Origin of the sequence: Paraburkholderia sp. JHI869, assembly GCF_038900775.1 — a bacterium.
Taxonomy (GTDB): domain Bacteria; phylum Pseudomonadota; class Gammaproteobacteria; order Burkholderiales; family Burkholderiaceae; genus Paraburkholderia.
In genome coordinates, this window is the sequence record NZ_JAYMSC010000010.1 from 113830 (window position 1) to 229172 (window position 115343).

Genomic DNA, 115343 nt, shown 5'->3' on the forward strand with positions numbered 1-115343 from the left:
TCTACGAACTCGCGAACGGGTGCCTGTGCTGCACCGTGCAGGAAGAGTTCTTCCCGGTGATGGAGAAACTGCTCGAACGCCGCGGCGAGATCGATCACGTGCTGATCGAAACCTCGGGCCTCGCGCTGCCCAAGCCGCTCGTGCAGGCGTTCAACTGGCCGTCGATCCGCAATGCGTTCACCGTCGATGCAGTCGTGACCGTGGTGGACGGTCCCGCGGCCGCGAGCGGCCAGTTCGCCGAAAATCCGCAAGCCGTGGACGCGCAGCGCCGCGCCGACCCGAATCTCGACCACGAATCGCCGCTGCACGAGCTGTTCGAAGACCAGCTTTCGGCCGCCGATCTCGTCATCCTCAACAAGACCGATCTGCTGGACGAAGCGGGCCAGGACGCGCTCATCGCCGATCTGCGCGAAGAGCTGCCGCCGCAGGTGAAGATCGTGCGCGCGCAGCACGGCAAGCTCGACCTGCATACGCTGCTCGGGCTCGAAGCGGCCTCCGAGGAGAGCATCCATCTGCGCCACGACCATCACGGTTCCGCCGACGATCCCGATCATCACCATGACGAGTTCGACTCGGTCGTGGTGTCGGGTGCCGCGGCTTCGCGCGAGAGCGTGATCGAGGCGCTGCAACAACTCGTCGATGCGCACACGATCTATCGCGTGAAGGGCTTCGCCGCGCTGCCGGGCGCGCCGATGCGCCTCGTGATTCAAGGCGTGGGCCGTCGCTTCGACAGCTATTTCGACCGCCGCTGGAATGCGCAGGAAAGCGCGGCGCAGCCGCTCGCGAGCCGCTTCGTGCTGATTGGCGAAGATCTCGATGGCACGACGCTGCAAGCGGCATTCTCTGCTGCGTTGGCGAGCGTGCAGACCGCGATCGCGAAGTGAACGCGCTGAGCTAGACGAGGCCGTACCATGCATTTGCTGCGCACCACGCCGGGCGGTTTCGTCGACGACACGCAGGGCGTCATCCGTATCGACCAGCAGCCCGCCGAGATTGTCGTGCTGAGTTCTGCGGACACCACGCTCGCGTTGCTGGCGAGCGTCGTGCCGCGCCTGCCCGCAGGTTTTCCGAGCGTGCGGCTCGCAAACGTCACGTATCTGCGCCAGCCCGCATCGGTGGACTTCTACGTCGAAGACGTCTTGCAGCATGCGCGCGTGGTGGTGGTCGATCATCTGGGCGGCGAGACGTACTGGCCTTACGGTATCGAGCAGGTCGTGTCGCTCGCGGAGCGCCGTGGCCAACTGCTCGCGATGTTTTCCGGCGACTTGCAGGAAGATCCCAACCTCATCGCGAAGAGTCGCGCCGAGCCGGAATTTTGCCGCCTGTTGTGGCGCTATCTGCGCGAAGGCGGCGCGGCCAACGCCGAATCGTTCCTGCGCGCGCTCGCGTGGCGTGCATTCGATTGGGGCAGCGAGCCTGCGCCGCCCGTCGTGCTGCCCGCTGCCGCGCTTTATTGCCCGCAGCGCGACGTCGCGACCATCGACGAATGGCGCGCGCGCTGGCAACCGGGCGCGCCGGTTGTCGCGCTGCTGTTTTACAAGGCGCATTTGCAGGCCGCGAACACGGCCGCCTTCGATGCCCTCATCACCGCGCTGCTGGAGCGCGGCATGAACCCGCTGCCGCTGGCGATCACCTCGCTCAAGGACACCTTGAGCCGCGACGTGCTCGATCAACTGGCGGCCGAGCACGATGTCTCGCTCGTGCTGAACACCACGGCGTTTGCGGCTTCGTCATTGGACGCCCCCGAACCGCTCGCGCTTGCTGGTGACGCGCCCGTGCTTCAGGTGATCCTGAGCGGCGGTAATCGCGAAGACTGGGTGAAGGACAATCATGGCCTGAATTCGCGCGACATCGCCATGCATATCGCGCTGCCCGAAGTGGACGGCCGCGTGATTACGCGTGCGATCAGCTTCAAGGGCCTCGCCTACCACTGCAAAGAAACGCAGGTCGATGTCGTGCGCTATCAGCCAGACCTGGAACGCGTGGCGTTCGTCGCCGAACTCGCGCGCCGCTGGTGCCGATTGCGCAGCCTGCCCAACGATGAGAAAAAGCTTGCGCTCGTGCTCGCGAACTATCCGATGAGTGAAGGGCGCATTGGCAACGGCGTGGGGCTCGATACGCCGGCCTCGGTGGTCGGCATCCTGCGCATGCTTCGCGACGAAGGCTACCGCGTGCCCGATCTGCCCGAAGACGGCGACGCGCTCATGCGCATCCTCACGCAGGGCGTGACGAACGATCCCGACACGCGCGCGCTGCGCCCCGCATGGCAGAGCCTTTCGCTTGACGACTACCGCGCGCGCTTCTCGCAGTTGCCCGTCGAGGCGCAGAACGCGCTGATCGCGCGCTGGGGCGTGCCGGAAGACGACCCCACGGTACGCCGCGGCCGCTTCATGATCGCGGGCTGGCGCTGCGGCCAGGTGTTCGTGGGCATCCAGCCCTCACGCTCGCGTGGCGACGACACTTACGCGAACTATCACGACGCCGAACTCGTGCCGCCGCACGCGTACCTCGCGTTTTACTTCTGGTTGCGCGAGACGTTCGGCATCGACGCCATCGCGCACGTGGGCAAGCACGGCAACCTGGAGTGGCTGCCGGGCAAGAGCGTGGCGCTCGCCGACACCTGCTGGCCCGACATGGCGCTCGGGCCGCTGCCGCACTTGTATCCGTTCATCGTCAACGATCCGGGAGAGGGGAGTCAGGCCAAACGGCGCGCCCAGGCCGTGATCGTCGATCACCTGATGCCGCCGCTCACGCGCGCCGAAAACTACGGGCCGCTGCAAGATCTCGAACGTCAGGTCGATGAGTATTACGAAGCATTGATGGTGGACCCGCGCCGCGCGAAACTGCTGCGCAAGACCATACTCGCGACCATCATCGAGCACCGGCTGCATGAGGAGTTGAGCGTCGCTGCGCCCCAGGATCAGGCTGGCGAAGACGAACTGCTCACGCGCGCCGACGCTTACCTCTGCGAGCTGAAAGAAGCGCAGATTCGCGACGGCCTGCATACGTTTGGCGAATCGCCGCAAGGCCAGCAGCGCCGCGACACGCTGCTGGCGCTCGGGCGCTACGCGTGCGGCGACGGGCAGGGCGCGAACGCAGGTCTCATCGACGCGCTCGCGCGAGATTTGCGCATCGACCATCTGCTCGATCCTGCAACGGTGGATTGGGCTGCGCAGTGGAGTGGCCCGCGCCCGTCGCTGCTCACAAACGTGAGCGATGCGCCTTGGCGTCATGCGGGCGACACGCGCGAACGCCTGGAAATGCTCGCGGCAACGCTGATCGCGGGCATTTGCTCAGGCGAACGAAGCGATTCGCCAGAGCAAGTACTCCCGCATGCTGCCCAGGTGCTCGCACGCCTGCACGGCGACGTGCTGCCGCGCCTCGACGCCTGTGGCCCGGAGGAAATGCGCCAGTTGCGCCGTGGCTTCGAAGGCCGTTTCGTGCCGCCAGGCCCGAGCGGTTCGCCTTCCCGCGGCCGCCCGGATGTGCTGCCTACCGGCCGCAACTTCTACTCCGTCGATACGCGCGCCATCCCCACGCAAGCCGCGTGGGCGCTCGGCATGAAGTCGGCGCAGCAACTCATCGAGCGTCATCTGCAGGAGCACGGCGATTACCCGCGCGCCGTGGGGCTTTCGGTGTGGGGCACGGCGACGATGCGCACCGGCGGCGACGACATCGCCCAGGCGTTCGCGCTGATCGGCGTGCGCCCGAAGTGGGCCGCGGGCAGCCAGCGCGTGACCGACTTCGAGATCATGCCGGTCGAGGCGCTGGACCGCCCGCGCATCGACGTGACGCTGCGCGTATCGGGTTTTTTCCGCGACGCGTTTCCCAACGTGATGCATCTGTTCGATGCAGCCGTGCAGGCCGTGGCCGATCTCGACGAGCCGGCGCACCAGAACCCCCTGCGCGCGCGCGTGATGCGCGAGCGCGATGCGCTGGTCGCGAACGGCATGGCCGCCGACGAGGCGCGCCGCCGCGCGGGCTGGCGCGTGTTCAGCGCGCGCCCCGGCGCATACGGCGCGGGCCTGCAGTCGATGATCGACCATCGCCAGTGGCAGACCGACGCCGATCTCGCGAACGCGTACCAGGCGTGGGGCGGCTACGCCTACGCGCAAAAGAGTGCCGGCGATGAAGCGAGCGATGCGTTCCGCGCGCGTCTCGCGACGCTCGACGTCGTGCTGCAGAACCAGGACAACCGCGAACACGACCTGCTCGATTCGAACGACTACTACCAGTTCCAGGGCGGCATGGCCGCGGCGGCGCGGCATTTTTCGCAGGCGCAGCCCGCGCTCTATCACGCGGACCACAGCAACCCCGCTGCGCCGCGCATTCGTCCGCTGCATGAGGAGATCGCGCGCGTGATCCGCTCGCGGGTGGTGAACCCGAAGTGGATCGACGGCGTGAAGCGTCATGGTTACAAGGGCGCCGCGGAAATGGCGGCGACCGTGGACTATCTGTTCGGCTATGACGCGACCGCGCGCGTGGTGGGCGATCATCAGTACGCGCTCGTCGCGAACGCCTATGTGCACGACGACGATACGCGCGACTTCATGCAGCGTCACAATCCACACGCACTGCATGCCGTGTGCGAACGCCTGCTCGAAGCGATTCAGCGCGGTCTCTGGCAGGAGCCGGGCGAACATCGCGCGCAACTCGAACACCGTCTGCTCGAAGCCGGGCAGCATCTGGAAGGATCAGGATCATGAGCGCTGCGGCCACGCGTCCCGCGTTTCCTTTTACCGCGCTGGTCGGCCAGGCGCCGTTGCAGCGCGCGCTGCTGCTCGCGGCCATCGACCCGGCGATCGGCGGCGTGCTCGTGAGCGGGCCGCGCGGCACCGCGAAATCGACGGCGGCGCGCGCGCTCGCGGCGCTTTTGCCGGAGGGCGCGTTCGTCACGCTGCCGCTTGGCGCGAGCGAGGACAAGCTGATCGGCACGCTCGACCTCGAAGCGGCATTGCGCGAGAGCGCGGTGCGCTTCGCGCCTGGCCTGCTCGCGCGCGCGCATGGCGGCGTGCTTTACGTGGACGAAGTAAACCTGTTGCCCGATGCGCTCGTAGACGTGTTGCTCGACGCGGCGGCGAGCGGCGTGAATACGGTTGAGCGCGATGGCGTTTCGCACACTCACGACGCGCATTTCGTGCTGGTGGGTACGATGAATCCCGAAGAAGGAGAGTTGCGTCCGCAACTACTCGATCGCTTTGGATTGATGGTCGAACTCGGCACGCCTTACGACGTGGCGGAGCGGCAACGCATCGTCAAGGCGCGTCTCGCGTTCGATGCCGATCCGCAAGCGTTTTGTGCAGCGCGCGAGACTGAGCAGCGTGCGCTTGCACAGCGCATCGCTGCGGCGCGCGAGATGCTCGACAAACTCGCTTGGAGCGATGCGGTGCACGAGCGCGCGGCGCAGCGCTGCATCGAGGCGGCGGTTGACGGCTTGCGCGCCGACCTCGTGATGCTGCGTGCGGCGCGTGCACTCGCCGCATTCGAAGGTGCGAATGCAGTGAAGCCGGAACATGTCGATGAAGTGGCGGATTGCGTGCTCGCGCACCGTCGGCACGCCATGCCGCAGCGCTCCGATGCGCCGTCTGCCGCCGAGCCGCAGCGGCAACCGCCCGCTTGCGCGTCATCGCGCGATGCGAAGCATACCGAAGCAACATCGGCGGATGCCGATTGGGGCGAGTTGCCGCCCGAGCCCGTCGCCGCGAAGCCCGTGAAAGGCGTGATCCCGCTGCCCGCAAAAAAACGCTGACCCGTCGGGCACAGGCCGCCGCCTTCGCACAAGGCGGCGCTCGACGGCGAGAAGGCCCGGGGCGCGGTCTCGCACACGTGGCGAAGCATGGCGAGCGCATCGCGTGGCCGCGCACGCTCGCGACCAAACGCGCAGAATCGTTGCAAGCGCAACATTTCCGCTTTGCCAGGCGCAAGACGGGTTCCGGCGCGCTCCATTGCTTCGTGCTGGATTGCTCGGCATCCATGCTCGCACGCGGCCAGCTCGCACTCGCCAAGGGGTTGTTGATCGCGCTGTTCGACCGCGCCCGCGCCGAGCGCGTGGAAGTGGCGCTGATCGCTTTCGGCGGCGCGGGCGCCGAACTGCGCTTCGGTCCCGCGGTGCCGCGCTGGTGGAACGAGCGCTGGATCGAGCCGATCGGCGGGGGCGGGGGCACGCCGCTCGAAGCGGGCATCGGCCGCGCGGCGCGTGTGCTCGAAACTACCGCGCGCCGCGACCCATCGCGAGCGCGTCATCTCTGGCTGTTCAGCGACGGCCGCACGACGCAGTGGCCCGCGCGGCCGCGCCACGCCGACCACATCACGGTGATCGATTGCGAACTTGGCGCGCTGCGCGTGGGGCGCTGCGAGGCGCTCGCGCGAGCCTGGGCAGGCGAGTGCCTGGACGCTCAGGCGCTGCTCGCCTGAGCAGGCGCTAGCGCACGCTGCCGGTCCAGTACAGCACGTCGTCCTGCCGATCGAACACGTAGACCTTCATCGCCATCTGCTCGGCGGGCGTGAGGCGGTCGAGTTCGAGGCCGAGCGTCGCTTGCGTGGATGCTCCCGTTTCCGTCTGCACGTTGCGGATGATCGCTGTGGTTTCGATCGTCGTATCGTTGCCGCCCGAGCGCAACTGGAATGACACGCGCAGCCGCTCGCCAACCCGGCCGAGCGCCCACGCCGCGCTCACCGAAAGCCCCAGCGCGCTGATGCCGCGCGCGAGCGCCACGCCGTCATAACCCGAGCCTTCCTCGCCGATGCCAAAGCGCACCGGAAATTGCGCGCGCACGCGAATCGAGCGGCGCTCGCGCAGGCGGCGGATGTTGGCGGGCTTCGAAAGCACGAGGTAGTCGAGCGGCGAGTGGCTCAGCGCATGCACGGTACATACGAAGCGATAGACGGCCTGGCTCGCAATCGCGACGATCTCCACGTTTTCGCCCGGCGTGATGGCGACGGGGCGGCCATCGGCGTAGGGCATCGTCACGAAGAGCGCCTCGTTCGGCGCGAAGCCGATCAGGCGGCACGGGTGCATGGGCGCACCGCTCGCGCCCATTTGCGGGCGCAGGCCCGTCAGCGCGCCGATGTTCAGGTGCATGTCGCGCGTGGTGGTGGGCGCCTCGGCTGCGCTGGCTGCGTTGGCTGATTCGGCGCCTTCCGGTGTGAGTTCGAGCCGCTCTACGTCGCCGCGATGCGGCGCGAAGTGCTTGAACAGAAAGTCGCGCTCCGCTTCGCCCACGAGCACCGCGCCGGCATCGAGCAGCAAGGCGCCGTCGCGATCGACGACAGGCCAGGCGAGCGGCTCGCCCACCGGCATGGCGTCGGGCGTGAGCGGAGCTGCGGATTCGATTGCGGTTCCAGTTGCGGTTGCGGCGTCGGTGGCTTCGGCGTGAGCTTCAGTGGTCAGGTTGGTCATCGGCGCAGGGTGGACGGTGAGCGGTTCGCGTCGCGAATTGACTTCGCGGGTTCACCTGGTTTACGGCGCCGCGGCAGGGAAATTGAGTGCGTGGCGCAATTCGAGGGTGGATTCGCGAGGCGCAGTATCATGGCCCTTGAATGCAATCCGTAATTGGCCGGCAAGCGGAACAAACGAACCACGCGGCATAAACGAAAAACGCGAAACAAGCGGAGCAAGAGGAAACGCCTCATGGAGCTCTGGAAACGATGTTTGCGAATCCCCCGCCAATGGAATCGGGCGCTCATGCTGTGGGTCGGGAGCCATCCGTTCATTGTCGGCACGATGGGCTCGCTTGTCGGCGCGGCCATCGTGGCCATCGTGCTGCTGGGATTGATGCAACAGCGCACGCAGGCCATCGCCAGTACGCAGCACAATTCGGCCGCGCTCGTTTCGCTGATGTCGAACGACCTCGAGGCGAATTTCGGCATATACGACCTGTTGCTGCTCGATGCCGCCGATAGCGCTCGCGACCCGCGCACGCAAAACCTGCCGCCCGACATCCGCCGCAGACTGCTGTTCGGGCGCGTGACGGCCGGCGCCTATCTCGACGACGCGTTCTACGTCGACGCGAGTGGCCATGTCGTCGAATCCCAGGACGGCCGCGCGTATCCCGGCGTCAATCTCGCGGACCGGGACTATTTCACGGCGCAGCACGAGCGCTCGGTCGGCATGTATATTTCGGACCCGATCCGCTCGCGCGCGCGCGAAGGCCAATATTCGATTGCGCTGTCGCGCCGCGTGAGCGCGTACGACGGCTCGTTTGGCGGCGTCGTGCTGCTCACGTTGCGGCTCGCGTATTTTCAGCAACTGTTCGACCGGATCGACGTCGACCCGAAGGGCACCGCGTTCATCTTGCTGAACGACGGGACCATGCTCGCGCACCAACCTTATTCGGACTACGAAGTGGGCGCGCAGGTGGGAGAACTGGATTACATCCAGCCGATGCTGAAGACGAGCTCCGGCTCGTTCATAGCGGCGGGCGAGGAGGACAAGGTCGAACGCATCTACACGTTCAAGCGCGTTCCGCACACGTCGCTCATCGCGGTCGTCGCGCCTTCCGTGGACGATGCGCTCGAAGGGTGGCGCCACCGCCTGCGGATCTACGCGCCGATGGCGTTGTTCTTCGGCGTGCTCATCGCCGCTTCGTCGTGGCTGCTCGCACTGTCGATGCGCACGCGGCTCGCCACGCAAAAAGAATTCGAGCGGCTCGCGGTCACCGACGCGCTCACGAGCCTGTTCAACCGGCGCGCGCTCGACTTGCGCATCGAAACCGAATGGCAGCACGCGAGACGCTCGGGCGAACCGCTTTCGGTGCTTTTCGTCGACATCGACAGGTTCAAGCTGTTCAACGATTTTTACGGGCACGCCGAGGGCGATAAGGTGCTCGCCGCAGTGGCCCGTGCGATACGCGAGGCCTGCCGCCGCGCGACGGACATGGTTGCGCGCTACGGCGGCGAGGAGTTCGCCGTGGTGCTGCCGGACACGCCCGCGGCCGGCGCCGTGAAAATCGCGGAAGGAGTGCGCCAGCAAGTGGCGGCGCTGGGGATCGCGCACGAACACAGCGAATACGGCACGCTGACCGTGAGCATTGGCTGCGCCACCTGCGTGCCGCGCGAGAGAGAGGGCGCGCAGGCGCTGCTGCGCGCCGCCGACGCCGAACTTTACGCGGCGAAGCAGGCGGGACGCAACCAGGTGAAGGCGCGCGAATTCGAAGGCGCGCCACCCGACCCGCGTGAGTCGCTACCGACCTTGAAGACGTGAGCGCCTCGCTTTATTCGGCATCCTCACGATACCAGCGCGGCGTATAAATCCACTCGCCGCCGTCGCCGCGAGCGAACCCGCGCGTGGCCGACGACCCAACGATCACCATCGTGCGCATATCGACATCCGCCGGGCGCAGTTCGCCCAGCGTCGTGCCCCGCAGCGTTTCGCCGGGGCGGCCCACGTCGCATCCCAGCACCACGCGCGTGTGCGGCGCGCGCACGCTGCGCACGATTTCCAGCGCGCGCTCGAGCTGCCAGGGCCGCGCGCGAGAGATGGGGTTGTAGAACGCCATCACGAGATCGGCTTGCGCCGCATGCAGCAGGCGCTTTTCGATCACCGTCCACGGTTTCAGGTTGTCGGAAAGCGAAAGCATGCAGAAGTCGTGGCCGAGCGGTGCGCCGACTTGCGCCGCCGTGGCGAGCGCCGCGGAAACGCCCGGCACGATCGCCAGTTCGACGGCATGCCAGCGTGCGTCGTCCGAGCCTTCGAGCGCTTCGAGCACGGCGGCCGCCATGGCGAACACGCCGGGGTCGCCCGACGAGACCACCGCCACGCGCCGCCCCTCGCTCGCCATCTCGAACGCGTGGCGGGCGCGCTGCAGTTCTTCGCGGTTGTCGGTGGCGTGGCGCTGCTGGTCCGCGCGGAATGGGCCCGCCATGTCCACATAAGTCGCGTAACCGACGATATCGGTGGCGTGATCCAGCGCCGCGCGCGCGGCGGGCGTGAGCAGGTCGGCGCGGCCGGGGCCGAGGCCGAGCACCGTGAGCTTGCCGCGCGCGCGGCCCAGCGTGAGCGGGTCGAGCGGCGCGGCGGCGCAGGCAAGGGCGATGCCGTCTGCGTTCGGCGCGTAGCGCTCGATGTCCTTGTCCAAGTCGAGCGCGGCGAGTGTGGCTTGTGGCGCGTTCTCCGCGCTATCGACGAAGCGTAGCGGCACGCCGAGTTCCGCTGCCGCCTGCACGAGCGACGCATCGCGCATGTGTGTAGAAGGGGCGACGAGCGCTGCGAGCGCGAGCGGCGCGAGGCCGTGCGCATCGAGTGCGCGGCGCACGCTATCGGCGAGGGCTTCCTGCGGCGCGCCCACGGCCGCGACGATGCTGCGCGGATGAATCACGAGGTCGTCGAGGCTGCCGTTCCAGGCTTGCGCGCTCACGCGGATGGCATGACGCGCCGCTGCATCGCGCGGCAGTTCGACGTTCTCGAGCCACGGTGCCTGGCCGTCCACGCGCGTCGTTGCGCCCGCAAGCAGATCGGAGACGAAGCGCTTGCCTTGTGCGACGCTCGCGAGCGCATAGCCCGCGGGCGGATTGAGCAGGCACGTGCCGAAGCGCAATTCGCCGCTCGTGGTGATGGCGGGCGCAACCGCGAGCGCCGCGCCAATTTCGCGCGCCATGACGTTCACGCCGGTCAGGCCGCCGAGCAGCGGCACGACGGCGCTGCCATCTTCGGCCAGAGCAAGCACCGGCGGCTCCGCGCCTTTGTTGGCGAGCAGCGGCGCGAGGCAGCGGATCACGATGCCCGCCGCGCACAGCGCGACGATGGGCATGCCGCGCATATAGCATTCGCGCAAATGCGCGCCAAGCTCGCTGAACGCGACATCGCCTTCCACGCGGCCTTGCAGCGCATGGATTTGCGCGCCTGCGTAAAGCGCCTGCACGCGCCGCGCGGTGGCGAGCGCGCCGGGCCCGAGTACGACGATGGCGGGCGGCGTCACGACTGCCATTTCACCCCCGGCACCACGAGCAGCGAGAAATAGGGCGATGCCATCGGATCGACGTCGTCGAGCGGGACGATGCGCTGGTTCGCCATCGTTGCGCGCTCAACGTACAGCGCACGATGTGCGAGTCCCAGTTCGCCCAGCACGCGGCGCACCTTGTCGAAGTTGCGGCCCAGTTTCATGATGACGGCGGCGTCCGCATCGGCCAGGCGCCGGCGCAGTTCGTCTTCGGGCAGCACGCCCGAGAGCACCGCGAGGCTCTGGTTGCGGTAGACGAGCGGGACACCCAGCACCGCCGCGCCGCCCAGCATCGAGCACACGCCCGGCACGACTTGCGCTTCGTAGCGAGCGGCGAGCCGGTCGTGCAGATACATGTACGAGCCGTAGAAGAACGGATCGCCTTCGCAGATCACGGCCACGTCGCGTCCGGCGTCGAGATGGCGCGAGACCATTTCCGCCGCGCCGTCGTAGAAGTCGGCGATGATCGCTTCGTACGAGAGCGGCGGTTCGAGCGCTTCGGTCGTCACGGGGTACACGAGTGGCAGGCGTTCCTGCTCCGCTTCGAGATGCCCTTCGACAATGCCGAACGCATTGCCCTTCTTGCCCTTCGCGACGAAATACGCGACCACGGGCGCGGCCTTGAGCAGGCGCACGGCTTTGAGCGTGAGCAGTTCGGGGTCGCCGGGGCCGACGCCAATGCCGTGCAGACGTCCTTTGCGGATCATTTATTCGGTCTCCGAAGCGAGTGCGTTGACGGCGGCGGCGGCCATCGCGCTGCCGCCGCGGCGGCCATGCACGACGACGAAGGGCACGCCGTGATTAACGGCAGCGAGTTGCGCCTTGGACTCGGCCGCGCCGATAAAGCCGACGGGAAAGCCCAGGATGAGCGCGGGGCGCGGCGCGCCGGCGGCGATCATGTCGAGCAGATGAAAGAGCGCGGTGGGCGCGTTGCCGATCGCAACGACGCTGCCTGCAAGATGCGGCCGCCACAGTTCGAGCGCGGCCGCCGAGCGCGTGTTGCCAAGCTCGCGTGCGAGCGTGGGCACGGCGGGATCGTCGAGCGTGCAGATCACGGCGTTGTTCGCGGGGAGGCGCGCCCGCGTCACGCCATACGCGACCATTTTCGCGTCGCAGAGAATCGGCGCGCCGCCCGCGAGCGCGTTGCGGCCCGCCGTGCCAGCGCCTGCGGAAAACGCGAGGTCGTCGGCCACGTCCACCATGCCGCATGCGTGGATCACGCGCACGGCGAGTTTCTCGAGGTCGGCGGGAATGCGCGCGAGGTCGGCTTCGGCGCGGATCGTCGCGAACGACTCGCGATAGATCGCCTGGCCGTCGCGAATGTAATCAGACATCTTGGGTACTCCGGGGCGGCTGCGCGAGTGCGAGCGCAGCGGCTTCGATCGTCAGGTTGCGCGCGATGAGCTGGCCAAAGCGCTGGCCGCAGCCGCTTTGTGTGTCGTCGCGCTGGTACAGGTCGTAGTGGTCGGGGGTGCTGGCGAGCAACGTGAACGGCGCGCAGTGCGCGGCCGCACAGGAGCGCTCGCAGCCTGTGAGGTGGGCTTCGACGTCGGGCGGCAGCAGGGCGGCGAGGCGCTGTGCGTCGGCTTTCGTGTCCGCGCGGCTTTTTGCGCAGCCTGTCGATCCCGTGCATGCGATGAGGCGTGCGAGCGGGTCCGCACGCGAGACGACGAGGCCGAGCGCACGCAGGCGCTCGAGCGCGGCGGGCATGGCGTGCGCGGCCACGTTGGGCAGGAGCACGCCTTGCCATGGCGTCACGCGCAATGTCGCATCGCCCGAGTCTTGCGCGAGCGCGGCGAGCGCGCGCAGCGTTGGCGCGTCGATGCGGCCGAGTGCGGGCTGCGCGCCCACATAGCCGCTGCCGTCGGCGTGCAGCGCGTGCGCGCCGAGGCGCAAGTCGGCGGGGCTCGCTGCGCGATGCCACGCGAGCAGTGCGGCGTCGTCACGCAGCAGCGCAAATTCGCCATGCTGTCGTGCGCGTTGCAGCAGGGCATCGAGCGAGTGTGTGGCTAGCACGTCGCGCATGCGCGTTTCGCCCTTCGTCGCGAGATCGAGGAACGCATGCAGCAGCGCGCGCATCGATGCGCCAATGTCCTCGGCAGCGAGCATGCCGATTGGCCGCCCCTTGGGGCATCCGGCCAAGCCCACCGCGAAGCGCACCGTCGCGCCGTGCGGCAGCGCGGCGAGCCAGATGTCGTGCGGATGCTCGAGCATCGCCATGCGCTCGCCGCCGTCCAGTTGCAGCGCGAACTTGGGCGAGAGCGCGGCGAAGCGCGGCTCGCGCTGCATCATGTCGATGAGCGCGGCGGCGAGTACCGTCGTGTCGCACAACGCGTCAGGGTCGAGGCCCGCAAGCGGGCTCAGCATCGCGTTGCGCAATTCGTCGGCGGCGCACGCGTGCTCGATCGGGCTTGCGGCGTCGATGCCCGCCGGGCCGAGGCCCGCGCCGATCAGCGCGGCGCTCAACGCCGCTTCTTCGCCCGCGCGCACGCCGCGAATCTGCACGTTCGCGCGATTGGTCAGTTCGAGCACGCCGTTCGCATGCGAGGACGCTGCCTCGGCGAGGGCGCGCGCACGCGCGGCGCTCAGCACGCCGCCGGGCAGGCGGATGCGGCACAGGCCGCCGTCGCGCGCCGCGACCACGCGTACGAGCCCCGGGCACGCCGAGGGGCGGAGCACGGCCAATGCAGCAGCGGGCGAGACGGGCTTCGTTTCGTGTTTCAAGGGAATACCGGGTAAGCATCGCGCGGGAGCGGCGCGCTGCCCGCACATCAGGCGGGAAGCGGCAGCGGTATCGGTACACCCCGCCCGATATGGGTTCGCACGTACGTTCGGCCGGCAGGTCTCCTGGCTCGCAGGTCGTGGGCCGCATCGGCCTTCCCGGTAAAACCAGTGGCTCGGATGGATGCGGTCTCGCTGCTTACAGTCGCGGGGGCGGCCACAGCTTGCTGTGTTCCCTTCAATGCCTTAAAGGCGCCGGCGGACACGGTATTATGCCCGTTTTCACGCGCGCTCCGCCCGCCAAGCCGGTCGCGGGCGCGCGGCGGCGCAGGAAAACCGGCAACAAAAGAGGCAACGGGAGAACGAATGCAGGGCACGCAGGCATGGCTGACGGTGGTGGGCATAGGCGACGACGGCTACGCGGGGCTTGGGCGCGACGCGCGGCGTGCGCTGTTCGACGCGGCCATCGTGACGGGCGGCGCGCGCCATCTCGCGATGCTGCCCTCGCGCGTGCGTGCGCGGCGCGAAGTTTGGCCGCAGCCGTTCAGTGTCGAGGCGCTGCTCGCGCAGCGCGAGGCGAATGCGCCCGTATGCGTACTGGCAAGCGGCGACCCCATGCTGTTCGGCGTGGGCGCGACGCTCGCGCGCCGTGTGGCGCCCGGTGAAATGCGCGTGCTGCCCGCGCCGTCGTCGCTCTCGCTCGCGGCGGCGCGCATGGGGTGGGCGTTGCAGGATACGGCGATGGTCTCGCTCGTCGGCCGTCCGCTCGATGGGCTGCGCCGCCATCTCTACGCGCGCTCGCGTGTGCTCGCATTGAGCGCGGATGGGCGCACGCCCGCAGCGCTCGCCGCGTTGCTTACCGAAGCGGGCTTCGGCGCCACGCGTCTTGCGGTGTTCGAACATCTGGGCGGCCCGGCTGAGCGCCGCATAGAGGGCCGCGCCGATGCGTGGCACGTCGACGAAACCGCGGCGCTCAATCTCGTCGCTTTCGAATGCGAAAGCGATCGTACGACGCAAACGCCCGCGCGCGGCTGGACGCTCACGCCCGGCCTTCCCGACGACGCCTACCGTCACGACGGCCAACTCACGAAGCGCGACGTGCGCGCGCTTACGCTCGCGCGCCTCGCGCCCACACCGGGCGCGCTGCTTTGGGATGTGGGCGCTGGCAGCGGCTCGATCGGCATCGAGTGGATGCGTTCGCACGCGGCTTGCCGCGCGATCGCGATCGAAGCGCACGCCGAACGTCAACGCTTCATCGAGCACAATCGCGCGGCGCTGGGCGTGCCGGGATTGCAGCTCGTGGCGGGCCGCGCGCCTGAGGCGCTCGCAGGGCTCGCCACGCCAGATGCCGTATTCATCGGCGGCGGGGTGACCGCGCCCGGCGTGCTCGCAGCATGCTGGGATGCGCTCGCCAGCGGTGGGCGGCTCGTCGCGAATGCGGTGACATTGCAGAGCGAAGCGACACTCGTGGCGTGGCGCGCGCAGCATGGCGGTACGCTCACGCGCATCGGCATCGGCGAGGCGCACCCGCTGGGCGGCTTCGATACCTGGCGTCAGACCTTGCCTGTCACGCTCTACGAGGCCGTCAAGCCATGACGGCGCGCATCCTGCTCTTGGGCGGCACCGGCGACGCGCTGGCGATCGCGCGTACGCTCGGCGCGCAGCATGTGTACTCGCTTGCGGGCCTTGGCCGCGTGCCAGCGGATCTCACGTGCGCGGTGCGTGTGGGCGGCTTCGGCGGGGCAGAAGGGCTCGCCCGCTTTCTCGCCGACGAAAACATCGCGCTGGTTTTCGACGCCACGCATCCGTACGCCGCGCAGATCAGCGCGAATGCGGCGCGCGCCTGCGTTGCGGCACAGGTGCCGTACTGGGCGCTGCGGCGCGCGCCGTGGCAGCCGCAGCCCGGCGACGACTGGCGCATGGTGAGCGGCTGGGCCGGTGTTGTCGAAGCGCTTGCGCCGTTCGCGCGCCCGCTTTTCACGCTCGGACGCGAACCGCTCGCGCATCTGGACGAAGTGCCGCCGCAGCAGCACTGGACGATCCGCTGCCTCGAAGCGCATCCCGGCCACGCCCGCGCTCGCATCATCGACGCGCGCGGGCCGTTCACGGCCGAAGGCGAGCGCACGCTCTTCAACGAAGCGCATATCGATGTCGTGGTCAGCAAGAACAGCGGCGGCGCGGCGACCGAAGCGAAGCTCGCTGTCGCGCGCGAAATGGGCCTGCCCGTGGTGATGATGCAGCGGCCGCCGCTGCCCGATGCGCAACGCGAATTCACGTCAGCGCAAGAGGCAATCGGCGCGCTCGACGACTACATTAAGCGGAGTTTCCACGCATGACAGTTTTCTTCATTGGCGCGGGTCCGGGCGATCCTGAGCTGATCACCGTGAAGGGCCAGCGCCTCGTGCGCAGTTGCCCCGTCATTCTCTATGCGGGCTCGCTCGTGCCGCCCGCTGTGCTCGAAGGCCATCGTGCGCACAAGGTAGTGGATACCGCGCCGCTCACGCTCGACGAAATCATCGCCTTGCTCGAAAACGCACACGCCCAGGGCTTCGATGTGGCGCGCGTGCATTCGGGCGACCCGTCGCTCTATGGCGCAATCGGCGAGCAGATCCGGCGGCTGCGTATGCTCGGCATTCCTTATGAAGTTGTGCCCGGCGTGACCGCGACCGCCGCATGCGCGGCGGCGCTCGGCAGCGAACTCACGCTGCCCGGCATTTCGCAAACGCTCATCCTCACGCGCTACGCCACGAAAACGTCGATGCCCGAAGGCGAGCAGCTAGGCGACCTCGCGCGGCACAAGGCGACGCTCGCGATCCACCTGGGCGTGCGCCATATCGCACGCATCGTCGACGAGTTGCGCCCGCACTATGGCGAGGATTGCCCTGTGGCGGTGATCTATCGCGCGAGTTGGCCCGACGAGGAACGCGTGACGGGCACGCTCGCGGATATCGCTGAAAAAGTGCAAGCCACGGATATCGAACGCACCGCGCTGATTCTGGTGGGGCGCGTGCTAGCGGCCCAGGGGTTTGCGGATTCGACGCTGTATGGGGCGGCGAAGCGGTAGGGCTACGAAAGCGCCCGCAAGTGCTCGCGCAATTTATCGACTTCGCCTTTGGCGAACTCCTGCTCGATTTCCTCGTGCGTTTGCTGCCAGATCGGAAACGCCGCGTTGAGCAATTGATGCCCCTCGTCGGTGAGGCTCAGCAAGCGGCTGCGTTTGTCTTCCGGGTCCTGCTCGATGACCACGAGGCCGCGCCGCTCAAGCGGCTTGAGCGCAGCCGTGAGCGTGGTGCGGTCCATGGCCAGCAGCGACGCCACATCTTTCATGCCGGGCGGATGCGGCCGGTTCAGCGACATCAGCAGCGAAAACTGGCCGTTCGTGAGATCGAGCGGACGCAGCACCTCGTCGAAAATGCGCGCGAGATTCCGGGCCGCCCGCTGCATGTGCAGACACAGGCAGCAATCGCGCACCAATAGCGTGGTTTCGAAGGGAAGTTTCTTTGCGCGTGCCATGTTGCAATTATGTTGATATCAACCTATGCTGTCAAGGCGCGGATGGGCGACACGCCTTCGCCCCCGTTTTCAGACCCGTAGTCAGACCAGCAGTTGGAGGACACATGAGCGATCAGAAACTGTTTCTCGCTGTTTTTCTCGGCACCAAAGACAACGCGCGCATGAAAGGTTGGGCGGCGCTTTCCGAAGCAGAGCGACATGCAAAGGAAAAAGAGGGCATTGCGGCCTGGCATGCGTGGGTTGAAAAGCACAAGGCATCGATCGTCGAAATGGGCGGCCCGCTCGGCAAGACCAAATCCATTGGCGAGCATGGCATCGCCGATACGTCCAACGCGCTAACCGGCTTTACCGTTCTGCGCGCCGCATCGCACGAAGAGGCGGCGAAGCTGTTCGAAGGGCACCCGCATTTCACGATTTTCCCGGGCGAGGGCGTCGAAGTCATGCCCGTTCTGCCGATTCCCGGTGCCTGAACGGAGGCGCGTCATGAAACTCTACGGTTTTGCCGGCACGCGTTCGCAACGCGCGCTATGGGGTCTCAAGGAAGTCGACGCCGATTTCGAATTCATCTCGGTCAATCTGCTCGAAGGCGAGCACAGGCGGCCCGAATACCTACGCATCAATCCCGCGGGCAAGGTTCCCGTGCTGATCGACGGCGAGCGCGTGATTCCCGAATCGGCTGCGATCGTGCTGTATCTCGCGGATAAGTATCCGGAGAAGGGGCTGTTGCCCAAGGATCTCGACGAGCGGGCGCAGGCGTATCGCTGGACGCTTTTCGCGGTCACCGAACTGGAACAGCCGCTCTGGAGAATCACGCGGCACTCGTTCCTGTATCCGCCAGAAAAGCGCAGTCCCGCCGATATCGAACTCGCGCGGGAAGATTTCAAAAACATGGCTGCTGTGCTCGACAAGCATCTCGAAGGGCGCGAGTTCATCGTCGGCAACAAGCTTTCGGTCGCCGACTGCGTGACGGTGTATCTGATGGATTGGGCCAACGAAGTGCAACTGCTCGACGGCTTCCCGCGTTTGCAGGCGTACCTCGAACGCCTCTATGCGCGGCCCGAGGCGCCGCAGCGCATAGCCGAAGCGCGCAAGGCGGCATAAATAGAAAACGGCCCAATCGGATGACGCCGATTGGGCCGCATAGTTACTGCAGAAGTTACGGCGTCAAGCCAATTCAATGCGCCCGCGCATGCTCATGATCCACATGCGTGCGCGGCTGCGTCACCGTGCTCACCACGGCTAGCACGATCACGTTCACGAACAGCGCCAGGAAGCCGATGTTGACGTCCTTGAGTGCGTCCGGCGCGAACGGAATCAGCTGGGCCACGCTCACATGCGTGAGCGTGGTGACGATCACCACAAGCACGCCCGCCACGATGCCGCAGAACGCACCTTGCTTCGTCACGCGATTGCGCGCGGAGAGGCTGCAGATCAACGCCGGGAACAGTTGCGTGACGAAGTTGTAGCCCATCAGCAGCAGCGCGACGATGGTGTCGCCGCCGTTGAGCGTGAAGCCGACCGCCACGAGCGCGATGACCGGCACGAAGAAGCGTGCGAGCTTCGCGACTTGCGCGTCTTCTGCGTTCTTCACGAGACCGCCGCGATAGACGTCGTTGGCGAGCAGCGTCGAAGCCGTGGTGAGAATCATCGAGCCCGGCACGAGCGCGGTGAGCACGCCCGCCGCGCCGATCACGCCCACGAACCACGGATCGAACGTTTGCAGCGCGAGACGGAAGAGCGAGAGGTCGATGTCGCCGCCCTTGAGGCCCGGCACCTTGAGCACGGCCGCGAAGCCGCAGAAGAACACGAATAGCAGGATGAGCTGATAGAGCGGCAGGATCATCGCGTTGCGGCGGAAGATGCGCTCGTTTTTCGCGGTGTAGACCGACATGAACGTGTGCGGCCACATGAAGAAGCCCAGCGCCGTGAGCAGCACGGTGGACTGGAACCACGTCACGCTCTGGCCGCGCGCCGGGAAGGTGAGGAAGCCGGGCTTGGCTGCGTCGATGGCGCGGAACATCTCGCTCAGGCTGCCGTAATGGTGAATCGGCAGGTAGACGCCGAGGAACACGGCGATGGCGAGAATCATCGTGTCCTTCACGACCGAATTCCACGCGCAGCCGCGCACGCCCGAGACGATCACGTAGCACGTGACCACGGCCGCGCCGATCCAGATCGCCGCCGTGGAGGAGATCGCGCCATACGAAGCCGTCGTCACGATGATGCCGAGGCCCTTGAGTTGCAGCACGAGATACGGCACGAGCGCGAGCACGCCCACGCACGCGACCAGCACGCCGAGCGCGGGGCTCTGATACTTGCGCGCGAAGAAGTGCGGCTGCGAGACCAGCCGGTGCTGTTTGGCAAAGCGCCATACCGGCGGCAGCATCCAGTACGAAAGGATGTACGCAAGCGTGCCGTAAGCCAGAATGTAGTAGACGGGCGCGCCCTTGCCATAAGCAAAGCCGCTGCCGCCAAGGAACGTGAAGGTCGTGTAGATCTCGCCCGCCATCAGCAGGAACACGAACGCGGTGCCGAAACTGCGGCCGCCCACCGCCCACTGCTCGAGATCCATGTCGTGCCCGTGGCGGGCGCGGGTGCCGAGGTAGAGCGCGACGAGCGTCATCGCCGCGATGATGATGAGGGCGCTCATGGCCGCACCTCCGCGTCACCGTCGTCCGAAAGCCGGTTGACCGGATCGAGCTGGTACACGATCCCCATGATCGCCGCGGCCAGCACGACCCACATGACGATCCACGCCAGCACGAGCGGCATGCCGAGCACGAGCGGCTCGGTGCGATTGACGAACGGCACCCCTAACAGGATGCCGATAAAGGGCAAGGCAGCGAGCAACCGCAGTGACATGGCAACTCCTCTTTTATATGAGAAGAAAAGAAACGTCGCGTCGGGGTGCGAGGCAACCCACTCTATGCTTGTGAACGCGCCCCGTAAAGCTGCCAAAAATACTGAAGTGCCTGCCGTAAATATTGGTGCAACGCGCCATTTTTCGGGGCATCGGGCGACATCGATCAGGCACGCTAAACGCCGATCCGGCTACACTTCTCGCAGCCCGGCGCGCTATTTGCGCATGCCCTTAACGGATCGACTCCATGATCGAGAGCCTGATTTCAGACATCCTGTTCGGTTTCACCGGACTCATCAGCATCATCAATCCCCTGAGCGGCGCTTTTGTTTTTCTCGATCGCACCGCAACGCTTACCGGCGAAGAGCGGCGCCTGCTCGCCAAACGCGTGGCGATCAACGCGTTCTTCGTGCTGGTCGCAGCATTTTTCGTCGGCACGCCCATCCTGCATTTCTTCGGTATTTCCATGGAAGCGCTGCGTATTGGCGGCGGCCTCGCGGTGGCCGTGGCCGGCTGGCAAATGCTCAACGCGCCCGAGCCGGAGCCGCCCTCGGTTGATCATCCAGTCAAGCCGATGAGCGCGAGTTCGGCTGCGGGCAAGGCCTTTTTTCCGCTGACCATTCCGCTCACCACCGGCCCCGGCTCCATCGCCACGGCCATTGCGCTGAACGCCAACCGCACGCACAAGCTTTCGGCATGGCTGCTCTCGAGTGTCGCGTCTCTCGTGATCTCCACGCTCGTCATGCTCGTGATCTATTACGTGTACAGCCGTTCTGCGCGGCTTTCGCAGTACCTGGGTGTGGAGGGCACGCGCGTGGCCATGCGCGTGTCGTCGTTTCTGCTCCTGTGCATCGGGGTGCAGATCATACTGACTGGCCTGACCGGCTTTCTCACGCCGATCGCCGACCTGCGCGCCGCGAAGTAGCGGCGCTTTCGAACGGGCCGGCGTACACAAGCGTCCTCACGCGAAGGAGACCATCATGTGCCGCTGGCTCGCTTATTCCGGGAACCCCGTCCAGCTCGAAACCGTGCTGTTTCACGCACGCCACTCGCTGATCGATCAAAGCCTGCATTCCACGCAGGGCGCGACGACAACGAACGGCGACGGCTTCGGGCTCGGCTGGTTTCAGGACCCGCACGACATTCCCTATCGCTACCGCAGCGTGCATCCGGCGTGGAACGACCGCAACCTGCGCGAACTGGCGCGAGCGGTGCGTGCGCCCATGTTCATCGCGCATATTCGCGCGGCCACGCATACGCCCGTGCAGGAAACGAACTGCCATCCGTTTCGCCACCGGCGCTGGATCTTCGCGCACAACGGCCTCATTCGCAGCTACCCGCTGATGCGGCGCGATCTGCTGGTCGCAATCGATCCGGGGCGCTTCAATGCGCTCGAAGGGTCGACGGATTCGGAAACGATGTTCTATCTCGCGATGACGTTCGGCCTCGAAATCGATCCCGTTCTCGCGCTGGAACGCATGGCGGGTTTTGTCGAGGAGGTCGCAAAAAAGCATGGCGTCGAACCGGCGCTCAATATGACCGTTTGCGCATGCGACGGCGAGCAGATCGTCGCCGCGCGCTATTCGAGCGAGCGCAATTCACGCTCGCTTTATCACACCACGGCGTTCCGGCATCTGCGCGAACTGTATCCCGACGACCCGCGCATCGCGGCGGCAGGCGACGACGCGTATCTGCTCGTTTCCGAGCCGCTTGGCGACAGGCCCGAGGTGTGGGCCGAAGTGCCGGAATCGACGGCCATCGTCGTGCGCGGGGCCAACGTCGAATACCGGCCGTTCGCGCCGGTTGCGCCTTGACTCAAGCCGGCGTCACGCGCTGCGGCGTCTTTGCCTTGCCGCCGCGAGCGCGAGCACCTCGTCGAAAAGCGCGACGTCCACGGGCTTCACGAGATGCATCTCGAAGCCCGCTTCGCGCGTGAGTTCAATGTCGGCGCCCTGGCCGAAACCCGTCATCGCGGCGAACAGCGTGTCCTTGAGCCCAGGCAACGCGCGCAGGGCGCGCAGCGTCGCATAGCCGTCGATCTCGGGCATGGCGATGTCGATGAGCGCGGCGTCGGGCGTGAAGCCGTCCACTTCCTCGCGAGCGTGTGCGGCGCTGTAGGCCACGCGCACGTCGTGACCTTTGAGTTCGAGCAGCATGGCGAGGCTGTCGGCCGAGTCGCGGTTGTCGTCGACCACGAGCACGCGCAGCGGCGGCACGCCGGCCTCGGCGAGCGCGGCAAGCTCGGCTGCGTCCAGCACAAGCGGTGGCGGTGGCACGGCGTACACGGTCTCGCGCGCGAATGGCAGACGGATCGTGAACGTGCTGCCTTTGCCAGGCCCGTCGCTTCGCGCGGAGATGGTGCCGCCATGCAGTTCGACGAGCGAGCGGCACAGCATGAGGCCGATGCCGAGCCCGTTCTCCGCGGGCCCCGGCAGCGATCGGTCCTGGCTGAAGAGGCCGAAGATCGACTCGTAGGTGCCGGGGCGCAGCCCGCGGCCTTCGTCGCGCACCTGGATCTGCACGGCGCGCGAGGCGGCACGCACATCCACGACGATGCGGCTGCCGTCGGGCGAGAACTTCGAGGCGTTGTGCAGCAGGTTCTGCAGCACCTGCACGAGCCGCGTGTGGTCGCCCGTCATGGTGAGCGTGGCGTCGGGCATCTGCACTTCAACGTGCTGGCCGCGTGCCGCGGTGAAGGGCTGCGCCGCGTCGATGGCGTGCGCGACCACTTCGCACAGGTCGAGCGGCGCCTCGCGCAACTCGATCTTGCCCGACGTGATACGCCCCACGTCGAGCAGGTCGTCCACGAGCCGCGTGAGGTGCACGATCTGGCGGTCGATCATTTCGCGCGCGCGCTCGATCTCGGGGCTCGGCGCAGGCGAGAGGCGCATCGTGGCCACCGCGTTGCGCACCGGCGCGAGCGGATTGCGCAGTTCGTGCGCGAGCATGGCGAGGAACTGCTTCATCTGCTCGCTCGAATGCTCCAGTTCGTCGGTGCGGCGGCTTTCGGTCATGTCGCGCGTGACCTTCGCGAAGCCGGTGAGCCGGCCCTGGCCGTCGTGCACCGCGGTGAGCGTGACGTTGGCCCAGAACATCGAGCCGTCCTTGCGCACGCGCCAGCCTTCGGTCGCGACCCGGCCAAAGTCCTTCGCGCGGCGCAGCTCGCGCTCGGGCAGTCCGGCGGCGACCTCTTCGGGCGGATAGAAGACCGCAAAGTGCTGGCCGACGATCTCGGCCGGACGGTAACCCTTGAGGTTGGTCGCACCGGTATTCCAGCTCACCACGTTGCCCTGCGGGTCGAGCATGAAGATCGCGTAGTCGGTCACGCTTTCCACGAGCAGGCGAAAGCGCTCCTCGGAAAGGCGTAGCGCCTCGACCTGGCGGCGCTCGGCGGTGAGGTCGCGCGTGACCTTGGCGAAGCCCGAGAGCGTGCCGTCGCGCTCGCGCAGCGCGGTGATGACGACATTGGCCCAGAACATCGTGCCGTCCTTGCGCACGCGCCAGCCTTCGTCGTTGAAGCGGCCGTGCAGGGCAGCCTGTTCCAGCTCGTGATCGGGCCACCGCCGCGCGTTGGCTTCGTCCGTGTAAAAACGGGAGAAATGCTGGCCAATGATCTCGTGCGCTTCATAGCCCTTGATGCGCGCTGCGCCGCGATTCCAGCTCGCGATGTAGCCGTGCGTGTCGAGCAGGAAGATCGCGTAGTCCTCGATCGGCTCCACGAGCGCTTCGAAGCGACGTTCGTGGTGGCTTTCGGCGGCGGCGTTGTGCGGGGCGATGCCGGGGTCGGGCGTCGTCATGGTCCTCGGGTCTGTCATGGGGCCTGTTCAGAAGTTTGACAGGCTCTGGCCTCTTGCACGGACGGCCCGCGCGCAGCGGGCGCCGCAGCTTACCACGCGCGCTGCCCCGAGCGGTCGTACTTTTCGGCCATTGCCGGAATGCCTGCGCGCACGTGGCGTTCCGCGCGGCGCACCTGGCGGGTGAGCAGCACGACGTGCGGCGGCACCACGCGGCGCGCCCGCAAGGTCCAGAACGCGCCGCGCAGCAGCGCCACGCCCGCGGGCCCGAGCGAGCGCTGGCGCGCGAACACGGCGAGCGCGCGGCCGGTGGCCGCGATCGCGTCGCGCGCGGGCAGGCGCATCCACGCCACCCACGCCGTGTTGCGTGCGAGCGCGCATTGCTGCGCGCGCGTGAACCAGCGGTAAAGCGGTTCGCGATGTGCGAGCGCCTGTTCGCAATAGACGATCTGATGCCCGGCCGAGAGCATGTCGAGCGCCGCAAGCTCCTCGGCGCCGCCGTGCGAGAGCCGCTCCTCGTAGCCGCCGAGCGAGCGGAACACGGCCGCGCGGAACACGCATGCGCCGGCCATGAAGTTCGCGAGCGCCGGCCCGGCCTCGCTCTCCGCGCCCGGCGACGTGGCGGCAAGCATCAGGCAGGCGGGGTGAATTTCGCGCTCGTCGCCGCCCACCACGCGCGCATTGAGCACGGCGACTTGCGCGTGCGCGTCGAACAGTTGCGCCGCGCGCGCGAGCGCGCCGGGTGCGAACCAGGTGCTGTCGTCGCAGCACGCGACGTAATCGGTGCGCGCGAGCAGCACGGCGCGATTGAAACCGGCCATGCCATGGTCGCCCAGCGACTGGACGATGCGCACCTGCGGAAAGAGCGATGCCAGCAGGGAGACGGTGGAGTCGGTGGAGCCGTTGTCGGCCACGATGACGTCGGGTTGCTCGGGCAGGGCGGTGAGGCGCGCGACGGTATCGATGGTTTGACGCACGTGGTTGCGCGTGAGGACGACCACCGTCACGCGCGGCGCGCTGGGAGTTCCGGGGGCATGGGCGGAGTCGTTCATCGCAGCAGGCGGCGGGAGCCGGCCGGTGAGTTGTCAAATTGACCTATGTCAGCATACGCCGATGGCGCGCGACATGCAGTACATCACGTGCGCTAGAGGCGTGGCGGCCCAGCGGCGATGCTGCACTGCACTGAGAGGGGGGGCGCAAATTTCGCGCCGCGTCCGGTGTGGCGGCGCGCGATCAGCTCAGTCGGGCGCTCCATCAGCCGCTCAATCAGCTGCGCAGTCAGCTGCATAGTCAGCGCTCAATCGCGGGCGCAGACTTCATCGAGATGGTCGAGCAGGTCGGCGGGATCTTCGTACACGCGCAGTGCGCCCGCGCGTTGCAGTTCCTCGGTGCCGTAGCCCCCCGACTGCAGGCCGATGCCGAGCGCGCGGCAGCGTTGGGCCGCGAGCATGTCCCAGACGCTGTCGCCCACCACGAGGCAGCGCTCGATCGGCACGTTCAGCCGCAGCGCCGCCGCGACGAAAAGATCCGGGTCGGGCTTGGCGTGGCGTACCTCGTCGCGCGTGACCACGGTCGTCACGGCCGGGTCCACGCCGAGCGCCTGCAGGTTCACGGAAGCCGTGGCGATCCGTCCGCTCGTGGCAATCGCCCAGGGCACCTGCGCGGCGCTCAGCGCGTCTAGCAGCGCGCGTGCGCCGGGCAGCGGACGCACCTGGTCGGCGTGGCGCCGGTAGGCGTCGGCGTGTAGTTTTTGCAGGCGCGCGATGCGTTCGGGCGAAATCGCCTCGTGCGTCTCGCGTAGCAACTGGTTCATGAAGAGCCCGCCGCTCATGCCGATGCGCCGGTGAATGCGCCACACCGAAAGCTCGATGCCGTCGGCATCGAGCGCTTCTTTCCATGCGAGCACGTGCTGGTAGACGCTGTCGACGAGCGTGCCGTCGAGGTCGAACAAAAAGGCCGATTCGCTGCGCATGGGTGGCTCCTGAAGCAACACGACGATTAGGTTGCGGTGGTGCAAAAAGTGTACGCCGCGCGCCCACGGCATGCGCCGCGACGCTCGCGCGGACGTCGCCTCAGGGCGCGCTGGCCGCAGCCGCGCCGGACGCCGCAGCGCCAGGCGCGGCCCCAGTCTGCGGATACATCTGCAGCAGCACGCGCAGCACGCCGTTGGTCCACCCAAAGCCGTCCTGCAGCGGATATTCGCCGCCGCCCGCCGCCGACGCCTTCGTGGCCGACGCGCTCACGTCGTACTTCTCGACGAGCTTGTGCGTGCGCGCGTAGTAGGCGAGATTCGTCGCGATCCAGCGCGTGGCGATCTCCTGCGCGAGGTCCTGCTCGCCGTAGCGGCGCAGCCCCATGACCGCCAGATATTGCAGCGGCGCCCAGCCGTTCGGCTCGTCCCATTGCTGGCCGGTCGCGACCTGGGTGGTGGCGAGGCCGCCGGGGCGCAAGAGGCCCGCACGAACGGCAGCGGCCACGTCCTGCGCCTGGGCTTTCGTCGCGACCCCCGCGTAGAGTGGATAGACGGTCGCCGCCGTGAGCCGGTGCGTGAGCGCGTGGTGCGCGAAGTCGTAGTCGCTATAGGCATGCAATTGCGGGTCCCAGAGCACGCGGTCGATGGCGTCGGCGCGTTGTTGCGCGCGCTTCGACATCAGCGCGGCCTCGCGCGCGTCGCCCTTCAGGCCGTACGCCTTCGCGAGCGTGCGCTCGAGGATCACCATCAGCGAATTGAGGTCCACGGGCGCGAGCGAGGTCACGTCGATGGTCGAGAGCGTGCGGCCGTCGGCGAGCCAGCGCGAGCTGTAATCCCAGCCCGTTTCCGCGCCCGCGCGCAGGTTGCGCCAGAGGTCCGAGGCGTCGCGTTGCGGCGTGGCCCGCGCGGTGAGGATGTCCTCGCGATACGACTCGTCGCGCGGCCGGTTGCGAGCGTCCCAGTAGCGGTTGAGCAGGGTGCCGTCGGGCAGGCGCACGAGATGGCGCGCGGCGTGGCCGGGCTTGAGCGTTTGTTCGCCGGCCATCCAGTAGTCATATTCCTTGCGCAGTTGCGGCAGGTAGTGGAGGTACACGGCGTCGCCGTCTTTCTCGGCGACGAGGCTCACCATCTGCGCGAAAAACGGCGGCTGCGAACGGCTCAGGTAGTACGTGCGATTGCCGTTGGCGATGTGGCCGTAGCGGTCGATCAGCGCGGCGAAGTTGTTCAGCTCGTCGAGCGCGAGTTCGTGGCGGCCGCTCGCCTCGAGGCCAAGCATGATGAAGTACGAATCCCAGTAGTAGATCTCGTTGAAGCGCCCACCCGGCACGACGTACGCATACGGCAGCGGCAGCAACGACGAATACGGATTGGGCTTCGCGTCGGGGCGGCGGCTGAGCACGTTCCAGAGCGTGTCGATGTGGCCGACCACGTCCTGGTTCGGATCAGAAACGTAGTGGTCTTCGGTTTGCGCCGGGGCCGTGAAGTACTGGTTCACGAACTGCGTGAGCGCGGCCTTGCGCGCGGCATCGTCGTGGTCCGCCGCGTGCTGCTGGCGCCAGCGCTCATAGGCTGCCCTGATCTGGCCGGGGCGCTCGTTCGGAACCATGTCGGCGAACGTCTTGCTGTCGGGGAAGATCTGCGCGAGCTGAACGTCGTGATAGAGGCGGCCGTAGAGATCGGCGGGCGTGGCGGGCTGGCTCTCTTTGGCGGCGGCGTGCTGCGCTGGCGAACGAACCGGTTTTGCCGATTGCACGGGCTTTTGTAATTCCTGCGCAGTGGCGGGCGCGCTGGCGGAGGCTGCGGCGTCGGCCTGTGAGTCGGCGGCATAGGCCGTTTGCGCAAGCGGCCATGCGAGGCACAACGCAGCGGCGAGCGTGGCAGCAAGCGGGACGCAGCGGGATTTCGTGGCGGATTTCGGCGTGCGGTGGTGGAGCGGCAAATGCATGGGCTTGATGTTTTTAGTGGGCGTGGAGCGCGCCAGCGCCTGAATCTCGGCGCAGGCAAAGCGTGCGGATGAGCAATTTCCGTTCCGCACAGCGGCTAGCCCGAAAGTCTGGCCACTCTGCTGCTATTCGAAATTGGGATAGTCCATATTCTCCATATCGCGTTGCGCGATAACAGGTGCAGCGGCGAAACTTGCGAAAAATCAATTTAAGCAACGCCGCATCAGGAGACATCTCATGCGCACTCAGGTTGGCATCATTGGCGCCGGGCCCGCGGGCCTGCTTCTTTCCCATCTTCTGCATTTGCGTGGCATCGACTCGGTCGTGCTGGAGCTGCGTGGCCGCGAGCAGATCGAATCGACCATTCGCGCCGGCGTGCTCGAGCAAGGCACGATGGACGTGCTCACCGAAGCGGGCGTCGGCGCTCGCATGAAGGCCGAAGGCGCGATTCATCACGGCTTCGAACTCGCGTTCGACGGCAAGCGCCGCCGCATCGATCTCACAGGCCTCACGGGCAAAGCCATCACCGTCTACGCGCAGCACGAAGTGCTCAAGGACCTCGTGGCCGCACGCGTGGCCGCGGACGGCAAGCTCTTCTTCAACGTCTCGAACACGTCGATTCACGGCGTCGAAACCAGCACGCCGTCGATCCGCTTCACGCACGAAGGCGAGGAGCACGAACTGCATTGCGACTACGTGATCGGCTGCGACGGTTTCCACGGCGTGTCGCGCGCCTCGATTCCGGCGGCGCTGCGCGAGGACTACGAGCGCGTGTTCCCGTTCGGCTGGTTCGGCATTCTCGTTGAGGCGCCGCCCACTTCCGACGAACTGATCTATGCGCGCCACGATCGCGGCTTCGCGCTCGTCAGCACGCGCTCGCCGAACGTGCAGCGCATGTATTTCCAGTGCGATCCGAAGGACAACGTCGATAACTGGTCCGACGATCGCATCTGGGCCGAGTTGCATGCGCGCGTCGATTCGCTCGAAGGTCACCAGGTGGTGGAAGGCAAGATTTTCCAGAAAAACATCGTGGGCATGCGCAGCTTCGTCACGACCACGATGCAGCATGGCCGCCTCTTTCTCGCGGGCGACGCGGCGCATATCGTGCCGCCGACCGGCGCGAAGGGCCTCAATCTCGCGGTGGCGGACGTGCGCGTGCTGACCGCGGCGCTCGTGGCCTTTTACAAGGAAGGCCGCAACGATCTGCTCGACGCCTATAGCGAAACGGCGCTGCGCCGCATCTGGCGCGCGGAGCACTTCTCGTACTGGATGACGCGCATGATGCACCGCCTCGACGACGCCACGCCGTTCGAGCAGCGCCTGCAGGTTGCGGAGCTCGAGCACGTCACCACGTCGCGCGCCGCTGCGACGGCGATGGCCGAGAACTACGTGGGCGCGGTTGCGGTGTGAGGTAAGCGCAACGAATGAGAAGGCCGCGCGAGTCCCGAAGGGGGCGCGCGGTTTTTTGCGTTTACGACGTCGCCGTGAGCGGCGCGATACCCAGTTCGCTCGCGATCTCGGCGAAAGGCTTTCTCACGGAGTCGGGCAGAACGATCGTCTGCATATGCCGCGCGCGATTCTCCGCTTCGTACTGCCCAGGGTACTGCACCGGTTGCGCCGGGTCCTGCGGCGGGCAACTGAGCAGATAGTCGAGGAACGATCCGACCTCCTGCGAGCGCCAGGTCGTGTTGAAATCCACCTGCGGATCGAGCACCAGCGCAAACAGATTGTTGGTCGCGACGCCATTGCGCGGATTGTCCGGATGAATCGTGCCGCCGCCCGATAGCACGCCAGCGAGCAGTTCCGCCACCAGACCGAGCGCATACCCTTTGTGCAGCCCGAATGGCAGCAGCGCGCCGGGCGGATCGGCGAACAGCACGCCCGGGTCGTTAGTCGGCTGGCCGTTCGCGTCGATCACGGAGCCGTCTGGCGCGGGCAGGCCGTTTTCGGCGAGCACGCGCGCCTTGTTGACAGCGATGGCGCTCGTGGCGATATCCACGACAAAAGGCGGACGGCCACCCGGCAGCGGGCCCGCGAAGCACAGCGGGTTGGTCGTGAGCCGAGACTCGCGCCCGCCGAAGGGCGCCACGGTCGGCGCGCGGTTGATCACGTTGGTGAACGCGAGCAAAACGAAACCCTGCGCCGCCACCATTTCGCCGTAGTGGCCCATGCGTCCCAGGTGATGGCTACGGCGCAGCGTCACGATGCATTGCCCATGTTCGCGCACGCGAGCGATCGCGTCTTCCATCACGACCTTGCCCACGTGCTGGCCGAAGCCGCTGTGGCCGTCGTAGCCGATCAGGCTGCCGCGGTCGACCACGCGCTCGGCGCGGCCGTCTGCGGTGACGAAACCCGCGGCCAGCACGCGCTTGTAGTTCGGCAGGATCGAAAGGCCGTGGCTTGCGTAGCCCACGCGGTCGGATTCGATCAGGTGGTCGGCCACGTCGGCGGCGATGTCTTCAGGCACCGCGACGTTCGTGAGCACCGCCGTGGCGAAGCGGCGTGCGTCGTCGATATTGACTTCCATGAGCGGCTCCTCGCTAACAGTACTCAGTTCAGGTGCAGCGTTCAGATCCAGCCCAGCCAGCGCCACCACGTCGCGGCGAACAGCAGCAACAGCACGTAGCCAACGATGGTCAGCACGATGCCCACGCGCGCGAACTGCTTCGCCGTGAACGTTTCGGTGGCGAGGCACACCATGTTTTGCGGCGCGTTGATCGGCAGGATGAAGCCGAAGCTCACGACGTACCCCAGCAGCATGGTGAGGCCGAGCCGGTTGAAGTCGCCCTGCATGGACTGAAGCACCGACACGAGAATCGGCAGCATCGCGGAGGTGAGCGCCGTTGCGCTTGCAAAACCGAGGTGAATGAGGATGAGAAAGGCCGAGAGAATCGCGAACGCCATGAACGGGGTGGCGGTGTCGAGCCCCGTGTGATGCGCGACGAGGTCACCGAGCCATTGGCCCGCTTTCGTCGTGAGGAGCGCGGTGCCAAGACTGATGCCCACGCCGAACACGATCACCGTGCCCCACGGAATGCGGCTTTGCACAGTCTTCCAGTCCATCACGCCAAAGCGCGGCAACAGCAGCAGCACGAGCCCAACGTAGGTGACCGAGGTGGTGTCGAACGGGTGCAGCTTGCCTTCGGTCGCCCAGAAGAGCAGCAGGCCGATGGACACGCCCAGCAGGCGCTTTTGCGGGCCCGTCATGGGGCCGAGTTCGCGTAGCGAGGCTTCGACGGCTTCCTTGCCGCCCGCGATCGCATCGGCTTCGGGCGGCAGCATCTTGAGCACGATGAAGAGCAGCGCCGCCGACATCACGATCGCCCAGGGCGCGCCCGCGATGAGCCAGTCGAGCCACGTGACGCGCGCGCCGAGCATCTTGTCCATGAAGCCTATGGTCAGCAGGTTCTGCGCGGCGGCGGTCTGGATGCCGACGTTCCAGATGCTCGTGGCTTGCGCCACCACGATCATGATGCCGGCCGCGATGTTCGAGCGCTTGTCCACGCCGAACGCCGAAATCACGCCCACCATGATCGGCACGACGCAGGCGCTGCGCGCAGTGGCGCTCGGCACCACGAGCGAGAGCACGATGGTCACGGCGACCGCGCCGATCAAAATGCGACGCGTCGTCGTGCCGATGAGCGAAAGCGTGACGAGCGCAATGCGCCGGTCGAGCCCGGTGACGGTCATCGCCGCGGAGATGAAGAGGGCGCCGGCCACGAGCGCGAGCGCGGAATTGGAAAAGCCCGCGAGCGCCATGCTGATGGCTTTGTTCGTGCCGTAATCGACTGCGGGGTTCTCGATAGTGGGCGCGGTGCCCACGAGAAACGCCATGAGCGAGGTGATGATGATGGCGCTCGCTTCGTACGACACCGCTTCGGTGAGCCACACGACCACGGCGAATGCGAGGATGGCGAGCATGCGCTGGCCAGCTGGCGGGAGGCTGTCGGGCAGGGGCAGGAGCAGCACGACGACGAGTGCGACCACGCCCGCGATCAGCCCCACAGGTATGCCCTTTTTCTGCGGCGCGGCGCTCGCGTTGGCGGCTGGCTGGGGTGCGTTCATGGCGATGACTCCATGTTGGGCATGCACGCGGCATGGCTCGCGATGGCGCGCAGTAGCGTGTGATTGCGCGTGGCGGAGCGCGTGCAGCGTCGATAAGCGGCGGTGTTTCGGCTTGCGAACGAGTCAGCGCATTCGCATCGCGGATGGTAGCGCCAATCGACTGATGAAGCGTTTAGTGTGTACGGCGAGCGCTAAGGCGGGGGACGTGCAGCGTTCAGGCATGCTGCGGGCGATGCGGACAAGGAGGCGGCGGAAGCGTTTTAACCGGCAAAACAGCCGGTTAAAACGCAGGAATGTCGAAATCGCGTATTCAGCGTTACTGGCTGGCGCCAGCGGCAGCGTTAGCTTTCTTCTGTGCGTCCTGCAGGTTCTGCGGATAGTTCGGGTCGTTCAGCGCCGGCTTGTAGCCCGCGTCTTCCAGCTTCTTCAGTTCGGCGTTGTTCTTTGCGCGGGCTTGCTTGCGTTCGGCCTTGCGCTGCGCTTTGGCCTGAGCCTTGGCTTGTGCCTTCTGTTCCTTGGTGAGCGGTTGCGAGGCGGCGGCCGCGGCGGCGGCGGGTGCGCTGGCCGCGTCTTGCGCAAACGACGGCGCGGCCACGCCGAGCAGGAATGCGGCGCTAGCCGCGGCGAGAGACAGCTTGCTGGTGATGGAGCGCATTGATTCCCCTAATGATTGGTTTGAACAGCTTGCCCAGGGCTGGGAAGACGGGCGCAAACAGCTGCGGCACGCCCGTTACTCAATGTAAACGATCCACACCAAAGACGGTAGCAAGCGCTGACCCTGGCTAGCAGGCGAGCGCGAAGCCATCGCGCCTGCGTCGCCGGGCGCTCAGGCGGCGAGCTTCGCGGCGGCCGCCGCAACGACACGCGCGCGTTCGGCGAGCGACGCAGCTGTCTGCGCGCGCAACCTTTCCACGATCGCACGCGGCGCGCTGGCGGGGTCGCCCGCATCGAACGGCGGCGCTGGCGCGTATTCGAGTTCGAGCTGCAGCGCCTGGGCGGCCTCGTCGCCGATCAGCTCGGCCGCGAGCGTCAATGCGAAATCGATACCCGCCGTGATGCCGCCGCCGGTCAGCACGTTGCCGTCGCGCACGACGCGTGCCTTTACGGGCAGCGCGCCGAGCGGCTCCAGCAGTTCGTGGAAGGCCCAGTGCGTGGTCGCGCGGCGTCCGCGCAGCAGCCCGGCCGCGCCGAGCACGAGCGCGCCCGTGCAAACCGAAGTGACATAGCGCGCCATGCCCGCGTGGCGGCGCAGGAAGGCGAGCGTCTCGTCGTCAGGAATTAGCTGGGAAACGCCGCGGCCGCCCGGCACGCAGATCACATCTAGCGGCGGACAGTCCTCGAAGGTCGTGTCGGGCGTGAGCATCAGGCCGGTGCTCGAGCGAACCGGATCGAGCGTCTTCCAGATGAGCCGCGCCTGGGTGTCCGGCATCGAGGCGAGCACGTCGTACGGACCGGTCAGGTCGAGCTGTTGAACGTTGGGAAATACGAGAAATCCGATCTGCAGTGCCATGAGGTGTTCCCGGTCAAGGTTGGACTGTCGAAAAGCGCCGGCGCTGTGCCGATGAAACTGGGATCACTGTAATCTTGCCCCGGTGCGCAACCATGCCAAAAGCCGCGCAAAAACTGCCAGCGTCGCACGCGCAAGTACAATCGCGCGCCTTGCACTACCGCAACAGGAAATACGCAACATGAATACGCCAGCCTCAGCCACAACCCCTCCAGGCCGGACCCGTTCGTTCACGACGGTCTTTCTCATCGAAATGTGGGAGCGCTTCGGCTACTACGGCATGGCGGCGCTTCTGGTGCTGTTCATGGTTGAGCAGGTCGGCTTCAGCGACCGCCAGGCGAACCTCACCTGGGGCGCCTTCGTGGCGCTCGTCTTCGCGGCGCCGGCCATCGGCGGGTGGATCGGCGACCAGATTCTCGGCGCACGGCGCTCCATGGTGGCGGGCGCCGTGATCCTCGCGGCGGGCTACTTCATGCTGGCGCTGCCCAACGACAGCCTGAGCCATATGTACGCTTCGCTAGGCGTGATCGTGGTCGGCAACGGTCTGTTCAAGTCGAACGCGGCGAACCTCGTGAGGCGCATCTACGAGGGCGACGACGCGCAGCTCGACAGCGCGTTCACCATCTACTACATGGCGGTGAACATCGGCTCGACCGTCTCGATGCTCGCCACGCCGTGGATCAAGGAGCATTGGGGCTGGCATGCCGCGTTCGGCGTGTGCTGTGCGGGCATGGCGCTCGGCATCCTCAACTTCATGCTGATGCGCCGCGCGCTCGCGCGCATTGGCTCGGCGCCCGACGACCAGCCGCTGCACGTGGGCCGTGCCGTGCTCGTGGCAGTGGGCGCCGTGGCGCTCGGCGCGTCGACGATGTTCGTGCTCCAGCACGAGGCGATCGCGCGCGGCTGCGTGTATGCCGCGGCGGCCGCCATCCTCGCGATATTCGGCTGGATGCTCGTGCGCTGCGAGCGCGCCGAGCGCGCGGGCCTGATCGCGGCGCTCATCCTCACGTGCCAGGTGATCCTGTTCTTCGTGTTCTATCAGCAGATGTCGACTTCGCTCACGCTGTTCGCGCTGCGCAACGTCGATCCGCAGTTCGCGCTGTTGGGCGTCGAACTGTTCAAATGGAGCCCGGCTCAGTTCCAGGCGCTCAATCCGATCTGGATCATGGTGCTCTCGCCGGTGCTCGCCGTGCTTTACACCTCGCTTGCGCGGCGCGGCCGCGATGTGCCGGTGGCCGTGAAGTACGCGTTGGGCTTCGCCGTGGTCGCCGCGGGCTTTTTCGTGTTCGCGGCGAGCGGGCATTACGCGGTGCAAGGGCGCGTATCGTCGTGGTTCATGGTGGCCGGATACGGGCTCTACTCGCTCGGCGAACTGCTCGTGAGCGGCCTCGGGCTCGCGATGATCGCGCGCTACGTGCCCGCGCGCATGAGCGGGTTCATGATGGGCGCTTACTTCGTCGCGACCGGCGTTTCGCAGTATCTGGGCAGCGTGGTGGCGAATTTCGCGCAGATGCCCTCGGGCACGCTCGACCCGCTCACCTCTTTGCCGCTCTATACGCGGCTCTTCACGGGGCTTGGCTGGCTTGCGTCGCTGGGCGTGCTGGTGGCTGTGCTGCTGTTGCCGCTCATGAACCGGCTCTCGCGCGAGCATCACGCAAAATGCGTCGCGCAAGCCTCGCGCGAGCCGCAATCGGAAAGCATCCAGTGATCGGATCGACGCAACCGCGCGCGCCGCGTTCAGCCGCCGCTTAATTTGCGGCGGCTGAAGCCGCGCGTTTACAACTTCAAACTCAGGCCGGCATCTTGCGGAACGTCACCGCGATACGGTTCCACCCGTTGATCGCGATGATCAGCAGCGTGAGGTCGGCGATCTCCTGATCGCTGAAATGCGGCTTCACGCGGTCCCAAACCTCGTCGGGCACGTGCGTTTGCGCGAGCAGCGTGACCGATTCGGTCCATTCGAGCGCCGCGCGCTCGCGCTCCGTGAAGAACGGCGTTTCGCGCCACACCGATACCGTAGCGAGCCGGCGATCGGTTTCGCCGCCCTTGCGCGCGTCGGCGGTGTGCATGTCCACGCAGTACGCACAGCCGTTGATCTGCGAAGCACGCAGGCGCACGAGTTCCGCGAGCGGCTTTTCGATCGAGCTTTTGCTCGCGCGCTCTTCGAGCGCAATCATGGCCTTCGTGCCTTCCGGGCTGGCCTTGTAGAAATCCAGACGTGCCTGCATGAGCGTTCACCTTTTGAGTTGAGTTGCGTAACCACAGGTGAACTTTAGGCGTTGCGCTGGCGCGTTCACATAGCCATTCTGGCAATATTTCGGGTGACCACTTTCGCTCCCATCGAACGCTACGAGCCGCTTCATCATGGAACTCCACGTCACCGTGTCGGGCCGTCGCGACCTCGCGGGCCAGATCTATCGGCAGCTACGCGACAGCATCGTCGATGGGCGCCTGGCGGGTGGCACCCGCCTGCCGTCCACGCGCGATCTCGCAATGCAGCTCGGCGTTTCGCGCAAGACCACGCTCGACGTATTCGAACGGCTGCTCGCCGAAGGCTATCTGAACTCGCGACGCGGCTCGGGCACCTTCGTCGCCGAGACGCTCGAACGTCTGCCCGCGCGCGAGCGCGGTCATCCGAATCCGCAGATACGCGCGGCTACTGCGGCTGGCAGCGCCGCTGCCGCGTCGACGCCAAAGGCGGCGCAGGCCACGCCGTGGTGGCAGGCGCAAGCCGAGGCGCTGCACAGCTCGTTGCCGCGTCTCGATCCGCGGCTCGCCTGCGACTTCGCGGGCGGCATCACCGACAAGTCGCGCTTTCCCTTCGACATCTGGCGGCGCTGCATCAACGACGCGTTGCGCGTGCAGGCGCGCGGCTACGGCATGTATCGCGAACCGGCGGGCGAGGAGAAGCTGCGCCTCGCTGTGTCGCGCTATCTCGCCTTCAACCGCGCGGTGGAGGGCAACTGGCGGGACGTGATCGTTACGCAAGGCGCGCAGCAGGCGCTCGATCTGCTCGCACGCGTGACGCTCGTACCCGGCGACGTGGTCGCCGTGGAAGACCCGGGCTATCCGCCTGCGCGCGATATTTTCGCCGCGCTTGGCGCGAAGGTCGTGCCGGTGCCCGTGGATCGCGAGGGGCTCGTCGTCGCGCGGTTGCCGAAAGCGGCGCGGCTCGTATACGTCACGCCCTCGCACCAGTTTCCGCTCGGCATGCCGATGAGTCTCGAGCGGCGCGTTGCGCTGCTCGAATGGGCGCAGGCGCGCGGTGCGCTCGTGATCGAAGACGACTACGACTGCGAATACCGCTTCGAAGGCCGCTCCATGGAGCCGCTCAAGAGCCTCGACAACGCCGGTCTCGTGGCCTACGTCGGCACGTTTTCGAAAACGATGTTCCCGGAGCTGCGCGTGGGCTACATGGTGCCGCCTGCCGCACTGGCCGCGCCGCTCGCCCGCGCGCGGCAGATTGGCGACGCCCACGGCTGCGTGCTCACGCAGACTGCGCTCGCCGACTTCATGCTCAATGGCCATTTCGCGCGCCATTTGCGGCGCATGCATCAGACGTATTCGCAGCGCCGCGACGTGCTGCTCGCACATCTGCGCGGACCGCTCGCGCCGTGGCTCGAACCCGTCACGCCGAACACGGCGGGGTTGCACCTGGCGGCGCGGCTCGTCGCGCCGCTCGACGCCGCAGCGGTGGCTCAGGCTGCGCGCCGCGCATCGATCGGCCTGCATCCGCTCACGCCGTTTCATCTCGAAGCGCCTGTAGAGAGCGGTTTTCTGTTCGGTTACGGTGGTGTCGATACAGAGCGTATCGACGCCGCGCTCACGTCGCTGGCCACGCTGCTGCGTACGCTTTGAGCGCAACTTGCCGTCGCGGCGACGCCGGCATGGCAGTCGAAATCGTGCAAAAACACCATACGTATGGCGCTTTTCCTGACGAACGCGCCGCGCGCCGCGCTCACCGAAACGTGCCCTCCGGCAGTGCTTCGGGTGCGCCAGGTGCACGTTTACCCCTGTAAACAGGCGTCGAAATGTGTTCGAGAGTCAGCGCCGCGCAACAAAATCGTAACGACAATGCAAAAGCTTCACGCAAAACGCTTGCGTGTATGTAGAATCCGCCGTTGAAGCACATGCATTCCGCAGCGCTTCGTCGATTCACTGACCAACACTGGTAGGAGAAACATGCCGACTTCCGCAAAGAAAGTGGCCGCAAAAAAGGCAGCTGCCCCGGCCAAGAAGGTTGTTGCAAAGAAAGCGCCCGCCACCAAGACGGCCGCAGCTAAGAAGGTCGCCGTGAAGGCGTCCGGCGCACCGTCGCCGATCAAGGACACCTTCACGAAGGCCTCGCTGGCTACCCACGTTGCTGAACGTGCAGGCGTCGAGCCGAAGGCTGCCAAGGCCGTGCTGGCCGCGCTGGAAGACACGATCCTCGGTTCGGTCCACAAGAAGGGCGCTGGCGAATTCACGCTGTCGGGTCTTCTGAAGATCGTCGTGCAGGCCGTGCCGGCGAAGAAGAAGCGCTTCGGCAAGGATCCGTTCACGGGCGAAGAGCGCTGGTTCCCGGCCAAGCCCGCATCGGTCCGCATCAAGGCGCGCGCCCTGAAGAAGCTGAAGGACGCAGCAGCAGCCTGATTGCGCTGATTGCACTACAAGCCGCGGCCTTCGGGCAGCGGCTCAGTACCAGAAAATCCCCGTTGGCGTCGAGCCCACGGGGATTTTTCATTTGGTGCGTGGTATGCGCACTGTGTTCATGTTCTATGTGCTGATGTTATGGTCGGGTATCCGATATCATGTCCTTAAAATAAGCGAATCGATGTCGTCGATGTCGTATGCGAATAAAGCGGTAGGCCAAGATTTAAAAATATCCATAACAGAGTGTTATGCAGACAGCCGACCTTAGTTTGCGCCAGGTGGAAGCGTTTCGCGCGTTGATGCAGTGGCGCACCGTCACGCGCGCGGCGCAGGCGCTCGGCATTTCGCAGCCCGCGGTGAGCCGTTTGCTTGCCGACTTCGAAGCGAAGATGGGGTTCGCGCTTTTCGAGCGGCGCCAGGGGCGTTTGTTGCCGACTGTCGAAGCGCATACGCTGCAAGACGAAGTCGAGCGCGCGTTCTTCGGCTTCGAGCGCGTGGCCCAGGCGGCCGCGCAGATTCGCGCGCAAAGGCGCGGGGTCGTGCGCGTGGCCGCTTCAGCGGATCTTTGCGCCGACTTTCTGCCGCGCGTGGCCGCTGCGTTTGCGAACGAGCACGAGGGCGTCGATCTCGAACTGATGACTGGCGAAGCCGCCGAGATCGCTGAGCGCGTGGCGGCCCAACGTTGCGATCTGGGTTTCGTGGCGCAAGCCGTCGCGCATCCTGGCGCGCGTCTGGAGTATCTGGGGGAATGGCCGCTGCGCTGCATCGTGCCGCGCGGACACCGGCTCGCGCGCAAGCGTGTGATTCATGCGCAAGACTGTGCGGGCGAACGCTTCATTTCGTTTGCCGCGGCGAGCGAGGCGCGCCTCTCTATCGACCGGCACTTTGCCGAATGCGGGGTGGCGCGCGAATCCGGCGTCGAAGCGGCGCTCGCGCAATCCGTCGTGGCGATGGTGGAAGCGGGAATGGGCATCGCGCTCGTCGACGCGCTCACAGCCCAGCACGCGAGCGCGCGGGTGAGCGTGAAGCGATTCACGCCCGCGTTGTCGAGCGCGCTTCATGTCGTGCGCGGCACGCAGCGCGCGGCGACGGCGTTGAGCGACGCGTTCGTGTGGCACGCCGCCGCCGCGCTGGCGCGGCTGCGCTAAGCCTTTCGCTCGTGTAAAGGCCGCGTAAGCGGCGCAACGCGCGAACAGGCGTTGGAGGATGGGTTCTAAAACCCGGAGGGCATAAAAAAACCAGCCAGGGCTTGTGCCCGAGGCTGGTTTGTGCAGCGTGTAGTTTTTAGCTGCGCGGTCTCGCTCGCTTCGCCGGAATGGCTCGTCAGCCGGTTCCGGCGCCGGGCCGAAGCCCGGAGCAAAGCGTTGCTTAGAACTTGTGGCGGATGCCCAGGCTGACCAGGGTCTGCGAGCTCGAAGCCGAATCGTAGCCGTACGAACCGATCGATGCACCAGCTGCCGTGCCCGGAGCTGCGCCCGGCTGCTGGCCGTTGGCGTGCTGCCATGCTGCGAGAGCGTAGAGGTCCGTGCGCTTCGACAGGTTGTAGTCCGCGCCGAGCGAAATCTGGTTGTACGTGTTCGACGATTCGCCAGCGCCGTGCGTCCAGGTGTAGCCGAGGCCGAGCAGCAGGGCCGGGTTCAGCTGGTAGCCGAAGAAGCCAGCGGCGACGTTGTAACGCTGGGTCGAAGCGAACGTCGAGTAGCCGTCAGGACGGATTTGAACGTTGCTGTAACGTGCGCCGAACGTGAACGGACCTGCGACGTATTGTGCAGCGATCTGAGCGGTGCCAACCGACTTGGCCGAAGCGTAGGCCGAGTTGATCTGGCTGTCGAACATGGCGCCCGAGGTTGCGCCCGAAGCCCAGCCAACCGTGCTCACGCCGTTGGACGTCGTCGTACGCGAAGCGAGCGACGAAGCGTTGTCCATACGGAAGTAGCCGGCGGCAACGTTGAACGAACCGACGCCGTACGTAGCGGCTGCACCCCAGCTCTGACCCGAGCCCGTTGCGCCAGCCACGCCACCCAGAGCGTACATGCCTTCGAACTGGAAGCCTTGCAGAACCGGCGAAACGTACTTGATGGCGCTGTTCGTACGCGAGCTGTTGTCGTTGTTATCGACGTCGCCCGGCGTGGTGAACGTGCTGCCGAAGTAGTTGTCAGCCGTCAGCGGCTGAACCATGTCGACCAGCGGGTCGTACTGGCGGCCGAGCGTGACCGTACCGAACTGCTCGTGCGTCAGGCCAACGAATGCCTGACGGCCGAACATCAGGCCACCTTGGCCGAGCTTGCCGGAGTTGATATCAAAGCCGTTTTCCAATTGGAAAATTGCCTTCAGGCCGCCGCCCAGATCTTCCGTGCCCTTCAGGCCAAAGCGGTTGCCCGAGATGTTGCCGCCGAACAGGGAGAACTGGTTCGCGTTCTTGCCGTTCGCGTCCTTCACGTTGTTGGCCCACTGGATCGATTCGTCGATCACACCATAGAGGGTCACGCTGCTTTGAGCGTGCGCGGTGCCGGCTGCGGCCAAGAGGGCCAGCGAGAGGGTCGAGAGAGCGACTCGTTTCATTCTGTTTTCTCCACGCAGAAATTGTGTAGTTGTTGCGCGTTGGAGAATAACGCAGCAGGCCAATCGACCTGAACTGAAAAAATAAAGTTTGTCGCGAAAACCTGACACCGGCCAGAATCCCTTGTCAGACGGGGCCTCCGTCGATTATGCCGATTTTAGAAATATTGGATTGTTGACCGAGCATTATTGTCGTTTTTGATAAAAGTTCCGTAAGCATGCGTTATTTTTTCGCCTTGCTGCGGCCTTTGGTCTCAGCCTCGTCGCGCCCGGTTGCGGGCGGTTGGCGGCGTCTGCCGGCCGCCGTCATGGCGAGCGCAGCACTGGCGACGAACAACACCGAACTCCACGGATGGCGCTTCACATAGCGGTCGGCGGCGGCCATCGTCCGGCCTGCCTGGACCAGCGTGAGGGCCGCAGCGTAGGTGGCGCTGTCCTCCATGCGCACGACCGAACGGCGGATCTGCAGCCCCGATTTCAGTCTCCCGAACGCACCGCCATAGGCACTCGCGCGCCCGATCGCGCCGAGCGGAGTTTCCGATAGTGTCGATTTGTCTGTTGTAACGGCTGCCGCCAGGGCCGCAGGCATGGCTGTGGCCGCTGCGCTGCCGTTTCCGATCGGCACGGCAGACGGCGCCGGGGCAACGGCAGGACGGTCTGGACGCTTGGTGTCATGTCTCCCAACGATGGTGGAGGCTGCGAGAACCGACGCCAGCTTGGCGCGGCTGCCGGGCGGTGTTTCCTCAAGGAAACCCCACGCCCCGCGCGGGTCGTGCATGCGTCCGCGCGCGGCCGAGAATTCCGCGCCGAGCAGGAGCACCGCCGCCGAAAAATAGAGCCACATCAGCAGCACAGCGAGCGAGCCGGCGGCGCCAAAGGCCGTTGCCATGCCCGCGTGCGCGAGATAGAGCGCGAAGAGTTTCTTGCCCGCCGAGAACAGCACCGCCGCGACGATGCCGCCCACCATCGCGTCGCGCCAGCGCACGTCGGCGTCGGGCAGGAAGCGCAGCAGGGCGCCGAACGCGACGGCCAGCACCACTAGGCCCACGGCGAGCTGCAGCAGGTTGCCGATGATCACATAAGGAGAATCGCCCCAGAGCCACTGACCGACGAAGGTAATGGCCGTGTCGAGCACGAGCGAAACGATCAGCAGGAACGCGACGCCCAGGACCAGGCTGAACGAAATGAGCCGCACGCGTACGAGCGCCAACACACTGGAAGGGCGTTGGCCGTCCGGCGGCCAGACGATGTTCAGTGCGGAATTGAGCGAGGAGAAGGTTGCGGATGCGCCGATCACGAGCAGGGCGAGCGAGATGATCGCCGCGACGCCGCCCTTGCCGCCCGCCCGGTGCGCGTTCTGCACGATTGTGGTGATGCCCGCGGCCGCGTCGTCGCCGAGCACGTTGTGGACTTCGCGAAAGAGTTCGCCGCGCGCGGCATCGACGCCGTAGAACCAGCCGGCCACGGCAATCACCATGACAAGCGTGGGCGCGAGCGAAAACGCCGAGTAGAACGCGATGCTTGCCGCGAGCGACGGGCACCGGTTGGCGATGAACTGGCGCAACGCGCCCACCACCCACGACGCTTCCTTGCGCGCGGCGGACTGCAGTCGTTCGGTGGAAAGCGTCGACATGATGGAGCGCCCCGTTCCTCAGTGCTTCGTTTTCGTCACAAAGATGGCTCATTCGCCATTCAATATTAGCAAGCGTGATTCCCGGGCGACCTCGCGCTGTACGCGTGCAAAGCTCGCGAACATCCAGCGCGATCCGTCTCCCAAAACGTCTTATACTGAAAAAACCCACAACCAAGCCGAGGGCTCATCATGCTGCAGATGTCCCGGCGTCAGTTCCTCAAGGTCACGGCAACGTCGCTGGCGGGTTCCAGCCTCGCGTTGATGGGTTTCGCACCCGACAACGCGCTTGCCGAAGTCCGACAATACAAACTGGCGCGCACCACTGAAACCCGCAATACCTGCCCGTACTGCTCGGTTGGTTGCGGGATCCTCATGTACGGTCTCGGCGATGGCGCGAAGAATGCTACGACGAGCATCATCCATATCGAGGGCGATCCCGATCACCCCGTCAATCGCGGCACGCTGTGCCCGAAGGGCGCGAGCCTGATCGATTTCATTCATAGCGACAGCCGCCTCAAGTACCCCGAGTACCGCGCGGCCGGCTCGAACGAATGGAAACGCATCTCGTGGGATGAGGCGCTCGACCGCATCGCGAAGCTGCTAAAGGAAGATCGCGACGCGAACTTCGTCGAGAAGACCGCCGACGGCAAGACCGTGAACCGCTGGTTGACCACGGGCATGCTGGCCGCATCGGCGGGCAGCAACGAAGTCGGCTATCTCACGCATAAAGTGGCCCGCAGCATGGGCCTGCTCGCATTCGACAACCAGGCGCGTGTCTGACACGGCCCGACGGTGGCAGGTCTTGCCCCGACGTTTGGCCGTGGAGCGATGACGAACCATTGGGTCGACATACGCAATGCGGACGTGATTCTGGTGATGGGCGGCAATGCGGCCGAGGCGCACCCGTGCGGCTTCAAGTGGGTCACGGAGGCGAAGGCGCACCGCAAGGCGCGGCTCATCGTGGTGGACCCGCGCTTCACGCGCACGGCATCGGTCGCGGACTTCTACGCGCCGATCCGCACCGGCACGGACGTCGCCTTCCTTGGCGCGGTGATCAACTATTTGCTCACCAACGACAAGATCCAGCACGAGTACGTGAAGAACTACACGGACTTTTCGTTCATCGTGCGCGAAGATTACGCGTTCAACGACGGCATTTTTTCGGGCTACGATCCGCAGAAGCATTCATACCCAGACAAGTCGTCGTGGAACTACGAGCTCGGCGACGACGGTTTCGTGAAGACCGACGATACGCTGCAGAATCCGCGCTGCGTCTACCAGTTGCTCAAGCAGCATTACTCGCGCTACACGCCCGAGATGGTGGAGAAGGTATGCGGCACGCCGAAGGATAAATTCCTCAAGGTGTGCGAAATGCTTGCGAGCACGGCGGAGCCGGGACGCGCAGGCACAATTCTGTATGCACTCGGTTGGACCCATCACTCGATCGGCTCGCAGAATATCCGCACCGGTGCGATGGTGCAGCTCCTGCTCGGCAACATCGGCATTGCGGGCGGCGGCATGAACGCGCTGCGCGGTCACTCGAACATCCAGGGGCTGACCGACCTCGGGCTCATGTCGAACTTGCTCACGGGCTACATGACGCTGCCGTCGGAAGCTGAGCAGGACTACGACGACTACATCAAGAAGCGCGCCGCGCAGCCCATGCGGCCGAATCAGCTGAGCTACTGGAAAAACTACGGCGCGTTCTTCGTGAGTTTCATGAAGTCGTGGTGGGGCGACGCGGCCACGAAGGACAACAACTGGGGCTACGACTGGCTGCCCAAGCTCGACAAGCCATATGACCTGTTGCAGACCATCGAGCTGATGAATCAGGGCAAGGTCAACGGCTATATCTGCCAGGGCTTCAACGTGCTCGCGTCCTCACCGAACAAGGCCAAGACGGTCTCGGCGCTCAGCAAGCTCAAGTGGCTCGTGATCATGGACCCGCTCGCCATCGAGACTTCCGAGTTCTGGAAGAAGTATGGCGACTATAACGACGTCGATCCGACTGCGATCCAGACTGAAGTGTTCCGTTTGCCGACTACGTGCTTCGCGGAAGAAAACGGCTCGCTCGTGAGTTCGAGCCGCGTGCTGCAGTGGCACTGGAAGGGGGCGGAGCCGCCGGGCGAAGCGAAGAGCGACCTCGAAATCATGTCGGGCCTGTTCCTGCGCGTGCGCGCCGCGTATCAGAAGGACGGCGGCAAGCTGCCCGATCCGATCGTCAAGCTCGACTGGCCGTATTCGGATCCCGCGAGCCCCACGCCGGAGGAACTCGCCAGGGAATACAACGGTCGTGCGCTCGCCGACCAGACCGACGCGAAAGACCCCACCAAAGTGCTCGTGAAGAAGGGAGAGCAGCTTTCGGCCTTCGCGCAGTTGAAAGACGACGGCACGACCGCGAGCGGCTGCTGGATCTTCTGCGGCGCGTGGACCCAGGCGGGCAACCAGATGGGCCGGCGCGACAACGACGACCCCACGGGCATCGGGCAGACGCTCAACTGGGCCTGGGCGTGGCCGGCGAACCGGCGCGTGCTGTACAACCGCGCCTCGTGCGATGTGGCGGGCAAGCCCTTCGATCCCACCCGCAAGCTGATTGCGTGGAACGGCAGCGCATGGACGGGCGCGGACATACCCGACTACAAGGCGGACGAGGCGCCCGATCAGGGCATGGGGCCGTTCATCATGAACCCCGAGGGCGTGGCGCGTTTCTTCGCTCGCGACGGCATGAACGAAGGTCCGTTCCCTGAGCACTACGAACCGTTCGAGAACCCGCTCGGCTATAACCCGTTCCACCCGAACAACCCGCTCGCCACGAGCAATCCGGCGGCGCGCGTGTTCCCCGACGACCGCAAGACGTTCGGGACCGCGCAACAGTTCCCGCACGTGGCGACCACCTACCGGCTCACCGAGCACTTCCACTTCTGGACGAAACACGCCCGGCTGAACGCAATCATCCAGCCGCAGCAGTTCGTCGAGATCGGCGAGGCGCTCGCGAAAGAGGTGGGTGTGGTGGCGGGCGACCGCGTGAAGGTGTCGAGCAATCGCGGCTATCTGATCGCCGTGGCGGTGGTCACCAAGCGCATCAAGCCGCTGACCATCGAAGGCAAGACCGTGCATCAGGTTGGCGTACCGCTGCACTGGGGCTTCAAGGGGCTCACGAAACCGGGCTATCTGACGAATACGCTCACGCCCCCCGTGGGCGACGGCAATTCGCAGACGCCCGAGTTCAAGTCGTTCCTCGTGAAAGTCGAAAAGGCATAGGGGGCGCGAACCATGGCATTTCAATCACTCGACATCAAGCGCCTCTCGGCTACGACCACGCCGCCGCCCGGCGTGCGCGAGCCGGTCACGGGCCAGGTCGCGAAGCTCATCGACGTAACCAAGTGCATTGGCTGCAAGGCGTGTCAAACGGCGTGCATGGAGTGGAACGATCTGCGCGACGAAATTGGCGTGAATACGGGCGTGTACGACAACCCGCACGATCTTACCGAGCACTCTTGGACCGTCATGCGGTTCTCGGAATGGGAGAATCCGGACGGCAACCTCGAATGGCTGATCCGCAAGGACGGCTGCATGCATTGCGAGGATCCGGGCTGCCTGAAGGCGTGTCCGTCGCCGGGCGCGATCGTGCAATACACGAACGGCATCGTCGATTTCCACGAGGAAAACTGCATTGGCTGCGGTTTTTGCATCACGGGCTGCCCGTTCAATATTCCGCGCCTCTCGCAGAAGGATCGCCGTGTATACAAATGCACGCTTTGTTCGGATCGCGTGGCGGTGGGGCAGGAACCCGCCTGCGTGAAGACCTGCCCGACGGGCGCGATCGTGTTCGGCACCAAGGAAGACATGAAGCAGCATGCGGCCGAGCGCATCGTCGACCTCAAGGAGCGCGGTTTTCAGAATGCCGGGCTCTACGATCCGCCGGGCGTGAGCGGGACGCACGTGATGTACGTGCTGCACCACGCGGACCAGCCCTCGCTTTATCACGGTCTGCCCGAGAACCCGCGCATCAGCCCGATGGTGCGGCTCTGGAAGGGAGCCGCCAAGCCGATCGCACTCGGCATCATGGCGCTCACGGCGCTGGCGGGCTTCTTCCATTACACGCGGATCGGCCCGAACGAAGTGACGGAAGAAGATGAAATTGCCGCGCGCGACGAGGCGCGGCGCATGCGTGGCGAACCACCCGAGGAGCGCAACGATGAAAGACGATGAACCGCAACTGATCCAGCGCTACACGCCCAACGAGCGCAGCAACCACTGGATCACCGCGATCAGCTTCATCCTGCTCGCGCTCTCGGGCCTCGCGATGTTTCATCCGGCCCTGTCGTGGCTTTATGCGATTCTGGGCGGCGGCCAGTGGACGCGTATTCTGCATCCGTTCATCGGCATCGTGATGTTCGTCTCGTTCCTGCTCCTTGCGTTGCGCTTCTGGCATCACAACTATCTGGACAAAGACGACATCCAGTGGATGAAACAGATGGGCGACGTGCTCAACAACCGCGAAGACAGGCTGCCCGAGATCGGCCGCTACAATGCGGGACAGAAGCTGTTATTCTTCACGATGGTGGTTTGCCTCGTGCTGTTGCTCTTGAGCGGCATTGTGATCTGGCGGCGATATTTCTCGTTCTATTTCCCGATCGAGATTATCCGGCTCTCTTCGCTGGTGCATGCGGTCGCGGCGTTCGTGCTGATATGCGGCATCATCATCCATATTTATGCGGCGCTGTGGGTGAAGGGGTCGATCGGCGCCATGACGCGCGGTTACGTCACCTGGGGCTGGGCGAGAAAGCATCATCCGCGCTGGTTCCGCGAGAGCATCAAGTAACGCACAGGCTGCGCGCTGCCTGGCCCCAAAGGCCGTGGCGGTGCGAGCGGCAAACCGCCGGCGCCCGCAAGGGCACGGCGGTTTTTTCTTGGGTGTTGCCATTCTGGAGCAGACCCGTCGTGACGCAACGTATTCTCGACCCGCAGCAAATCGAATCGCTCGATCCTTCTGCCATTCCGCGTATCCGTCTGCCCGAGCGCTTCGCCTTTTTCAGCACGCGCGCCGTGCGTCTGCGGCATCTCGCGGACCACAATCCCATTGGCGGCTACGTGCGGCTCATGGCGGCGCTCGTCGATGCGCAGCAGGAGGCGCTCGAACAGTGCAGCGCGTCCATGCCTTCGCGCGAAGCGATCGCGAACGCGCAGCATCATTCCATGCCGATACTCCCGGCGCTTTCGGGCGAGCGCGATCCGCAATGGCGCGCCGTGCTGTCGCGGATCGCGGATCGTGTTGAAGCCGCGGGCGTCGTTGCGCCTGCGCTCGCAAAAGTGCTCGACGGCCTGCGCGCCATGGACGAAGCGCAACTCGATGCCCAGGCCGACGCGATCCTCGCGCAGCGTTACACCGAAATCGCACCCGCCACCGCGCCGTTCATCATGGCCGCGCTGCAGGTGGTGTGGACCGACCTTGCTAGCCGCATCGACGTGCGGGACGTGCCTTACGTCGATGCACCGGGCGTTTGTCCCGTGTGCGGGTCGCCGCCCGTTGCCAGCATCGTGCGCATTGGCGGCGTGTATCAGGGTTATCGGTTTGCGCAGTGCGGCTTGTGTGGCACCGAGGCGCACGTGGTGCGCGTGAAGTGCACGAACTGCGATTCGACCAAGGGCATTGCGTATCACGGCATTGAAGGCGGCAATGCGGCACTCAAGGCCGAATCGTGCGACGAATGCCATACGTACCGCAAGATCGGCTATCAGGAGAAGGACCTAGACTTCGAACCGCTTGCCGACGACCTCGCGAGCCTCACGCTCGACTTGCTGATGAGCGATGCGGGCTACCGCCGCGCGAGCCCGAATCCGCTGCTGTGGCCCGAAGTGCCTGGCGACCAGTAAGGAGCCGGGCACGCCATGAGTGAAACCATGGGACAAGCAGCGGAGCACGATGTTCAAGCGCTGAATGCGCTGCTCGCGAAAATGCCGGCGGTCGAGCGCGTGATTGCCTCGGAGCAAGCGCAGCCACTGATCGCGCAATACGGACGCACCCAGGTGCTAGACGCGATACGCGCCACGCAGGACGCATGGCGTCGCGATGCACGCGCCGGCATCTTGTCGCAAGAAAACAAGGATGCCGAATCATTTTCGCAGGAGCGTGTGATTGCAGCCACCGCGCAACGGCTGGCTGAGCGTACGCAAAGCCGCCTGCGTCCGGTCTTCAATCTCACGGGTACGGTGCTGCACACCAACCTCGGCCGCGCGCTGCTGCCCGACGAGGCTGTGAAAGCCGTGGTGCAGGCGCTCACGCAACCCGCGAACCTCGAATTCGATCTCGCGAGCGGCAAGCGCGGCGACCGCGACGATCTGATCGACTCGCTGATCTGCGAACTGACGGGCGCCGAGGCCGCGACCGTCGTCAACAACAATGCAGCGGCCGTATTGCTGCTGTTGAGCGCGCTCGCCAATCGCAAGGAGGTCGTCGTTTCGCGCGGCGAACTGGTCGAGATCGGCGGGGCCTTTCGCATTCCCGACATCATGAGCCGGGCGGGCGCACGCTTGCGCGAGATCGGCACGACGAACCGAACGCATCTGAAGGATTACGAAGCAGCAATCAATGCACGCACGGCGCTGCTGATGAAAGTGCATTGCAGCAACTACGCGATCAGCGGTTTTACGAAGAGTGTCGAACTCGATGAACTCGCGCCGCTGGCGCGTCAGCGCGGCCTGCCGGTGGCGGTCGATCTGGGCAGCGGGACGCTCGTCGATCTCGCGCAATGGGGCTTGCCCGCCGAGCCCACGGTGCGCGCGACCGTGGAAGCGGGCGCGGACCTCGTGACCTTCAGCGGCGACAAACTGCTGGGCGGCCCGCAGGCAGGGCTGATCGTCGGGCGCAAGGAACTCATTGCGAAGATCAAGAAGCATCCGCTCAAGCGCGCGTTGCGGGTGGGCAAACTCACGCTCGCAGCGCTCGAACCGGTGTTGCGGCTTTATCAGGCGCCCGAATTCTTGCAGGAGCGCCTCACCACGCTGCGCCTTCTCACACGACCTGCTGCGCAAATGCATGAGGCCGCGGAGCGTGCGTTGCCCACGTTGCAGCGTGCAACCGGCGATGCGTATGCCGCGAGCGTCGAGCCGATGTTCAGCCAGATCGGCAGCGGCGCGCTGCCGGTGGATGTGCTGCCGAGCAGCGGGCTCGTCGTGCGCCATGCGGGCAAGGGCGGTAGCGGCCGGGCGCTGCTCAAGCTCGAACGCGCCTTGCGCGAACTGCCGCGGCCCGTAATTGGCCGCATTGCCGACGACGCGCTGCGTCTGGACCTGCGCTGCCTCGAATCTGCCGATGAAGCGGCGTTTGTCGCGCAACTCGCGGAGCTGCGCCTGTGATCGTCGGCACGGCGGGGCACATCGATCACGGCAAGACCACGCTGGTCCGTGCCTTGACTGGCGTAGACACCGACCGCCTGAAAGAAGAAAAGGCGCGCGGCATTTCGATCGAACTGGGATACGCGTACCTGCCGCTCGCCAACGGCGACGTGCTTGGCTTCATCGACGTGCCCGGCCACGAGAAACTCGTGCATACGATGGCGGCGGGTGCGTGCGGCATCGACTTCGCCTTGCTCGTGATTGCCGCCGATGACGGCGTTATGCCGCAAACGCGCGAGCATCTCGCGATTCTGCAACTGCTAGGCGTGCAGCAAGGCGCCATTGCGCTGACCAAGTGCGATCGCGTGGATGCGGCGCGGCTCGACGCCGTGCGCGCCGAAATTGCCGCCTGGCTTGCCGACACGATGCTTGCGGACACACCGATCTTCGAGACCAATGCAACGCAGCCGCAAGACGAAGGTGTTGCGCGCCTCGACGCCTGGTTGCGCGAGCGCGCGATTGCATGGCGGGCGCGGCGCGACGATGGCCTCTTTCGTCTCGCGGTGGATCGCGTATTTACGCTAACGGGCCAGGGGACGGTAGTGACGGGCACCGTATTCGCCGGACGCGTGCGGGCCGGCGACGCGCTCGTGCTCGCACCGGCCGGCAAGCCCGTACGTGTGCGCGGCCTGCATGCCCAGAATCGCGCGGTGCAGGCCGGCGACGCGGGCCACGCAGGCCAGCGTTGCGCGCTCAATCTCGCAGGGATCGACAAGGAGCAGATCGCGCGCGGCGACTGGGTCGTCGATGCGCGGCTGGCTGAGCCCGTCGTGCGGCTCGACGTCGAACTGCGGTTGCTCGACGACGCGGGCATCACGTTGCAGCACTGGTCGCCGCTTCATGTTCACCTCGGCACGACGCATCGCGTGGCGAACGTCGCGTTGCTCGAAGGCGAAACGCTTGCACCGGGTGCGGGCGCACGCGTGCAGCTCGTTTTCGATGCGCCGTTGCACGCGTTGCCGGGAGACCGCTTCATCGTTCGCAACGCACAGGCAAACCACACCGTAGGTGGCGGGCGTGTGCTCGATCCGTTCGGCCCGTCGCGTCGGCGCAGGACGCCGGAGCGGCGCGCATGGCTCGACGCGTTGCGCACGTGGCTCGACGAAGGGAACCTTGCACCGCTGATCGAAGAAGCGCCGCGCGGCATTTCGCGCGCGACGCTGGTGCAGTTGACCGGTTACGACGACGCTGCGCTCGCATTGCCCGCCGATGCGATTTCAATCGCACCGCAAGGGCGCGACGACGAAGGCGCGGTGATCGCACGCGCGCACTGGACGAGCCTCATGGAGCGTATTGTCGAAGCGCTCGGCGGGTTTCACACACGCTCGCCGGACGAGCAGGGACCGGACGCGGCGCGCTTGCGGCGCATGGCGGCGCCGCTTGTGAGCGATGCGGTATGGCGTGCCGCGATTGAAGCGCTCGAACGCGAAGGGAGCGTCGCGCGCAGCGGCCCGTGGCTGCATCTCCCGTCGCACGCGGTGACGCTCGACGCCGACGAAGAAGCGCTCGCGGCGCGCCTCATGCCGCTGCTGGCGCTTGGGCGTTTCGATCCGCCGTGGGTGCGGGACCTCGCGCGCGAGACGCGGCAGCCGGAAGAGAAGGTGCGTGCTTTGCTGCGCAAGCTCGCGCGCCTTGGTCGCGTGTATCAGGTCGTGCGCGATCTCTTTTACGAGCGCGAGGCGATGCAAATGCTCGCGCGCGCCGTTGCGCAGATTGCCGCGGAGCAGGGCGGCGCCGTCAACGCCGCGGCGTTTCGCGACGCCACGGCATTGGGCCGAAAGCGGGCGATCCAGATTCTGGAGTACTTCGATCGCGTTGGATATACTCGCTTTCAGCGCGATACGCATCTGCTACGGCACGATAGCCGGATGCGCGAATGGTTGTAGGCGCATCGATGGGTGCTTGTGGTTGCAGTTGCGATTGTGGTTGAGTTTGACGAAGGAAGGCATTCGTATCCGGTGGTACGGCCGGGCTTCAAACCCGGTTGGGGGCGTCAGCCGCTCCCGGGTCGGTTCGACTCCGGCTGCCTTCCGCCATTTCATCCGCTTAAACCGGCGCAAGGGCTTCAAGCAATTCCTTGGCCTCTCGCAAGTCGGCAGTGTCGAAACCCTCCGTAAATCTGCCATAGACCTCGGACAGCGCTTGCCGGGCCTCCTCAATTTTGCCCTTGTGCTGCCACAGCCGGGCCAGGCTCAACGCCGCGCGCAATTCCAGAGATCTCGCACCGTGCCGGCGAGCCAATTCGATCGCGTCGCGAAAACAGGTCTCCGCTTCGCCGCTGCGCGCGGCCTGGCCATTGCCATCGTTCAACGCGCCGAACAGTATGCTGCCCTTGAGCCGATATAACTCCGCCTCGTGGCAGTGCTCCCCGGATTTGTGGACGAACGCCATTGCCTCTTCGAGCATGCCAAGGGCAGTTTCCCCGTTGTCCGCGCGCCGATAGCCGTCGGCAAGGAGGGCGAGAAAGTACGATCGCTGGTCCTCGCCTCCGGCGGCTCTGACGGCAGCCAGGCCTTCGCGCATCTGGGCGATTCCCTCCAGGGGACTTTCATGCTCGGTCAGGGCCCAGCCTCGGAGAATGTTTCCCCACGCGAGCCAGTATGGCAGCCCCTCCTCGATCGAGAGCGTGATGAGAGCATCGGCGTGCTCGAGCACCCGCGATGACTCTCGCCGAAGCTGGTGCAACTCGGCCGCGTAACCCAGGGCGTTCGCGAGAGTTGGACCAAAGGCAAGCTTTTGTGCGAGGGCAAGTGCCTCGAGGTTTCGCTTGTACGCCTGATCGGGGTAACCCTGAAGCCACAACGTCAGAACCAGGATGTTCAAAGCCCAGATGCCGGGATCCAGCGCGTGAGCAAAGACATGTGCCTGATGCTGCTCAGGATCGTAGAGGGCAAGCGCTTGTTCCGCGTGCGTGCGGGCGGCTTCGAGCTCCCCCTGGAGGAGCAGGCACATACCGAGTGCGTCGTGTGCGTTGACGAGCAAGGCCGGATCCTGGGTGCGCCGCGCCGTGTGGAGCATCCGTTCGGCCAATTCGCGCGCGGTGGCATACTCGGCGCGCGACACATAGTGGATCCTCAGTCCAAGTTGCACCGTAAAAAGCTGTGACGTCTCGCCGATCTGCTCACACAATGCCAGCGCGCGGTTATAGGTCGCGGCCACCTCCGGCGCGCCATAGCCTCTCACATCCATCAAGGCCGGACCCAGGGAAAGCAACAGCGTCAGTTCCCAATGCATGCGTGCCGGTGTATCGGGCAGACGCTTGAGTAGTTCGAGCGCGACGCCGAGGTGATGCATCGCGTCCAGATGGGCCGCATGTCGAACGGCCTGTTGCGCGGCACGATGCAGGTACTCCAGGGCTTTCGGAATGTTGCCGCTCAAGCCGTAGTGATGCGCCAGTTCGCTGCAGTAATCCGCGATGCGGGTGGGAAACAGCGTCTCGATCGCCTGCGCGGTGCGCTCATGCAGTGCGCTGCGTCGCTCCTTGAGCAGCGAATGGCCGGCAACTTCCTGGGTGAGCGCGTGCTTGAACGAATACTCGACCTCCGGAAACGCGGGCCGTTCGTAAATGAACTCCGCGGCTTCCAGGTGGGCAAGAAGCAGGCGCAGATGGTCATTCGTGTGCGCAGCGGAGTCGCCACAGAGGCGCTGAATCAGGCTGAATGGAAACTCCTTGCCGATGACGGCGAGCGTCTGCAGCAAATCCTTTTCCGCGACGGGGAGCCGGTCGATACGGGCGGCGAGCACGCCCTGAACGGTAGTGGGAATATGCAGCGCCGTGGGGGTCTGCTCGATCCTGTAATGGCCTGGTTCGCCGAGCAGTGCTTTCTCCTCACCCAGCGTCTGGACCACTTCCTCCATGAAGAACGGATTGCCCTCCGTCTTCTCCAGGACGAGCTGCTTGAGCGGCACGAGGGAGAGGTCGTCACCGAGCAGTGCCGTCAGCAGTCCCTGGGCTTCGGCCGGGCCCAGCGGTTCGAGCCGCAGCTGGCTGTAGTGATTCGCGTGTTGCCAGGCGGACTGATATTCGGGCCGGTAGTTCACGAGCAGCAGGATCCGGGTGCCAGGCATGTGTTCAAGCAGGTGCGCGAGGAAGGCTTCCGTCTCGCGGTCCAACCATTGCAGATCCTCGAACACCAATGCGATCGGCTGATTGCCACTCTCGCGTGCAAGCAGTTGCGTGATCGCGTCCAATGTCCGGTCCCGCCGGATGTGAGGAGCCATCTCTGCCAACGCCGAACCGGCTTCGCAGATACTCAGCAGATAGAGCAGGTATGGCACAAGATCTTCGAAGCTGCGCTCGAGGGTCAACACCTTGCCCATGATCTTTTCCCGGCACCGACGCTCGTCGTCCTGGGCTGTGATCTGGAAATAGTTCTTCAACAGCTCGATGAGCGGCAAATTGGCAAAGGCCTTGCCGTGCGATACCGAAAACGTCTCCAGCACCAGACAGCCGCGCCGTGAGCGCTCCTTGAATTCATGGAACAGCCGCGATTTGCCAACCCCGGCCTCGCCGACCACCGCAACCAATTGTCCACGGCCAGTTCTGGCCTCATCCAGCGCCTGGGTCAGGTGCTCCAGTTCGGCCTCACGGCCTACGAACCTGGCGAGACCGCGGTGCGCCGACAGTTGCAGGCGCGTGCGCAGTGCGCCGAGACCCACTACCTCATACACCGGCAGCGGTTCGGGAATGCCTTTGACCTGAGTGGCTCCCAGCGCCCTGAACTCGAAATAGCCTTCGGCCAGCTTGTGGGTCGTTTCGCTCACGAGAATTGACGAGGGCGTGGCGATCCCTTCCATCCGGGATGCAATGTGGATCGTGTGTCCGACCGGATCGTAATCGGTGTGCAGGTCGTCGGTGCGGATCGAGCGCACCACGACTTCCCCGGTGTGGACGCCGACGCGGATCTGCAGCGGAATGCCTTCCTCCAGTCGAATACGATCGCTGTGGCGGCGCATCGCCTGCTGCATGCGCAGCGCCGCAAAGAGTGCACGCTGCGGATGGTCTTCGTGCGCGATGGGCGCGCCGAACAGCGCCAGGATGCCGTCGCCCAGCGACTTGGCCACGTAGCCCTCGTAGTAGTGCACGGCTTCCATCATCAGGGCGATGATGGGCTCGATCAATCGATGGGCCTCTTCCGGATCCATGTCGTGGATCAGCGCGGTGGAACCTGCCATGTCGGCGAACAACGCCGTAACGGTTTTGCGTTCACCGGCAGTTTCACCTCGCGCTTCCATGGCCGCCTGCTCGGCGCGAATGCGTTCGGCAAGATGGTGTGGCGTGTAATGAACCGGCGCTCTGGACGGCTCTGGAACAGGCTGCGAACGCGGAAATGGCGCGGCCGCCGCATCGGTCAGGGGGGCGCCGCACTCATTGCAGAATCTTGCGGAAGGCGTCGCTGGGTGCCCACAGCGAGGACACTCGCGCGGCAGCCCGGCGCCGCACGCTTCGCAGAACTTGGCGCCCGTGAGGTTCTCGTATCCGCAGTTTGCGCAGCGCATGACAACACTTCCCTTGCCAAGGGGCACCCTGTAGTCATTATGCGCCGTATCTGCTTGCAGCCAAGAGAGGGCCGGATGACGGCACACGGGGTCAGGTTCTGGTGATAGTTGTGCCACGCCGCCTTGCCGGGATCGGACTATCAACTGAAGTAAACTGACCGTATTGGCAACCGCGGCTTTACTAGTATCTCGTCCCTATAAAATCCGATTGACTTTGTCGGCATTATGTCGACAATTGAGCTAGGCAAGGGCGCTGCATAACGATGCGAAGTCCTTGCAGCCCTGCGCGCATCACGAAGAGCAAGATTTCAGGAAATGATATGGCCAAGCCTGTAGCGGAACAGCCGCCCGGCAAAGAAACGGGCGCTGCACGAGTGTACAAAATGCTCCGTAGCGAGATTCTCACCATGAAACTCGCCCCCGGCGAAGCGCTGGACGAGGTGGGGCTCGCCGAGCGTTTCGATTCGTCTCGTTCTCCGATTCGAGAGGCCCTGGTACGGCTTTCGGCGGACGGACTCGTCACCACGCTTGCCAATCGCACGACCGTCGTGACGCCGATGGAACTCGCCCGCGTGCCGGAATTCCTCGACGCGCTCGATCTGCTCCAACGCGTGACAACGCGTCTAGCCGCGGTGCACCGAACACCAGCAGATCTTGTCAAAATCCGCGAAACGTACAAGGCGTACGAGAAGGGCGTTGCTACGAGCATCAAGACGCGCGTCAGTTTGCCGATGATCGAGACGAACTACGATTTTCATATGGCTGTCGCCCGCGCCGGGCGCAATATGTATTTTGCCGATCTCTATAGCCGCTTGCTGGACGAGGGGCGCAGGATGCTCCATCTGCACCTGCAATTCAAGCTGCAAGATCCCAACATCAGTCCACAGGAGATGGGCTCGGATCACACGGAAATACTGGATGCGATCGAACGAGGCGATGCCGATAAGGCAGAGGAGTACGGCCATCTACATGCCGTTCAGTTCAAGGGTCAGTTTATGGAATTCATGGATCGCAATCTCACTGCATCCGTGCCCTTGAATTACAGCGCTCCATCGCGTGAAGCGTCGACGACAACTGTCGCGCAAGCGTCTCAGTAGGCGCTTTTGCGCGTTCGCTCATGAGAGGTGACTCCTGTCGGCTCGACAGGAGTCACGAAACGACGCGCCGCAAGGCTACTTCGTCACTGCGTTGGCCGATGTCGGTTCGGCAAGCGTGCCGCCCACCGACCACATCGAACGCTCCACCTCCGTAATCACCAGTTGCACATCCGCCAGCGGGCATTTTGCAATGCGCGCGGTTTCGCGCGTCAGCACCTCGGCGAGTTCCGATTTCTGCGCGTGGGTTCTTCCCGTGAGCATCTCGAGTCGAATAATTGGCATTGCGAACGTTCCTTTCCTTAAGTGGTTTTTGGCTGCGGCATCAGTTGGGTTGCGACGCATACGAAAGGTATGCCGATCGAACGAGCCATCCGCAGTCGATAGGCAGTGTCGAACCCGTGATTGCGGACGCGCCGGGAGAGCAAAGGAAGAAAATCGCATCCGCCACTTCCGAGGGCTGCACGAATCGCTTCAATGCCGACATATCGATGATGGCCTTCGGATCGCGCTCGCCGCTGTCGATGCGAGCCTGCATGGCGGGCGTGAGCGTATATCCTGGCGCTACCGCATTCACGCGTACGCCGCTCGGTCCCCACTCGGCGGCCATCACTTCGGTCATCATCTTCAGGCCGGCTTTTCCGACGGCATAGCCGATTTGCGCGGAAGGGCGATAGGTCGTCAGCGAACAGAGATTGACGATCGCCCCTACGCCCTGACGACACATTTCGCGAGCGAACGCCCTTGAAACGAGTAGCGTGCCGCGCACGTTGATGTCGTAAAGACGGTCGATTTCTGCGACGTCCACTTCGAGCAGGCGAACCGCGTTCTGGAGAATGCCGCCTGAATTCACGAGCGCATCCGGCACGCCAAAGCGTTCAACCACCTCTGCCGCGAATCGACTGACATTGTCTTCCTTCGAGACATCGACCGACAAGAATTCGGCTGCTGCGCCCGACTGCTGCATGTCCGCGACGACGGCGTTGCCGCGCGCCTCGTTCACATCCGCCACCACGACGCGATAGCCCGACTGCCCAAACCGGCGAGCCGTGGCTTCACCGATACCGCTCGCGCCGCCCGTCACCACGACCAGCTTCTGCTCTTTGTCCATAAGACGTCCTCATTTCGTAGGGCCTCCTGCGCAAGTTGGGCACAGGTGCATTTGCCGTATTCCACCGACGAAAGCTTGCCGTTTGTCGTCGGCTTTCAGTCGATCAAATGTCGACAAATGCTGGCATCAGGCGAAAAAACTGTCAAGAAAATCGAAGATTTTCGAGCGATTTTCGAGCCAGGGTTTTCCTTGTCAATGAAATAAAACATATATAAAACAATGAGATGCAGTCGAAAAATTGGAGGGCCAATATTTTTCCCGTTGACTTTGTCGTCATTTGGTCGACAATTGGTGCACGGCGGATGCACCTGAGTGAGCGCCAAAAAGCGGCATCCTGACGAGGACCTGATCAACCCTTCGCCTCGACCGCACTCAGGCACGCAGCCCCCAATCGTTAGCGGTATTTGCATCGCGCAAACTCTGAACGGATGAAACTATGGCAAGCGCACGCATCGGCGTTGACATCGGCGGGACGTTTACCGATCTGGTACTCCTCGACGACAACGGACAGGTCACCTTTACCAAGGTATCCTCAACTCCAGCCGCTCCGGAAGAAGCGGTCCTGACCGGCATCGATCGGATTCTCAAGCAGGCTGGACTCAAGACCGCAGACGTCGCAGAGGTCCTGCACGGAACGACGGTCGGCTCGAACACCATGCTTCAGAAGGTCGGGGCGAAATGCGGCCTGATCACGACCAAGGGGTTCCGCGACGTTCTCGAAATCGGACGTGTCCGTACGCCGTCGATGTTCGATCTCACGTGGGACAAGCCAGTCCCTCTCGCCGAGCGGCGCTATCGTCTGGAGGTCAACGAGCGCGTCAACGCAGCAGGCGAAGTCCTCGCACCGACGCCCGTCGATGAAATCATCGGCGCCGGCGAATTCTTCCGCGCGGAAGGCGTCGAGTCCGTCGCGATCTGCTTTCTGAATTCGTACAAGAACGCCGCGAACGAAAAGGTCGCGCTGGAGGCCTTCCAGAAGGCCTTTCCGGAAATCAGCGTGACCGCTTCGATCTCCGTTCTTCCGGAGATGCGCGAATACGAGCGCACCTCGACCACGGTCGTGAACGCCTATGTGCTGCCTGCGCTGCGCACCTATCTCCAGCGCCTCGAGTCGGGACTGAAGCGCATTGGCGTGAACGCGCCGCTGCTGGTCAGCAATTCGAACGGTGGTCTATCGAGTGCACGCATCGCGCAGGACACGCCGGTTTTCTTCATCTCCTCGGGGCGTTCCGCGGGCGTGGTCGGCGCAGGCAGACTGGGCGACGCGCAGGGCAGCAAGGAGATGGTCGTGTTCGACATGGGCGGCACGACGGCCTCGGCCTCGCTCATTCACGACGGGCAGCTCGCACGCACGAACGAGTATGAGTTCCGCGCGGGCATCTCCACGCCGAGCCGCTTCATCAAGGCAGGCGGCTACATGATGCGCGTGCCGACGATCGACGTTGCGGAAGTGGGGAGCGGCGCGGGCTCGATCGCCTGGATCGACGCTGGCGGCCTGCTCAGCGTGGGTCCGGTATCGGCCGGCGCCTTCCCCGGTCCGGTGTGCTATGGCATTGGCGGAGAGCGCCCAACAGTGACCGATGCGAACGCCGTGCTCGGGTTTCTGCCGCCGAGCCTTGCGGGCGGCACGATGGAGCTCAAGCTCGATGCCGCACGCGACGCCATCGACACGCTGCTCGCGAAGCCGCTCGGTATTGGCGTCGAGGAAGCCGCCGTCGGTATCCGCGAAGTGGTGAACGTCAATATGGCGCGAACCATCAAGGCGGTCACGGTCGAACGCGGCGTCGATCCCCGCGATTTCACGCTCGTCGCATTCGGTGGTTCGGGGCCCGTTCACGCATGCGACCTGGCCCGCGCGCTCGACATGAAGCAGGTGATCTTCCCCGCCGCGCCCGGCGTGTTTACCGCGATGGGCATGCTCGCCGGCGCGGTGGAACGCTACTTCGTTCGCCCGTCGCTGAACCTGCTCGACAGCCTCGACATCGACCAACTCGCTACGACGGTCGAACAGATGCGCGAGGACGCCAGAAAGGCGCTGGCCGAAGAAGGCTACAGCGCCGACCGGATCGAGTTCGTCTTCGATCTCGACATGCGCTTCCGTGGGCAGGACTACGAAATTCCCGTGCGTGTGCCGCAAACGATCGACGGCTCCACGCGTGAAGCGCTTCGCGAAGGTTTCATCGAGGCCTACACGGCGATGTACGGCTATGCATCGAAGGACGCCATCGAATGCGCCAACCTTCGTCTGCTCGCGCGCGGGGTTGCATCGAAGACGCTGGATTTCCGCGACATCCGCAGCGCGCAATCCGCGCAGGGCGAGCAAAAGCGCAGCACGCGCCGCGTGTATTTCGATCGCCAGTCCGGCTGGGTTGAGACGCCGGTCATGTCGCGCTCGCTGCTCGACAACGAGATCGCCGGTCCCGTCATTCTCGAAAGCACCGACACCACGATCGTGGTGCCGCGGGGCTGGCGCGTGAGCGCAGATCGGGTTGGCTGCGTCATCGCGACGCTCGCCTGACTTCATTGGAGCTAACATGACACAACGTAAAGTCGACCCCATCACGTTTGCGGTCGTCAAGAACGCGCTCGACACCATCGTCGACGACATGGCATTTGCCGTCATGCGCACGGCGCGTTCCCCCATCATTCGCGACGTCCTCGACTATTCAGTGACGATGTGCGACGCGGCCGGACGCATCCTCGCCCAGGCAAAAACGGTCGCGCTCCACCTGGGCGCCGTGCCGGACGCAGTCGATGTGGTGATCAAGAAGTTCGCGGCGACCTGCAAGCCCGGTGACGTGATCGTGCTCAACGATCCGTACGAAGGCGGCATGCACCTGCCCGACATCTTCATGTTCAAGCCGATCTTCTTCGAGAACAAGCTTCAGGGATTCTCGGTCGTCATCGCTCACCATTGCGACGTGGGCGGCCGGGTGCCGGGCTCCAATGCGGCGGATTCGACGGAAATCTTCCAGGAAGGCCTGCGTATTCCGCCGATGAAGCTCTACAGCGAAGGCAAGCAGAACGAAACGCTCGTCGACATCATCAAGAAGAATGTGCGGCTGCCGGATCTCGTTCTGGGCGATCTCGACGCGCAGCTGGCGACCTGCAATATCGGCGAACGCGAACTGCTGCGCATGATCGACCGCTACGGCGAAGACAACCTGCGCCTCTACTTCGACGAGCTGCTCGACTACGGCGAGCGACTCACGCGCAAAGCGATCGAAGCGTGGCCGGACGGCACCTACGAGTTCACCGACTACATCGACAACGACGGCTTCACGAGCGACGCGATTCCCATCAAATGTGCCATCACGGTATCGGGATCGAGCCTGTCGGTCGACTTTGCAGGCTCTTCGCCCCAGGTGAAAGGCGCGATCAATTCGACGCTTTCGTTCGTCAAGTCGGCGACGTATCTGAGCATCCGCTGCGTGCTCGACGCCGATGTGCCGAACAATGCCGGCGTGTATCGCTGCATCGACATTACCGCGCCGGAGGGATCGATTCTGAACCCCAGGCTGCCCGCGCCGGTTGCGGCTCGTGCGCTCACGGGTTATCGCGTCGTCGATACCGTCTTCGGCGCGCTGGCGAAGATCGCCCCGAAGAAAGTGATGGCGGCGGGCGAGGGCGGCAATACCGTTATCGCGCTGAGCGGCTACGACGCCGACGCGAGCGAGCCGTTCATTCTCGTCGACATGATCAACGGTGCCTGGGGCGGCCGCTCGAACAAGGACGGCGTTGAAGGCGTGACGAACCCGTCGCAGAACATGTCCAATCTGCCGATCGAAACGCTCGAAGCGCGCTATCCGATCCTGATGGAAGAGTACGGCTTCCGCAACGACTCTGGCGGTGCAGGTCGCTATCGCGGCGGTTTGGGACTCGTGCGCCAGTATCGCGTGCTTGCAAAGCGCGTGGTCGCACAGATTCGCTCCGACCGCGCGGACCACGCACCGTACGGCTTGTTCGGCGGTGCCGCAGGTGCACCGTCGCGCAACATCCTGAACCCGGCCACCACGGCGCAAGCCGCTCCCAGCAAGTTCACGATGGAGCTGGAGGAAGGCGTCGTGATCCGGCACGAGCAGGCAGGCGGGGGTGGCTATGGCAATCCGCTTGAACGCGACGTCGATCTTATCGAGCGGGATCTGCGGGACGGCAAGGTGACGGCGGCATTCGCGCAGCAGCATCACGGCGTCGTCATGACTTCTTCTGGTGCCATCGATCGTGAAGAAACGACGAAAAAGCGCCAGCACGCGGCAACCGTTGCGTAACCCTTTCGACATTTTTCGACCGCAGTGCCGTCGGCATCATCTACTTGTACGCCGACGGCAGGCGGGTAAAGGAAACTGAAATGGAACAAGTCGAAGCACGACTGGCCGAGTTGGGCTACACGCTGCCGGTCAGCCCGATCCCCAAGGCGAACTATGTGCCGGCGCGCCTGGTTGGAAATCTGCTTTTCATCGCCGGGCAGATCCCCACGGCGGACGGTGAAGACAAATTCGTCGGCAAAGTGGGCCGCGATCTTCCGCTCGAAGAAGGTCAAGCTGCGGCGAGGCTGTGCGCCCTCAACATGCTTGCACAAGTGCGGACCGCGCTTGGCGGAAGCTTCGAGCGTCTCGTCAGTTGCGTGAAGCTCGGCGGCTTCGTGAATTGCGACCCGGAGTTCGGACAGCAACCTCAAGTGATCAATGGCGCCTCCGATCTCATCGTCCAGGTGTTGGGTGAGAGCGGGAAGCATGCGCGTTTTGCTGTCGGTGCAATTTCACTGCCCAGAAATGTCGCGGTGGAAGTTGATGGGATTTTCGAAATCAGGACGTGAATTCTAAGGTGGTTTGCCCACCGGTTTCACCATGGTTTGATTTGCATTACGAAATAATCGCGTTACTCGCAAACATAGATTGCGACGTTGATTTGAAAGCGTCCGATTTCATCCCTTATTGACGAGGTTAGAAATGAACCGCATGTCCAGCCTTATCCGCCGCACGCTGATGTGTGCTGCCGCTTTCTCGGCGCTGATGTCGAGCGTCCCCTCTCACGCACAGGACACGTCGACGTGGCAAAGCGTTCGACAAGCCGGTGTGCTTCGTTGCGGTATCGCGCTTTCTCCTCCCTACACCATGCGCGATATCAAGACCGGTGACTACAGCGGTATTTTCCCGGCGCTGTGCAAGCAATTTGGCGAGAAGGTCCTGCATGTCAAGGTCCAGTTCGTCGACACGTCGTGGGACAACATCGTCGCCGGCCTTCAATCCGACAAATGGGATCTCGCGTTGTCGCTCAACGACACGCCGGAGCGCGAGAAGGCCATCGCGTTCTCCCGCTCGGTCGTCGACTACAACGTGACGCTCGCCTACAACAAGAACAACCCGAAGCTTCCGAAGACGATCCACGCGATCTCCGATATCGACAAGCCGGGCGTGATCATCACCGTGATGTCCGGTACGGCGCAGGACAAAGCGATCTCCGGCGAGATCAAGCAAGCGCAGATCATGCGCCTTCCTGGCTTTGACGAGACGCGTCTCGCGCTGATGTCGAAGCGCGCCGACATGCTCGCCGACGACAACATGACGAACAAGCTGCTGGACGCGGCACATCCCGACTGGGCGGTTAGCTTCAACCCGAATCCCCCGCTGGCACAACAAGGCATCTGTTTCGGCGTGCGCAAGGAGACGTCTGCGGCGGACATCGCCGTGCTCAACAAGTTTATCGAGGGCGAGCAGAAGTCCGGCGGCGTGAACACCATCGTTCAGCAGGCGGTGAAAGAAACCATCGCATCGACGAAATAAATCGCACATGCAGGCGGCGCGATGAGATTCAGGCGCCGCACTGCTGGTTGAATGACGGCCCCGGCGGGAGCCATCAGGTTCGGATCAAACTGGAGCGCACGGTTGCGCGTTCTACGGAGAAAGTTCCCATGTTGCAATCTACTATGAAGGTCGTACCAAGCTCCGTTCCAGCGGGGGACCCCGTCGATACGAACAGTGCCGGTGATTTCGTCCAGCTCCGGTCGGTCTACAAATCGTACGGCGAGAATCTCGTCGTCATGGACCACATGAATCTCGACATGCGGGCAGACGACCGGCTCGTGGTGATTGGCCCGAGCGGGAGCGGAAAGAGTTCGCTTCTGCGCGTGATGATGGGCCTCGAGGGGATTCAAAGCGGTTCGATCAATTTTCAGGGGCGGCCCTATATTCATGGGGCGGATTCGGGCCGCTCGAAACGCATCGACGGCAAGTTGCAGCGCCAGATCGGCATGGTGTTCCAGCACTACACGCTGTTCCCGCACCTGTCGGTGCTGAGCAACCTGATCCTCGCGCCGGTGAAGGTAGGGGGGCTTTCGAAAGCGGATGCTACAGAGCGCGCACGCACGTACCTGGCCCGGTTGGGTCTGGAGAGCAAGCTGAATGCATACCCGAGCCAGCTTTCCGGGGGGCAGAAGCAGCGCGTTGCCATTGCCCGCGCGCTGATGCTGGAGCCGAAGCTGATGCTGTTCGACGAAGTCACCTCCGCGCTGGATCCCGAAATGGTCGTGGAGGTTCAGAACGTGATGCTGAAACTGGCCGAGCAAAAAATGGCGATGATCATCGTGACCCATGACATGCATTTCGCGCGCGACATCGCAACACGAGTGGTCTTTTGCGCGAGCGGCAAAGTCGTGGAGCAGGGCGCGCCTCGCGATATGTTCAAGTGTCCGAAGGAAGCGCGTACGCGTGAATTCCTCGAGAAAGTGCTTCACCTTGATTGAGGGCCGAGTCATGCGCTATCACTTTGATTTCAGCTTCCTCGCACAGAGCGTGCCGCCGCTGCTCGAGGGATTGAGGGTGACCATCGAGCTGGCTATCGCCGCGAACGTGATGGGTTTGACCCTCGGCTTTGTGCTTTGCCTTCTCGTCATGAGCCGCTGGGCAGCGGTGCGCGTGCCGGCACAGCTCTTCATCGAGTTTTTCCGTTGTACGCCGGCGCTGCTGCAGATCGTATGGTTCTTCTACTGCATCCCGATGATGGTGAACGTCTTTCTCGACCCGGTGCTGATGGGCGTACTTGCACTGGGGCTCAACCTGACTGCGTTCAATGCGGAAGCCTACCGCGCTGGTGTGCAGGCGGTGCCGAAAGAGCACCTTGACGCATGCGTGGCACTGGGCCTCAAGCCATGGCAGCGAACACTCTTCGTGATCCTCCCGCAGGCGCTGAGAAACTCCGTGCCGGTGCTGATGACGAACGGCATCGGCACGCTGCAACAGAGCGCATTGGTGGCGATCGTTGCCGTGGCCGACCTGATGTATGTCGCCAAGACGATCGCGACCCAAGCGTATCGACCCATCGAGACTTACTCGGTCGTGGCGCTCGTGTACTTCGCACTGTCCTTGCCCATTGCCAGGCTCGTGCATGTGATCGAGCGCCGGCAGGATCTTGCACACCAGCGCTAAGGAACCGGTCATGAATATCGATTTTTCTGTCGTGCTGCCGTACTGGCTGCTGCTTCTGAAAGGACTCGGTTTGACCTTGGGTCTGACCGGACTCTGCGCGGTCATCGGGAGCCTGCTCGGCTTCGTGGTTAGCTTGTTGAGAAGTTCGCCGGTGGCATGGATCCGCATGCCCATGACGCTATACGTCGAATTCTTTCGGGGCACGCCGCTCTTGATTCAGCTTTTCTGGGTCTTCTTCTGCATCCCGGTGGTCCTGCAGTTGCCGATCCCGCCGTATCTCTCGGTTGTCATTGCGCTCACGCTCTATATGGGGGCGATTACGAGCGAGACGTTTCGCGCGGCCCTGAAGTCCATTTCATCCGAGCAGCACGACGCATGCATCGCACTGAGCCTGTCGCCTCAGGCGAAGGTGCTGTATGTGATTTTTCCACAGGCTCTATTGCGCGCCATTCCGCCTCTCCTCTCGAACATCGTCAGTCTGTTCAAGGAAAGTGCACTCATCTCTTCGGTTGGCGTGGCGGATTTGATGTTCGTGGGTGAGAGCATCTCCAACAGTACGGCAAGGCCGCTGGAGTTTTTGACCACCGTCGGGCTCATTTACTTCGTGGTGGCATTCCCGCTAACGCGTCTGGTCGGGCTGGTCGAGCGGCGCTTCCTTAGACGCTTTGCCTACTAGGCGTTGCGTGCTGTGCGGATAACGGCATAAATGATCGAGAGGGAGCCCGCCATGGCTCCCGCAAATTGTGATGACAAACACCATGAAAAAGCATACGTTCAAGTGCATTGAAGGCCATACGGAAGGGATGCCGGTCCGGATGGTGATCGAGGGCGCTCCGGAACTGGTCGGTGCGACGATGAACGATCGACGCCACTATTTCATCGAACATTACGACTGGATCCGGCGTGCGCTGATGCTGGAACCGCGCGGACACGCGCACATGTCGGGGACGTTGTTCTATCCGCCGATCAGCGATAACGCGGACTTCAGTCTTCTCTTCATCGAGACGTCCGGATGCCTGCCCATGTGCGGCCACGCGACCATCGGTTCGATTTCGTTCGCGCTCGAATCCGGGCTCGTGACGCCGAAGCAGGCTGGCCTCGTCGTTGTCGACGTACCCGCAGGACAGGTGAGCGCGCGTTACGAAATGGAAGGCGACAAGGTCAAGTGGGTCCGGTTCACGAACGTTCCCAGTTTTCTCCTCCATCGAGACCTTGAAATCGAGGTTTCGAAGCTAGGAAAGCTGACTGTCGATATCGCGTACGGCGGAAACTTCTATCCGATCGTCGAAGTCCAGGAAAACTATCCGGGGTGCGAACACTTCACACCCGATGAACTGCTTGCGATGGGACGTGAAGTCCAGAAGCGCGTCAACGAGGCTGTGAATGTCGTGCACCCGGATAACCCGAAAATCGGCGGCGTCAAGCATTGCATGTGGACGGGCCGACCGGTCGCGGCCGATTCCGATGGGCGCGCAGTGGTGATTACCGGCGACATTCTGATCGATCGCTCGCCGTGCGGAACGGGTAGTTCCGCACGGGTCGCGCAGCGCTACGCGCGCGGGCTGCTCTCGGAAGGCCAGGCGTTCCGTCACGAGAGCCTGATCTGCAGCCGCTTCATTGGCCGCGTGGAAGGGACGACGAAGCTCGAAAGCGGGCTCGACGCGGTGTTCCCCAGCATCGAGGGGCGCGCGTATATTACAGGTCGAGGCGAGCACTACGTGGACGAAACGCAGCCCTATGCGCACGGCTTCAGCCTCGAGGAGTTCACGAAATGAATGCGATTCCGCAAACGCACGTGCCTCCGGCCGGCAGCCCTGCGCCGAAGGAGCACGCGGTCGTTATTGGAGGCGGGATTGTCGGCACGTGCTGTGCGCTCTATTTGCAGCGTAATGGCTATTCAGTGACGCTGGTCGATCCCGCCGCAGCGGGAGACAGTACGGCGAAGTGGAGTTGCGGCCAGATTTCAGTTGGAGAAATCATCCCGCTATCCAAACCGGGGATCCTGTTGAAGGTGCCCGGATGGCTGATGGATCAAACCGGGCCACTCGCATTGCGTCCGAGCGCGATGCCGGGAATCATTCCTTGGTTTTTCCGCTTTCTCGCGTGCGCGAGGCACTCGCGCATCAATACGATCGCGCGAGAAATGGCTTCGTTGACGCAAGATGTGTTCGCCGACTATGCGCCGTTGCTCGACGCCTGCGAAGACAAGGCGCTGCTTGGGCAGCGGCCGATCATGGAGGTCTTCGACAGCGCGGCCGGGGTCGAGCGCGAGCGCGCGCATAACGAAACGCGCGAGGCGCTCGGCTTTTCTTCACAGGTGTTGAATGGGTCGGAAATCGCCGATCTCGAACCGACGCTTGCCGGCCGCTTTTCGCACGGCCTGCTGCTATCGCAATGGCGATTCGTGAGCGACACCGAGGCGTTTCTTCGCGCGCTGAGCGATAGCTTCGTTTCGCAGGGTGGCCGCCGGCTTCAGGTCGGCGCAGACCGTATCGACGAAGCCAACGGAAGGGCGACGGGCGTGACGCTTGCGAATGGCGAGCGTGTGGCGGCGGCGCATGTCGTCGTGGCCGCCGGTGTCGGGTCGCGGCGATTCTTTAGTCAGCTCGGGGTCGATCTTCCGCTGGAAGGCGTGGCGGGCTACCAGGCGCTGCTCCGCGATCCGGGCGTCGAATTCAAACACTCGGTGATATACGCGGACGGCGGATTCTGCTTCACGCCAATGACCCGCGGCCTGCAAATAGGCGGCACGATTGAATTCGCTGCACGCGGTGCCGCGCCGAACTTCAAGCGCGCCCAGATCATTCTCGACAAGGCAAAGACAATTCTCCCGGAACTCCGTACGGACAAGCATGAGTTCGGTGTGGGATACCGACCTTTCCTGCCAGATACCAAACCTGTTCTTGATCGTTCGAAGCGCCTGCCCAATGTCACGATGGCCATCGGACATGGCCAGCTCGGACTCACCTTGGGCGCCACCACGGGTCGGCTGGTCGCCGACCTCGTTGCGGGCCGCTCGTCGAAAACGGATTTGAGCCCGTTCAGCGCGTACCGCTTCTGATAAGCGACGCAAGCGCGGCACAGCAACATAGTTAACTTCTTGAGGACGGTTCAATCATGCGTTGGAAGAAGACTCTGCAACTCGTGGGCGTGCACTGCGAAGGCGAGATTGGAAAGGTCATCACGGGAGGCGTCGTCGGCATTCCGGGCGAGACGATGCTCGACAAGATGAACTACATCAACGAAGTGGATGACAGTTTGCGGCGGCTCGTGGTGCTCGAACCGCGCGGGTGCCTGCAGATGTCGGTGAATCTGCTGCTCCCGCCGACGCGCCCGGAAGCGGACGCCGGATTTATCGTCCTGCAGTCGGACAAGGCGCATCCGATGTCGGGCAGTAATTCGATTTGCGTGGTGACCGCGTTGCTCGAACTCGGCATGGTGCCGATGCAGGAGCCGGAAACGACGGTGGTGCTCGATACCCCTGCCGGTCTCGTCACGGCCAAGGCGGCCTGTCACGACGGACGCTGCACTTCGGTGTCGCTCGATATGGTTCCCGCATTCGTCGAGCAACTCGATGTGTCGATCGACACGGAAGCGTTCGGCAAGATCAAGGTCGATCTGGCATTTGGCGGCGTCTACTACGCGCTAGTCGATGTGGATCAGCTGGGTATCGCGCTCGTGCCAGAGAACGCTCGCAAGCTCGCTGATCTTGGCGTCCAGTTGCGAGCGGTGATCGACGCTCAGGTGAAGGTGCAGCATCCGCTATACGCGTCGATCAACAAGATCGCCTATGTGATGTTCCGCAATCGGGTAGACGGCACGACATATCAAACGTGCACGACGCTGCCGCCCGGCCGCATCGATCGCTCGCCATGCGGCACCGGAAGCTCGGCGAATCTCGCGACGCTCGCGGCTCGCGGATTGGTGCAGAAAGGCTCCAGACTGACTTCGCGCTCGACCATAGGCAGCGAATTCCGGGTGGAGCATCTGGGCGAGGCGGAGGTCGGCGGACGAGCCGCGGTGCTTCCGCGCATTACCGGTCGTGCCTGGATTTACAGCGTGGAGCAGATGGGTGTCGACCCTGACGATCCGTTGGCGGCGGGATTCATGTTGAGCGATACGTGGGGCGAAGGTTAGCCTGGCGTAGAAAGCACGCGAAGCCGCGTGGCGGTCGATCACTGAAGTTTTTTATGTGGCCGACCGCCATATCAGTCAGAATCTAAGGAATGCGAATTATGATTACCGGAAAAACGGGTGTCTTCTTCATGGTGGCGGATCCTATCGACCAGGTCCGCACGCCCGAGATTTTCAATCAAGTGTTCGCGCAATGCGGCATCGATGCGGTCATGGTGCCTTTGCACGTGAAGCAGGATCACCTGGTCGGCACCGTTCGTTCGGTGTTCGAGTCACCCACGACCCGCGGCATGGTGTTGTCGATTCCGCACAAGACTGCCGCTGCCCAGTTGGTTGACGTTCTCTCGGCGGGCGCCCAGATTGCCAATTCGGTGAATGCGATCCGTCGCAATCCGGACGGCAAGCTCGAAGGCGCGCAGTTCGATGGAATCGGGTTCGTCGAGTCGATGGATCGCTATTCCATGAACTATCGCGGGAAATCTGTCTTGATGATCGGCGCGGGCGGTGCCGCTTCGGCTATTGCCACTGCGCTCGCCGAAGGGGGAGCTGCTTCACTTGCGATTTTCGACGTTGATTCGACGAAGTCCGCTGCGCTCGCCCAGGCGGTCGATCGGCGCTATCCGATGCGAACGGTGGTTCAGGAGAACAACGACCCGGCGGGGTTCGACGTTGTGATCAACGCGTCGCCAGTCGGGTTGAAAGACTCAGATCCCTTGCCGGTGCCTGCGAACCGGATCAACTCGAATGCGCATGTGTGCGACATCCTGATGAAGAACCAACCGACACCGCTGCTCCGTGCCGCGATGTCAAAAGGCAATGCCGTTTTGCCGGGGTTCGACATGCTGATTCTTCAGTCGCCGCTGTTCCTCGAGTTCTTCGGCGTCAAGGAGGCCGCGGAGCAGTTGCGCCGAGACGATTCGCCTGCCCGTGACCTGTTGTTTCCTCGTGAGCTTCGTGGCATGGTCAAGTCCGTCGCCTGATTCTGAAAAGACCGCCATGATGTGGGCCCGGCTTAGCCGGGCTCTTTCTTGGCGACGGTGAGTCAAATCTTGATCGCTGGGAACGCGTATTTACAGAACTCTTTTGAGCGCCGCAAAGAACAATTCCGATTGCTGGCGTTCGCGTTCCATTTGGGCCGCCACGGTCGACGCAAGGTCGGCGCTGACGGGACGCAGCCGTTTGCCGGTCGACAGCGCGAGCACCTGTGATTCACAGGCGCGCTCCAGGTAATACAGATCGTCGAATGCGTAGTCGATGCGCTCGCCGCACACAATCACGCCGTGATTGCTGAGGAACGCAATGTCCCTTCCATTCAATGCGTGCGCAAGTCGCTCCCCCTCTGTGACATCAAGCGCGAGACCTTTGTAATTGTGGTCGGTTGCCACTCGCCCGTGAAAGCGCATGGCATTCTGCGAGAGCGTTGTATCGAGATTGCAGTCATCGATTAGCGTCAATGCCGTCGCGTTCGGCATGTGAGTGTGGAGAACACAGCGCTTTGCTGCGATCCTGTGGATCGCAGCGTGGATGAACATTGCGGTGGGTTCCACGTCGTGGCGGCCTGCAACGCGAGAGCCATCCTCGCCGACGATGACGATATCGTCGGCCTGAACTTCCCGCCACATCAGACCTTGGGGATTCAGCAAGAATAAGCCGCGCTCGTCAGGTAACGCTACACTGAAGTGGTTGCAGACGCCTTCTTCCAGACCAAAGTGCGCCGCTGCGCGTAAAGCGAAAGCCAGATCCTTTCTCAGCGCCGCGACCGGCTCGGACCGGTAGAGTTCGCTCATGTCAGCGCTTGCTGCGTGGAGATACGGAAAAGGGTGAAGGATCGAGTGCACGTTCACGGCATTCCGGAAGTGAATTGTCCCTGGCGCGCGCACAAAAAATGCCCCTTCGACAAGGGGCATTCTGTAGCGCTTGACGTTTAGAAACTAGCCGGCTTGTTCCAAAGGTTCAGCGATTGGCCGATCCCCTTGTCGAGGGCATTCTTGTAAAGCTCGAACCCCCAGCTGATGTCGAAAACGGCCATGCCACAGGCGATGAAAAGGACTCGGTCTTCTGCGTTATTGCGCCCTTTCTTGTTGCCGTTCACGACATCGCCGAGTCCCGTCGAGTCCTTGAGCGAAGGCAGCTTGCCAGCATCGATCAGGCGATACAGCGGGCCGCCAATCACGCCGCTGTAGTAGGCGTCTCTATTGCCCGATGCGACGGCGTCCTCGACGTAGGCCTCTTGCAGCGCCGTATGGTCGTACACGACCTTGCAACTGGTGAGAAACGACTCGTCGGTGTTGAAGGGACCCGAGGCCAGAATCGTCGCGCCCGCCTTGATCCACTCGTCCTTGAAGAAAAGCGGTTTCAGGCGCGAAGCCGCCACCGTGATGACGTCCGCGTCGCGGAAGCCTTGTTCGGCGTCGTCCACGCCAACGGCGCGGATTTGATACTTCTCTTCGACCCAGCTAGCAAATTCGTTGGCCTTGTCGAGGAAGACGTCGAAGCAGACGACTTTTTCGACCGAGCCCAACTGCGTCATGATCGCGGTGAAGCACGCCTTGTTGATCGGGCCGCAGCCGATGACCGCCACGCTCTTCGCGTTTCGATTGGTCAGATATTTTGCAGCGACACCCGGGACCGCACCGGTGCGCGCAGCGCTGAGCAGATTGGCCGACATCAGGGCCAGCGGTGCGCCGGTGTCCTTGTCGTTGAGCATCATCGTGAGGATCGAGCGTGGGAGTTCCTTTTGCGCATTCGCATGGTTCGAGCCGTACCATTTGTTGCCGCAAACGTCGAAACGTCCGCCGAGGTATCCCGGCATGGCCGCGAAGCGGCGATCGGGGCCTGCAACCGGCATATTCGGGAACTTCGTTTCCTTGGGGAAGACGATATTCATGCCGTGGTTGTTATGGTTGGCGCCGCCCATCAGGTAGTCGCCCTTGCCGAGCAAGCTGAAGGTTTCCTCGCAGACATCCACGCAGCGTGCCGCATCGAGCACGCCGGCTTCGATCATGTCGGGCTCGGAGAGATAGAGGAAATCGATTTTCGGATACATGTTTCTGACCTTTTGAAGAGTGCTGAGTAAGCTTTTCGCGGTACTAAGGGAGGCTGAATCAGAATCGAAGGAGCGAGGAAATGTCGTACAAACGGCAGCCAGGGCTTCGAGCGTTGGCGCGCATCAGGAAGTTCAGTTTCTCGATGCGCTCGCCCGAGCGCGGCGCGCCGTTTTTCTGGAAGGGCACTTCGAGGCCAACGGAGAAGTCCATGACGACATCGTCGACGACGCCGCCGGATCGTCCGGAGGGGACGGCAAGCAAGTCGTGCTTTTCTGCAAAGCGAAAAGCGTCGAGCGCTTCGGTGATGGTGCCAACCTGATTGGGTTTGAGCACAAAGCCATCGACGGCCCGCGTTTCATGGGCTTTCTGGAGCAGCGGCAGGCTCGTCACCGTGAGATCGTCACCTACGACGATCGTGCGCGGCAGCGCCTGAACGGCGGCGCTGTAGCCAGCCCAGTCGTTTTCGTCGAGCAGGTCTTCGATGAAAACGAGGTCGAAGCGCTCGGTCAAATGCTTCGCATACGCGATCAGGTCTTCAGTTGAAACCTGCTTTCCCTTGAGAAGATAGGTGCGGGATTCCTTGTCGTACATTTCGCTCGACGCGCAATCGAGCGCGAATGCAATTCGCCCCGTGTAGCCGCAGCCGTCAATCGCTTTCTGCATCAACTCGAGCAGGACCTCGGGATCGTCGGACGGCGCGGCATAGCCATATGAGCTCGCAACCTGCGGCTTGTGTCCGAGATAGTCGGTGAGGACGTCACCGAGGCGCTGAAACACCGCCACGGCCATTTCGATGGCGAAGTCGACGCTATCGGTGCCGTACGGCACGATCAGGAACTCGTTGAACGCCTGCGTGAATTTTTCGTAGCGTCCACCGTTGATGACGTTGAAGCATGGCACCGGCACGGTTCTCACGTCTCGCCCGGCAATGTGCTTGTAGAGCGGAATGGCGCGCGCGGCCGCCGCCGCGCGGCATGCCGCGATCGAAACCGAATAGATCGTGTTCCCGCCCAGACGCTCCTTATTGGGCGTGCCGTCGAGCGCGATCATGCGTTCGTCGATCGCACGCTGGTCGAACACGTCCATGCCCACCAGGGCGGGGCCAATTACATCGCGAACGATATCGACGGCTTTGTGCACGCTCAGGCCGTTGTAGGTCGACTTGTCGCCGTCGCGAAGCACGAACGATTCGTGCATGCCAACCGACGTGCCGGTCGGCGCCGCGCCGCGCCCGATCGCGCCGGACTCGGTGACGATTTCGACTTCAACAGCGGGACGGCATTTGCAATCGATGATCTGCTGCGCCCGGATAGATGCGATTTTGTCCTGCACGTTACTTGCCCTCGTTGATTGCCGGAACATAGAGAATGTTCAGGTCGCAAAGATTGGTGCCGGTATTGCCGGTGAAAACGGCCGAATCGATTGCGTCGAGCGCCTCGAAACAACTATGCTCGCGCAGCGTTTGGTAGAGGCTGATGCCCTTTTTGGCGGCCGCATCGAGGCTCGTGGAATCGGTGATGCCGCCCGCGACCCGGGCCGTGCCGTCCGTGCCCTCGCTGTCGATGGACAGCAGGCAGGCGCCTTTCGTCTTCGCGGCGGTGATCGCAAAGCTCACGGTCATCTCCTGACCCGGACCGCCGTGTCCTTTGATGACGCTGTTGTCTGCGATGTGTGTCGTGACCTCGCCCGAACTCAGCAGAACGCAAGGCGGTTTGAGCGGATTGCCGTAGGTCTGGATTTCGCGCGCGATCGATGCGAACAACGTCCCCGCATCTCGGCTTTCGCCTTCAAGGAACGACGAGACGATCATCGCGGGCAGGCCCATCTCTTCGCAGATTTCCTTCGCGTAGATGCACGAGTCGGGCAGCGTGTTGAGCAGGAAGTAGGTGTTGTCGGGGAATGCTTTCGGCGTCTCGCCTTCGGGGCCCGCATGCATCAGGTAATCGACGACGCTTGCAGGCAGACGCTCGGCGACGTTGCGATTGACGATGGTCGAGCGCGCATCGTCCAGTGTCGTCAAATCGGGGCCGATCGGCGTGCTCTTGTATGCCGCGTAGGGAACGGCAATGTCGCCGGTTGCGGGCGAGCCGACCGCATCGCTGATGCCGAAGCCGATCAACTCGGCGCCGACGGACTGAATGCGTTTGGCCAGCATGCCGCCGTTCAGCGCGGAAATGTGGCGACGCACGGCGTTGATTTCGTAGATGCCCGCACCGGATTTCAGCAGGACATCGGTGGTGTCGATTTCGTCCTGAAGCGAGATGCCGTCGATCGGGCACGACATGAGCGCCGAACTGCCGCCGCTGATGACCGCGATGAACAGATCGTCGGGACCCGCGGCGTCCACGAGCGCGATGATTTCCTTCGAAGCGCGATGACCTTCTTCATTCGGTAGCGGATGCCCGCCCACGAAGACCTCGGTCTTGTTGAAGCGGTCCGTCTCCTCGTGAATCTTCACGATGGCGATGCCGCGCGTGAGCCGGTCTCCGAGCACATGATCGACCGCCATCGCCATATGGTTGCAGGCCTTGCCCGCGCCGATCAGATACACATGGCGCTTCTTCGCGAGATCCCACGAGCGCTTGCCGATATGCAGCACGCTGCCTTCGAGCCGCATGAGGCTGCGGATGCGCTGGTAGCTGTCGAGGCGCGCAAGAGTGCGGTCGGCGATCTCGAGCACGATACGTCGTGAAGCGACGTCGCCCTGCGAGAGGAGCTCATCGGAATTGCGGATTTTCTGCATGCCTGGGTACTCGATTCGATCGTGAGGAAAGCGGAATCTGATTCACGCCACGTGGAATCGAATTTAAGTTTTGGACCTGTACAGATCCATGTACACTTCAACGAGGTGTTTATTTACTGTGCAGGCACCCAAGCCTCTACAGTTACCCGAACAGAGTTCCTTCACGCCATGAATCCCATCCTGACCCTGAATGCGAATGCCGACGCGCCACTGACTCTTCAGATCGTGGACGGCGTCATCGATGAGGTGAAGGAGAAGCGCTGGAGGCCGGGCATGCGTGTGCCGAGCATCCGGGCGTTCGCGCAAGCGCATGACGTGTCGACTTTCACGGTCGTGGAGGCATACGACCGGCTGGTTGCGCAGGGGGTGCTGGTCGCGCGACGCGGTTCCGGTTTCTACGTCTCCGACAAGAGCCAGAACGCGCCGCGCCTCGCGGTCGAAAAGCTCGATGAGCAGCTCACGAACGGATGGTCGTTGCGAAACTTCGCCGGTTCGAATGAAGGCGCAATTCATGCCGGAGCGGGCTGGCTTCCCGATGCCTGGTTCGATAGCGACGGCCTCGCGCGGGCACTGCGGCAAGCGGCGCTACAGTCGGAAAATCTGCTCGGCTATGGGCATGCAAAAGGATATGAACCGCTGCGCGCCCAAATCGTTCGCCAGTTGGCCGAGCAGGAAATATCGACGGACGTAGCCGGGGTCATGACGACGCTGGGCGCCAACCAGGCACTCGACCTGATCATCCGGCAGTGCACCCAGCCCGGCGACACCGTGCTGGTAGATGAGCCTTGCTACAGCGACCTGCTCGTCGCGCTGAGACTTCGCGATATCAAGTGCGTCGGGATTCCCATGACGCCTTCGGGGCCGGACGTGACCTCGATCGAAGCGGTCTTCGAAACGCATCGACCGCGGCTTTACTTCACGAACAGCCGCCTGCACAACCCAACAGGCGCGAGCTACAGTTCCGCCGCCGCCTTCAAGGTGTTGAACGCCGCCGGGCGCTTCGACTGTTTGATCGTCGAAGACGATGTGTCGGCAGGTCTGGTTCAAGCTCCGATGATCACGCTCGCGTCGATGGATCAGCTAAAGCGCGTGATCTACGTCGGCAGCTTTTCGAAGACGATCGGGGCCGGCTTGCGCGTTGGCTTCGTTGCCGCTGACGAGAGCATGATCGAAGGGTTGCTGTACCAAAAGCTGGTCTCGGGCATGTCCACGCCAACGGTCACGGAACGATTGGTGAACTCCATCTTGTCGGAGGGACATCTGCGCAAGCAGATGGAGCAATTGCGCGACCGGCTGGCCACGGCACAGGAGAGAGTTTGCCGCCGCCTCGAGTCCATCGGATTCGAAATCTTCTGTGAACCCCGTGCAGGCATGTTCGTTTGGGCGAGGCCGGCGGGATGGGAAGGGGATGCGGGCGAACTCGCCGCCCGGGCGCTGGGAGAGCGGATAGTGCTCGCGCCTGGAAAGCTTTTCTACGGGGGCAACGTAACGACGAGCTGGATGAGATTCAACGTGGCGCACTCCCATTTCGACCAGCTGTATGCGTTTCTGGAGAAGGCAATCGCGCGCTAGCGGCACGGCTTTGAAGTACGAAACGCACTTAGAACCGGCTGTAATGCTCGATGACACAGCGCGGTCGCACATGGCGAGAGGGGGGCGAGCACGGACAGCGGTCGTGTGATAAACCACGATGCACGTTTTGTCCGGCTGAACGTCGTCTCTGTCCATTGAGGGGTGCGCGGCTAAAGCTCTAAATTGGCGGCATTAAACCCACCGGGCGCTTGCGAGAAACACGGTTGCCTCGCGCGCCCCTAGAGGAGACACCGCCATGGCCCATCAGATAACACTTCGTTTTGAGGACGGCGTGACCCGCTTCATCGAATGCGAAGAGACAGAGCGCATCACGGATGCCGCCATTCGCGCGAAGATCAATATTCCGCTCGATTGCCGTGACGGTGTGTGCGGCACCTGCAAGGCGGTTTGCGAATCCGGCGAGTACGTGCTGGGCGACTGCGTGGAAGATGCGCTCAGCCCGGAGGAGGCGAGCGAGCGCAAGGTTCTCACCTGCCAGATGAGTCCCCGTTCCGACTGCGTGATCCAGATCGCCACGAACTCCGATGTGTCCGGCACGGGGCCGTCCTCCTTCAATGGGCGGATCATTGCCTGCCAACGAGCATCGGACAGCACGATCGCCTTCTCGGTCGAACTGGAGAACCGCGCGGATCTCAGCTTCCTTCCTGGGCAGTACGTCAACATCCGCGTGCCCGGAACCGATCAGACGCGGTCCTACTCCTTCAGTTCGGGGCCGTCCGAGCCGCACTTGTCCTTCCTCGTGCGCAACGTGCGACAAGGGGCGATGTCGACCTGGCTGTGCGAAAACGCCAAAGCCGGAGATCCAATCGAGTTTCGCGGCCCGATGGGAGGCTTCTATCTGCGCCCCATCGAGCGCCCCGTGCTGTTTCTGGCGGGTGGCACGGGCCTCGCGCCGTTCCTCTCGATGCTGGACAAGATCGTCGAGGATGGCGGCAGCCCGTATCCGGTCCACATGATCCTGGGGGTGAACAACGATGAGGATCTGGTTGGCGTCGACCGGCTCGAAGCCTATGCGCAGCGCCTGCCGAACTTCACCTATGCATGCACCGTCGCCAGCCCCGACAGTACCCATCCCCACAAGGGCTATGTCACCCATCACATCGTCCCTTCGCAGCTCAACGACGGCGACGCGGATGTCTACCTTTGTGGCCCGCCGCCGATGGTTGATGCGGTGCGCAGCTATCTCTCGTCCGAAGGGCTGGCGCCGCGCAACTTCTACTACGAGAAGTTCGCCGGCACCGGCCTGGTGGTGCAGACCGGCGAGGAGCGCATCGCGCCCGTTGATGTCGATGAAGCCTTCGACCTGCGCATGGCGCTCGAACTGGGGGCGGCTCAATTGACCCTGGGCCGGCTGTCGAGCGAGCAATTGATCCGCTTTCGCCAGCTTGCCGAGGCAACGGCGCCGTTCGTATCCGGGCAGCGTTTTACCGACGTCGCGCGCTACATCGAGGCAAACCACGCCTTCCACCTGTTCACGATCGAGGCTTCCGGGAACGCGCAGCTGATCGCGCTCTACCGGCAACTGGCCGTGCAGGACTACATCGTTCGCGCGCTGACCGACCAGATCGAGATCGTCGGCGACATCGTCCAGCAGCACCGGGACATTGTCGGCGCCTTCGAACTGGGCGACCTGAACAAGGCGCGAGACGTGATCGCGCTGCATGCGCTCCATTCCAAGGCCACGATGAGCCGCGCGCTGGAGCGTATGGCGCAGGGCAAGACGGCTCCTGCCAAGCCTGCAGCGCCTCCCTCTTCGCCGCCTGCCGTGCCGCAAAGCGCGCCACAGATTTGCCCATTCACGGCCAAATCCCTTCCGGCCTATTCACACGAACTGGATTGGCCCGAGGGCCTGGAGCCATTCAAGGTGGTCGATGACGGCTCGCAAGGCGACCCCTACGAGCACTACGGCTGGATGCGCGAGCATGCGCCGGTGCTGCGTTGCCAGTCGGCGACTTCGGACGTGTGGTTCCTCTCGCGCTATGACGACGTCTACCAGGCGATCCGCAACCCGAAGCTGTTTTCCTCCGAGGTCGTGAGCCCGCCGCCGCTGACGTTCCTGACGCTGTTCGATGCGCCCGACCATTCGCGCTTGCGCAAGGTCGTCCAGCCGTCCTTTCTGCCGCTCGCGCTCGATCCTTTTGTCGAGCAGATCGCGCAACGGGCGGAGGACCTGCTCGACGCGATGATCGCCAAAGGCGGCGGCGATGTCGTCAACGACTTCGCCATCCCGCTCAGCATCTCGACCATCTCCACGATGATCGACGTGCCGAACGAGGATGAGGAGAAGATGAAGTTCTGGTCGGACGAGACCTTTAGCTACTTCGGGCGCCTCGCCCGCAATGCGCCGGGGACCGGCACCGACGAGCAGAGCGCGCAGGCTTTCTTCGCATACCTGAAGGAAGCGATGGAGCGGCTCGCTCTGACCGACAGCCAGTCGATCGGCGGCCATATCGCTCGCATGTGGAAGGACGGTCTGCTTTCGGAGAAGGAAGCGAAGGAGCTGTGTGCCTTCGTCTTCATCGCAGGCCACGACACGACGACCATCCTGGTCGCCAACGCATTTCGCATGTTGGCCGAGCAGCCGGATCTGCTGGGACGTATCCGCGAAAATCCCGCCGACGCCGACCGTTTCGTCGAAGAGGTCGCGCGCTATCGCGGCACCGTCCAGCGCGTGAGCCGCATCACCACCGAGGCGACCACGGTCGCGGGCGTTGATCTGCCCAAGGGCGCGGTGGTGCGATTGCTACTGTCGGCAGCGAACCGCGACAGCCGCAAGTTTGCCGACGGCGAGACGTTCAATATCGACCGCGATTCCAGCGGCCACCTGGGCTTCGGCAACGGCATGCACAAATGCCTTGGCGCGCCGCTCGCCAAGCTGGAGACGCTGATCGCGACGAAGGCTCTGGCCCGCAAGATTGGCGCTATTGCGCTCGATCCGGCAAGGCCGATCCAGTATGTGCGTGGCAACAATCTGACCAACTCCGGGCCGGAGCACCTGTTCGTCAAGCTGGGCGGGTTATCGGCCTGAACTGGATACGGGGGCGGCCGACTCAGTCCGCTCCTGCCTTTTCAGGCGGCAAGGATCGATCGTGGGCCGCCAGGCGGTATTCGGTAGGCCGCAATCCCGTCTGCTTGCGGAAGAAGCGACCGAAATAGGCTTCGTCCTGAAAACCCAGTTCACTCGCAATCTGCTTCACGCTGTAGTTCGAATAGCCGAGCAGCCGCTTGGCCTCATGGATCGAGCGTGCGTCGATTGCCTCGATTGCCGAGACGCCGAAAGTGGCGCGGCAGATGCGGGAGAGCTGGCCAGTGGTTACGCCCATCTCTTCGGCGTAGGTGGCGACTGGCCGTCGCTCTCGGCAATGGCGGTCGAGCAGGGCGCGGAACCGTTCGATTCGCGCCGCCATTGTCCGCTGCTCGGAACTGGCCGAGAGCCGGGCGCTCTCGCTGAGGCGCCCGATCTTGACGAAGAGGGCGATCGCCAGTGCCGCGCCCGCGGTGAACTGCCAGCGCTCGTGGCTCTCCGCCTCGCGCCCGATCGACTGAAAAAGCGTCTCCAGCGGTGTGCCGCGCTCGACATCGGGATCGACCGACAGCACCGTCGGCGTGCGCATGAATTCCAGCAGGTCGGGTGCGGCCGTCAGCGCCAGCGATTCCAGTGCGGGCTGCGCGGCGGTGATGACGTGACCGTCGATGTCGCTGCGGAAGCGAAAGCCGTGAACCGAGTGCGCCGGCACGACGATCAGGCATGGCGCAACAACCTCCCATGTCCTGCCGTCGATGAAGGTTTCGCCGCCCCCGCGGGTGACGTAGAGCACCTGGATCAGCGCATCGTGGACGTGCGGCTTGATGTCGAAGTCGAAACGGCCGGCACGCAAGGGAATGGGTTCGTAATGCACCATGTCGACCCACGATTGGCCGGCTTCCGCCCCATAGAGCGCGAAGTGCAGAACGGTCCGGCGGCGCTGTTGGTCATCGACCATGATGCACGGTATGTCCTGTTATATGTCGTCTCTGTCCATTGTTCCACAGGCGCTGGGGGCGTTCAATGGCGATACGGATTTCAGGAAGCGTAATTGCACGGAAAATTTTAGGGAAAGTAATTACATGGCACAGCAAATTGATAATCGCGCAGCCGCCTCGGCCCCCTACGGAATGAACCTCGACAGCAAGGTCTGCGTGATCACGGGCGCGGGTAGCGGCATTGGTGCCGGCATCGCGCGCGCCTTCGCGAGTGTTGGAGCGCACGTGGCGCTTGTGGACCGCAATCTTGCCGGCGCGGAAGCGGTCGCCGCCGAACTCCGGGAAGCCGGTGCCATGGCACAGGCGTTCGGCTGCGACGTGTCGGAGGAGGCTTCGGTTGCCGCAGCCGCCGACGCGGTTCGTGCAGCGCTCGGTTCGGCCAGTGTGCTCGTCAACAATGCAGGACTGCTACGCGCCGGATCGCTCGAGACGGTCTCGATCGCAGACTGGAACCAGGCCATCGCCGTGAACCTCACCGGCTATCTTCTGTGTGCCCGCGCGTTCGGGCGCGACATGCTGGCGGCGGGCAAGGGCAGTATCGTCCACGTTGCCTCGATTGCTGCGCTCAATCCGCAGACCAATAGCGGTTCCTATAGCCCGAGCAAGGCGGGCGTGCTGCTGCTCTCGCGGCAGTTGGCGGCGGAATGGGGCCCGCGCGGCGTGCGCAGCAACTGCGTGCTGCCCGGGATGATCCGCACGGCGCTGTCCGCGAAGTTCTACGAGGAGCCCGGCTTCGAGGCTCGCCGCGCCGCCGCCACCGCGAGCCGCCGCATCGGCGAGCCGGAGGACCTCGCCGGCCCGGCCATGTTCCTCGCCTCCGACCTTGCAGCGTACGTCAATGGTGCCGAGGTGCTCGTCGACGGCGGGCTCGATTGCATGCTGATGGACATGGTTCCGCGCCCTGGCTTTAACGCCACCCCGGCTGCGTGAGCGCCATCACACCATAACGAAAAGGAGAGTGGATATGGCCAAGGAGATCACTTGCGATCTGGTCGTGGTCGGATCGGGTGCCGCGGGCCTCGCCACCGCGATCACGGCAAAGAAGCGCGGCCTCGATGTCATCGTGCTTGAAAAGGAGCCCGTGTTCGGCGGTACCACCGCGCTGTCGGGCGGAGTCTTGTGGATTCCGCTGAGCAAGTATGGCCGGCAGCAGAACCCGAAGGACACCGTCGAGCGTGTGCGCGAATACATGATGAGCGAGACGGGCAGCAACTACGATGCCGCTGCGGTCCAATGCTTTATCGAGAACGGGCCGAAGATGGTCGAGTTCTTCGAGCGCGAGACCGAGATGAAGTTCGTGCCCACGCTCTATCCCGACTACCACCCGGATGTGCCAGGCGGCGCGGATATCGGCCGCTCGATCCTCGCCGCGCCCTATGATATTCGCGGGCTGGGCAAGGACATGCAACGCCTGAAGCCGCCGCTGGAGACGATCACCTTCATGGGAATGATGTTCAATTCCTCGAACGCGGACCTCAAGCACTTCTTCCGCGCGACCAAGTCGATTGTTTCGTTTTGCTATGTGGCTCGACGACTGGCTACGCATATCAAGGAACTGGCGCTTTACCGCCGTGGGATCAACGTAACGAGCGGCAACGCGCTCGCTGCGAGGCTCGCGAAATCGGCGCTCGCAGTCGGCATTCCGATCCACACTTCGACGCCTGTGAAGGAACTGCTGAGCGAGAACGGCAAGGTGGTCGGCGTGCGCGCGAGCGCAGCGGACGGTGACCTTCGCGTCACTGCACGGCATGGCGTCGTGCTGGCTTGCGGCGGCTTCCCACACGATCTCAAACGCATCGCGCAGGTCTATCCCCATGTGAAGCGCGGGGGTGAGCATCTTTCGCCCACGCCCGTCGGCAATACGGGCGATGGGCTGACCATGGCGGAGAAGGTGGGTGGGGCCGTGAAGCTTGGCTTTCCCGATGCGTCGGCGTGGATGCCTGTCTCGAAGGTTCCTTTTGGCAAGGGCCGCACGGGCGTCTTCCCGCATCTGCTCGACCGCTACAAGCCCGGCGTGATCGGCGTGCTACGCAGCGGTCAGCGCTTCACCAACGAATCGAACTCCTACCACGATGTTGGCTCGGCGCTGATCCGTGCCTGCGACGGTGAGCGGGAAACGGCGATGTGGCTGATCTGCGATAAGGTGGCGCTGGGCAAGTATGGCCTGGGCTATGCCAAGCCCGCGCCGATGCCGGTGGGGCCGTTGCTGCGCAAAGGCTACCTCATCAAGGGCGAGACGATTGGCGAGCTTGCGCGCAATTGCGGGATTGCTCCCGATGCGCTCGAGCTGACCGTCCGTGCCTATAACGTCGACGCCGAGCGCGGAGAAGACCCAGCGTTCCATCGCGGCCGCACATCGTTCAACCGCTACCTCGCCGATCCCGACAACAAGCCCAATCCTTGCGTTGCACCCATATCGACTGGCCCGTTCTATGCGGTGAAGGTGGTGATGGGCGATCTGGGTACGTTTGACGGCCTCAGTACCAGCGTCACTGGCGAGGTGCTGCGCGCGGACGGCAGCCAGATTGAAGGCCTTTACGCGGTCGGCAATGACCGGCGCAGCGTGATGGGCGGCAATTATCCGGGCGCCGGTATCACCCATGGGCCCAATATGACTTTCGGCTTTATCACGGGTAACGCCATCGCCACCAAAGCCATGTCCCGCAAAGAGAGGGTACACGCATGATCACGCGCCCAATGTATCTGGCAAAGCCTCTCGTGGATTTTCGGGTCTACACCATCGCGCTGCGCAAGATGCCCGAGTTCATCGAGGTGTTTGACCGGCTCGCCATGCCGATCCTGCTCGAGACGCTTGGGCACCCGCTTGGCTTTTGGACAAGTCTGGTGGGGCAGCAGAACCAGTTCACCCACCTGTGGGGGTATGACGATCTTGCGGACTACGAACGACGGTGCCTCGCACGCGATACGCATCCGGATTTCCCGACCTATCTCAAGGCGTCGGGGCATCTGATCACGGCGCAGGAGACGCGCCTCATTCGTGCCGCTTCGCTGGGTAGCGTCGCAGAGTAAACCGACATGCCGCTATCACACACCGGCTTCGGCTCGCTTCGCGTATCGCGCTACGACGGACCCAATGCCAGATCGCGATGAGCAGAGCTCTGGAATTCGCGGGGCGTGGCGCCAGTTTGCTTGCGAAAGTAGCGGCTGAAATAGGCGCTGTCCTCGAATCCCAGGCTGTGCGCGATCTGCTTGACGGTCATGCCCGAGTAGACCAGATCGCGCTGCGCCTCGCGAATCAGATGGTCGTTGATCAGCGCGGTGGGTGACGAACCGAGTTCTTCGCGGCAGATGCGCCCGAGTTGCGGCGGGGTGACATCAAGCGCGGCTGCATAGAACTCGACCGGGCGATGCTCACGGAAATGCTGGGCAATCAGTTCGCGGAAGCGTCTGATTTGCTGGCTGCGCCGCGCGGCGAGCGCGGCCACCGGCACGTTGGCATCGTCGACGAGTCGAGCCGCCTGTACGAAAAGTGCCATCAACAGTGACATGCCCGCTGCCGTATAACCGGCCGCGCCACGGCGAAACTCATTCTCGAGCATTTGAAAGAGCGGCATCAACGTTTCGTCGCTGGCTGCTGGCCCGCTCACCGGAATCACGGCGGGGCGCTGGAGAACCGCGACGAGCGTTGAGGAAAGGGACTTCGCGATGGACTCCAGCGCGCGCTGCGCCGCCGTGACGACAAGACCGTCGATCTCCGGTGAAAACGCGAAACCGTGCACCACCTGCGCAGGAAGGATCACGAGGCAGGGTGGATTAAACGGTGTCTTTTCGCTCTCGATGACGACGTGACCATGGCCGCTGCGGATGTAGAGAAACTGCAGCAGCGCGTCGTGACGGTGCGCCGGAATGTTCCAGTCGTTCGGCCGACTGCGTTCCGGAATCCACTCGAAATTGAATGCATCGTGCCACGGCGGCCGCGCGGCCGATGCTTCTCCGTACAACTCGTAACTAGGGATTTTCCTCATGTCGCCTTCCCTCACATGTGCAGATTGTCCTGTTTATCCACAGTTTTGTCCATGATCGGCCGGCGTCGTCTGCCTATACTTCAGGCAGACGGAATCGATGAGGATTCTTCGTTTGAGACGCAGGTCACGCCTTGGTGTATGCCTTCCTGGGAGAGATTCGCACGACTAACGAAGTGGGAACGCGCCGCACAGACTGGTTGAATCTGGCGGGCAAGGTGAGCGAGGCGGTGGGCGGCATCGGCTGCGCGCGCATCGCTCACACGCTGTGCGGGCGCTGAAACGAAGCTCTCACGCAACGGCGCTGCGGCGCGCCGTTGCGGATACCGGTCGTCCCGCACCCGCGGGTACGGCGCCGCAATAGAACGACATTAATCTCTGGAGACATCGCAATGGAAACGCTCGATCGCGCCGGCATCGCCGGCGCGTTGCCGCCGCTCGTCTATCACGTTGCTGGAGGGCAGCAATGAAGTCCTTCGAACGCGTCGTCGATACCCAGGCCTTCATTGACGGCCAACGGTTCTCGCCATTTCAGTCGGTCATTCTGGTGCTGTGCTTTCTCGTGGTCGCCGCTGACGGCTACGACACGGCAGCTATCGGCTTCATCGCGCCGTCGCTTGTGCAGCAATGGGGCATTGCGCGCGTCGCGCTCGGTCCGGTGATGAGCGCCGCGCTGGTCGGACTCGGCATCGGCGCGGTGCTGGCCGGCCCGCTCGCAGACAGGCTCGGGCGCAAGACGGTGCTGGTGCTTTCTGTTGCGTTCTTCGGACTGTGGAGCCTTGCTGCGGCATTCGCCGGCACGGTCGAGTCGCTGACCGTGCTGCGCTTCTGCACGGGTCTCGGCCTCGGCGCTGCCATGCCGAACGCCGTCACGCTGATGTCCGAATATGCGCCGACACGCGTGCGCGCGGTCGTCGTCAATACGATGTTCTGTGGCTTTTCCACCGGCCTTGCGCTCGGTGGATTCACGTCTGCATGGCTGATTCCGCATTTTGGCTGGCAAAGCGTGCTGGTCGCGGGCGGCATCGGGCCGATCGTGCTTACGGTTCTGCTGATCCTGCTCTTGCCGGAATCCGTTCAGTTCATGGCGGTAAGCCAGCGCGCCGACGCAAAAATCGCTCGCATCCTCAGCCGTATTGCACCCGGCAGGACGTTCGATGGCTGCCGCTTCGTCGCGCCTGAGGGCGGTGTGAGCGCGAAGCGCGAATCGGCGATTCGCGTCGTCCTGTCGCGACAGTACCGCTTCGGGACATTGATGCTGTGGCTCGCGTACTTCATGGGCCTGCTGATCTATTACCTGCTCACCAACTGGCTGCCCACGCTGTTTCGCGACACGGGCTTTTCCGGCGCGCGTGCAGCCCTGATGACCTCGCTTTTCCCGCTTGGCGGCGTGCTGGGCAACCTGTGTGTCGGCTGGTTCATGGATCGACTCAACGCCAATCGCGTGATCGCGGCCACGTATGTGCTCGCCGCAGTCATGGTCCTGCTGGTGGGGCGCGGTGTCGGCCACCAGTTGTGGCTCGGCACGCTCATCTTCTTGACCGGGACATTGGTCACGAGCGCAGTCACGTCGATGTCCGCACTGGCCGCCGCGTTTTATCCGACGCACGGGCGCGCGACTGGCGTTGCCTGGATGCTAGGCGTGGGGCGCATAGGGGGAGTGGCAGGGGCACTGGTCGGCGCGGCTCTGATGGGCTTCGGATGGCAGATCGGCTCCGTGTTCAGCCTGCTTGCCGTGCCGGCGCTGGTGTCCGCGTGCGCACTGTTCGTGATGATCGGGCGCGGCGCAGCCGCTTCGAAAACGCCCTCACAGCAAAGCGTGCCGATGCACTAGGCACGGTCACGAGCCGTTCTTGTCGTGAATTGTTGTTCAAATAATTAGGCATGCAAATAAATTATTCCGGTTTGGAGAGCCACAAATGAAAAAGAAGCTTCTCGCATTGGCCCCGCTTTGTCTGTACGGTGCATCGACTTGGGCGCAAAGCAGTCTGACGCTGTACGGTGTGCTGGACGAAGGCATCATGTTCAACAGCAACGTCGCCACCGGGCCGTCGAAAGGCGGGAAAAAGTGGTATCTCGACTCGCTCAACGGCATGTACGGCAGCCGTTGGGGCATGAAGGGCGCCGAGGACCTGGGTGGCGGCACGCGTGCGATCTTCACGCTTGAATCTGGCGTGAACCTGAACTCGGGCGCCGCAGGTCAAGGCGGACTCCAGTTCGGACGGCAGGCAGCCGTCGGCTTGAGCAACCAGAGCTTCGGTGACCTCACGCTGGGGCGGCAGTACGATTCGGTCGTCAACTATGCGCAAGCGGTCACGATTCAGGGCTATCTGGCGAGTGAAGTTTTTCAGCATCCAGGCGACTTCGACAACACCGCGAACTCGCTGCGCACCAACAATGCGATTCGATACGCGAGCCCGAACATCAACGGACTCACGTTTGGCGCCACCTGGAGCGTGGGCGGCCAGCCTGGCAATATCAGCGGCAACGGCGGCTATTCGGCCGGCGCAGCATACTCCAACGGCGTGGTGACACTGGCGGCCGCTTACCTCTATTTCAAGAATCCGACCGCGGCGACCGCGGGCCAGGGATTCTTCACGAGCAACGGCAGCGGAACGCAGTTGACCGGCATCCTGAACAAGGCTTATGGAAGTGCGAATTCGTATCAGGTGGCGGTAGCGGGTGGGCTGTACACGATTGGGCCGGTGCAGATCGGTGCGTCGTGGTCGAACATCGAGTACGGCAATATCGTGGCAATGGGTGGTGCGAGTGCGCGGTTCAATAACGTCGATGCGGGTGTCAAGTGGTCGGTCACGCCGGCGTTCATTCTTGGCGCAGCGTACGATTACGCGAAGGGCAGCAATGTTCGCACGTCCGATGGCGCGAACGTCGGCAATCAGCATTTCAACCAGGTCAGCGTGATGGCCGATTACTTTCTTTCGAAGCGAACCGATCTCTACGCCGAGGGTGCGTATCAGATCGCGGCGGGCACGTCGTCCACGGGTGCGCCTGCAGTGGCGAACATCGGCAATGCCGGCGACTCGTCGAACACCCGCCAGGCGCTGGTGCGTGCCGCGATTCGCCACAGGTTCTGACGCGTTGCTGCAGGCACCAGCGGCGCTTGCATCTGGCAAACGGCCACGCGCACTTGGGGGGGATCTCCTGGGCGCATGGCCTCGCGCCGGGATGCGCGCTCGTGTTGATGTCTCTGCGCCGCGGCAGCCCGATGCGGGCGACAGTGCAATTATTTGCGCTTGCGAAAGGCGTTTGGCGTCACGCCAGTGAATCGCTTGAAGAACCGGGTGAAATACGCGGGCTCCGTGAAGCCCAAAAAATCGGATACCTGATTGATGTTGAGTGCGGTGTAGGTGAGACTGCGCTTGGCCTCGAGCAGCAGTCGCTGATGCACGAGGGCGAGGGCGCTTTTGCCCGCTATGCGCTGGCAAACCATATTCAAATACACCGGCGTCACGCCTAAGTGTTCGGCGTAGCGGCTGATCGGAAAATGTTCGCGGTAATGTTTTTCGATCAGGCCGGAGAATGCCCTCAGGTAGGCTTGGCCACGATCCTGGAGTTCGCCCCTTTCCTCGCCTTGTTGATCCTGACGACTGACCCATACGACGAGCGCGCTTACGAGCGATCGGAGCATCAGGTCCCTTGAAGGTGCGGGAAGGCCGTATTCCTGATTCAACCGGCCGCACAGCGTGTTCAGGTAAGGCAGGTCGTTGCCGACCGGATAGCAGCCCGGGTGCTCGAGCACGCGGCGCGGCGCATCGATTTGCTGCTGAAGCCAGTTCATCAGCGGTGCAGCGATGGTCACCACGTATCCATCGACCTCCGGAGAGAACTGGAAGCCGTGCACGCACATCGGCGGGACGACCTGGACCGATGGCGTGTTTATCCTTGTCTTCTCGCCCTCAATTTCGAGCTGCGCCACGCCTTTCCGAACGTACAGGATTTGCGCGAGGTCCGCGTGCCTGTGCTGCCGGATTTCCCAGTCGTGCAAGCTGCTTCGCTCGGGTATCGACTCGCAGTGCAGCAAATCGAGCGTGCTCCAGTCCGGCCCTTCGCCGTATAACTTGAAGACGGGGATGTCGTGCTGCGCCGGATGCTTCATGAATTCGTCACCGGGTTATCGGCCCGCACAGGACTTTTTAAAAGTCCAATTTTAATCGAAAAAATTGCCTTATCAGCGCCGCGTATTTCTAGAAAAATGCAATTCAACCGTGGCGCTAGTCATTAGGGTTCAAAGAGAAGTCACGGCGTAGAGAAATACAGGAGACACAGGTCATGAAGACCAAAGTAGCGATCATCGGCGCCGGGCCGTCCGGCCTGCTTTTGGGACAGTTGTTGCACAAGGCGGGCATCGACAACGTCATTCTTGAACGTCAAAGCGGCGAATACGTGCTCGGCCGAATCCGTGCGGGCGTGCTCGAACAGGGCATGGTCGACCTGATGCGCGAAGCGGGCGTGAGCGAGCGCATGGATGCGGAAGGGTTGGTTCACGACGGCATCGAACTCGTGTTCGGTGGGCGACGTGACCAGATCGACCTGAAGCAGCTCACGGGCGGCTCGTCTGTGCTGGTGTACGGCCAGACCGAAGTGACGCGCGATTTGATGGCGGCGCGCGAGGCATGCGGCGCGACCACGATCTACGAAGCGGCCAATGTTCAGTTGCACGAAGTAAAAGGCGAAGCGCCTTACGTCACATTCGAAAAGAACGGCGAGACATACCGTCTGGATTGCGATTACATCGCGGGCTGCGATGGCTTTCATGGCGTTTCGCGCAAGACGATCCCCGCGGAAGTGCTCACGCATTACGAGCGCGTTTATCCGTTTGGCTGGCTCGGCATGCTGTCCGACACCCCGCCTGTCAATCACGAACTGATTTACGCGCATCACGAGCGTGGCTTCGTGCTGTGCAGTCAGCGTTCGACGACTCGCAGCCGTTACTACCTGCAAGTGCCGTTGGCCGAGAAAGTCGAAGACTGGTCCGACGAACGCTTCTGGGAAGAGTTGAAAACGCGCCTGCCGCAGGATGTGGCGGAGAAGGTCGTGACCGGTCCGTCTCTCGAGAAGAGCATCGCGCCGCTGCGCAGCTACGTGGTTGAGCCGATGCAGTACGGCAAGCTGTTTCTCGTTGGCGACGCGGCGCATATCGTGCCGCCGACCGGCGCGAAGGGCTTGAATCTCGCCGCGAGCGACGTGAGCACGTTGTATCGGATCTTGAATCGCGTTTACCGCGACGGCCGCACCGATCTACTGGAAAAGTATTCGCAGATCGCGCTGCGCCGCGTGTGGAAAGCAGAACGTTTCTCGTGGTTCATGACGAACCTCCTGCACGAGTTTTCGGACCGCGACGCCTTCGACAAGCGCATGCAGCGTACCGACTACGATTACTACACGACTTCCGATGCCGGCCTCAAGACGATCGCGGAAAACTACGTTGGTTTGCCATACGAACCGATTGAATGAAGCGGAAGTCATGTTTGTTTGATGGTTTTTCTCCGTCCCGATTTCTAATCCGGTTAGCCGCGATTGATTGGCAGGATTCCTGAGTGCATAGACTCCGCTCGGCAGTGATCCTTCTCATGCATCATCATGAGAAGGATCCATCAGGACGACGGCTTCCTTGATCAACCCGCGCAGCCAGATGAGACCGGGGTCCTAGGTGCGATGCTTATGCCACTGCATCGACTGCTCCATCGCAGGCACGGGGACGGGCGCGTCACGCAGCTCGACTGGCAGGCAGCGCGCCGCCTCCTGGGCGAGCCGGCGGTGCATCGTGGCCATCCGGTTCGTGCCGGGCAACAACTGGGCCGATGACATGAAGTTGTAGGTCGTCACTTCCACCTTGCGCTCGATGCCGTGCTTGTGCATGAAGCCGTCTTCCAGCGCCGAATGGACTTCGTCGGTCTGGACGACGATGTGTCCCGCCTCCAGATACCGCTCGGCCGTTTGCTCGCCTTTCGCAAGCGGGCTTCGCTCCCACAGCACGCAGCAAAACGTTTCCGTGAGCAGCAACTCTGCGGGATGGTCAACGGTTTGTCGATCTCTAAATCTATCTGGAAAACGAAATACTTTCGGATCCGCCGCTCGCGCCGAAAATCACCTGCCAGAAGCACGCCGACACGCTTCCCGAATTCATGGCGATGCTGCCGGGCACGAAACCCGAGGACTATCCCGATGGCGAGGCGAAGCCTTCGATCACGATCGACGAGGTGCCGCTGGAATGGTGCTTCCAACCGGGCGTCAAGCTGGATTTTCGGCATTGTCCCGTTGGTTATGTCGTGACCGCCGCAGATATCGAAGCCGAACTGGCGCGTATCGACCACGTGCTGCAACCGCTCGATATCGTCGTCGTCAATACGCGCGCAGGGTCGCGCTATGGCCATGCTGACTATGTCAATTCCGGATGCGGTATGGGCTACGAAGCCACCATGTACCTGCTGGAGCACGGCGTGCGCTTGACCGGCACCGATGCGTGGAGCTGGGATGCGCCGTTCTCCTATACAGCAAGAAAGATCGCGGAGACGGGTGATACCTCGCTGATCTGGGAAGGGCATAAGGCGGGGCGGAATATCGGCTATTGCCACCTGGAGAAGCTGCACAATCTCGAAGCTCTGCCTCCGGACGGCTTCATGATCAGCTGTTTTCCTCGCAAGATTCGCGGCGCATCTGCCGGCTGGACGCGCGCCGTCGCGATCTTCGAATGCACGGCGGCCGCGCCGTGAGTAGAGGAACACGATGAAATTCGCAACGTTGCCCGAAGGCGGCAAGGATGGGTGTTTGCTGCTGGTGTCGCGCGCCCTGCGCCAGGCTGTGGATGCGCAACCCATCGCGAGTAAGCTGCTCGATGCGCTCGAACGCTGGCACGAGGTGGCGCCAGCACTCCAGGCGCTATACGACGGGTTAAACGCGGCTCGCGTGCCCAACGCTCGCCCGTTTGACCCGGCCGCGTGCGCCGCGCCGCTGCCTCGCAGCCCGCAGTGGTGCGATGGCTCGGCTTTTCTCAACCACGGCCGGCTGATGGAGCCGGCGTTCAACACGCCGCCGATTCCCGACTTCGATACGGTGCCGGTGATGTATCAGGGCGCCAGCGACGATTTTCTCGGCCCCTTGTGCGATGTGCAGTTGCCTGACGAGGCCGATTGCATCGATTTCGAGGGCGAATTCGGCGTTGTGGTGAGTCAGGTGCCGATGGGCGCAACGGCAGCGGACGCGATGAAGCACATCCGCCTTCTCGTGCAGATCAACGACTGGAGTTTGCGGGCATACGGACCGCGCGAGATGAAGACAGGCTTCGGGTTCTTGCAGGCCAAGCCTTCCACGGCGTTTGCGCCCGTTGCCATCACGCCCGACGAACTCGGCGTCGACTGGCGTGACGGGCGCGTGCAACTGCACCTGAATGTCGAGTGGAACGGCAACCCGTTTGGTCATCCGCATGGACGCGAGATGAACTTCAGCTTTGACGAACTCATCGCCCACGCGGCACGTACGCGCGTTCTTGCTGCGGGCTCGATCATCGGGTCTGGCACCGTGTCGAACGTGGATCGCAGCGCAGGCTCCGCGTGCATTGCCGAGCGGCGGGTGATCGAGATGATCGACGAGGGCGTGGTGCGCACGGGCTTCATGCATTTCGGCGACTGGGTGAGGATGGTGGCGCGCGACGAGGAGGGCAGCGCGCCATTCGGTGCGATCGATTAGCGGGTAGTGCGTGCGCAGAGCAGTGACGAACGCGGGAACGGGGCATGAGAGTGCAGGTGACCGGGGCCGGCGGATTCGTCGGGTCCGCGCTGGTCGGGCAGTATCCCGGCGCGATGAGCGACGATGCCCGTGTTACGTCGCTTGCCGGCGATTTCAGCGAGCCGCAAACGCTTGAAAGGGTGCTCGCGAATCCCATTGACTTCGGACTGTGCCAACTGACGCAGTCTCATCGGTCGATCAGGTGTCAGGGTGGTGTGCTCGAGCTCCCGTCGAAAGCGATTATTCACGACTCGTGTTCAATGTCTCAACGCTGCAAGGGCTAATTTCTGGCGCCCTTTGAGGCATGCTTGCATCCATCGAGCACGCGCCAATTCTGGCGCGCCGCGCAACGGAGAACGAGACATGCGCAAGACATTCAGAATCGCCGCCATTGCCGGCGACGGCATTGGCCAGGAAGTGATGCCCGAGGGCGTGCGCGTGGTGGAAGCCGCGGCCAGGCAGTTTGGTTTGAACCTCGAATTCACGCATTTCGACTGGGCGAGCTGCGACTACTACCTGCAGCACGGCAAGATGATGCCCGACGACTGGTTCGCCACGCTCAAGGGTTTCGATGCGATCTACTTCGGCGCGGTCGGCTGGCCCGACAAGGTGCCCGATCACATCTCCCTGTGGGGCTCGTTGCTGAAGTTCCGCCGCGAGTTCGACCAGTACGTGAACCTGCGGCCGGTGCGTTTGTTGCCCGGCGTGCCGTGTCCGCTCGCCAACCGCAAGCCCGGCGACATCGACTTTCTCGTGGTGCGCGAGAACACCGAGGGCGAGTACAGCTCGGTGGGCGGCAAGATGTTCGAAGGCACCGAGCGCGAGTTCGTGCTGCAGGAGTCGGTGTTCACGCGTCACGGTGTGGACCGCATCCTCAAGTACGCGTTCGAACTCGCGAACCAGCGCGGGCGCAAGAAGCTCACGGCGGCCACGAAGTCCAACGGCATTTCGATCAGCATGCCGTACTGGGACGAGCGCGTGGCCGCGATGGGCGAGGCGTATCCCGACGTGAAGTGGGACAAGCAGCACATCGATATTCTTTGTGCGCGCTTCGTGCTGCAGCCGGACCGCTTCGACGTGGTCGTGGCCTCCAACCTTTTCGGCGACATTCTTTCGGACCTCGGTCCCGCGTGCACGGGCACGATCGGCCTGGCGGCTTCGGCGAACCTGAATCCCGAGCGCAAGTTTCCGTCGCTCTTCGAGCCGGTGCACGGCTCCGCGCCCGACATCTTTGGCAAGAAGATCGCCAACCCCATCGCGATGATCTGGTCGGGTGCGATGATGCTCGACTTCCTCGGCAACGGCGACGCGCAATACAAGGCCGCGCACGACGCGATCATGCAGGCCATCGAGAAGGTGCTCGTGGAAGGCCCGCGCACGCCCGACATGGGCGGCACGGCGAACACGACGGACGTTGGGAAGGCAGTCGCCGCTGTGCTTTAACTGGAAAGCGTGTTGAGGGTGTCCCGTCGGGACACCTTGGTACTTCTCACAAACCGTCCGCACAGTCCAGCGTCCGCAGGTGCCGAACGGCACGGCGTAAGCATGCGTGCCGGAGGCCAGGCCATATGCGGTTGCGCGCTGCTCCGCGTTCAGTGCTGTGCGGCTCCTTTGGCCGCGCCTTCTTCGGCGGGCGGCTGCGCCCCCACGGCCGCGCCCGCCGCCATGTCGGCGGGTTGCGCTGCGCGGCACAGCGCCGTGAGCCACACGTCCTCGCCATGCGGGGCCACCCGCGCGTAGCCTTGCTCCACCACCAGACGCCACGTATCGTCGGGCAGCGTAGCGCGATAGAGCACGCGGTACTCTGTGCGGTGCGCGAGCGCATCGCTCACGGCCGCTTCGCGCGCCGCGCGGTCGTCCGGATGAATGCGCTGCGTAAGCTCGACATAATGGCGCGGCGCTTGTCCCGTATCGACACCGAACAGGCGGCACCACTCGTCCGAGACGATCAGTTCGTCTTGCGCGCGCAGCCAGCGCCATGCGCCGAAGCCGGCAATGCGCGCGGCGTCGTTGAGCAATTGCAGGCGCCGTTGCGTTGCGGACTCCGCTTCCTTGCGCGCGCTGATGTCGATCGTCGTGCCGACCACGCGCAACGGACGTCCCGCGTCGTCGAGCAGCGTGGCAACGCGCGATTCGATCCAGCGAATGCGCCCGTCGGGCAAGATGATGCGAAAGTCCCATACACGCGGCGCCTTGCTCGCCACGAGTTCTTTCAACGCCTCGTCATTCAGCCAGATCGAGTCCTCGGGGTGCAGGATCTCCCAGAACTCTTCGTTGCTGTGGATCTCGCGACCGTAGACTTGTGCGCAGTTGCTCGAATAGATGAGCTCGTCGGCCACGAGATTCCATTCCCACGTGACGATGCCCGACAATTCCTGGGCCTGTTTCATGCGCGCCTCGTTCGACATGATCTCGGCGGTGTAGCGCCGGCGCAGGTCGGTCATGGGCAGCTCGGTATTGCCCGCGATGCCGAGGTCTTTCACGGCTTCGTCGCCATAGCGAAGCCAGATCCAGTTCACGTCAAGGAACGCCGCGAGGCGGCGCAGGTTCGAATAGTCGATCTCGCCGCCGCGCGTCCACTTGTGCACGGCGGTGCGGGAAATGCCGACGGCGTCGGCCACTTGCTGCAGGCTCAGCTTCTTGTGCTCGAGCAGCACTTTCAGACGGAACGCGAACGTATCCTCGGACATCCAATTCCCTCTATGACGAATCGCGCGGTCGAAAGGAACAAGCGAAAAGGGCGGCATACGCCCCGAGGCCGCCAATCGGGCCGGGCATATGCCGCCGGTGATGGGTGGGGCGCGCGGCCCGGACGATTCTTCCACCTGCCGCGTCCGGCCGCTTATCTCCCGCTAGTTTAACGGATCGGCGCAACGGCCGTTCCGGGGATCGGCCCGTAAAGGCCGCCGCGTGTGAGCCCGGCCTAGAGGTCGATCACGAGGCGCGGCGTGCGCGAGCGCGACACGCACAACAAAATGGTCTTCTGCGCCGCCTTCTCATCATCGTCCAGGTATTGGTCGCGGTGATCGGCCTCGCCTTCGAGGATGGGCACTTCGCAGGTACCGCACACGCCCTCGCGGCACAGCGACTCCACCGTCACACCGGCGCGCTCGATGGCCTTGAGGATGGTTTCGTCCTCGCCCACTTCGAGTTCGATACCGGACCTGGCCAGCACCACGGTGAACGCCTTGCCGCCGGTGTCCGTCGCGGCGAACTGCTCGGAGTGCAGCTGCGCCTTCGGCCAGCCGAGCAACGCTGCGTTTGCATAGACCGCGTCGTTGAGACCTTGCGGGCCGCAGACGTAGACATGCGCGTCGCCGGGCAGATTGTGGAAGAGCTTGAAGAGATCGAGCTTTTGGCCTTCGCTATCGACATAGCAGTGCACGTTGGCCGCATGAGGCCCGGCCTTGAGTTCGTCGACGAAAGCGCCGTGCTCGGGGCTGCGGTACGCATAGTGCAGTTCCAGTGCGAGATCCTCGGGGCGATGCTCGGCCAGTTGCGCGAGGAACGGCGTGATGCCGATGCCGCCCGCAATGAACACGTGCCGCTTCGCATTCTTCGCCAGTTCGAACAGGTTTGCGGGCGAGCCGATGGCGAGCCGCGTGCCCACCGCGACCTTGTCGTGCATGAAGGCGGAGCCGCCGCGCGAGGCCTCTTCGCGGCGCACGGCGATCTGATACTGGCGAGTGTCGTGCGGCGAGCTCAGGAGCGAATACGCGTTGTGGTGCCACCGCTCGCCGTCCTGCATCGAGACGAGCACGTGGGCGCCGCCGCTGAATGACGGCATCGGTGCGCCGTCGGGCAGCGCGAGCGTGAAGCGCTTGATGAGCGGAGTGAGCTGCTCGACGGCGACGACGTCGACAGTGATCGATTCGCGGGCGTTCATGTTGACTTCCTTGACTTCTGAATCCGGAAAAAGAGCGGATACGGCAGGGCCCGCATCCGCCCATAGCGCAGCGCGCGGCTTAGTGGCTTAGCGCCCGCTTTGACTGTTCAAGCCCGCCATGCACAGGTACTTGATCGACAGATAGTCCTCAATGCCGTACTTCGAGCCCTCGCGACCGATGCCCGACTGCTTGACGCCGCCGAACGGCGCGACCTCATTGGAGATCAGGCCCGTGTTGATGCCGACGATGCCGTATTCCAGTTGCTCGGCCACGCGCCAGATGCGGCCGATGTCGCGGCTGTAGAAGTACGCGGCGAGCCCGTAGATCGAATCGTTCGCGAGCTGCACGACTTCGGCGTCACTCGTGAAGCGCACGATGGGCGCAACCGGTCCGAAGATCTCTTCGGAGAGCACGGCCATGCCAGGCTTCGCGTCCGCGAGCACGGTGGGCGCGTAGAAGTTGCCGCCGCGTTCGTGCGACGCACCGCCCGTGACCACGCGTGCGCCTTGCGCCACGGCGTCGCGCACAAGAGCATCGACCTTGTCGCGCGCCGCTTCGGTGATGAGTGGCCCGACGTTGACGCCTTCGGCAAAACCGTCGTCTACCTTGAAGGCAGCCACGCGCGCCGCAAAGCGCCGGCAGAACTCGTCGTAGACCGTGTCGTGCACATAGAAGCGGTTCGCGCAGACGCAGGTCTGCCCCGCGTTGCGGTACTTCGAGACCAGGGCGCCTTCGATCGCGGCGTCGAGGTCCGCGTCGTCGAACACGATGAACGGGGCGTTGCCGCCGAGTTCGAGCGACACCTTCTTGACGGTATCCGAGCACTGGCGCATCAGGAGGCGACCCACTTCGGTCGAGCCCGTGAACGTGAGCTTCTTGACGAGCGGGCTCGCCGTCATCTCGAGGCCGATCTCGCGCGACTTGCCCGTCACGATGTTGATGACGCCGGCCGGGATGCCGGCCTCTTCGGCGAGCGCGGCGAGCGCGAACGCGGAGAGCGGCGTCTCGTTGGCGGGCTTGATGACGATGGTGCAACCAGCGGCGAGCGCGGGCGCGGCCTTGCGGGTGATCATCGCGGCGGGGAAATTCCACGGCGTGATGGCGGCACACACGCCCACCGGCTCCTTCGTCACGACGAGGCGCTGGTCCGGGTTCGGGCTCGGGATCACGTCGCCGTCGATGCGCTTGGCCTGCTCGCCGAACCATTCGATGAACGAGGCCGCGTAGGCAATTTCGCCGCGCGCTTCCGCGAGCGGCTTGCCTTGCTCGCGCGTCATGATTTCAGCGAGCGCTTCCTGATTCGCCATGATGAGCTCGAACCAGTTGCGCAACAGGCGCGCGCGTTCTTTCGCGGTCGTGGCGCGCCATGCCGGAAAGGCTCGGTGCGCGGCCTCGATGGCCGCACGCGCTTCGTTCGCGCCCATGTTCGGCGCGCTCGCGATGCGCTCGCCCGTGGAGGGGTTGAGAACGTCGAGCGTGGCGCCGTCGTCGGCGTCGCGCCACTGGCCGTCGATATAGGCCCGCTCACGCAGCAGGCCGGGATGTTGAAGGGAAGTCATGCGTGCCTCTTAGTCCTGGTACTGCTGCGCAAGCAGGTTGTGGAAGTGCGCGATGCCGTGCTCGCTGACGCCGCTGCGTGCCTTGTCGACCATGATGCGGCCCTGGCCGCGATAGCCGCGCGACTTCAGGCCCTTCTGCACGCTCTCCACGAGGCGCAGGTCTTCCGGACGGAACACCGTGCGATACCACTCGATCAGTTTTTGCTGCTCTTCGGTCGGTTCGTCGTTCAGGAAGTAGATGTCGTAGTGCTGGAGCGTGACTTCGGCGCTCATCGGGAATTCATAGATGACCGTCATGAAGTCGCTGCCCGGCGGCACGTTGAACATCGTGCACGGCCACGCCCAGTAGCCGCTGAAGCTCGGGTCTTTCACTGAAGGGTCGAGCTTGAACGAGCGTTCCGACGACTGCGCATGACCGAACTGCACCGTCCAGTTGCCGTTCAGCGTGTGCGTGTACTGATCGATCTTCACGGAGTCCGAGAAGCCGGGGTGAGCCGGGCCACAGTGGTAGCACTCCAGGTAGTTATCGACGATCGACTTCCAGTTGGCGGGCGTTTCGGTCACGAAGCGCGCGGCCAGCTTGAGGTCGTCGATCACGGGGCACGCCTTGCGCAGGCTCGCTTCGAGGCCGGGCAACTGGGCTTCCACGCCTTGCGCGTCCGGGTTCAGGTTGATGAACACGAAACCCGCGTACTCCTCCACGCGCACCGGCACGAGCGTCGAATTTTCCTTGTCGAACGACTCCACGTGGTCGCAGTTGTTGGCGTGCGCGAGCGCGCCGTCGAGCTTGAACGCCCAGGCGTGATACGGGCATGTGATGACGTTCTTCGCCTTGCCGCTGCCTTCGAGCAGCTGGTGGCCGCGGTGCGGGCAGACGTTGTAGAACGCGCGCAGCACCTTGTCCTTGCCGCGCACGAGGAGAATGCTTTCGCCCACCACTTCGCGCGTGATGTAGGCGTTAGCTTCGACCAGCTCGCTGCGGTGCGCGACGCAGATCCACGTGTTTTCGAAGATCTTCTTTTCCTCTGCCTTGTAGACCGCTTCGGCGGTGTAGTAGCTCGCCGGAATGGTCCAGGCGAGTTCCGGGTTGGCGCAGAAGTCGGCCGGCAGTTGGGGGAGTTCGGGTTTCTTGTGGAATTCGATCGGGAGATAGGTCATGGGGTCCGCCGCACTGGAGTTGGTTAACTAACAGTTACAACAAAACTATGGGTTAACAGAAATATAAGAGAAAACTCGGCGGCGGTGGATCAGGGTTATCCCTCGACGCGAGGAAGAGGGTGTGCTGCATTGATGCGAAGCGCGTATTCTTTTTGTTAGAAATCAATGTGAATTGACGCGCGGCAAAGCAAATCGATTTCTTCGTGGGCGTCAATAGGAGGATGCGATAGTGAGACGAAACCCTCCAGGGTGCGTACTATTGTTAACTGATAGTTTTGCGTTAACCGTAGGATAACCGCGTCGTGTCCGGAAACTGGAACCTCTGGTATCGGGACCGGCGTGGCAAGCGGAGCCGCGTCGTGCGGGACCGCTTGAGCCACCCCACAACTGGAGGAGACATGTCCCAAGAGGCAATTGCCGAAGCGCTGGCCAACGAGCCCGCGCGCGCCAAATCGCGGATCGAATCACGCTCGATCGACTACGTGCCGCTCGCCGAACGCAAGGGAAAGGCCTGGCACCTGTGGCCCGTATGGTTCACGGGCGACGCCAACCTCGCGACCATCGCGGCCGGTGCGATCGGCATCAGCATGGGCGGCAACCTGCTGTGGAGCGCGATCGCCATCGTGCTCGGCAACGTGCTCGGCACCTTCTTCATGGCGTTCCATTCGAGCCAGGGGCCGCAGCTCGGGCTGCCGCAGATGATCCAGTCGCGCCCGCAGTTCGGCTACATGGGCGCGTTGCTCGTGTGGGTGGTCGCGCTCGTCACCTATATCGGCTACAACTCGTTCAACCAGCTCATGGCGGGGCAGACCGCACATCATCTGCTTGGCACCGAACCGCATCTGAGCTACATCGTCTTCACGGTGATCTCGGTCGCGCTCGCGGTATTCGGCTATGACCTGATCCACAAGGCGCAACGCTGGCTCGCACTCGCGCTGCTCGCCGCGCTCACGATCTTCAGCATCGGCATGTGCGTGAAGGTGCAGTTCCCCGCAGGCCAACTGAGCCTCGCCGGCTTCAAGACCACGCCGTTCCTCGTGCAGCTCTTCTCGGCGGCGGCCTACCAGCTTTCGTGGTCGATCTACGTTTCGGACTACTCGCGATATCTTCCGCCTAATACGGGCGTGCGCGCCACCTTCTGGTGGACCTTCCTCGGCGCGTTCATCGGCGGCGTCTGGATGATGCTGGTGGGCACCGCGGCGGCGGCGCTCAACGCGCAGATCGAGATCTCGGATGCGGTCCAGCGCGCGGGCGACATGATCTTTCCCGGCTTCGGCACGGTCACGCTGCTGCTTTCGCTGCTGGGACTGCTCGCCATTACCGGCTTGAACTTCTATGGCGCCTCGCTCACGCTGCTCAGCATCACCGACTCGTTCAAGCCGCTCAAGTCGAACGCGACCAAGCGCGTGGTGAGCCTCGTCGTGGTGGCCATCGTGGCGACGTCGCTCGCGTTTTCGGCGTCGGACAATTTCATGGGCAAGTTCGGCGACTTCCTCGGCATCCTCGGCTATCTGTTCACGCCGTGGACCGCGATCAACCTCGTCGACTTCTTCATCGTGCGCCACTCGCATTACTCGGTGCGCGAGATCTTCAACCCGCGTGGCATTTACGGGCGCTGGAACTGGCGCGGCCTGACCGCCTATGCGGTGGGCTTCGTGGCGATGATTCCGTTCTTCAAGACGGAGCTTTACAGCGGACCTGTGGCCCGTGCGCTTGGCGGCACCGACATCGCGATGCTCGTGGGCCTGCCTGTCGCCGCGCTGGTCTATCTGTGGGCCTGCCGCTCGCTCGACATCGAAAAAGAACGTCAGCTCGTGCGCGAAGCTGACCGTGGCCTGAATTGATTCCGCCGCTCCAACGACTCCAATATGAAATCGATGAACACAATGCGGCTTGCCGCACTGCACGCGGCTGCGCTCGCGTTCGCTACGCTTGCGATGCCGGCCCGTGCGCAAAGCAGCGTCACGTTCTACGGCGTGCTCGACGCGGGCGTCACGTACGTGAGCAATGCTGGCGGCTCTTATCAGGTGAAGTTCGACGACGGCGTTTCGTATGCGAACCGCTGGGGCCTCTCGGGCACCGAAGACCTGGGCGGAGGGATGAAGGCCGTCTTCAAGCTGGAAAGCGGCTTTCACCTGGGTAACGGGCAGATCTCGAACGGCGGGTCGCTTTTTGGCCGCCAGGCTTACGTAGGTCTGCAAAGTGATTGGGGTACGCTCACTTTCGGCAACCAGATCGACATGACGAAGGAGTTTGTCTACCTGTACAACGTGTCAGCGTGGGCAAGCGGCTACGCGATCAATCAGGGCGACTTCGACCGCATGAACGGCGACCATCTGCCGAACGCCGTGAAGTTCATGTCGAACACTTACGGCGGCTTCCAGTTTGGCGGTATGTACTCGTTCAGCAATACGCCGGGCGACTTCCACACGGGCAGCGCGTGGAGCGTGGGCGCGCAGTATCAGCACGGCGCGTTCGCAATGGGCACGGCTTATACGCAGTTGAACAACCCGTCTGGCATCTATGCGTTCGACCCGTACAACATGATCGGCGTGCGCACGTTCTTCGGCAGGCCGACCGTGAGCGTCGATCCCGCCACGGGCGCGGTCACTTCGCTCTATGCAGATACGCCTTTCCCTGTGGACAAGCAGGGCGCTTTCGGCGTCGGCGCGAGCTATGCACTCGGCAAGGTCACGCTGATGGGCGCTTTCACGTACACGCAGATCAAGGCGTTCGGCGAGAGTGAGCACATGCAGGTCGCCGAGGGCGGCGCGAACTGGCAGATCACGCCCGCGGCAAGTCTCGTGGGCGGCTACCAGTACACGCACTTCGACGGCCACCACTGGAATCAGCTGTCGGCGGGGATGCACTACCTGCTTTCGAAGCGCACGGACGTGTATATCTCGGGCGACTGGCTGAAGGCGTCGCAAGGCGTGGATGCGGTGATCGGCTATAGCTTCACGCCGTCTTCCACGACCACGCAGGCCGACGTGCGCATCGGCATGCGCCACTCGTTCTGATGAAACTTCGTGCAACCCCCGAACTCGTGGAATCCGACTGAGAAGGAGTCTTTGACGTGATCGATTTTGCCCATGTTCGTTCGCTGCTCGAGACGCGGCGCGAAGGCTATAGCCTCGCCGGGGACTTCTACACCGACCCCGCGATGCACGAACTCGACATCGAGGCGGTTTTCTCGAACGAGTGGCTGTTCGCGTGCAGTGTGGCTGAGATCCCGCGCGAGGGTGACTATGTCACGCTCGATGTCGGCAAGACTTCGGTGGTGGTGCTGCGCGGGAAGGGCGGGGAGGTCGGCGCGTTCTTCAACACCTGCCGCCATCGCGGCTCGGTTCTCTGCACGGAACCGGCGGGGCACGCAAAGCGGCTGGTCTGTCCATACCATCAGTGGGTCTATGAACTGGACGGCAGCCTGCGAAGCGCGCGTCAGATGCCCTCCGGCTTCGACCGCGCCGAGCACGGCCTGCGCCGGGTTCATCTCGAGGTGATCTGCGGGATGGTCTATGTCTGCATCGCCGACACGCCGCCCGATATTTCACGCTTCAAGGCGGCGGTCGCGCCGTATATCGCACCGCACCGGCCGGATCGCTGCAAGGTCGCACTTTCCATGACAATCGTGGAAGACGCAAACTGGAAGCTCGTGATCGAGAACAATCGCGAGTGCTATCACTGCGTGGGGAATCACCCGGAACTGCTGGCCACGCTGATTGAATTCGCGCTGCCGGACGACCCGCGGGCCAACCGCGATTTCCAGCTCTTGATGCAGGAAAAGACGGCGCTGTGGGACCGCCTCTCGTTGCCGCATTTGCCCGTAGACGGTGGGACGGAGTTCCGCTGCATCCGTTTGCCGTTCCATCGCGGAGCGGTATCGTTCACCGCCGACGGGCGCCCGGCATGCAAGAAACTGTTGGGCGACCTGACCGAGACCGATCTCGGTTCGGTGCGGATGTTCAGGGTTCCGAACAACTGGAATCACTTCCTCTCGGACCATATCATCCATTTCCGGGTGCTGCCCTTGTCGGCCACGCAGACGGCGCTCAAGACGACCTGGCTCGTCCACGAGGATGCCGTGGAGGGCATGGACTACGATGTGGAGACGCTCACACAGGTATGGCGCGCAACGAACGCACAGGACGCCACGCTCGTGGCGCACAATCAGCGCGGGGTGAACTCGAAGGCGTATGCGCCCGGACCGTATGCGCCTTCGGAGTTCATGCTGACCAACTTCACCAACTGGTATGCGGGTAAGCTGGCGGAGTATGTGGAGGGGCGCCGTCACACAGGGGGGGTGTCCCGCTCGCGTTGGCCGAGGCTTGAGGCTGCGCTTTCTCGCGTACCTTCCGGCGCCGTGCTCTAAATTTCGTACGTTGCCAAGCTGTAATCGCATGAACAATGACTGCGAATCCACTGTTTCTCGCCGTCCCTACCCGCAACTGACTGGCAACGAAGATGCACAGGTCTGTATTGCTGGCGGCGGCCTCGCCGGCTTGAATACTGCGCTTGGGCGCGATGGCCAATCCTAAGGTTGCGCAAATCGAGCAGAGCGACCATGACCTCGCTTCGCTGCTGCTCGCACAGGCCGTCAAGGACAACGGCAGCGCGTCAACCCGCACTCGTCACGCGCGACGATCTCGTGAAGAACGATATCCACACCATCGCGGAGCTGGGAGCGAAATTCCCGGCGTTCCGTGCGAGCGACGCGGCGATGATGGCCTGGATTCCCGTCGATCAGTAACCGCAATTCGATCCGATGCGGGGCGCAAGGATATTCCTTGCGCTTCTTTCGATCTGGCTGATTCCTGGTTCCGTTTCGCGGCGGGGCTTTCTTCCAGGCGCCTCTCTTCGCGCGCCGACCTTTCCCTATGTCGATTCTCCTTTCCCCTGTGCACTAGTCGTGCTGCAAGATCGGGCGCACAGTCCGTGCAGACTTCCTTCAGTGACATTCGCACACCCGATTCCCGCCCTTGCTCTGGCGCGGTCTCCGTCACGCGAATTCCCGCCAACGCGGCCAAGGCGCTCAGAGCGCCGCTCCCAAGGGTTTTTACTTACTTTGCCAATCGTTTCGGCCTGTTGCGGCTTCGCAGGCGGATATGCCACGCCTCGCGATGAAAGTTTTTTTGCAACGATTGTCTGAATGACAGAAATATCTTAATCTCGCTTCCCATGGAGGTGATCATGAAGCAGACCGTCAAACAGCGGTTGCAGGAAAGCCTGTCGTCGTCCACCGCCTCGTCGCGCACGATCGCGGCGTACATGCTCGCGAATCTGCAGAACCTGCCGTTCGAAACGTCGGCCATGATCGCGGAGAAGCTCGAGCTGAGCGAGTCCACGATAGGCCGGTATTGCCGCTCGATTGGTTATGCGCACTTCAAGGCGCTCAAGAACGACCTGCAGGCCGATCTCGGCGATGGGCCGTGGCTGATGGGCGACCGCCTGAAGGAATTCCTCGGGCGCGCGCCCGACGACGGCGAGGGTCCGTCGCGCGGTCTGCAAAAGGAAATCGCCGCGCTCGTGCAAGTGCATGAGCATGCGTTGAAGCCTTCGTGGAAGCGCCTTTCCGAGCGGCTTGCGAAGGTGCCGCGCGTCTATGCGGCGGGGTTCCAGACGGAGCGGGGCATTGCGATGACGTTCGTGCACCTGCTGCAGTACCTGCGCGACGGTGTGCAACTCGTCGACGGCAGTGCCGGAAACTTCAGCGACGTATTGCTGAGCCGGCCGAAAGACACCGCGCTGATCGTATTCGAAGCACGCCGCTATTCGCGGCACGCGCTGATGCTGTGCGAGCGGGCAAAGGAAGCCGGCATTCCCGTGAGTCTCGTGACCGACAACTTCTGCGACTGGGCCGACCAGCATGCCGACGAAGTCTTTCGTGTACAGACCGAAGTGGACCTGTTCTGGGAGTCCACCGCTTCGATGCTTTCGCTCGTGCATCTGCTGATCAACGACGTGTTCAAGCATCTGGGCGCGGACGTCGAGCGTCGGCTTCAGGCGATCGGTGCGTTGCACAGCGAATTCGTCGGCTACGCCTCTTCGAATCAGTCGTCAAACTAACCACCAACGCAAGGAGCCACACCATGAAACGTCTGTTCGGGTCAACTTTGGCAGTCCTGATGTTTTGTGCGGCGTACGGCGCCGCTCATGCCGAGTCGGTCAAGATTGCGATCGAGGGCGCCTATCCTCCGTTTAATTCCGTCGATTCGAAAAGCCAGCTCAATGGCTTCGACGTCGATATCGCCCATGCGCTCTGCGGCAAGATGAAGGCGGACTGCACCCTCGTCGCGCAGGACTGGGACGGCATGATTCCGGGCCTGATGGCGAAGAAGTACGACGCGATCGTTTCTTCGATGGTGGTGACAAAAGAGCGTCAGCAGAAAGTGTCGTTCACCAACCGCTACTACCGCACGCGCCTCGCGATCAGCGTGGCGAAGAACTCGAAGCTGAGCGATACGAAGCCCGCTTCCTTCAAGGGGCTCGTGGTGGGCGCGCAGTCGTCGACGACGCAAGGCGCCTACGCGCAGGACGTCCTCGGCGCGGCCGGGGCCACCGTGAAGCTGTATCCCTCGCAGGACGACGCCAATCTCGACCTCGTGGCGGGCCGCCTCGATGCGGTCGTCAACGACAAGTTCCCGAATATCGACTGGCTCGCGAAGGACGGCAAGGACTGCTGCAAGCTGCTCGGCGAAGTCTCGGGCAGCGACGACGATGTGGCCATTGCCGTGCGCAAGGACGACAACGGTCTGCGCGAGCGCCTGAACAAGGCCATTGCGGACATCATCGCGGACGGCACGTATCAGCGCATTTCAAGCCACTACTTCAAGTCGAGCATCTATTGATAAGCAGGCCGAAACGTATGGTCTGAACCTGCCGCGAGCGGCGCCGGAAGCACCGCTCGCGCACTGCCTGGGAGTCGCAACGATGTTTGAATCACTCGCGCTGCTTGGATTCGGGCATGGAGGCTGGGGTGTCTCGCTTGCGCAGGGCGCGCTGGTCACCATCGCGCTCGCGCTGTGCTGCTTGCCGTTCGGTCTTTCGCTCGGGCTGCTCGTGGCGATCGGCAGCCGGTCTCGCAGTGCGCTGGCGCGCGGTGCGGCCTATGCGTTTTCGACGGTGTTTCGCGGCCTGCCGGAATTGCTGACGCTGTTCATCGTCTACTACGGCCTTGAAATCGCATTCGAGCGGCTCTTTGCGGCGGCAGGAATTGAAGCGGATGTGTCGATCAATCCGTTCTTTGCCGCGTTCGTCGCGCTCGGCGTCGTGCTCGCGGCGTTTTCGAGCGAGGTGTGGCTCGGCGCATTCAAGTCGATTCATAAAGGCCAATACGAAGCCGCGCACGCGCTGGGGCTCTCGAAGGCGAAAACCTTCTTCTCCATCGTGCTGCCGCAGTTGCTGCGCATTGCGCTGCCGGGCTTGTCGAACAACTGGCTCACGCTGCTCAAGGACACCGCGCTCGTCTCGACCATTTCGCTTGTCGATGTAATGCGCCAGACCAATCTCGCCGTGAGCCAGACCAAGGAGCCCATTTTGTTCTACGGCGCGGCCTGTGCGATTTATCTGCTTTTCTCGGCATTGTCGGGGCGCCTTTTCGCCTTCGCCGAATCGCATTTCGGTCGCGGCTACCAGAAAGGACGTGTATGAGCCTGATTTCGTTTTTGCAGCAACTCGTCGCGCCGGAACTGCTGGACCGCTATGGCATGCAAATCCTCTCGGGCGTCTGGGTCACCACGCGGCTGGTCGGCATGTCGTTCACGCTGGGCATGGCGCTGGGCCTGCTGCTTTGCTTTGCCCGCATGTCGAGCCTGGGCGCGCTGCGCCAGTCGAGCGCGGCGTTCATCTATGTGTTTCGTGGCTCGCCGCTGCTGGCGCAACTTTTCCTGCTCTATTACGGGCTGGGCTCGCTGCGCGGCTTCTGGGAGCAGGTCGGGCTCTGGTGGCTGTTTCGCGACTCGTGGTATTGCGCATTGCTTGCGTTTACGTTGAATACGGCGGCGTACCAGGCGGAAATCTTTCGCGGCAGCTTCGCGGCGGTCTCCGTGGGGCAGCATGAAGCCGCCAAGGCGCTCGGCTTGAGCCCCCGCACGCGGTTCTGGCGCGTGGTCTGGCCGCAATCGCTGCTGATCGCGCTCGGACCGCTCGGCAACGAACTGATCCTGCTCGTGAAGGCAAGCGCCATCGCCTCGCTGGTGACCGTCTATGACCTGATGGCCGTTGCGAAGCTCGGCTTTTCCCGTACCTTCGATTTTCAGTTTTATCTGTGGGCGGCGGTGCTTTATCTCGTACTCGTCGAATGCTTGCGCCGCGTATTGAAGCGCATCGACCGGCGGCTCGGCAGGCATTTGAATCCGCTGTGACGCGGCATGACCGGCAGGAGGAACTGTTCTTTGGACTTCGATATTGTTGTGCTGGGCGCCGGTATCGTGGGCGTTTCGGCTGCGCTGCAACTTCAGGCGCGCGATCGTAGTGTCTGTATCGTCGAACGCAACGAGCCCGGCAGCGGAACGAGCTTCGGCAACGCGGGCCTGATCGAGCGCTCCAGTGTCATACCGTATGCCTTTCCGCGCGGTGTGGGGCGCCTGCTGCGCTACGCGCTCAATGGCGAGCCCGACGTGCGCTATGAGCCGTCGTTCTTGCCTCGCATCGCGGGTTGGCTATTCCGCTACTGGCGCCATTCGAGCCCGGCGAACCTCACGAAGGCGACGGCCGCAATGCTGCCGCTCGTCGAGCGCTGCGTCGAGGAGCACGATGCGCTCGTTGCGCGCGCAAAGCTCGAATCGCTGATCGGTTCGCGCGGCTGGATCGAGGTTTATCGCGACCGCGAGGCGCTCGCGGCTGGGCAGCGCGACGCCCGCGCACTCGCGGGCTATGGACTCGACTTCGATCTGCTCGATGCCGACGCGCTGCGCGCGCTCGAACCCGGCCTCAAGCGCACCGCGGCGGGCGGCGTGCGCTGGAAGGACCCGAAGACGGTACGCGACCCCGGCGCACTCGTGCAAGGCTATGCCGCATTGTTCGAGCGAGATGGCGGGCGCATCGTCCGCGGCGACGCCCGCACGCTCGAACGTGACGGCACGCGCTGGCTCGTGCAAACGCAAGCAGGCGTGGTGCGTGCGAAAGACGTGGTGGTGGCGATGGGCGCCGACTCGGCCGATGTGTATGCGCCGCTCGGCTACCGCGTGCCGCTGGCCGTGAAGCGCGGCTATCACCTGCATTACCGCGCCCGCGAAGGGGCGACGCCGCAGCATCCGCTGTGCGACGTCACCGGCGGTTACGTGCTCGCGCCGATGAACGCGGGCATACGCCTCACCACGGGCATCGAATTCGCGCGCCCCGGCGCGCCCGCGAATCGCGTGCAGTTGCGGCGTGCCGAAGCGATCGCGCGCAAGCTGTTCGATCTCGGCGAGCCGATCGACGCCAAGCCGTGGCTGGGGCGTCGCCCGTGCCTGCCCGATATGTGCCCGGTGGTGGGACCGGCGCCGCGTCATCCGGGGCTGTGGTTCGACTTCGGTCACGCGCACCACGGGCTCACGCTGGGGCCGGTCACGGGGCGGCTCATTGCCGACCTCGTAACGGGCGCGAGGCCGTTTACCGACCCCGCGCCGTATAGCGTGACGCGCTTCAGTTAAACGCGAGGCGGCCGCATGCGCCGCTTCATCGACGATCGAATCCGACGAGGGCTACCGATGCTATCCACCGACACTCTCTGCGCAACGGCGCCGGCGCCGGCACTGGCCGCGACGCCCGCCGCGCCGCGCGAAATGGCCGTGCAGATCTCCGGCCTCGAAAAATACTACGGCGCTCACAAGGTGCTGGACGGCATCGACCTCGACGTGCGCGCGGGTGAGCGGGTCGTGATTTGCGGGCCTTCCGGTTCGGGAAAGTCCACGCTCATCCGCTGCATCAACCAGCTTGAGCACAGCAGCGGCGGCACGATTGCAATTCGCGGCAGCGCACTGCAAAAAGACGGTGCGCGAGCACGCGAGGCGTTGCGCGACGTCGGCATGGTGTTTCAGCACTTCAACCTGTTCCCGCACATGACGGTGCTCGAAAACTGCGTGCTTGCGCCGATTTCGGTCCGGCGCTTCTCACGGGCAGACGCCACCGAGCGGGCGCACGCGCTGCTGAAAAAGATCGGCCTTGGGGCACACACGCACAAATATCCTTCGCAGCTTTCGGGTGGCCAGCAGCAGCGCGTGGCAATCGTGCGGGCGCTGTGCATGGAGCCGAAAATCATGCTGTTCGACGAACCGACTTCCGCGCTCGACCCCGAAATGGTGGGCGAGGTGCTCGACGCGATGGTGGAACTCGCGCGAACCGGCATGACGATGCTGTGCGTGACGCACGAAATGGGCTTCGCACGCAAGGTGGCGGAGCGGGTACTGTTTCTCGAAGGCGGGAAGATCGTGGAGGACAGCCCGTCGCATGAATTCTTCGACGCTCCGAAGAGCGTGCGGGCGCAGGCGTTCCTCCAGCAGATTCGCCACTGACATTGCGCTGCCGGACAGCGAGGACACCCAGGCCGCAAGCCGATCCCATCGGTCGATGGCTTCGGCTTCGGCTGAATACGGCGATTTGTCTCCAGGCTCCCCGGCATCGCTGCTCGAGATCGGCTAAGAACGCCGGAGCTCGCTCGCTGTACGCGACGCGATCGGGTCGTCCGCAGCGTCGCGCAGATCATCGAGGTCACGGCCGCGCGTTTCCGGTGTGTAGAAGGTGGTCACCACGCCGATCAGGCTAAGGATCGCCACGTACGCCGCGAGCGGCACCCATGCCAGCATCATTCCTTCCGGTCCGCCCCAGTGTGCCGTTGCCCAGGCGATGATCGACGCGCCGATGAGCGGCGCGACGCCGCCGGCGATCACGGCAGAGACTTCGCGGCCCACTGCGACGCCAGCGTAGCGGTGTTGTGCACCGAACAGCTCCGGAAGGAGGGCGCCCTGGGTGGCGAACATGCCCCAGACACCGGCCAGCGCGGCGCAGAGCATGGCGATGCTCGCGGCGGCATTGCCCTGACTCAGCACCCACCAGGTCGGAAAGGCCAGCACGAGTTGATAAAAGGCGAAGGCGCGGTAGACCGGAACGCGTCCGAACCGGTCGCTCAGCATGCCAGCGAGTGGAATGACGATGGCTCCCGATGCGCCCGCGAGCAGGAGCGCAACCGGCCCGATCGGTCCTTTGAGACCGGTCGCCGTCGCCATGTAGCTGATGGCGAGCGACTGATAGATCGACGAACCGCCGTTCTCGGCCATCCGCAGGCCGATGACCTTGAGAAGCGTTGGCTTCGAGTGCTTGACGAGATGTTTCAGCGGGCTGTCGTTGACCTGCTTGCGCGCTTCGAGTCTCGTGAACGAAGGTGACTCCTTGAGCTTCAGGCGGATCCAGATCGCCACCGCAATGATGACGACGCTCAGCAGAAACGGCACGCGCCAGAGCCAGCTTTGCGAAATGTCCTCGACGCGTACCAGCGCAAAGTAGATCGCGGCCGCCATCACCGTTCCCAACAGCACGCCCATGAATGGCAAGGCGGCGAAGTATCCGCGACGTCTCGCAGGCGCGTACTCCGCCATCAGCACCGCGGCGCCGGCTTGCTCCGCTCCCGCGCCGAGCCCCTGCAACAAGCGGCAACCGACCAGCAGGACGGGCGCCCAGATGCCGGCGCTGGCGTAGGTCGGAAGCAGGCCGATCAGCGTGCTTGCCATGCCCATCAGCAGGATCGTCGCCATGAGGACGAATTTGCGTCCATAGCGGTCGCCGAGCGTGCCGAAGACGATGCCGCCTACAGGCCGGATCGCGAAGCCGAGGAAGTAGGCGCCGAAGCTCGCGATCAGCCCGATGACCGGATCGCTCGACGGGAAGAACAGGGGTCCGAAAATGAGCGCGGAAGCCAGGTTATAAAGCGCGAAGTCGTAGTATTCGAGCGCGCTGCCGAGGGAGGCGGCCCAGGCCGCGCGGTACAGGTCAGCGGTCGCTACCGCCTGTCTGGGCATGGCCGTGTCGTTGCCGATGCCTGGCGTTGCAGCAATGCTATGGGGGTGCTTCATCTCGTCTCCTCCAGATTGGTACCGCTTCGGGTCCGGTTGTGATCCGCCCTTGTCTTGACGCAAGGTGCTGAATCCCTGGCTCCGTCGTCCTGCTTTGTGGCTACGCGGCCGGGCTAGCCGACCCGGGCGATCTCGTCGAGCAGGGCGGCGCTCATCGCGTCGATCGGGGCCTTCTTGCCTGTGTACAGTTCGACCTGTCCGCAGAATTGATGAAGCAGCATGCGCGTCCCGTCGACCACCCGGCAACCGATGGCAGCGGCGTCGCGTATCAGCTTCGTGCGCACCGGGATAAAGGCTGCGTCCATCACGAACAGATGCGGTGCAAGCTGTTGCGCATGCAACGGATTGACGTCGGGCGCACGGAAGCCGGCCGCCGTCGCATTGACCACGCCATCGAACCCGGCGGGATCGAAGGCTCCCAGATCGCCGCCGAAAGCGAGGCCAAAGTCGTTGGCCAGTTCCTGTCCACGCGACACGGTGCGATTGAAGATAGTCACCTGTGCGCCTGCTCGTTGCAGGCCCCAGGCGATCGCGCGGGCAGCCCCGCCGGCACCGAGCAGCGCGACGCGGCGGCCCGGCAACGATGTCGCCTCTTCGATCGCGCGCACGGCGCCTTCGCAGTCCGTGTTGTAGCCGGTGAGCCGCCCGTCGCGATTGTCGATGGTGTTCACGGCACCGATCGCGCGTGCAGTTTCATCGAGCGCATCGAGATGGGCCATGACGGCCTGTTTGTGCGGCATCGTGACATTCAGTCCGCGAATGCCGAGCGTGCGCATCGCGTTGACCGCGCCCGCGATGTCCTCGACGCCGAAGCTGACGAACGTGTAGTCCACGCCGAGCACCCGATAAGCGGCGTTGTGCACCTTGACGTTGAACGTGAACGGCTGGCCGGCGAGAGAGCCGCACAGGGCCGGAATGGAATGAGGCATGGTGGATTTATATCGTTGAAAGATCGAACGCGGAGATAGCCGTTTCGCCATCGAGCACGCGCAGCAGATTGTGGGTCGCTAGCTCGGCCATCGCGCGCCGCGTCTCGTGCGTGGCCGACCCGATGTGCGGAAAGGGCGTGACCTTCGCATGCGTGCGCAGCGGCGAATCCTGCGCAAGCGGTTCGACGGCGAACACGTCGAGTCCGGCAGCACGCAGGTGCCCGCTATTCAGAGTGGCGAGAAGCGCCTCCTCGCACACGATCGCGCCACGCGAACCGTTGACGAAAATCGCGCCCGGCTTCATCGACGAAAACGCGGTTGCGTCCATCAGACCGCGCGTCTCATCGGAAAGGGGCAGTGTCAGCGCGACGATGTCCGCGCGCTTGAGCACGTCATCGAACGACGCGCGCACCGCCCGCCCGGCAAGCGCTTCGGGCACCTGCACGTCGAAAGGATCGTGGAACACCACCGGCATCCCAAACCCGAGGGCTGCGCGCCGTGCGACCGCCTGACCGATGCGGCCAAAGCCGAGCACGCCGAGCGTCTTGCCATGGACGTCCCAGCCGAACAGGTCTTCGCCGATGTTGCGTGTCCATCGGCCATCGCGCACATGGTTCGACAGTTCGACCAGCCGCCGCGACGTGGCGATGATCAGCGCGAAGACGGTGTCCGCCGTGGTCTCGGTCAACACGCCCGGAGTGTGGCACAGGGTGATGCCGCGCTGCTTGAGGTAGGCGAGGTCATAGTTGTCGACGCCGACTGAAATGCTCGAAACCACCTGCAAACGCGGCGACCGGGACAGTTCTTCCTCGCCGAGTTTGAAGCTCGAACCGATCAGCCCGTCTGCGTCCTGCAACAGTGCGCGAAACCGGGGCAGTTCATCGGCGCGTCGCGGGTCGGCAACGCTCACGTCGTGCCGAAGCTGGATTTGCTCGAGCAGGTCGTCTGGAATCTTGCGAAAAACCACGACGTTCCTGCGCGTGTTGCTCAGTGTTGCCATGCTCGTGTTCCTCTTTTCGAATGGGGTCTTGTTCCTGAATCGCGTGCACGGCAAATTCAGACCACGCTGGTCAATCCGCCGTCGACAAAGAGCGTCTGCCCATTGACGAAGTCCGACGCCCGCGACGCCAGGAACACGGCGGCGCCACACAGTTCTTCGACCCGACCCCAGCGGCCCGCAGGCGTGCGCTTGCACAGCCAGCCGGAGAAGTCGGGATCGTCGATGAGCGCGCGGTTGAGGTCGGTCTCAAAGTAGCCAGGTGCGAGTGCATTGGCCTGAATGCCGCGACTGGCCCAGTCCGCGCACATGCCCCGCGTGAGCATGCGGATGGCACCCTTTGAGGCCGCGTAGGGCGCGATGCCGGGCCGTGCCAACTCGCCCTGCACTGAACAGATGTTGATGATCTTCCCGTGCCCGCGCGGCAGCATGTGCCGTGCAACGGCTTGCGACACATGAAACGCACCGTCGAGATTGACGCGCAACAGTTCGCTCCAGTCGTCGGCCGCGAAGGCATCGAGCGGCGCCCTGCGCTGGACACCGGCATTGTTCACAAGAATATCGATCGCGCCGATGCGCGCTTCGACGGCGTCGATCGCGGCGGACACCTGTTCGCGTTTCGTCACATCAAAAACCGCGATATCCGCGTCGAGACCGTCATCGCGCAGTTGCGCGGCAACGGTGGCTGCCTTCTGCTCGTTGCGGTCGTTGATGACGACGGCCGCGCCGGCGCTCGCCAGTCCGCGCGCCAGCGCCAGCCCGATGCCCCGTCCGGAGCCTGTGATCAGGGCGCGCCGTCCGTTCAGGCTGAAGAGTTTCAATGCTTCGTTCATGGTTTCTGGCGCTTGCAACGCGCACGTGTGCTGTCTCCGATAGGCATAGTTCACTCGAAGCGCTGCGATCGCGCCAATGGTCTTTCATGACACTGTTATCATGATTCGTGATAACCGGGACGACGCGCCCGCAAGCAGGAGTGGTCATGGAACTGAAGCATCTGCGAGCCTTCGTCGTGCTCGCCGAGGAACTGCATTTCGGCAGGGCCGCGCAGCGGCTGTGCATCGTGCAGTCGGCGTTGAGCATGCAGATCAAGGCGCTGGAAGAGGAACTCGAAATTCGCTTGCTGGAACGCGACCGTCACAAGGTTGCCCTGAGCGAAACAGGCAGGCTCTTTCTTCCTGAGGCGCGCGCGACCCTGCATCAGGCGATGCGTGCCGAGCAGACGGCCAGGCTGTCGGCCCGCGGGGAAATCGGCACGCTGCGGATCGCCTTCGTGTCGTCGGTGCTACCGAAGCTTCTGCCAACGCTCATTCGCACCATGCACGAGCGCTACCCGCTCGTGACACTCGAACTGAAAGACATGCCGACGCCGGACCAGATCGCGGCCCTCCATGAGAACAAGCTCGACTTCGGCCTGATTCGCCTGCCCGTCGCGAGTACGGGGCTTGAAATTCGTGTCGTTCTCGAAGAGCCCTTTGTCGTCGCACTCCCAGACGACCATGCGCTGGCCGCACAAGCGCTGATTCGACCGGCGGATCTTCGAGGTTGTCCCGCGTTCGTGCTCGCGCGGCGATACGCCCCTGGCTTTCACGATGAATTGCTCGTCGCGTTGAAACGCGAAGGCGCCGATCTCAATGTTGTTCAGGAACTCGGCGAATTTACGACCATGCTGGCGTTAGTCGCGGCGGGCATGGGCATTGGGATGATTCCAGCCGAGGCGGCCATGGCGTTGCCGCCGAAAGTCGTAGCCCGTCCGCTCGATCTTCGAGATCACCGGGCAGGCATTGGCCTCGCGTATACGGACCTCGACAATCCCGCGAAGCGAGCGCTACTCGGCGTGATGCTGGATTGCATCGGCACACGTCTTTGACGAAGTCTCCCGTACCATCCGCTTTACGTAGTCACTTTCAATGCGATGGGTGTCGGCGGTGGCGCAACAAGTCAGGTAGAAGCGTTGCATAAATACGAACGTGACTGAAAACTGAGATTCATTCAGCCCAGGTAGCACCATCATTCTGTTATGCCAGGTATCCAGTGAAGGCAAATCATCACTCACTTTATCCAAATAGACGCGGTATCTTTTTTTCGAAAACGATCTATCGTTAAAGCGTGCGCTCTCTCTTGCGCACCGGGTTTATCGGCCCACCGGCGTTCTTCAGATGCCCCTGTCACCTCGAACGCCAACCGCGGACATGCCGCGTTAGCTATTCTCCTGCACCCGGTAGAAAGTCACGAATAACGTCCCCGCAACCGGGTTCCGGCAGCCAGCGGAATCGCCGGCAGCGACTGATTTGTCGCGTGCCGGTCGCTTCGCTCATGCCTACGTCAAAGCGGTCGCAAAAACGGGTCCCTGATTGCGTATTGAAGAAGGAGTCAAGCCATGAAGTCGACATTTCTCGTAAGCACCGCAGCGCTTTTGGGCGTTCTCGCATTTGCAGGCGGCGCGCAGGCCCAGGACACCTCAGGACAACAAGAGGGTCAATCGGCCTCTAATGGAAAGCCTTCCGACACGTCCGGGTATGGCGGCGTCCCGGGAGACACCAGCGCCAGTGGAATAGCCCGCTCAAGATGGGCCACCTGCGGCCATGAGTCAAAGTGCAACCCCGACAGCGGCCACTAGATCAGTCACTCGACGTGTGGGTCTTTCGCGCTCCCGTTTATCTGATCCCGGAAGACCCACAATGATGTTCGCCCAACATTGGGGCACAACGCGCAGTCTTTTGTGATCCTAACTGAACGGAACCTGTAGCCAATCTGAAGAAACGGCAAGACCGGCGTGCTTGACGCCAAGGGTCTCTAAAAGCTTGTATCGTATGGCAACCTCCACACGACGAC

Annotated in this window: 96 protein-coding genes, 1 tRNA gene, 1 pseudogene and 1 riboswitch (1 of these 99 running past the window's edge); of the genes and pseudogenes, 60 read left to right on the top strand and 38 right to left on the bottom strand. The window is 63.7% G+C overall.

Features of this window, described 5'->3' with window-relative positions:
* From cobW to VSR72_RS18655, 4 genes are all read left to right on the top strand, one after another.
* Nucleotides 1-884, top strand: partial view of a cobalamin biosynthesis protein CobW gene (cobW, locus tag VSR72_RS18640; RefSeq protein ID WP_342953824.1) — the 3' portion only. It extends 208 nt beyond the left edge of the window; 884 of the gene's 1092 nt are visible here — the last part of the coding sequence; its start codon lies beyond the left edge, outside the window; its stop codon occupies nucleotides 882-884.
* Between the two features lie 27 nt (nucleotides 885-911).
* The gene (gene cobN / locus VSR72_RS18645) at nucleotides 912-4706 is read left to right on the top strand and encodes a cobaltochelatase subunit CobN (RefSeq protein ID WP_342953825.1); all 3795 of its coding nucleotides are present in this window, start codon (nucleotides 912-914) and stop codon (nucleotides 4704-4706) included.
* A complete protein-coding gene (locus VSR72_RS18650) occupies nucleotides 4703-5749 on the top strand; it encodes an AAA family ATPase (protein WP_342953826.1) in 1047 nt (348 codons plus the stop codon). The genes cobN and VSR72_RS18650 overlap by 4 nt, the downstream gene beginning before the upstream one ends.
* A gap of 77 nt (nucleotides 5750-5826) precedes the next feature.
* Nucleotides 5827-6414, top strand: coding sequence for a VWA domain-containing protein (locus VSR72_RS18655; RefSeq protein WP_342953827.1), 588 nt, complete (start codon nucleotides 5827-5829; stop codon nucleotides 6412-6414).
* 7 nt (nucleotides 6415-6421) lie between these two features.
* On the opposite strand, the gene VSR72_RS18660 is transcribed toward VSR72_RS18655, so the two are convergent.
* Nucleotides 6422-7300 (bottom strand): flagellar brake protein, encoded by an 879-nt coding sequence (locus VSR72_RS18660; RefSeq protein ID WP_342953964.1) that lies wholly within the window; start codon nucleotides 7298-7300, stop codon nucleotides 6422-6424.
* A gap of 351 nt (nucleotides 7301-7651) precedes the next feature.
* On the opposite strand from VSR72_RS18660, the gene VSR72_RS18665 reads away from it, so the two are divergent.
* Entirely contained in the window at nucleotides 7652-9202 is a 1551-nt protein-coding gene (locus VSR72_RS18665; protein WP_342953828.1) for a sensor domain-containing diguanylate cyclase, read from the top strand.
* Nucleotides 9203-9212: 10 nt separating this feature from the next.
* On the opposite strand, the gene cobJ is transcribed toward VSR72_RS18665, so the two are convergent.
* Genes cobJ through cobG form a run of 4 tightly spaced genes read right to left on the bottom strand, consistent with a single transcriptional unit; the run spans nucleotide 9213 to nucleotide 13661 of the window.
* Complete coding sequence (gene cobJ, locus VSR72_RS18670; protein ID WP_342953829.1) at nucleotides 9213-10925, bottom strand: precorrin-3B C(17)-methyltransferase; 1713 nt, start codon at nucleotides 10923-10925, stop codon at nucleotides 9213-9215.
* Entirely contained in the window at nucleotides 10913-11644 is a 732-nt protein-coding gene (locus tag VSR72_RS18675; RefSeq protein WP_342953830.1) for a precorrin-2 C(20)-methyltransferase, read from the bottom strand. The genes cobJ and VSR72_RS18675 overlap by 13 nt, the downstream gene beginning before the upstream one ends.
* Nucleotides 11645-12271 carry a precorrin-8X methylmutase gene (locus VSR72_RS18680; protein WP_342953831.1) on the bottom strand — a complete coding sequence of 209 codons (627 nt, stop codon included), beginning with the start codon at nucleotides 12269-12271 and terminating at the stop codon, nucleotides 11645-11647.
* Nucleotides 12264-13661, bottom strand: a complete 1398-nt coding sequence (gene cobG / locus VSR72_RS18685; protein ID WP_342953832.1) for a precorrin-3B synthase — start codon at nucleotides 13659-13661, stop codon at nucleotides 12264-12266. Before cobG ends, VSR72_RS18680 begins: the two co-directional genes overlap by 8 nt.
* A 95-nt stretch (nucleotides 13662-13756) precedes the next feature.
* A riboswitch (cobalamin riboswitch) is annotated at nucleotides 13757-13933 on the bottom strand.
* A gap of 91 nt (nucleotides 13934-14024) precedes the next feature.
* Between cobG and cbiE the strand changes: the two genes are divergently transcribed.
* Genes cbiE through cobM form a run of 3 tightly spaced genes read left to right on the top strand, consistent with a single transcriptional unit; the run spans nucleotide 14025 to nucleotide 16722 of the window.
* Entirely contained in the window at nucleotides 14025-15254 is a 1230-nt protein-coding gene (gene cbiE, locus VSR72_RS18690) for a precorrin-6y C5,15-methyltransferase (decarboxylating) subunit CbiE (RefSeq protein ID WP_342953833.1), read from the top strand.
* Nucleotides 15251-15994, top strand: coding sequence for a cobalt-precorrin-6A reductase (locus tag VSR72_RS18695; protein WP_342953834.1), 744 nt, complete (start codon nucleotides 15251-15253; stop codon nucleotides 15992-15994). Before cbiE ends, VSR72_RS18695 begins: the two co-directional genes overlap by 4 nt.
* Nucleotides 15991-16722, top strand: a complete 732-nt coding sequence (gene cobM / locus VSR72_RS18700; RefSeq protein ID WP_342953835.1) for a precorrin-4 C(11)-methyltransferase — start codon at nucleotides 15991-15993, stop codon at nucleotides 16720-16722. The genes VSR72_RS18695 and cobM overlap by 4 nt, the downstream gene beginning before the upstream one ends.
* A gap of 2 nt (nucleotides 16723-16724) precedes the next feature.
* Here cobM and VSR72_RS18705 read toward each other — a convergent pair whose 3' ends face one another.
* On the bottom strand, nucleotides 16725-17171 hold the full coding sequence (locus tag VSR72_RS18705; protein ID WP_342953836.1) for a MarR family transcriptional regulator: 447 nt from the start codon (nucleotides 17169-17171) through the stop codon (nucleotides 16725-16727).
* A 104-nt stretch (nucleotides 17172-17275) separates the two neighbouring features.
* Here VSR72_RS18705 and VSR72_RS18710 point away from each other — a divergent pair, with 104 nt between their 5' ends.
* Both VSR72_RS18710 and VSR72_RS18715 read left to right on the top strand, forming a co-directional pair.
* A complete protein-coding gene (locus VSR72_RS18710) occupies nucleotides 17276-17641 on the top strand; it encodes a hypothetical protein (RefSeq protein ID WP_342953837.1) in 366 nt (121 codons plus the stop codon).
* Between the two features lie 13 nt (nucleotides 17642-17654).
* Nucleotides 17655-18272 (top strand): glutathione S-transferase family protein, encoded by a 618-nt coding sequence (locus VSR72_RS18715; RefSeq protein ID WP_342953838.1) that lies wholly within the window; start codon nucleotides 17655-17657, stop codon nucleotides 18270-18272.
* Nucleotides 18273-18345: 73 nt separating this feature from the next.
* Here VSR72_RS18715 and VSR72_RS18720 read toward each other — a convergent pair whose 3' ends face one another.
* Nucleotides 18346-19821, bottom strand: a complete 1476-nt coding sequence (locus VSR72_RS18720; RefSeq protein ID WP_342953839.1) for a sodium:solute symporter — start codon at nucleotides 19819-19821, stop codon at nucleotides 18346-18348.
* Nucleotides 19818-20033, bottom strand: a complete 216-nt coding sequence (locus VSR72_RS18725) for a DUF3311 domain-containing protein (RefSeq protein ID WP_342953840.1) — start codon at nucleotides 20031-20033, stop codon at nucleotides 19818-19820. The genes VSR72_RS18720 and VSR72_RS18725 overlap by 4 nt, the downstream gene beginning before the upstream one ends.
* Nucleotides 20034-20278: 245 nt before the next feature.
* Between VSR72_RS18725 and VSR72_RS18730 the strand changes: the two genes are divergently transcribed.
* Both VSR72_RS18730 and VSR72_RS18735 read left to right on the top strand, forming a co-directional pair.
* Nucleotides 20279-20956: a MarC family protein gene (locus tag VSR72_RS18730; RefSeq protein WP_342953841.1), complete on the top strand. Its 678-nt coding sequence runs from the start codon at nucleotides 20279-20281 to the stop codon at nucleotides 20954-20956.
* A 55-nt stretch (nucleotides 20957-21011) separates the two neighbouring features.
* The gene (locus VSR72_RS18735; protein WP_342953842.1) at nucleotides 21012-21845 is read left to right on the top strand and encodes a class II glutamine amidotransferase; all 834 of its coding nucleotides are present in this window, start codon (nucleotides 21012-21014) and stop codon (nucleotides 21843-21845) included.
* Nucleotides 21846-21857: 12 nt separating this feature from the next.
* Here VSR72_RS18735 and VSR72_RS18740 read toward each other — a convergent pair whose 3' ends face one another.
* The 4 genes from VSR72_RS18740 to treF all read right to left on the bottom strand — a co-directional run bounded on the left by VSR72_RS18740 (nucleotide 21858) and on the right by treF (nucleotide 27742).
* The gene (locus tag VSR72_RS18740) at nucleotides 21858-23846 is read right to left on the bottom strand and encodes a PAS domain S-box protein (protein ID WP_342953843.1); all 1989 of its coding nucleotides are present in this window, start codon (nucleotides 23844-23846) and stop codon (nucleotides 21858-21860) included.
* 71 nt (nucleotides 23847-23917) lie between these two features.
* Nucleotides 23918-24877 (bottom strand): glycosyltransferase, encoded by a 960-nt coding sequence (locus VSR72_RS18745; RefSeq protein ID WP_342953844.1) that lies wholly within the window; start codon nucleotides 24875-24877, stop codon nucleotides 23918-23920.
* Between the two features lie 245 nt (nucleotides 24878-25122).
* A complete protein-coding gene (locus VSR72_RS18750) occupies nucleotides 25123-25797 on the bottom strand; it encodes an HAD family hydrolase (RefSeq protein WP_342953845.1) in 675 nt (224 codons plus the stop codon).
* Between the two features lie 100 nt (nucleotides 25798-25897).
* Entirely contained in the window at nucleotides 25898-27742 is a 1845-nt protein-coding gene (gene treF, locus VSR72_RS18755; RefSeq protein WP_342953846.1) for an alpha,alpha-trehalase TreF, read from the bottom strand.
* 235 nt (nucleotides 27743-27977) lie between these two features.
* Here treF and VSR72_RS18760 point away from each other — a divergent pair, with 235 nt between their 5' ends.
* Nucleotides 27978-29150 carry a 4-hydroxybenzoate 3-monooxygenase gene (locus VSR72_RS18760; protein ID WP_342953847.1) on the top strand — a complete coding sequence of 391 codons (1173 nt, stop codon included), beginning with the start codon at nucleotides 27978-27980 and terminating at the stop codon, nucleotides 29148-29150.
* Nucleotides 29151-29211: 61 nt separating this feature from the next.
* Here the strand turns inward: VSR72_RS18760 and VSR72_RS18765 are convergent, their stop codons facing one another.
* The 4 genes from VSR72_RS18765 to VSR72_RS18780 all read right to left on the bottom strand — a co-directional run bounded on the left by VSR72_RS18765 (nucleotide 29212) and on the right by VSR72_RS18780 (nucleotide 33315).
* Nucleotides 29212-30267 carry an Ldh family oxidoreductase gene (locus VSR72_RS18765; protein ID WP_342953848.1) on the bottom strand — a complete coding sequence of 352 codons (1056 nt, stop codon included), beginning with the start codon at nucleotides 30265-30267 and terminating at the stop codon, nucleotides 29212-29214.
* 41 nt (nucleotides 30268-30308) lie between these two features.
* A complete protein-coding gene (locus VSR72_RS18770) occupies nucleotides 30309-31805 on the bottom strand; it encodes a DASS family sodium-coupled anion symporter (protein ID WP_342953849.1) in 1497 nt (498 codons plus the stop codon).
* 316 nt (nucleotides 31806-32121) lie between these two features.
* Complete coding sequence (locus VSR72_RS18775) at nucleotides 32122-32460, bottom strand: DUF4148 domain-containing protein (protein ID WP_342953850.1); 339 nt, start codon at nucleotides 32458-32460, stop codon at nucleotides 32122-32124.
* 171 nt (nucleotides 32461-32631) lie between these two features.
* Nucleotides 32632-33315: a DJ-1/PfpI family protein gene (locus VSR72_RS18780; RefSeq protein ID WP_342953851.1), complete on the bottom strand. Its 684-nt coding sequence runs from the start codon at nucleotides 33313-33315 to the stop codon at nucleotides 32632-32634.
* Between the two features lie 178 nt (nucleotides 33316-33493).
* On the opposite strand from VSR72_RS18780, the gene VSR72_RS18785 reads away from it, so the two are divergent.
* Nucleotides 33494-35020 (top strand): oligopeptide:H+ symporter, encoded by a 1527-nt coding sequence (locus VSR72_RS18785; RefSeq protein WP_342953852.1) that lies wholly within the window; start codon nucleotides 33494-33496, stop codon nucleotides 35018-35020.
* A gap of 82 nt (nucleotides 35021-35102) precedes the next feature.
* Here the strand turns inward: VSR72_RS18785 and VSR72_RS18790 are convergent, their stop codons facing one another.
* A complete protein-coding gene (locus VSR72_RS18790; RefSeq protein WP_342953853.1) occupies nucleotides 35103-35540 on the bottom strand; it encodes a carboxymuconolactone decarboxylase family protein in 438 nt (145 codons plus the stop codon).
* A 136-nt stretch (nucleotides 35541-35676) separates the two neighbouring features.
* Between VSR72_RS18790 and VSR72_RS18795 the strand changes: the two genes are divergently transcribed.
* The 3 genes from VSR72_RS18795 to VSR72_RS18805 all read left to right on the top strand — a co-directional run bounded on the left by VSR72_RS18795 (nucleotide 35677) and on the right by VSR72_RS18805 (nucleotide 39092).
* Nucleotides 35677-37170 carry a PLP-dependent aminotransferase family protein gene (locus VSR72_RS18795; protein WP_342953854.1) on the top strand — a complete coding sequence of 498 codons (1494 nt, stop codon included), beginning with the start codon at nucleotides 35677-35679 and terminating at the stop codon, nucleotides 37168-37170.
* 324 nt (nucleotides 37171-37494) lie between these two features.
* A complete protein-coding gene (locus VSR72_RS18800; protein WP_112173011.1) occupies nucleotides 37495-37944 on the top strand; it encodes an HU family DNA-binding protein in 450 nt (149 codons plus the stop codon).
* A gap of 248 nt (nucleotides 37945-38192) precedes the next feature.
* Entirely contained in the window at nucleotides 38193-39092 is a 900-nt protein-coding gene (locus tag VSR72_RS18805) for a LysR substrate-binding domain-containing protein (RefSeq protein ID WP_342953855.1), read from the top strand.
* A 220-nt stretch (nucleotides 39093-39312) separates the two neighbouring features.
* Here VSR72_RS18805 and VSR72_RS18810 read toward each other — a convergent pair whose 3' ends face one another.
* A complete protein-coding gene (locus VSR72_RS18810) occupies nucleotides 39313-40506 on the bottom strand; it encodes a porin (protein WP_342953856.1) in 1194 nt (397 codons plus the stop codon).
* Nucleotides 40507-40726: 220 nt separating this feature from the next.
* The gene (locus tag VSR72_RS18815) at nucleotides 40727-42136 is read right to left on the bottom strand and encodes a YihY/virulence factor BrkB family protein (RefSeq protein ID WP_342953857.1); all 1410 of its coding nucleotides are present in this window, start codon (nucleotides 42134-42136) and stop codon (nucleotides 40727-40729) included.
* 189 nt (nucleotides 42137-42325) lie between these two features.
* On the opposite strand from VSR72_RS18815, the gene fdnG reads away from it, so the two are divergent.
* The 7 genes from fdnG (at nucleotide 42326) to VSR72_RS18850 (ending at nucleotide 51570) form a co-directional block, all read left to right on the top strand.
* Nucleotides 42326-45397, top strand: coding sequence for a formate dehydrogenase-N subunit alpha (gene fdnG / locus VSR72_RS18820; RefSeq protein WP_342953858.1), 3072 nt, complete (start codon nucleotides 42326-42328; stop codon nucleotides 45395-45397).
* Nucleotides 45398-45409: 12 nt separating this feature from the next.
* The gene (fdxH, locus tag VSR72_RS18825) at nucleotides 45410-46348 is read left to right on the top strand and encodes a formate dehydrogenase subunit beta (protein WP_342953859.1); all 939 of its coding nucleotides are present in this window, start codon (nucleotides 45410-45412) and stop codon (nucleotides 46346-46348) included.
* Nucleotides 46335-46961 (top strand): formate dehydrogenase subunit gamma, encoded by a 627-nt coding sequence (locus VSR72_RS18830; protein WP_342953860.1) that lies wholly within the window; start codon nucleotides 46335-46337, stop codon nucleotides 46959-46961. The genes fdxH and VSR72_RS18830 overlap by 14 nt, the downstream gene beginning before the upstream one ends.
* Nucleotides 46962-47080: 119 nt before the next feature.
* On the top strand, nucleotides 47081-48013 hold the full coding sequence (gene fdhE / locus VSR72_RS18835; RefSeq protein WP_342953861.1) for a formate dehydrogenase accessory protein FdhE: 933 nt from the start codon (nucleotides 47081-47083) through the stop codon (nucleotides 48011-48013).
* Nucleotides 48014-48028: 15 nt separating this feature from the next.
* The gene (selA, locus tag VSR72_RS18840; RefSeq protein ID WP_342953862.1) at nucleotides 48029-49495 is read left to right on the top strand and encodes an L-seryl-tRNA(Sec) selenium transferase; all 1467 of its coding nucleotides are present in this window, start codon (nucleotides 48029-48031) and stop codon (nucleotides 49493-49495) included.
* Entirely contained in the window at nucleotides 49492-51420 is a 1929-nt protein-coding gene (gene selB, locus VSR72_RS18845) for a selenocysteine-specific translation elongation factor (protein WP_342953863.1), read from the top strand. The genes selA and selB overlap by 4 nt, the downstream gene beginning before the upstream one ends.
* 54 nt (nucleotides 51421-51474) lie before the next feature.
* Nucleotides 51475-51570: transfer RNA gene (locus tag VSR72_RS18850), tRNA-Sec, on the top strand.
* A gap of 10 nt (nucleotides 51571-51580) precedes the next feature.
* On the opposite strand, the gene VSR72_RS18855 is transcribed toward VSR72_RS18850, so the two are convergent.
* On the bottom strand, nucleotides 51581-55033 hold the full coding sequence (locus VSR72_RS18855) for an adenylate/guanylate cyclase domain-containing protein (RefSeq protein WP_342953864.1): 3453 nt from the start codon (nucleotides 55031-55033) through the stop codon (nucleotides 51581-51583).
* A 320-nt stretch (nucleotides 55034-55353) separates the two neighbouring features.
* Here VSR72_RS18855 and VSR72_RS18860 point away from each other — a divergent pair, with 320 nt between their 5' ends.
* Entirely contained in the window at nucleotides 55354-56130 is a 777-nt protein-coding gene (locus VSR72_RS18860; protein WP_342953865.1) for a GntR family transcriptional regulator, read from the top strand.
* Nucleotides 56131-56205: 75 nt separating this feature from the next.
* Here the strand turns inward: VSR72_RS18860 and VSR72_RS18865 are convergent, their stop codons facing one another.
* Together VSR72_RS18865 and VSR72_RS18870 are read right to left on the bottom strand one after the other, a co-directional pair.
* Nucleotides 56206-56412 carry a tautomerase family protein gene (locus VSR72_RS18865; protein ID WP_342953866.1) on the bottom strand — a complete coding sequence of 69 codons (207 nt, stop codon included), beginning with the start codon at nucleotides 56410-56412 and terminating at the stop codon, nucleotides 56206-56208.
* A 40-nt stretch (nucleotides 56413-56452) separates the two neighbouring features.
* Complete coding sequence (locus VSR72_RS18870) at nucleotides 56453-57238, bottom strand: SDR family oxidoreductase (RefSeq protein ID WP_342953867.1); 786 nt, start codon at nucleotides 57236-57238, stop codon at nucleotides 56453-56455.
* Between the two features lie 436 nt (nucleotides 57239-57674).
* Between VSR72_RS18870 and VSR72_RS18875 the strand changes: the two genes are divergently transcribed.
* The 11 genes from VSR72_RS18875 to VSR72_RS18925 all read left to right on the top strand — a co-directional run bounded on the left by VSR72_RS18875 (nucleotide 57675) and on the right by VSR72_RS18925 (nucleotide 69776).
* Nucleotides 57675-59756 (top strand): hydantoinase/oxoprolinase family protein, encoded by a 2082-nt coding sequence (locus VSR72_RS18875; RefSeq protein WP_342953868.1) that lies wholly within the window; start codon nucleotides 57675-57677, stop codon nucleotides 59754-59756.
* A gap of 16 nt (nucleotides 59757-59772) precedes the next feature.
* On the top strand, nucleotides 59773-61506 hold the full coding sequence (locus VSR72_RS18880; RefSeq protein ID WP_342953869.1) for a hydantoinase B/oxoprolinase family protein: 1734 nt from the start codon (nucleotides 59773-59775) through the stop codon (nucleotides 61504-61506).
* An 80-nt stretch (nucleotides 61507-61586) separates the two neighbouring features.
* Entirely contained in the window at nucleotides 61587-62054 is a 468-nt protein-coding gene (locus VSR72_RS18885) for a RidA family protein (protein WP_342953870.1), read from the top strand.
* A gap of 133 nt (nucleotides 62055-62187) precedes the next feature.
* On the top strand, nucleotides 62188-63021 hold the full coding sequence (locus VSR72_RS18890) for a transporter substrate-binding domain-containing protein (protein WP_342953871.1): 834 nt from the start codon (nucleotides 62188-62190) through the stop codon (nucleotides 63019-63021).
* Nucleotides 63022-63068: 47 nt separating this feature from the next.
* The gene (locus tag VSR72_RS18895; RefSeq protein ID WP_342953872.1) at nucleotides 63069-63980 is read left to right on the top strand and encodes an amino acid ABC transporter ATP-binding protein; all 912 of its coding nucleotides are present in this window, start codon (nucleotides 63069-63071) and stop codon (nucleotides 63978-63980) included.
* 10 nt (nucleotides 63981-63990) lie between these two features.
* Entirely contained in the window at nucleotides 63991-64662 is a 672-nt protein-coding gene (locus VSR72_RS18900) for an amino acid ABC transporter permease (RefSeq protein WP_342953873.1), read from the top strand.
* A gap of 10 nt (nucleotides 64663-64672) precedes the next feature.
* On the top strand, nucleotides 64673-65338 hold the full coding sequence (locus VSR72_RS18905) for an amino acid ABC transporter permease (RefSeq protein WP_342953874.1): 666 nt from the start codon (nucleotides 64673-64675) through the stop codon (nucleotides 65336-65338).
* A gap of 82 nt (nucleotides 65339-65420) precedes the next feature.
* Entirely contained in the window at nucleotides 65421-66437 is a 1017-nt protein-coding gene (locus VSR72_RS18910; protein WP_342953875.1) for a 4-hydroxyproline epimerase, read from the top strand.
* Complete coding sequence (locus VSR72_RS18915) at nucleotides 66434-67723, top strand: FAD-dependent oxidoreductase (RefSeq protein ID WP_342953876.1); 1290 nt, start codon at nucleotides 66434-66436, stop codon at nucleotides 67721-67723. Before VSR72_RS18910 ends, VSR72_RS18915 begins: the two co-directional genes overlap by 4 nt.
* A gap of 56 nt (nucleotides 67724-67779) precedes the next feature.
* Nucleotides 67780-68799, top strand: coding sequence for a proline racemase family protein (locus tag VSR72_RS18920; protein WP_342953877.1), 1020 nt, complete (start codon nucleotides 67780-67782; stop codon nucleotides 68797-68799).
* A gap of 98 nt (nucleotides 68800-68897) precedes the next feature.
* A complete protein-coding gene (locus tag VSR72_RS18925; RefSeq protein ID WP_342953878.1) occupies nucleotides 68898-69776 on the top strand; it encodes a shikimate dehydrogenase in 879 nt (292 codons plus the stop codon).
* A gap of 90 nt (nucleotides 69777-69866) precedes the next feature.
* Here VSR72_RS18925 and VSR72_RS18930 read toward each other — a convergent pair whose 3' ends face one another.
* Genes VSR72_RS18930 through VSR72_RS18945 form a run of 4 tightly spaced genes read right to left on the bottom strand, consistent with a single transcriptional unit; the run spans nucleotide 69867 to nucleotide 74586 of the window.
* Nucleotides 69867-70703 (bottom strand): aldolase, encoded by an 837-nt coding sequence (locus tag VSR72_RS18930; protein WP_342953879.1) that lies wholly within the window; start codon nucleotides 70701-70703, stop codon nucleotides 69867-69869.
* Nucleotides 70704-70720: 17 nt separating this feature from the next.
* Nucleotides 70721-71842 (bottom strand): tyramine oxidase subunit B, encoded by a 1122-nt coding sequence (locus tag VSR72_RS18935; RefSeq protein ID WP_342953880.1) that lies wholly within the window; start codon nucleotides 71840-71842, stop codon nucleotides 70721-70723.
* A 58-nt stretch (nucleotides 71843-71900) separates the two neighbouring features.
* Nucleotides 71901-73175 (bottom strand): enolase C-terminal domain-like protein, encoded by a 1275-nt coding sequence (locus VSR72_RS18940; RefSeq protein ID WP_342953881.1) that lies wholly within the window; start codon nucleotides 73173-73175, stop codon nucleotides 71901-71903.
* A 1-nt stretch (nucleotide 73176) separates the two neighbouring features.
* The gene (locus VSR72_RS18945) at nucleotides 73177-74586 is read right to left on the bottom strand and encodes a DUF4147 domain-containing protein (RefSeq protein WP_342953882.1); all 1410 of its coding nucleotides are present in this window, start codon (nucleotides 74584-74586) and stop codon (nucleotides 73177-73179) included.
* A 168-nt stretch (nucleotides 74587-74754) separates the two neighbouring features.
* On the opposite strand from VSR72_RS18945, the gene VSR72_RS18950 reads away from it, so the two are divergent.
* Nucleotides 74755-76158 carry a PLP-dependent aminotransferase family protein gene (locus tag VSR72_RS18950; RefSeq protein ID WP_342953883.1) on the top strand — a complete coding sequence of 468 codons (1404 nt, stop codon included), beginning with the start codon at nucleotides 74755-74757 and terminating at the stop codon, nucleotides 76156-76158.
* Between the two features lie 256 nt (nucleotides 76159-76414).
* Nucleotides 76415-79207 carry a benzoate 1,2-dioxygenase electron transfer component BenC gene (gene benC / locus VSR72_RS18955; protein WP_342953884.1) on the top strand — a complete coding sequence of 931 codons (2793 nt, stop codon included), beginning with the start codon at nucleotides 76415-76417 and terminating at the stop codon, nucleotides 79205-79207.
* A gap of 22 nt (nucleotides 79208-79229) precedes the next feature.
* Here the strand turns inward: benC and VSR72_RS18960 are convergent, their stop codons facing one another.
* Nucleotides 79230-80162 (bottom strand): helix-turn-helix domain-containing protein, encoded by a 933-nt coding sequence (locus VSR72_RS18960; protein ID WP_342953885.1) that lies wholly within the window; start codon nucleotides 80160-80162, stop codon nucleotides 79230-79232.
* A gap of 124 nt (nucleotides 80163-80286) precedes the next feature.
* On the opposite strand from VSR72_RS18960, the gene VSR72_RS18965 reads away from it, so the two are divergent.
* Genes VSR72_RS18965 through VSR72_RS18975 form a run of 3 tightly spaced genes read left to right on the top strand, consistent with a single transcriptional unit; the run spans nucleotide 80287 to nucleotide 83232 of the window.
* Entirely contained in the window at nucleotides 80287-81132 is an 846-nt protein-coding gene (locus tag VSR72_RS18965; RefSeq protein ID WP_342953886.1) for an SDR family oxidoreductase, read from the top strand.
* A 13-nt stretch (nucleotides 81133-81145) separates the two neighbouring features.
* Nucleotides 81146-82888, top strand: a complete 1743-nt coding sequence (locus tag VSR72_RS18970) for an FAD-dependent oxidoreductase (protein ID WP_342953965.1) — start codon at nucleotides 81146-81148, stop codon at nucleotides 82886-82888.
* Nucleotides 82885-83232 (top strand): NIPSNAP family protein, encoded by a 348-nt coding sequence (locus tag VSR72_RS18975; protein WP_342953887.1) that lies wholly within the window; start codon nucleotides 82885-82887, stop codon nucleotides 83230-83232. The genes VSR72_RS18970 and VSR72_RS18975 overlap by 4 nt, the downstream gene beginning before the upstream one ends.
* A gap of 50 nt (nucleotides 83233-83282) precedes the next feature.
* On the opposite strand, the gene VSR72_RS18980 is transcribed toward VSR72_RS18975, so the two are convergent.
* A complete protein-coding gene (locus VSR72_RS18980) occupies nucleotides 83283-84188 on the bottom strand; it encodes a helix-turn-helix domain-containing protein (protein ID WP_342953888.1) in 906 nt (301 codons plus the stop codon).
* 131 nt (nucleotides 84189-84319) lie between these two features.
* On the opposite strand from VSR72_RS18980, the gene VSR72_RS18985 reads away from it, so the two are divergent.
* The 3 genes from VSR72_RS18985 to VSR72_RS18995 all read left to right on the top strand — a co-directional run bounded on the left by VSR72_RS18985 (nucleotide 84320) and on the right by VSR72_RS18995 (nucleotide 87280).
* On the top strand, nucleotides 84320-84466 hold the full coding sequence (locus tag VSR72_RS18985; protein WP_342953889.1) for a hypothetical protein: 147 nt from the start codon (nucleotides 84320-84322) through the stop codon (nucleotides 84464-84466).
* Nucleotides 84467-84651: 185 nt separating this feature from the next.
* Complete coding sequence (locus tag VSR72_RS18990) at nucleotides 84652-86019, top strand: aromatic acid/H+ symport family MFS transporter (protein WP_342953890.1); 1368 nt, start codon at nucleotides 84652-84654, stop codon at nucleotides 86017-86019.
* Between the two features lie 85 nt (nucleotides 86020-86104).
* Nucleotides 86105-87280 carry a porin gene (locus VSR72_RS18995; RefSeq protein ID WP_342953891.1) on the top strand — a complete coding sequence of 392 codons (1176 nt, stop codon included), beginning with the start codon at nucleotides 86105-86107 and terminating at the stop codon, nucleotides 87278-87280.
* A 149-nt stretch (nucleotides 87281-87429) separates the two neighbouring features.
* Here VSR72_RS18995 and VSR72_RS19000 read toward each other — a convergent pair whose 3' ends face one another.
* A complete protein-coding gene (locus VSR72_RS19000) occupies nucleotides 87430-88302 on the bottom strand; it encodes a helix-turn-helix domain-containing protein (RefSeq protein WP_342953892.1) in 873 nt (290 codons plus the stop codon).
* Nucleotides 88303-88475: 173 nt separating this feature from the next.
* On the opposite strand from VSR72_RS19000, the gene pobA reads away from it, so the two are divergent.
* Nucleotides 88476-89660, top strand: a complete 1185-nt coding sequence (gene pobA / locus VSR72_RS19005) for a 4-hydroxybenzoate 3-monooxygenase (protein ID WP_342953893.1) — start codon at nucleotides 88476-88478, stop codon at nucleotides 89658-89660.
* Between the two features lie 192 nt (nucleotides 89661-89852).
* Here the strand turns inward: pobA and VSR72_RS19010 are convergent, their stop codons facing one another.
* Nucleotides 89853-90182 carry a hypothetical protein gene (locus tag VSR72_RS19010; RefSeq protein ID WP_342953894.1) on the bottom strand — a complete coding sequence of 110 codons (330 nt, stop codon included), beginning with the start codon at nucleotides 90180-90182 and terminating at the stop codon, nucleotides 89853-89855.
* A 62-nt stretch (nucleotides 90183-90244) separates the two neighbouring features.
* Between VSR72_RS19010 and VSR72_RS19015 the strand changes: the two genes are divergently transcribed.
* From VSR72_RS19015 to VSR72_RS19030, 4 genes are all read left to right on the top strand, one after another.
* Nucleotides 90245-90919 carry a cyclase family protein gene (locus tag VSR72_RS19015; protein WP_342953966.1) on the top strand — a complete coding sequence of 225 codons (675 nt, stop codon included), beginning with the start codon at nucleotides 90245-90247 and terminating at the stop codon, nucleotides 90917-90919.
* Between the two features lie 13 nt (nucleotides 90920-90932).
* Nucleotides 90933-91892, top strand: a complete 960-nt coding sequence (locus VSR72_RS19020) for a fumarylacetoacetate hydrolase family protein (protein WP_342953895.1) — start codon at nucleotides 90933-90935, stop codon at nucleotides 91890-91892.
* A gap of 44 nt (nucleotides 91893-91936) precedes the next feature.
* The gene (locus VSR72_RS19025) at nucleotides 91937-92215 is read left to right on the top strand and encodes a hypothetical protein (protein WP_342953896.1); all 279 of its coding nucleotides are present in this window, start codon (nucleotides 91937-91939) and stop codon (nucleotides 92213-92215) included.
* Between the two features lie 79 nt (nucleotides 92216-92294).
* Nucleotides 92295-93374 (top strand): tartrate dehydrogenase, encoded by a 1080-nt coding sequence (locus VSR72_RS19030; RefSeq protein WP_342953897.1) that lies wholly within the window; start codon nucleotides 92295-92297, stop codon nucleotides 93372-93374.
* A 149-nt stretch (nucleotides 93375-93523) separates the two neighbouring features.
* Here the strand turns inward: VSR72_RS19030 and VSR72_RS19035 are convergent, their stop codons facing one another.
* The 4 genes from VSR72_RS19035 to VSR72_RS19050 form a co-directional block, all read right to left on the bottom strand.
* Nucleotides 93524-94621 carry a PAS domain-containing protein gene (locus VSR72_RS19035; RefSeq protein WP_342953898.1) on the bottom strand — a complete coding sequence of 366 codons (1098 nt, stop codon included), beginning with the start codon at nucleotides 94619-94621 and terminating at the stop codon, nucleotides 93524-93526.
* Between the two features lie 233 nt (nucleotides 94622-94854).
* The gene (locus VSR72_RS19040) at nucleotides 94855-95817 is read right to left on the bottom strand and encodes a PDR/VanB family oxidoreductase (RefSeq protein WP_342953899.1); all 963 of its coding nucleotides are present in this window, start codon (nucleotides 95815-95817) and stop codon (nucleotides 94855-94857) included.
* Between the two features lie 87 nt (nucleotides 95818-95904).
* Nucleotides 95905-97377 (bottom strand): NAD-dependent succinate-semialdehyde dehydrogenase, encoded by a 1473-nt coding sequence (locus VSR72_RS19045; protein ID WP_342953900.1) that lies wholly within the window; start codon nucleotides 97375-97377, stop codon nucleotides 95905-95907.
* A gap of 9 nt (nucleotides 97378-97386) precedes the next feature.
* The gene (locus tag VSR72_RS19050; RefSeq protein WP_342953901.1) at nucleotides 97387-98535 is read right to left on the bottom strand and encodes a ring-hydroxylating oxygenase subunit alpha; all 1149 of its coding nucleotides are present in this window, start codon (nucleotides 98533-98535) and stop codon (nucleotides 97387-97389) included.
* 398 nt (nucleotides 98536-98933) lie between these two features.
* Here VSR72_RS19050 and VSR72_RS19055 point away from each other — a divergent pair, with 398 nt between their 5' ends.
* From VSR72_RS19055 to VSR72_RS19100, 10 genes and pseudogenes are all read left to right on the top strand, one after another.
* A complete protein-coding gene (locus tag VSR72_RS19055) occupies nucleotides 98934-100379 on the top strand; it encodes a cytosine permease (RefSeq protein ID WP_342953902.1) in 1446 nt (481 codons plus the stop codon).
* A gap of 24 nt (nucleotides 100380-100403) precedes the next feature.
* Nucleotides 100404-101555 (top strand): porin, encoded by a 1152-nt coding sequence (locus VSR72_RS19060; protein WP_342953903.1) that lies wholly within the window; start codon nucleotides 100404-100406, stop codon nucleotides 101553-101555.
* Between the two features lie 56 nt (nucleotides 101556-101611).
* On the top strand, nucleotides 101612-102907 hold the full coding sequence (locus tag VSR72_RS19065) for an aromatic ring-hydroxylating dioxygenase subunit alpha (RefSeq protein ID WP_342953904.1): 1296 nt from the start codon (nucleotides 101612-101614) through the stop codon (nucleotides 102905-102907).
* 237 nt (nucleotides 102908-103144) lie between these two features.
* Nucleotides 103145-103285 (top strand): annotated as a pseudogene (locus VSR72_RS19070) (sugar ABC transporter substrate-binding protein); the annotation flags it as partial.
* Nucleotides 103286-103725: 440 nt separating this feature from the next.
* Nucleotides 103726-104601 (top strand): MurR/RpiR family transcriptional regulator, encoded by an 876-nt coding sequence (locus VSR72_RS19075; protein WP_342953905.1) that lies wholly within the window; start codon nucleotides 103726-103728, stop codon nucleotides 104599-104601.
* Between the two features lie 23 nt (nucleotides 104602-104624).
* On the top strand, nucleotides 104625-105383 hold the full coding sequence (locus tag VSR72_RS19080; protein ID WP_342953906.1) for a transporter substrate-binding domain-containing protein: 759 nt from the start codon (nucleotides 104625-104627) through the stop codon (nucleotides 105381-105383).
* Nucleotides 105384-105465: 82 nt separating this feature from the next.
* Nucleotides 105466-106185: an ABC transporter permease subunit gene (locus VSR72_RS19085; RefSeq protein ID WP_342953907.1), complete on the top strand. Its 720-nt coding sequence runs from the start codon at nucleotides 105466-105468 to the stop codon at nucleotides 106183-106185.
* A complete protein-coding gene (locus VSR72_RS19090) occupies nucleotides 106182-106898 on the top strand; it encodes an ABC transporter permease subunit (RefSeq protein ID WP_342953908.1) in 717 nt (238 codons plus the stop codon). Before VSR72_RS19085 ends, VSR72_RS19090 begins: the two co-directional genes overlap by 4 nt.
* 30 nt (nucleotides 106899-106928) lie before the next feature.
* Nucleotides 106929-108170, top strand: coding sequence for an FAD-dependent oxidoreductase (locus VSR72_RS19095; RefSeq protein WP_342953909.1), 1242 nt, complete (start codon nucleotides 106929-106931; stop codon nucleotides 108168-108170).
* A 132-nt stretch (nucleotides 108171-108302) separates the two neighbouring features.
* Nucleotides 108303-109031, top strand: a complete 729-nt coding sequence (locus tag VSR72_RS19100; RefSeq protein ID WP_342953967.1) for an amino acid ABC transporter ATP-binding protein — start codon at nucleotides 108303-108305, stop codon at nucleotides 109029-109031.
* 123 nt (nucleotides 109032-109154) lie between these two features.
* On the opposite strand, the gene VSR72_RS19105 is transcribed toward VSR72_RS19100, so the two are convergent.
* The 4 genes from VSR72_RS19105 to VSR72_RS19120 all read right to left on the bottom strand — a co-directional run bounded on the left by VSR72_RS19105 (nucleotide 109155) and on the right by VSR72_RS19120 (nucleotide 113344).
* Nucleotides 109155-110585: an MFS transporter gene (locus VSR72_RS19105; protein WP_342953910.1), complete on the bottom strand. Its 1431-nt coding sequence runs from the start codon at nucleotides 110583-110585 to the stop codon at nucleotides 109155-109157.
* 113 nt (nucleotides 110586-110698) lie between these two features.
* Nucleotides 110699-111565, bottom strand: a complete 867-nt coding sequence (gene aroE / locus VSR72_RS19110; RefSeq protein ID WP_342953911.1) for a shikimate dehydrogenase — start codon at nucleotides 111563-111565, stop codon at nucleotides 110699-110701.
* Nucleotides 111522-112514: a D-glycerate dehydrogenase gene (locus tag VSR72_RS19115; protein WP_342953912.1), complete on the bottom strand. Its 993-nt coding sequence runs from the start codon at nucleotides 112512-112514 to the stop codon at nucleotides 111522-111524. The genes aroE and VSR72_RS19115 overlap by 44 nt, the downstream gene beginning before the upstream one ends.
* 56 nt (nucleotides 112515-112570) lie before the next feature.
* Nucleotides 112571-113344 carry an SDR family NAD(P)-dependent oxidoreductase gene (locus VSR72_RS19120; RefSeq protein WP_342953913.1) on the bottom strand — a complete coding sequence of 258 codons (774 nt, stop codon included), beginning with the start codon at nucleotides 113342-113344 and terminating at the stop codon, nucleotides 112571-112573.
* A gap of 146 nt (nucleotides 113345-113490) precedes the next feature.
* Here VSR72_RS19120 and VSR72_RS19125 point away from each other — a divergent pair, with 146 nt between their 5' ends.
* Nucleotides 113491-114378: a LysR substrate-binding domain-containing protein gene (locus tag VSR72_RS19125; protein ID WP_342953914.1), complete on the top strand. Its 888-nt coding sequence runs from the start codon at nucleotides 113491-113493 to the stop codon at nucleotides 114376-114378.
* Nucleotides 114379-115343: the final 965 nt, after the last annotated feature.

Bases quoted from the DNA above. Each gene is read 5' to 3' on its own strand.
- VSR72_RS18960 (WP_342953885.1), bottom strand. From the start codon at position 80,162: ATGGTCGATGACCAACAGCGCCGCCGGACCGTTCTGCACTTCGCGCTC.
- VSR72_RS18905 (WP_342953874.1), top strand. From the start codon at position 64,673: ATGAATATCGATTTTTCTGTCGTGCTGCCGTACTGGCTGCTGCTTCTG.
- VSR72_RS18910 (WP_342953875.1), top strand. From the start codon at position 65,421: ATGAAAAAGCATACGTTCAAGTGCATTGAAGGCCATACGGAAGGGATG.
- VSR72_RS18710 (WP_342953837.1), top strand. From the start codon at position 17,276: ATGAGCGATCAGAAACTGTTTCTCGCTGTTTTTCTCGGCACCAAAGAC.
- VSR72_RS18865 (WP_342953866.1), bottom strand. From the start codon at position 56,412: ATGCCAATTATTCGACTCGAGATGCTCACGGGAAGAACCCACGCGCAG.
- VSR72_RS18745 (WP_342953844.1), bottom strand. From the start codon at position 24,877: ATGAACGACTCCGCCCATGCCCCCGGAACTCCCAGCGCGCCGCGCGTG.
- VSR72_RS18720 (WP_342953839.1), bottom strand. From the start codon at position 19,821: ATGAGCGCCCTCATCATCATCGCGGCGATGACGCTCGTCGCGCTCTAC.
- VSR72_RS18705 (WP_342953836.1), bottom strand. From the start codon at position 17,171: ATGGCACGCGCAAAGAAACTTCCCTTCGAAACCACGCTATTGGTGCGC.
- VSR72_RS18735 (WP_342953842.1), top strand. From the start codon at position 21,012: ATGTGCCGCTGGCTCGCTTATTCCGGGAACCCCGTCCAGCTCGAAACC.
- VSR72_RS18990 (WP_342953890.1), top strand. From the start codon at position 84,652: ATGAAGTCCTTCGAACGCGTCGTCGATACCCAGGCCTTCATTGACGGC.
- VSR72_RS18870 (WP_342953867.1), bottom strand. From the start codon at position 57,238: ATGGACAAAGAGCAGAAGCTGGTCGTGGTGACGGGCGGCGCGAGCGGT.
- VSR72_RS18920 (WP_342953877.1), top strand. From the start codon at position 67,780: ATGCGTTGGAAGAAGACTCTGCAACTCGTGGGCGTGCACTGCGAAGGC.
- VSR72_RS19025 (WP_342953896.1), top strand. From the start codon at position 91,937: ATGAGAGTGCAGGTGACCGGGGCCGGCGGATTCGTCGGGTCCGCGCTG.
- VSR72_RS19050 (WP_342953901.1), bottom strand. From the start codon at position 98,535: ATGACCTATCTCCCGATCGAATTCCACAAGAAACCCGAACTCCCCCAA.
- VSR72_RS18660 (WP_342953964.1), bottom strand. From the start codon at position 7,300: ATGCCGGTGGGCGAGCCGCTCGCCTGGCCTGTCGTCGATCGCGACGGC.
- VSR72_RS18785 (WP_342953852.1), top strand. From the start codon at position 33,494: ATGAATACGCCAGCCTCAGCCACAACCCCTCCAGGCCGGACCCGTTCG.
- VSR72_RS18740 (WP_342953843.1), bottom strand. From the start codon at position 23,846: ATGACAGACCCGAGGACCATGACGACGCCCGACCCCGGCATCGCCCCG.
- cbiE (WP_342953833.1), top strand. From the start codon at position 14,025: ATGCAGGGCACGCAGGCATGGCTGACGGTGGTGGGCATAGGCGACGAC.
- VSR72_RS18790 (WP_342953853.1), bottom strand. From the start codon at position 35,540: ATGCAGGCACGTCTGGATTTCTACAAGGCCAGCCCGGAAGGCACGAAG.
- VSR72_RS18730 (WP_342953841.1), top strand. From the start codon at position 20,279: ATGATCGAGAGCCTGATTTCAGACATCCTGTTCGGTTTCACCGGACTC.
- VSR72_RS19060 (WP_342953903.1), top strand. From the start codon at position 100,404: ATGAAATCGATGAACACAATGCGGCTTGCCGCACTGCACGCGGCTGCG.
- VSR72_RS18810 (WP_342953856.1), bottom strand. From the start codon at position 40,506: ATGAAACGAGTCGCTCTCTCGACCCTCTCGCTGGCCCTCTTGGCCGCA.
- VSR72_RS18945 (WP_342953882.1), bottom strand. From the start codon at position 74,586: ATGCAGAAAATCCGCAATTCCGATGAGCTCCTCTCGCAGGGCGACGTC.
- VSR72_RS19105 (WP_342953910.1), bottom strand. From the start codon at position 110,585: ATGAAGCACCCCCATAGCATTGCTGCAACGCCAGGCATCGGCAACGAC.
- VSR72_RS18775 (WP_342953850.1), bottom strand. From the start codon at position 32,460: ATGCGCTCCATCACCAGCAAGCTGTCTCTCGCCGCGGCTAGCGCCGCA.
- VSR72_RS18965 (WP_342953886.1), top strand. From the start codon at position 80,287: ATGGCACAGCAAATTGATAATCGCGCAGCCGCCTCGGCCCCCTACGGA.
- VSR72_RS18675 (WP_342953830.1), bottom strand. From the start codon at position 11,644: ATGATCCGCAAAGGACGTCTGCACGGCATTGGCGTCGGCCCCGGCGAC.
- VSR72_RS18765 (WP_342953848.1), bottom strand. From the start codon at position 30,267: ATGGAAGTCAATATCGACGACGCACGCCGCTTCGCCACGGCGGTGCTC.
- VSR72_RS19115 (WP_342953912.1), bottom strand. From the start codon at position 112,514: ATGGCAACACTGAGCAACACGCGCAGGAACGTCGTGGTTTTTCGCAAG.
- VSR72_RS18830 (WP_342953860.1), top strand. From the start codon at position 46,335: ATGAAAGACGATGAACCGCAACTGATCCAGCGCTACACGCCCAACGAG.
- VSR72_RS18725 (WP_342953840.1), bottom strand. From the start codon at position 20,033: ATGTCACTGCGGTTGCTCGCTGCCTTGCCCTTTATCGGCATCCTGTTA.
- VSR72_RS18855 (WP_342953864.1), bottom strand. From the start codon at position 55,033: ATGCGCTGCGCAAACTGCGGATACGAGAACCTCACGGGCGCCAAGTTC.
- fdxH (WP_342953859.1), top strand. From the start codon at position 45,410: ATGGCATTTCAATCACTCGACATCAAGCGCCTCTCGGCTACGACCACG.
- pobA (WP_342953893.1), top strand. From the start codon at position 88,476: ATGAAGACCAAAGTAGCGATCATCGGCGCCGGGCCGTCCGGCCTGCTT.
- VSR72_RS18975 (WP_342953887.1), top strand. From the start codon at position 82,885: ATGATCACGCGCCCAATGTATCTGGCAAAGCCTCTCGTGGATTTTCGG.
- VSR72_RS18760 (WP_342953847.1), top strand. From the start codon at position 27,978: ATGCGCACTCAGGTTGGCATCATTGGCGCCGGGCCCGCGGGCCTGCTT.
- VSR72_RS18795 (WP_342953854.1), top strand. From the start codon at position 35,677: ATGGAACTCCACGTCACCGTGTCGGGCCGTCGCGACCTCGCGGGCCAG.
- VSR72_RS18680 (WP_342953831.1), bottom strand. From the start codon at position 12,271: ATGTCTGATTACATTCGCGACGGCCAGGCGATCTATCGCGAGTCGTTC.
- VSR72_RS18780 (WP_342953851.1), bottom strand. From the start codon at position 33,315: ATGGCACTGCAGATCGGATTTCTCGTATTTCCCAACGTTCAACAGCTC.
- VSR72_RS19045 (WP_342953900.1), bottom strand. From the start codon at position 97,377: ATGACTTCCCTTCAACATCCCGGCCTGCTGCGTGAGCGGGCCTATATC.
- cobN (WP_342953825.1), top strand. From the start codon at position 912: ATGCATTTGCTGCGCACCACGCCGGGCGGTTTCGTCGACGACACGCAG.
- VSR72_RS18900 (WP_342953873.1), top strand. From the start codon at position 63,991: ATGCGCTATCACTTTGATTTCAGCTTCCTCGCACAGAGCGTGCCGCCG.
- VSR72_RS18650 (WP_342953826.1), top strand. From the start codon at position 4,703: ATGAGCGCTGCGGCCACGCGTCCCGCGTTTCCTTTTACCGCGCTGGTC.
- VSR72_RS18715 (WP_342953838.1), top strand. From the start codon at position 17,655: ATGAAACTCTACGGTTTTGCCGGCACGCGTTCGCAACGCGCGCTATGG.
- VSR72_RS19020 (WP_342953895.1), top strand. From the start codon at position 90,933: ATGAAATTCGCAACGTTGCCCGAAGGCGGCAAGGATGGGTGTTTGCTG.
- VSR72_RS19125 (WP_342953914.1), top strand. From the start codon at position 113,491: ATGGAACTGAAGCATCTGCGAGCCTTCGTCGTGCTCGCCGAGGAACTG.
- selA (WP_342953862.1), top strand. From the start codon at position 48,029: ATGAGTGAAACCATGGGACAAGCAGCGGAGCACGATGTTCAAGCGCTG.
- VSR72_RS18880 (WP_342953869.1), top strand. From the start codon at position 59,773: ATGACACAACGTAAAGTCGACCCCATCACGTTTGCGGTCGTCAAGAAC.
- benC (WP_342953884.1), top strand. From the start codon at position 76,415: ATGGCCCATCAGATAACACTTCGTTTTGAGGACGGCGTGACCCGCTTC.
- VSR72_RS18915 (WP_342953876.1), top strand. From the start codon at position 66,434: ATGAATGCGATTCCGCAAACGCACGTGCCTCCGGCCGGCAGCCCTGCG.
- cobM (WP_342953835.1), top strand. From the start codon at position 15,991: ATGACAGTTTTCTTCATTGGCGCGGGTCCGGGCGATCCTGAGCTGATC.
- VSR72_RS19030 (WP_342953897.1), top strand. From the start codon at position 92,295: ATGCGCAAGACATTCAGAATCGCCGCCATTGCCGGCGACGGCATTGGC.
- VSR72_RS18815 (WP_342953857.1), bottom strand. From the start codon at position 42,136: ATGTCGACGCTTTCCACCGAACGACTGCAGTCCGCCGCGCGCAAGGAA.
- VSR72_RS18750 (WP_342953845.1), bottom strand. From the start codon at position 25,797: ATGCGCAGCGAATCGGCCTTTTTGTTCGACCTCGACGGCACGCTCGTC.
- VSR72_RS18935 (WP_342953880.1), bottom strand. From the start codon at position 71,842: ATGTATCCGAAAATCGATTTCCTCTATCTCTCCGAGCCCGACATGATC.
- VSR72_RS18925 (WP_342953878.1), top strand. From the start codon at position 68,898: ATGATTACCGGAAAAACGGGTGTCTTCTTCATGGTGGCGGATCCTATC.
- VSR72_RS18980 (WP_342953888.1), bottom strand. From the start codon at position 84,188: ATGAGGAAAATCCCTAGTTACGAGTTGTACGGAGAAGCATCGGCCGCG.
- VSR72_RS18860 (WP_342953865.1), top strand. From the start codon at position 55,354: ATGGCCAAGCCTGTAGCGGAACAGCCGCCCGGCAAAGAAACGGGCGCT.
- VSR72_RS18930 (WP_342953879.1), bottom strand. From the start codon at position 70,703: ATGCCCCTTGTCGAAGGGGCATTTTTTGTGCGCGCGCCAGGGACAATT.
- VSR72_RS18950 (WP_342953883.1), top strand. From the start codon at position 74,755: ATGAATCCCATCCTGACCCTGAATGCGAATGCCGACGCGCCACTGACT.
- VSR72_RS19090 (WP_342953908.1), top strand. From the start codon at position 106,182: ATGAGCCTGATTTCGTTTTTGCAGCAACTCGTCGCGCCGGAACTGCTG.
- VSR72_RS19040 (WP_342953899.1), bottom strand. From the start codon at position 95,817: ATGAACGCCCGCGAATCGATCACTGTCGACGTCGTCGCCGTCGAGCAG.
- VSR72_RS18800 (WP_112173011.1), top strand. From the start codon at position 37,495: ATGCCGACTTCCGCAAAGAAAGTGGCCGCAAAAAAGGCAGCTGCCCCG.
- VSR72_RS18695 (WP_342953834.1), top strand. From the start codon at position 15,251: ATGACGGCGCGCATCCTGCTCTTGGGCGGCACCGGCGACGCGCTGGCG.
- treF (WP_342953846.1), bottom strand. From the start codon at position 27,742: ATGCATTTGCCGCTCCACCACCGCACGCCGAAATCCGCCACGAAATCC.
- VSR72_RS18805 (WP_342953855.1), top strand. From the start codon at position 38,193: ATGCAGACAGCCGACCTTAGTTTGCGCCAGGTGGAAGCGTTTCGCGCG.
- aroE (WP_342953911.1), bottom strand. From the start codon at position 111,565: ATGGCGAAACGGCTATCTCCGCGTTCGATCTTTCAACGATATAAATCC.
- VSR72_RS18770 (WP_342953849.1), bottom strand. From the start codon at position 31,805: ATGAACGCACCCCAGCCAGCCGCCAACGCGAGCGCCGCGCCGCAGAAA.
- VSR72_RS19085 (WP_342953907.1), top strand. From the start codon at position 105,466: ATGTTTGAATCACTCGCGCTGCTTGGATTCGGGCATGGAGGCTGGGGT.
- VSR72_RS19055 (WP_342953902.1), top strand. From the start codon at position 98,934: ATGTCCCAAGAGGCAATTGCCGAAGCGCTGGCCAACGAGCCCGCGCGC.
- VSR72_RS18890 (WP_342953871.1), top strand. From the start codon at position 62,188: ATGAACCGCATGTCCAGCCTTATCCGCCGCACGCTGATGTGTGCTGCC.
- VSR72_RS19080 (WP_342953906.1), top strand. From the start codon at position 104,625: ATGAAACGTCTGTTCGGGTCAACTTTGGCAGTCCTGATGTTTTGTGCG.
- VSR72_RS18885 (WP_342953870.1), top strand. From the start codon at position 61,587: ATGGAACAAGTCGAAGCACGACTGGCCGAGTTGGGCTACACGCTGCCG.
- VSR72_RS19075 (WP_342953905.1), top strand. From the start codon at position 103,726: ATGAAGCAGACCGTCAAACAGCGGTTGCAGGAAAGCCTGTCGTCGTCC.
- VSR72_RS18875 (WP_342953868.1), top strand. From the start codon at position 57,675: ATGGCAAGCGCACGCATCGGCGTTGACATCGGCGGGACGTTTACCGAT.
- VSR72_RS19120 (WP_342953913.1), bottom strand. From the start codon at position 113,344: ATGAACGAAGCATTGAAACTCTTCAGCCTGAACGGACGGCGCGCCCTG.
- VSR72_RS18995 (WP_342953891.1), top strand. From the start codon at position 86,105: ATGAAAAAGAAGCTTCTCGCATTGGCCCCGCTTTGTCTGTACGGTGCA.
- VSR72_RS19035 (WP_342953898.1), bottom strand. From the start codon at position 94,621: ATGTCCGAGGATACGTTCGCGTTCCGTCTGAAAGTGCTGCTCGAGCAC.
- VSR72_RS19100 (WP_342953967.1), top strand. From the start codon at position 108,303: ATGGCCGTGCAGATCTCCGGCCTCGAAAAATACTACGGCGCTCACAAG.
- cobJ (WP_342953829.1), bottom strand. From the start codon at position 10,925: ATGGCAGTCGTGACGCCGCCCGCCATCGTCGTACTCGGGCCCGGCGCG.
- VSR72_RS19000 (WP_342953892.1), bottom strand. From the start codon at position 88,302: ATGAAGCATCCGGCGCAGCACGACATCCCCGTCTTCAAGTTATACGGC.